The organism is Rhodopirellula europaea 6C, from assembly GCF_000338295.1.
Classification (GTDB): Bacteria; Planctomycetota; Planctomycetia; order Pirellulales; family Pirellulaceae; genus Rhodopirellula; species Rhodopirellula europaea.
In genome coordinates this window covers 1-97,397 of record NZ_ANMO01000028.1, presented here as the reverse complement: position 1 = coordinate 97,397, position 97,397 = coordinate 1, and the positions used below count along the sequence as shown (strand labels likewise).

Here is a 97,397-nt window from a genome sequence, read left to right as displayed (position 1 = left end):
GTTCGCTTTTCAAAGCCGGATCGTCAGCACGCAGCTCCAAGAAGTCACGGTAAAACGACAAGGATGTCTCGAGGAAAGTCCGACGCAGATCCTGAAGCCCCGCTCGATAGGCCAATTCGCTTTCACTCAGCTCACTGAAAGCGTCGACAGCCGCACGAGCTTGCCGAAAGCTTTCCTCAGCCAATTCCCGTTGCTGTGTTTCGCGATCGAGAGCCAATTGGGTTTGCCGTTGTTCTCCCCAAACCAGCAACGCCGTCACCAATAGAGCGACCGAAGCGATCAACAACATTCCAAAGGCTGCCGCCACCAATCCACTGTTGCGGCGACGCCATTTGGCCAACCGTTCGAGTGCCGTCGGCGGTTTGGCTTGGATCGGTTTATCATCCAGCCAACATTGCAAATCGTCCGCGAGAGCCTTCATCGTCGCGTAGCGTTCAGACGGCTGCTTCGCGATGGCTTTGCGAACGATTGTGTCCAACTCAGCGGGTAAATCCGGTGCGATTGACATCGGCGATGGCGGGTCGACCTCAATCACCGCGTTGAGCAATTCGCGAAAACCTTCGCCTTCGATGGCGGGTCGCAGGGTCAGCAATTCGTAAAGTGTCACGCCAAAGGAATAAACGTCGGTGCGATGATCCAAGATCATCCGGTTGCCGGACGCTTGTTCGGGCGAAGCATACCGCAACGTCCCCATCGGGTCGCCGGTCCGAGTCAGGTTGTTGGTGTCGGATTCAATGTGTGCCAAACCAAAATCGGTCACCCACACTTTGCCGGCACCGTCGATCAGCAAGTTCCCCGGTTTGATGTCTCGGTGGATGACGCCGTACTGATGCGCGTGCTCGATCGCGATCGCGGCTTCGTGTGCCATGCGAACGGCCGACTCGTAGTACCGTCGTCGTCCCATCGAGGTGCCCATCGACGTCGTGTTGTTCGAACGAGTCGTCGCCGCACCGACCGTGTCACGCATCGGCCGGGTGTCGTTTGATTTCCCTTGCTTGTTTTCCTGACGCATCTCATTGATCACATCCGCCAACGTGCGTCCCTCGATCATCTGCATCGCGTAGTAGTGCACTCCACGATCACTGCCGACGGCGTAGACAGGCACGATGTTGGTGTGGTGCAAAGCCGCCGCCGCATGCGCTTCGTTGCGGAAACGCTGCAATCGCACTTCGTCCAAACCGCTGGCAAACGGCAGGACTTTCAAGGCCACCTTGCGACCAAGAGAGAGCTGAACAGCCTCGTAGACTACGCCCATTCCTCCCCGGCCAAGCTCACCGACAATTTGAAAATCACCGATCGGTTTGGCCGTGAACTCCGCATCGGGCCCGACGGCGGTGGTGGAAGGTTCGGAGGGCGACCCAGCACCGTGCAGCATGGCCAAGCCTTCGAGCGCGGGACGCAGTTCTTCTTCAATATTGGCATGACCAGCCAGAAAGTCTTCGACCGAGGGAGCCTTGCCATCTTCCAGCAATCGCATGTAATCCTTGACCGCAGCGACCACGCCGTTGTCATTGGTTTCATCGAAAGTGGCCATGTTTTCACCGTCGTTCATTGGATCGTCCGCTCTTCAGTCGGTCTCAATCACATCGGTCAACACTCGGCCGATGGATCGCTATCAGGTCATGATCGTTCTTAATTTCGCGAGCCCGCGGACCCACAGTTTTTCAACACTGTCGACGCTTTTGTCCATCGACTTCGCCACGTCCGCGAACGACATCCCCTCCACGTGACGCAGAACGATGACCTCGCGATAGTGTTCCGGTAGAGATTCAAGTGCCTCGGCCAATTGCAGGAATGCTTCGTTGCGAGCGAAATGCTGACTCGGCGATGTCACGTCGGCAGCGATCTTCGATTGCAGAAAGCCAGACGCGTTGACGAGACTGGCATTCAGATTTTGCTCCAATCGAGGGTCTCGCTTCTGAGTCCCCAAGTACTTCCGCAAGTGCATCGCCAAAACGTTCGACAAAATGCCTCGCAACCACCCAGCAAATTCCTCCGGGGTTTGGCCTCGAAAATCCGCCATGTTTCCGTGAGCGGCGATACAAACCTCTTGGGCCAAATCCGACGGGTCGGCTTTGCCTTGCAAGTGACGATGCAAACCGGAGCGAGCCAGGAACTTGACAAATTTCCGGTAACTATCGAGCAACTCGCCGAGGGCCTCTTGATCACCTGAGCGTGCATCAGCGATCAGCTTGACAATGCGGGTCTGGGTTTCATCTTTTTGAGATCGTTCGGTCATGACGTTCAAAATCAGCGGGACGAGAAGTTGCTGCCATTTTGAGACAATAACCGTCGCACCTTGGAACCAGTTGCGGTCTTGGTTGAAAACCGCCATTCAATTCAGTGACTTTATCAGAGACCGTCTCGTCGTGGCGTGACTGCGGTTCGCACGACCACGCGGAAAGCGGTTGAATCAAACCAACCAAGCCCATCGATAGCAACTAATCCGTTCGTTGGCGGCTAAAACGAACTCGCACAACGGCAATCGGTCTTCCCCTGACGAAATCAGCCCGATATCTGCTCGCGAGCAATTTGCAGAATCCGATTGAGCGAGTGGAGATCCTCGGCCGAGACATGCCCCAGCAATTCACGATGCAACGATTGGATGGGCTCATCCAATTTGTCGAGCAGGGTGAGTCCTTCATCGGTCAGCCCCACCAAAAAGACCCGGCGGTCTTGGTTGGATTGCTGCTTGTGGATCAATCCTCGATGGAGCAATTGGTCGACCACGCGAGTGATCGCAGGCGAAACCTGAATCATCCGATCAGCAACTTCCAGACACGGCATCGGAACCTTCTCACCTCGCATGATCCGCATCGCGTTGTATTGCGAGGGAGTCAGACCGAAGGTTCGCAGCAAACGAGCCAAACGATTCTCAAGCAAATCGCTGGTCCGGAGAATTCCCAGCATCGCCTCTTGCTCGAGCGATTCGAACGGTCCTTTTTTCTTGAGCTCTTCGCGCAAAGAGGACGGCGTCATCAATCATTCCTTGGGGCAATCGTCGATAACGGCGCACACTTTTACAGTCCACGCAGTCGAAATTGTTTCAGTGCCCCAATTGCTTCGTTCGCGGGAGATCCAAGCAACGTCAACAACATTGGTTATGAATCGGCGACATGCGTTCAAAACGTCAAAGATTCTCCCCTCGCTCGTGAGAATCGTTCTCCCCAACCAGGACTGGTTCCAGTGATAACGACATTGCGGACAATCGGTTCAGCTCACTCCGCATTCTTTGTCCCGACTCGCTGCCATTCCATGCGATAGTTCGTCAAAATGACACCACGGCTCTCCACCTGCTGACACTCGATCACACGAAAACCAACGGACTCGAAAAATGGTTTCGCCGTGATGCTGGCCTCGATGGAAACGGTTCGAATTCCTAATCGCTCCACCTGCCTGAGCAGTTCCAGCCACATCAATTTGGCAACACCGCGGCGCTGATGATCCGCGGATACGAACAATCGATCCAAGTGCCCATCGTGGCTCATGTCGGCGAATCCAATCAGGCGAGCGTCTGATTCCACCACCACCGCAACACGCCCCTGAAATCGTTGAGCCCAACGTTCCAGGTCCACCGTGTCCGGAGCCCACGCATTCAATTGTTCCAGTGAATAGTCACGACAATTCACCCGATGAACAGTGTCGCGAAACAATCGCCAGCAATCCATCGCATCATCAACATGAAATGGGCGCAGCTTCACGATCTGGCTTCCTCACCTGACAAAGCAGCAACCGAAATTTTCAGCCGTCCCTCCAAAACGGTGACTGCATCGCCCGTCAGATACACTCGATCCTTGTCGACCTCGCATCGAACCATTCCACCACGTCGGGAAGCTTGGTGTCCGACCAACGGATTGATTCCCAATCGCTTCGACCAATACGGTGCCAAGCAACAATGTGCGGAACCCGTCACGGGGTCTTCATCGATCCCGCTTTGCGGTGCAAAGAACCGTGAAACAAAATCGATCTCGTTACGATCGTCCTGTGCCGTTACGATGACGCCGCGAACTGGAACATCCTTCAGTGCATGAAAGTTTGGCTGCAGTTCCATTACAGATCCGCGCGATTCCACCACCACCATCAAATCAAACCGGGTTTGGTAGACGGTCGCTTCGTTGATCCCCAAAGCGGATTTCAGAGCCGAAGACGCTTTTCCATCGTCAAACGGCGAGTAATCCGACGCAGGAAAATCTAGCGTGATGCCTCGATCGCTTCGTGAACAAACGAGTTCACCGCTCCGCGTTTGAAAGCGAATCTCCGCGTCTTTCTCGACCAGTTCTTGTTCCCACAAAACGTGAGCGGACGCCAAGGTCGCGTGGCCGCACAAATCCACCTCAACATTCGGCGTGAACCATCTCAACCGAAAGGCGGAGCGGTCGGCTGTCGGAACAAGAAACGCCGTTTCCGACAAATTCATTTCTCCCGCGAGCTTTTGCATCCATTCGTCACTCGGGTACTCAGGCAAAATGCAAATCGCGGCTGGATTCCCGCCAAACGGCTTGCTGGTGAAGGCGTCCACCTGCCAAATCGAAATGTCGGCGTTTGCCATAAACTCGTTCTTCGTTGCGGATACTGGGTCAATTCATGTCAGGAGGCAGCAGAACCACCCGAGGTTCACCGCCACCTGCGAAACAACTCGATTTCTGAGTACGATTCGGCAATGAACCATTCAGAAACAATCATTCGTCGTGTCGCCGACATTGTGAACCAACGCATGGCAGACCAACAGGCCGGCCATGGAATCGATCATGTCCGGCGAGTCCATCGAACCGCATGTGACATTCAACAGCAGATTGGCGGCGACCGCACGATCGTCGAACTGGCCGCACTATTGCACGACGTCGGCGATGCAAAATTCCATGATGGCAAGGAACGCAGCGCTGAGTTCTCTCGCGAAATCCTGGCCGGTGAAGGTGTGGACCAGCCGACAATCGACCACGTCGCACACATCGTCGACAACCTCTCGTTTCGCAAACATGAAACGGCGGAAGAACTCTCGGCCGAAGGCAAGATTGTTCAGGATGCCGACCGACTCGACGCACTCGGTGCGATCGGCATTGTGCGAACGATCGAATACGGTGCGACGGTTGGGCAGCCGTTCCACATCGCTGGAAACGACCCCAGCAACCTGAATGGCCCCAAAACCGGTGCCGGTCACTTTTATCAAAAGCTATTCCGACTTCGGGAGATGTTGCACACCGAGCCTGCCCGCCAAATCGCTGCTGACCGAGAACAATTCATGAAAACGTTTCTGGATCAGTTCATGAGCGAAATGGCTGACTGAAATCGCAACGTCTCAAGATTCGTTGACCGGGACAACACGGAACGTCTCCACCAAGATCGCATAGAACGCGGGCACGATGAACAACGTCAGGGTGGTGGTCAGCAACAATCCCACGATCATGCACCACGCCAATCCTTCCCACAGTGGTCCGCCGCTCAATGCCAAGGGCACCAAACCACCGACCGTCGTCGCGGTGGTGAGGAAGATTGGCAACATTCGTTGTTTGCCTGATTCAATCAAGCAATCCCGAAACTCTTCATTGGTCAAACCGACAATTGAACCGTTGGCTTCGCCGGACGACTTTTTGGCACGAGCTCGTTCGGCGATCAAAAGGTCAGCGAACTCGACGAAGATGATCGCCGTGTTCAGCACGATCCCGAACAATGCCAAAATGCCCAATTGCGGCATGAATCCGAGCGATTTATCCGACAAGTACAAACCCAACCACGCACCGACCAACGCCAATGGCAACGTCGACAGAATGATCAGCGGCTTGGACCAGCCGTTGTACTGAAAGATCAAACAAAGAACGATCAGCAGAAACGAAATCGCAAACGACATCATCATCTGCCCGCCAGCTTCGGCACTCTCTTCGTAAGAACCACCAGGTTCAATCCAGTAGCCGGTTGGCAGTTCATCTTTCAATCGCTGCATCTCGTCCGATTTCAAAACTCGAGACACCACGTCGTTCCCCGTGACCCCCGGTTCCATTTGAGAACTGACCTCGATCGTCCGATTCATTTTCCGTCGTTCGATTTTGGCGATCTCCAGGGTGGGCTTCAAAACCGCCAGCGACGCAAGTGGCACCTTTCCACGGTCACCCTCCACGTACGCTTCCTGTAGACCACGAACCGATTCACGTTCGCTGGCCTTCAACCGGAAATAGACGGGCACTTCGTGGTCGCCTTCTCGGAACGTCGTCAGTTGCAAACCGGAATAGTAGGAATTCAAAGTTCGAGCGATCTGCGAATTCGTGACGCCAGCCAAAACAGCACGATCCTGTTCCACGTCGACCTGAATCTGATACCCGTCGACTCCCCAGGAATCAGAAACGTCCCAGGTTTCGGACTGTTCCGTAACGAGCTGTTTCAATTTGTCCGCCGTTTCACGCAGCACAGCTGGATTGGCGAAACCGTTACCGGAGATCCGAAAGACCAACGGATCAGCCGGAGGCCCCAACGCCAATCGAACCGGCACAATACGGGCACCGACGATCGGTTCGATCCCCAAAGCTTCATCACCCCGTTCGGCAATTTCTCGAACGCGTTGTGCGAATTGTTTGGTCACCGATGCGTCCGTCGTACGGACTAAAATCTCAGCAAACGATCTCGACTTGGGTTCTGGATCCCAACCGAGATGCCAACGTGATCCACCACCTCCCACAAGCGATCGATACACACGAAGCGGTGGTTTGGAAAATCCATTCTCAGGCAAATTCTCAGTTCCCAGACGTTGCAGAATCGTTTCCACCTGACGTGTGACTTGATCGGTTTGGTCGATCGTTGCGGTTTCGGGCAGCATCACCTTCACGGCGAACTGAGTCCCATCCGCGTCCGGGAAGAATTCCGAACTCACCGGCAGCGTCAAAATTCCGATCATCAGGCAAAGCGTGGCGATCGCGGTCAGCCATTTGAACCTCACCGCCAAACCGCCCAGCCATCCATAAACGCGGAAGGCGAGATTCTCTTGCTTGTTCTTTGCCGTGTTGGCTGGCGTTGGTTCAGACGCTGGTGCGGAACGGCGTTTTCGTCGTGGCCACCAACGCGAAATGCGATTCCAGGTTGCAACGACGGGCGAACCTGTTTGCTCTCCCTTGGGAGCCCTGATGAACATCCCCGCCAAGATCACGCACAACGACATCGCCAACACCCAACTGAGTGCGAGTGTTGTCGAGACCGTGACCGGCAAACTGTAGACGTATTCCTTGCCGCCACCTTCCAGGCTGAACAACATTGGCACGAAAGCGGCCATCGTCGTCAACGTGCCAACCAACATGGGAATCGCGAGCGTGTTCGCTCCTTCAATCGCGGCGGGAAATGGCTCCATACCCGCCATCTGATTCGACCTTGCTTGGTCACACACTTGCACCGCATTGTCGACCAACAGTCCCAAAGAAATGATCATCGCGGCGAGCGAGATTTGTTCGAGCTGAACACCAAACAACGAAATCAAACCGACTGTGACCACCACAACGATCGGAATGTTCGCAGCCATCACGAATGAAGTGCGAAACCCAACGACCAAGTAAACCACAACAACAACGATCAACACGGCTTCGACCACGTTGATGATCACATCTCGGATTTTTTTCGCGACGCTTTCGCTTTGATCGGAAACGGCGGTCACGCCGATGTCTGGAGGCAGCAACTGTTCCACCTCAGCCATTTCCCAGACACGATGCTTTGCCGCTTCGCAAACGTCGATGATGTTCGAACCGGACTTCATCGTGATTCCCAGCATCACGGCGGGTGTGCTGCCTTCTGCGTCGCCAACTCGGCAGATGTAGTTTGCCGGGTCTTCGTAGTCACGCGTGACCGTCAATCCAAGCTCAGCCAAAGAAACACTGTTGTCACCTCGACTGGTTCTCACCGTGCTGGCGATTTGAGTGATCTCATCGACCGCGTTGAATTCGCCTTCGGTCTTGACTGAAAAGTGCCCTGTGTCGGTGTCCAACTCACCGCCAGCCTGAATGATGTTTCGATCATCGGCCAATGACTCCAGTTGGCTGGTCGTCAGTTCCAACTGAGCCCAATTGGACAGGTCCGTTTCGATGAAGATCGCTTCGGATCGCTGACCGAACATGTCGACTTTCGCGATGCCGGGCAACAACCTCAACGCGTCTTGAACATCTTCCGCGTGCTCCTCCAACTGCCGCAGCGTGTAGCGATCTTGCGGACGGATCTCCGCTCGACCCTTCGATGGAGTCTGGTGAATCCCCAGCAACAACACCGCGGTATCGCCGAACTCATCGTTGACGATCGGTCGCACGTGGTCGGCGGGCATCGCGACCAAATCCACTCGGGCACGAACTTTATCCCACACGTTTTGAATGTCGGCCGGTGCGATGTCGTCTTCCAACTCGACGAACACGGTGGATTGACCGGTCAGCGTGGTGGATCGGGTCAGCTTAACCTCTTCAATACTGGTCAAGTTTTGTTCGATCTTGTCCGTCACCAATTCCTCCACCGTTTCGGCGGGGGCTCCTGGCCAAGAAGTTGAAACGACACATACGCGAATGGTGAATTCGGGATCTTCTCTTCGAGGAATGGTGACATACGTCATCGCCCCCCATGCCATCGCCAAAATCGCCAACGAGAATACGATCGGACGGTACTTCACCGCCAAACTGGGCAAGTTCATTCTGCGGCTCCCTGGACCACCATCGGTGGCATCGGGTTTCCAGGCAAATGCCCTTCTTCCAGTTCATCCAGGCGTCGGGCCGCGCCCACCTTCCGCACTTTCTCTCCGTCGTTCAGGAAGTGCACGCCTCGAACGACCACCAACATGCCTTCGTTCAACTCTGGCGATTGAATCTCAATCATCGAACCGAGGTCCAAGTTGTCACGCGAAACGACGTCGACGGCGACCTTGGAAGCTCGGTTGTCCTTCACCACATACAAGAACGCTTGACCGGCTTCTTCATCGATGGCATCGAACGGAACAAAGAATCCTTTCGTCTCGTTTTGGTCGGCCAGATCCACGGAAACCAGTTCTCCCGGACGCAGCATCCATTCCGATCCCGGATCCAAAACGACGGATTCACCGTCCCAATTCTCCGGAGGCGTCCCACCGCCAGTCGCTTTCGGTGCATCGGCGTTTGGATCCCCCACGAAACTGCCGACGTAAAGCGAGTCCAAATCGACATCGAAAGGTTCCCCTTTGTCGTCCAACATCTGAACGCTTCGAAAAACCCAATTTCCTAAGAATGGGATATTGAGTTCGTTTTCAACCAACCTTTGCCGTCGCACCTTCACAACATCCGGCAGGCGTTCTCGCAGTTTGCTGTTGGTCACGAGGTAGATGTACGCACCTTGGTCATCGTGGTGAATGGACTCTTCCTCCACCAACACGACCTCGTCCGACGTGCCCATCATGCGGTTGAGTCGCAGCGGCCACAGGTCTTCGGAACGGGCCACTTTGTCCTCGGGCAGGTCACCTGGCAATGGATCCCGCAGACGTTCGTTCAACAGCAACATCGTCATCGTGAATGTTCGAGTGTCGGGGTCTGCACTCGCGTCAACGTTGTAGACAAAACCGTTGGTGTGTTGCTCGGTGCCATCGGGCAACGAGTAAGTGGTTGGCAACTGATGGCGGCGTCGCATCGACCGAGATTGCTTCGCCGACAGTTCCACTTCCACCTTGATCGGGTTGGTCATCTGCAACGTCAACACTGGATCGCCCGCGTTGACAACGCTGCCTGGAACAACATTCACGCCTGAAATCTGACCTTGATAGGAACCGTACAAGGTCGTGTGTTCCAAATCGCGTTCCGCGTCGCGAAGAGTTTGTTTCGCACGTCGAATTTGCGACTCCGCCGACTTCAGTTCAGCCCGAGTCTGTTTCTCGGTGGCCAGCAATCCACTCAACGCAGCCAACCTCGTCTGCACCAGATTTCGTGCTTGGTCGTATTCGCTTTTGGAAGCTGCGTTTTGTTGCTTCAAATTTTCGATGCGTGAAAACTCCATCTCGGCGAGAGCCAAGTTGGCACGCGCGGACTCCATTTCCGCTGGCAAAGAATCCTTCAATCGGATCTCGATGCTCTCCTTGTTCAGCATCGCGACTTCTAAATCGGCTTCGGCAGACTCGACGGCAATCTCATAGCGTTCCGGTTCGATCTGGGCGAGTGGCGTTCCATGTTGGACCATCTTCCCGTCCACATCGATGACCCGCCCATCAATGTTTTCACCTGGTTCCAAAACCCACGAAACCTTCCCACCGACTTCGAACCCAATGTCCTCGGTCTTCCATGACTGCACGCTGCCGGATGCGGTGTACGACGAAACAGGTACAGACCGGGTCAGCGTCATCACTTCGACGGGTCGAGGTGCCTTTTCGAATTTGACCTCTTCCTCGGGTGCACATCCGGCGACGGAGACAAGCCCAATGAGAACCGCAAAGCGAGGGACCAGCCTCGATGGATATGTAGGACGATCAGTCATAGATTCATACTGTCAGAAAAGAGCGAAGCGCCGCGAGATACTCCAATCGAGATACCCCAACAGGATGCACATCGCGGTTTGTACCAAGTATTAGCAGTTGGCATAGCTACGATCGCGCCAATAGGGGGCACCATTGTGGAGGGACGAAGCTTTCAAAGAAAGAAAATCGTCGCCCCATTAACAAACACCTCCAAAGTCTCTTGCGCGTCTAGCCTCGATGATCAAATCCAATTGCGATCCGCCGCGATAAAATTTACTTTCGGGACAGAACCTTGATCAGGCCATCGTGAGTCCGACTACCACTGAGCGTGACAATTGGCCGCCATGAAGAGGAGTGATGAGACGCCCCATATGGTTACGATAAGGCCAATGTGTGTTCTTCTATCGAGCGAGGAACGATAAACGAATCATAAAAAGGACGGCTGGATTGTGTCAGACCTCAGAACATTGCAGTTCGAAGACCTAGACGACGCGGTGCGAGAGGCTCGATCGCTTCTTCACACTAGCTATGTTCCCTGTGGCAATTGGTCGCTCGGACAGATCTGCCGACATCTCACGCTGGTCCAAAACCCAAGCGTGGATGGCTACCCGGCCTGGATGTCCTTGTTCGCCTTCTTGCGTCCGGCGATGAGGAAATTTTTGCTTCCCAAACTTCGGCGTCCCGACTCACCTCGCGGAATCCGAACGTCGTCGATGTTTGTCCCGCCGGACGAAACCGATGACGCGGAAGAAGTCGACGCATTCGCTCGCAGCGTCGATCGCTTTCGAGCCCACTCGGGCGAATACGCACCACACCCGGCATTTGGAAGAATGAGCCGAAGCGAGATCGAAGAGATCCACACCTTGCACGCCGCCCATCATTTGAGATTCCTAAAACCCAACGAATGAGCGGTCAATCTCGACGGCGAATGGGTCAAACGCTTCGACGCTTGGAGCGTGCGAATATTGACCCAATAAGCCTCAGCTTTCAGTGGATGAATTCACGGTTTCTGAAGCTTCGATGCCCGCCCCACTTGATGAGGCCAGCTTCAGCCCGACGATCCCGGCCACAATCACCGCGATGCATGCCAACCGAATCGCATCTTTGGATTCGCCAAACAAAATCATGCCGGCGGTCGCGGTACCCACCGCACCGATTCCGGTCCAAACGGCATAGCCGGTTCCAAGCGGTATCTCACGCAACGCCAATGAGAGCGTGAAGAAACTTGCAATCATGATCACGATGGTGATCACCGTCGGCATGGGTCGCGAAAATCCATCGGTGTACTTCAATCCAACCGCCCAACCGATTTCAAGCAAACCGGCGATCAACAAGTAACCCCAAGCCATCATTTTTCCTTCAAGCAATCCGCCATCATCAAAGGCCGATCGCAACAAGACCAACCAAGCAGTCTGAAAAATCGGCGAATCGCTCAGTATGTCCGCACAAAACTTTTGGGCAAGGCCGAGCTCTATTGTTCAAGCCAGAGCGTCGCATGGATCAGGCGTCGATCGCTTTGGTTGAATACGCCTCGTCAAAACGTTCGTCGAACTCAGCGAACACGGCAACCAACTCGGGACGGTCCAAGACCTCTTCCACTTGTTTGGCTCCCGCTTCCATATTCGCGTCCGCCTGAAGATCGCCGGCGGGTTGAGCTTGATTCTCACGACCGGCAACGTTGGCTGCCAAATCCATCGCGGACTCCTTCCATCCGCTCACTCCAGACAGCGCGTCTGACATTGCCGCTCGAACAACGCGAAAATCCATTCTTGCGAAGGCTTCTTCAAATGCTTCTCGCATCGCCAAGACTTGCTGGGGCTTCACCGGTCCGGCATGGATGGTTCCTTCCTTCAACAAGCGATCGAGCGTTCGCCCCAGCAGCACCATTCGAATGATCTCCATCGGAACGCCGCGCACCGAAGTCAGGATGGCCACGATCTTTCGGATCGGAAACAGCAACAGCTTGACCGGTGCCTTCGCCAACATGCCCAAACACCCGGCGATGCATCCTGAGTCATCCGCATAGTAAGCACGAAGTTCTTTAAGCGAATCAGTCCGTTCATGTGCCTCCAGCGTCCGCGTCACCACGTATCGTCGGCATTGACCTCGAATCACGTCGTCCACAAATGGGATGGGAACGAATCGCGCGGCGGAAGAAACCATGCCCGCGAGAATCCATTGATGCGTCAGCCAATTCATAGTCACAAAAGTTCGCTTGAAGAGTAGAAAGCCCGATCGGCTCGATTTCCAATTTGCCCCACGCTTGGGTGATTGCACTTCCTATGCCACGCGAAACTCCGGTCTCGATTAGACGAATCAAGTTAGCTTGTGTCGAGCGCCAACTTCTTGGCATGGCATATGCGAGGGTCTGACCTGCACTGCGTCTCGACTCGACACGTGTCGTCACACCTGCGGACGACCAATCATGCCGTTCCAGTTGAAAAACAGATGCTCAGCCCTTTTCTTTTCGTTTCCTAAATGGACACCCATCGATGACTCAACACAACACCGCACTCATCACTGGGGCCTCATCGGGTATCGGGCGAGAACTAGCGATCCATTTCGCAAATGGTGGAAACGACGTCGTCGTGGTCGCTCGCAGTGAAGACAAACTCCGCGAATTGGCGACCGAGATCGAATCCCAATCAGGTCGGTCCGCTACCGTGATCACCAGCGATCTTTCGCGTCCCGAGTCGGTCGACGAACTGTGCGAAGAACTGACTCAGCAGTCCATCACGATCAACACGCTTGTTAACAACGCCGGCTTCGGTGCACTTGGCAAGTTCTCGGAACTTTCCGCCGATCGCCAGACCGACATGGTGATGGTCAATGTGGTCGCGTTGACGCGTTTGACCCGTCAATTGCTACCGAGCATGTTGCAGCAAAACCGTGGCGGCATCCTCAACGTCGGTTCCATCGCAGCGTACCAGGCCGGCCCCAATATGGCCGTGTACTACGCCACCAAAGCATACGTGCTTTCGTTCACCGAGGCACTGCGAGAAGAGTTGGCAGGCACGGACTTGCACGTCACCTGTCTCGAACCGGGGCCGACGGAAACCGGGTTCGGAGAAGATTCCGGGATGGGAAAACTGGACGTATTCTCGTCCACCGCGATGACCGCGGAAGCCGTCGCTCTTGCCGGCTACGAAGGCTACCTGAAGAACGAAGACGTCGTCATACCCGGCTGGAAAAACCGCTTGATGGTGACTTCGGCGGGCTTCCTGCCTCGTTTCGCGACCCGGAAGTTGGTTGGAAAAATGCAGAGTGCATGACCTGCTTCCCAACCCGCGAATTCCACTTCAGCGATCGACCATCGCTGCAATCCAACTCCTTCTGAAAGGATCTTTTCATGTCCATTACCAGCGTCAACCCAGCCACAAACGAAACCATTCGCGAATTCGAACCGCTTCACAAAGATGATGCGATGCAAGCCATCGAGACTGCCCACAAGGCATTCCAAGAGTGGCGCAGTACCTCATTTGAGGAGCGAAAGAAATGCATTCTCAAATTCGCCGAACTCTTGCGAGCGGACTCCGACGAGTACGCCCGGATGATCACACTCGACATGGGCAAACGAATTTCGGAGGCCCAGTATGAAATCGAATATTGCGCTGACATCGCCGAGTTCTATGCCAATGGTGCAGAAGAATTCCTCGCCGACACTCCGATGGAACGCGTCGACGCCAACGCCTACTTGCACTACGAACCCATTGGTGTGTTGATGGGCGTGATGCCATGGAACTTCCCGTTCTACCAAGTCGTTCGCTTTGCGACACCAAACATCATGGCGGGCAACACCGTCATGGTAAAACACGCCAGCAACGTTCCGCAGTGTGCGTCTGCCATCGAAGAACTTTACAACGACTGCGGGTTGCCAAACGGCGTCTATCAGAACCTGTTCATCCCATCTGACTTCGTCGATTCGATCATCTCCGATTCGCGAGTCCAGGGCGTTTCGCTGACGGGCAGTGAACCAGCCGGCCGCGCGGTTGCTGCTCAGGCGGGCAAAAACCTCAAACGAAGCGTTCTCGAACTGGGCGGCAACGATCCGTTCATCGTCCTCGAAGACGCTGACATGGACCTCGTGATCGAGCAGGCCGTGAAGGGCCGGATGGTCAACGCCGGTCAGTCCTGCGTGGCGTCCAAACGCTTCATCGTTGTGAAAGATGTCGCGGACCAGTTCATAAAAGGTTTCAAAGAGAAGCTTCAGGAATTGAAGCTGGGCGATCCAATGGATGAGGAAACCACACTTTCACCGCTCTCGACCGAAGACGCCGCGGTCAAGTTACAAGAGCAGGTTCAATCATCCATTGACGGAGGTGCAACCGTCGTGATCGGTGGAGATCGCCCGGATCGAGATGGAGCCTTCTTCAACCCGACCATTTTGACAGACGTGACGCCGGACAACCCAACGTTCGACCAAGAATTATTCGGACCAGTTGCAACAGTTTACGTCGTCGATGATGAAGCCGCGGCAATCGAACTGGCCAACCACTCGTCTTACGGATTGGGCGGGTCGGTCTACACAAAGGACATCCAGCGAGGACGTCGCGTCGCTGAAAGAGTTGAGACGGGAATGATGTTCCTGAACCAACCCACCAGCTCACAAGCTGAACTGCCTTTCGGCGGCATCAAGAACTCCGGCTACGGTCGCGAACTTTCGCACCTGGGCATCTTGGAGTTTGTTAACAAGAAACTCATTCACTTGGGAGACAAGGAATAAATCATGAGCACTGCAACAAGCAAAGCGGTCCAGTCCAAGCAAATCGAATTGGTGTCGCGTCCGGATGGGATGCCGCGACAATCGAATTTCGAAATGAGAACGGCGGAGGTAGGCCCCGTCAAAGACGGCGAGATCCTGGTGAAGAACCAATGGATGTCCGTCGACCCATACATGCGAGGGCGCATGAAGGACACCGACAGCTACGTTCCTCCCTTTCAAATCGATGAGCCGCTCGAGGGCGGCTGCATTGGTGAAGTGATTCAATCGCAGAATGCTGACTTCGAGGAAGGCGACATGGTCCTCGGCAACCTAGGTTGGCGTGAATACTGGAGCTCCAACGGCGAGGGAGTCACAAAGATCGATCCCAACATCGCGCCTCCCCAAGCCTTCCTGGGTGCCCTCGGCATGACAGGAATGACCGCCTGGGTGGGGCTGCACAAGATCGCTCAGCTAAAGGAAGGCAGCACCGTCTTCGTTTCAGCGGCGTCCGGGGCCGTCGGTTCCATCGTTTGCCAATTGGCCAAAGCCATGGATTGTCGCGTGATCGGCAGTGCCGGCAAACAGGAAAAGATCCAGTGGCTCAAGGACAAAACCGGCATCGATGCGGTCATCAACTACAAAGAAGTTGACAACCTCAGCGAAGAACTCGCCAAGCATGCTCCTGACGGCATCGACGTGTACTTTGACAATGTCGGCAGCGATCACCTCGAAGCCGCCATCGACAACATGAACGACTTTGGCTGCTGCGTCGAATGCGGCATGATTGCGACCTACAACGCAACCGAAGCTCCCGCGGCACCTCGAAACATGTTCAAGGTGATTGCCAAGCGACTGCGAATCCAAGGATTCATCGTCCGCGATCACATGGATGCCAAGGACGAATTTGTGTCGGACATGGCGACGCTCATCCAGCAAGACAAAGTCGTCTGGGAAGAGTCCGTCACGGACGGCATCGAAAATGCACCTGATGCATTCATCGGGCTGTTCGAAGGCGACAACCTTGGGAAACAACTGGTCCGCCTGAACTGATCTCGACATCGAGACTGCCAAGGATGGCAGGCACCTCGCAAAGAAATCTCAATCTATCCACTGAGGAATGTACCCATGAACTTCATTCGACTCCTACTGGTCTTTCTCCTTCCACCGGTCGCGGTTTACATGCAGTTCGGTGTGGGACATTACTTTTGGATCAGCGTGATCTTGACGCTGCTCGGGTTCGTGCCTGGCCTGCTGTATTCGCTCTACATCATGGCCTCACGACCGCCCGGACTTTCGCGTCTTTCCTGAGCTGTGCGAAGCGATCGCAGATCATCCCTCCAGCAGCACGTGGCCGATCAGCCCGAGCAGAAAACCGAAAACGGCTCCGATCGCCGGTGCCCGCTGGTTTTCGATCCTCGCTTGCGGAGCGAGATCTTGAAACGTGAGATACAAGATGCCGCTGGCCGCGAATAACATGATGAAGTCGACCACGCGAGGAAAGCTGGCAAGATATTGATAGCCAACCCAACCCGCGAGCGGGCCGAGTGGAACGCAGGCCGCCAAACAAGCGATGAGCTTCCACCCTTTCAGCTTGGACGATGAATCCAACTCGCGATACGCGTTGAAACCCTCGGGCAGATTCTGAAGTCCAATCAAGACGGCGAGCAGCATTCCCGCACCTTCACCCGTCGCAAACGCGGCTCCCAGTGCAACCGCCTCCGGGACGAAGTCCGATAGCATCGCGACCAACTGAGCCATGGAGCTCTTCGAACGATCCAGGAGCGTTTCCAGGCCCCAGAACGCGAGCCCTCCCAACACGAACGCGAAAATGATCCAGGGAAGTGACAGCTCTTTGATTCCCTCGGGAACCAACACCAACGCAACCGCGGAGATCAGCACGCCGCCTCCGAACGCGATGACGCTGTGACGAAATTCCGTCTCCAACCACTCCGGCGAGATCTTTTCGATCTTCGCGAAAATACCACCGAGTGGAATGGCGGATCCGGCCATCGTGGTCAGCAATAGAACCTGAGCCAATTCATTCAACGTCATGCTTCCTTTTCGAACAAGCCACCCACCAAACCAGTGCAATCAACACTGCTTGCAAGGGCAGCCGAGCGATCAGTCCCGTCTGTGAAAACGCATCATAGCGATCCGCATGCATTGCCATGTGCACGTTGGCCGGGAAGACGGCAATCAACAACGCGATCAAACCATAGCCGGCGGCTTTACGAAGCCGCTGAAGGAGCAGGCCAGCCCCGCCGAGAATCTCAAAGAACCCTGAAACAAAGACGAGCCACCTGGGTTGCGGCCAGCCATCCGGGATCATCTGGATATAGAAATCGGGCGAGATGAAGTGATTGAGTCCCGCTAAAATGAAAAGTCCGGCGGTCAGCCACAAGCAAACCGATCTCAAGACATACAGTAACCGACGAAGTGAGGAGTGAAATTTCGACATAACTCACTTCGTCGGTTGTTGAAAGCTTTTTTACCCCGATCGGGGTTCTGCAGCGAAGCGATGAAACTTCGCCGCATAATACGATAGGCTGGCTGCATCACCAAACCGGATCAGCCCCAGGTTCGAGTCTTGAAGTGTTCCCACCGACTCGGTTCACGGTTTTGGCGGCACCACAATGCGGTGACGGTGACACCGACGAGAGCTCCTGCAACGAAGCTTGCCAGAACCGATTGGGTCGGACGTTCGGCAATGCACTCGTCGGCTCGCATGACGGCGAATCGAGCGGACTCGCTCGCTTTGCGGACGGAATCTTCGGCGGTGTGGCTGAGACGATCCGCCATCGATTCCTGCGGAGCGAATTCGCGGACGACCGATTCGATTTCATCTCGCGATGTATCCACGCGACCTTTGACAAATTCAATCATCCATTCCGCCTCGTTTGGGCACTTGGACAATTCCTCTTCGCTAATCTGTGGCCAGCGATTGCACACCGCTGAGCGAACGCGGGTCCAATCCGCTTCGTGAGCCACGCTCGTTTCCGTCGACATTTCGATTTCCTTATGTGGAGATTTTAAGATTGTTCGCGACGAGCGTTTAAGACCGCTTACTGCGAACTGCCTGGATCAAATCCGACTTGTTCATCTTGCTACGTCCCTCGATCTCGAGTTCAGACGCAAGGTTATGTAATTCGTCCACCGTCCGGCCTTCCAGAGACGTGTTTGGATTTCCCGTCCCTTGAGTGGTTTGGTTCGGTGTGCGTTCCTCTTTTCGACGTTGCTTGTTCACCGTACGAGCAGCGATCTCTTCCGCATCTTCTTCCGAATGGCCACGGTCCAGTTCGTTGTCTTTGATGTGCTCGTATTGGCGACGATCTTTGTCAGTCCACTCAGCCATTGTTTCACCTCAGACGCATCACGCGTCGGTTGCGGAACTGATGTTGGCGGGCTTGGACGCGTGATCATCGGATGGGGACTTTGATTCCCAACGTTGGATCGATTGAAGCTTCTCTCCAAGTCTCGCGGTCAAAGCGGTCAATGCTCCGCCACGGTGCATGGCCTGCTCGCCGCATCGATCCTTAACCCGGCGTTCGACTTCTTCCACGACAGTCCGTTCGGACTTCCATGTATGACCGCTCATGACCAATGTTTTCAGCAAAGCATCTTGTCGCTCGACAAGCATCTCGCCTTCGCTTTGGAGCGATTGACAAACCAATTCAGCAAGCTCATCCAACGCTTGCTCGATCTGTGGGTTCAGTTCCTGATTCATTTTTCTATTCCTGATTCCTGACTGATGATGCAAAAGGGCCGTTTACAACAGCCCGTCAAGCGTCACGTGATGTGGAACCCGTGGATCAGACAGTTGGTCCGCGACGGCCCATGACCAATCCGAGGACAAACAGAACCAAGAACACAACAAACAAGACTTTCGCGACCATAGCGGCAGTACCGGCCAGTCCACCAAAGCCCAATGCGGCAGCGATCAAAGCGATTACCAAAAACGTCAAAGCCCAACCCAACATAGTATTCTCCTCAGATTTCAATTTAGTTTTTCGCGAACACGAACACCGTGACCTTTGCGAACGAAACCTAAGCGAAAGCGATTACCGTGCCGAATCGGATCTCGCCGATCGATAATTGTTTCAGAAGAGGAAAAAGAGCTGCCTTAGCATGCTGTGCAGTCGCTCAAGCGGACATTTTTGATCGCCAACGATGCACGCCGCGCCATAATCAACCACGATCTAAGATCGCTGATCTGAACTGAGAACAATACGACCGCGATGGGATCAATCCGATCCACGACCGAGTTCAGGAAGAATGAATCTTTTACCAGCGTGCTCGGCGACGAACCGCTTCAGGCCATTGGCTTGTTCATCCACACCACTGGCAGCCGACTGCTGGACCTCGCGATCAGCACGCCCCACAAAGGCTTTCGGGACCGTGACCAAAACATCCAGTGCGACCGACAGGGTGACTTCGGTTTGGTTACCCTCCGGTCGAGCATCCAGCGTCGTCTTGTAGGATTCCAAGTTCGCTGCGGCGGCAATCGATTGGGTGACAACACTCATGGATTCGGGCTGAATGTCGGCTCGTTGTCGCAGCGTCAATTCATCCGCGTCGATGTGCGGGTCACTCAAACTCACACGAAGCTTTTTGACTGCCTGAACTTCGGCTTTTGATTGACCTCGGATCGCATTCAGAAGCGGTCGATCGTCTTGGCTGGTATCGACCTGCAAATCCTCCACGCTCTCATCGATCAATGTCATTCCGGATTGACCCACGATTGCTGCGGTTGCGTTTTTCCGCACCATGATCTGGCGAAACTTGTCGAAATCACAATCAATCAGGATTGTTTTTTCGGCTGATCCGGTGGCCAGGTGCTCGACCGAACTGAAGGATAGAAAGGCGAATGTCACGCTCACCGCAACCAGCAACACTGCGACGACCGCCAAAACAAGTCGGGAACGAGATCGAAAGGGAAGGTTCATTTAATTGCGTGCTCAAATAAAAAAATGCTTGGTGGCCAAACGACCACCAAGCATTGGAATGTTTCAATCCACCGAGTCGGTGGTCGATCATTCAACCTCAACTTCTTCTAGTTGATCCGCTTTGTTTTCGCCGGCTTCTTCCAACGCGTCAGCTTTCTTTTCGCCAAGCGATTCCTTTTGGTCTGCCTTGGTTTCGCCGCGTTCTTCAATCATATCAGCTCGGTCTTCGGCTGCGTCTTCCGTGGCTTCCGGAGCGTTTTCAGCTTGATCCCGGATGTTCTCGGCCTTTTGCTGAGCTTGATCGCGGATGTTTTCCGCGGTGTTTTGCGACGCATCGCGAATGTCTTCGGCTTGCTGCTGAGTTGCATCGCGGATCGCGTCTGCTTCTTGGTCAAAAGCGGACTCGTCGCAACCAACGGCAACCATCATGCAGGCGGCCAACAAAAATGCTGTGATCGATTTCATGGTTCTAATCCTTGAGTGAAAGGCGTGCCGCCCTTGCGGGGGAGGCGGATTTTTCAATACCCGCAAGTCGCGGGAGTTCGGCATTCACTGAGGCAAGTTGCGTACCAACGAAAGCGATTTCGATCAGCGCAACAAAAAAGGCGAGAGCTGAACTCCCGCCTTCAAAATCAATCGTGATGTCGACCGAAATACCGGCCAAAGGCGACTAGCGAATCGTGCCGTTTGAGTTCGTGGTGCTCGCGGCGGACGCTTCGGCTTGACCGGCAGCGGACGCAGCCGCTTGTCCAGCACCGTTTGCGGTGGCTTGGCCTTGAACGGAACCGCTCGCGTTCACAGTCGCGGCGGATCCCACTCGGCTGGCAGCGTTTGCTTGGAATGACTGAACGTTGCTTTGCGTTGCAGCCATGGCTTCTTGTTGAGCCAATGCAAACGCATTCAAACGAGTTTCCATTGCATCCGCTTGTGCCATCAACTCCGCGTTGGCTGACGCCAATGCTTGGTCACGTATCTGAGCGATTTCGGCTTGGCGTTGACGAGCGGCAACCGCGATCATCGTCGAGAAGTCGACGTTGGATGCCAACACTCCGGCGATTCCGAAGTTTCCGGCACCTTGTGCAGCTCCGCGAACCGATTGCCCGTTGGAAGCACCAGCTTGACCTTGAGCGACTTGGCTGAACGCGCCACTGAAAGTCGATCCGGCGATGCCAGATGCTTCGGTCGACTCAGGGGCATTCGCTTCCGGTGTCGATGGGCTTTGCGATGGTGTGCTGGTCGGTCCAGTCGAGCTTGGTTTTGCTTCGCTCGATGATGGGCCGTTTGCGGTTTGTGCCGTCGCGTTCTGACGAACGGCGGCGGCAGTGTTCAGAACAGCCGACGTGCGAAGTGGGTTGAACTGACCAAAGACCGAATCGTAAGCCTGAACTTCAGCAACGCTGATTTGGATCGGACTTGAAGAAAGTCGTGCGGACGATGCCAACCCGGCGGAAGTTCGCGATTGCGATCCGGCGACGTTGGCGTTCGCATTCAGGTTGACTCGAACGTCCGCGTTGGCATCGACGTTGGTTCGCGATGCACGATCAGCAGCCGCGTTGGCCCGGGCTTGAGCACGAACGGCCAAAGCGGCGGCGGTTTGGGCAGCGGCTTCGATTTGGTTTCCGACGCGAGCTTGGACGCCATTGGCAACATTCGCTTGAATGCGTTGTTGAACCTGGCTCTGCACATTCGCTTGAACTTGGCTCTGAACACGAGCTTGGACGCGCTGTTGAACTTGGGTTTGCACGTTCTGTTGCACTTGGCCGCGAACACGTGAAAGGGCTCCGTCCAATCCTTGAGCCTGGACACTTCCACCGGTGCACAGCATGCATGCGATTGCCAAGGCTTTCTTTGAGTGACGTTTCATCCGTGAGTTCAACTCCATGTGAATTTCCTGACGCTCAGCTTCTATCACATCCTCAGCACGACCATCGTGAATCGGGGTGGCAACCGGGCAGCGTCAATTGATACCAATCACGAGCGAACGGACGTTCACTCTTTAACCGGGTGCAAACTACGCAATCCAAGACGTCAGTTTCTAGATGGATTCACAACACATTTCGTGATGACATCCGTTTGACGACTCAACTAGGCAGCACTCGCTCAATCCCTGCATGAACGACCTCAACGGCCATCTCCGAGTTCTCGCTTTGACCGCCTGGGTGGGTCTGTTCCCCGTCCACTGCATCGCGACAGCCCAGGATTTCGCGAACGCCGGATTCGCACCGGCATCGCAGAATTCAGATTCGCCCGAGACTGCCAGCACACCCGCCCAAGACACGTACGTTGCTCAGCCCAGCCCGGCCCAGCTGCGAATGCTGAAGATGCTGCAACAGAAAGTTGCCAGCAACCCCAACCACTCCGATTCCTGGCGGACACTCGGCCGAATGCAAAAAGCACTCGGTGATGTGGACTCCTCGGTCGAATCAACTCGCAAAGCATTGGAGCTCGACCCATTCAACGCTGCTGCTCACTTCGACCTCGGACAATTGCTCAATGACTTGTCGCGTCCCGAGGCGGCTCGGTCTCACCTGACGGAAGTACTGAAGATCGCTCCGTCAAGCAGCTATGCCGATCAAGTCCGAGCGATGGGCATTGAAGCTCCCGCTCCTGCCTTGGCGCAACTTGCCGCCCCAAGGGCAAACACGCCCGCCGCCGGATCATCGGCGATGGATTGGATGACGTCCGATCCGGCCAATGTGGCTCAAGCCAGCCAGCTTCCCAACCCGCCAAATTTCGATGACGTTCCGACCCAAACAGTCGGGTACGAGATTCAAACCTTCGACGGTTCTGACGATCTCGAAAATCGATTGAGGCAACTTGAAAGCCAAGCGGAATCACCGACCAGCCCGTTCCGAATCTTTTTGGAAACGGGATTGCTGTACAACACCAACGTCACTCTGACACCGATCAGCCGCGATCTCGCACAAGACGAACAAGCCAGCTTTCAGTGGTTCGCCAGTCCCGACATGGATTGGAAATTGATCCGCCGCGAAAACACTCGTGCGGGCCTGATGTTTCGCGGCTACTTCACGGCCAACGAAAGTCAGTTCCAAGAATTCAACTTGGCCAGTTTCCAACCGGGTGCGTTTGCGGAACGTGACTTTCTGTTTGGCGAAAACGAAGTGATCGGCCGAATGGAATACGTGTTTTCCAACGACTTCTTCGATGGCAATCAGGTCGGTGACCGCCACGCGGGAACGGCATCGTTCACCGTGATCCGTCCGGATTTGAACGCTTGGTATGGGTACACCACGATTGCCCAATCCAATTTCGAAGACGACGGCGCGACGCCCACGCAGACATCACTCGATGGAACAACACTGACGTTCGGTGCCAGCCACTTCAAGCGAACCAACTGGGAAGCCTTGCCGATGGTCGCATTGGGAACCGACCTGGAATATGCAAACACCAAAGGTGACGACTACCGCTATCTCTCGATCAATCTGCATGGTTCCACGGACTGGCAAATCAGCGACCGCTGGAAGTTCACTCCGACCTGGGGTGTGGGCTATCGCAACTACCCCGACTTCACCGATCCGATTGGCCGCGATGAGATCTTTTGGCGAGTGCACGGGAAGCTGAGCTATCAACTCACCGAACAACTTTCACTCTCAGCCGTGGCCGGCCACGACCGATTCGCCTCGGACAACGAAGACTTTGACACCGAGCGTTCTGAAGTCGGATTCTTGATCGGCTTCAAACGCTAGACATCTGCTCAGCCTTCATCGCTTGGCGGGATCATCCAGCACGAATGGTGCGGCTGCATACCAACATGCGGGTAGTAACTCTCGGCTGCCGGTGCAGACAACAAGATGAGCCGGGTCTGATGCCCCGCGACTTCGTGAGTCAGCCGGATCAATTCGCGTCCGATGCCCCGGCCCTGATAGTCCGAATCAACGGCCAGATCCGATAGATACGTGCAGTAGGCGTAATCCGTGATGGCTCGCGATACGCCGACCAGCCGGCCAGTCACTTTTGGATCCACCGCTGCTGAGTCATCGATCCAATGCGCGGTGACCAGCACGTCCGCATGAGCCAGCATTTCCTTGATTCGTGACTCATCTTCTACCGGACGGCGTTCGGCCAAAGTGGATCGTTTGAGCAAATCGATGAACTCGTCCGAGTCTAACTTCACGTCGGTGTGGTATCGGATGGCCATGGTCGAATTTGGATTGGCGAATGGCCCGCAACGTTCGCCATGAACGATGAAGAGCAAAAGGTCAGTGTCTCAACCAATCCAAGATACCAGCGGCAGCCTTCAGGTTCACTCAGCCGACAATCGCGGCGGTTCATTGCCGACAGATTTATCCGGCCGGTTGATCACGATTGCCAAAGCGTGCGGGCGGGCTGGTCGCTTCGATCGCGACGATGGGTTCGATCACTCGGTAGCGATGATTGGCTCCGGCGGGCACCAACCAAGAGTCCCCGACATCCATCTTGGCCGTTCCGCCATCCAACTCAAGTTCCAAAACGCCTTGCAGCAGATATCCAACCACTTCGTATTCACGGGTGGTCGGCTTGCTGAATCCACCGGGGCTTTCCTCCCATCGTCGAAGTGCGACTTGCTTTCCGGTGGCGAGATAGATCTGTCCCATCGCTCCTTGTCCAGCGTCGGAACTAGTTTTGATTTGCGGAATGTCCATTGCTAGCCAATTGATCTTTGTTTTACGACGTGTGGTAAAAACACGGAAAAAGGGTCGCCGTCGATGCAAGTCGACGCGACCCGATTGAATTCATGCGAACGTTGGAGAGGCTGCTCTTTCGTGCGGCCCCAAACTCGCTTAACAATTGCAAGAGCTTTCGAACTGCTGAACCTGCTTTTCTGCTTCGTCCTTCGCCAGTCCGTATCGTTCCTGAACGACTCCAACGAGCTCTTCGCGTTTTCCGTCAACGCGATCCAGATCGTCGTCAGTCAGGTCGCCCCACTGTTGTTGAGCTTGGCCCTTGAGTTGTTTCCACTTGCCTTCGATTTGATCCCAATTCATCACATTTCTCCTGAAGATTGATGGTGCCAACGTTCGCAAACAATCGCCGCTTGCGAAGTTGTTGATTTCTGCTGCTGATCTCTACTCTTCCACGTCGACGCTCAAACTTCCGTCGTCGATATCGCGGTTCACTTCCACGCCACCGTCTGGCGTTTCGACGTCCAAGACGGTTTCTTTGCTATCGCATCCGGACACGACGAAGCCAGCGACCAGGGCTGCGGTTAGCAATAGAAAGTGGATGACGTCACGTGGCTGTCTCATGGTTGGCCCTTTCGGCATGCGAGTAGATGACATCGAGGCAACCTGTCACTCAGTGCAACGACGGCGTCTCGGAAGCATGCTCAGCCAACGCGAATGCAGTGCCAAAATCGTTTGCTCAAACCACAAGCTGCTCTTTGAGCGAATCCAACCAGTCCTTCCCACGCTCAGCCGTTGCGATTTGCGCAGGACCGCGGTTTTCGAAACGGAAACGAATGTTTTCGTGGTCTCGATCGGGTTTCTTTCATCACTGGTCGATTGATCGGAAATTGATCAGCGGCAACAGCCGAGTGCCCATCCGCCTACAGTGGTAGTCTTCGATTACAAAATGGATTGAATCGAGCCGCGTATGCGTCATTTGCGGCCCTCGATCGATTGACCCAAACGGGCTTGTCGCTTCCAATCAGAACCATTCGGTCATTCGCATCGCGAGGTTATTGGAAAGGTTTCGATGCATTCTGAACCTCAACGCTCCAAGACCATGCCAATTGCCCCTACCGGCCCAAGTCTGAACTGCCAGTCAACGGTGTTCGCGGGACGGGAGACACGTTTCCATTGAGCGATCCACAACCGAAATCCAAACCTCTGGTCGTCGGCGTGGGAGCTGCCGCGGGCGGGATGGAGGCACTGCAAGAACTACTAGCGTCGTTGGGTGATTCGCCCGACATGGCGGTGGTGTTCGTCGCCCACGATGCATCGGAATTGCAAGCGTCGCGGCTCGTTCAACTTGCGAATGCCACATCGCTGCCGGTCGTCGAACTGAAGTCTCGCCAACTCATTCGACCGAACACGGTCTACATCTGTCCTCCAAACAGCTTGCTATCGATCAGCAGCGGTTCGCGGTTGATGCTGAAACCGGCCACCGAAGAAACCTCCTCAACGCCAATCGATCACTTTTTTCATTCCATCGCCGAGACACAGGGCGAGCAGGGCGTCGGCGTGATTCTCTCCGGCATGGGCACCGACGGGACGCTCGGGCTGAAATCGATCAGCGATGCTGGTGGCATGACGTTCACCCAATTAGCGTCTTCGGCACAATTCGATTCCATGCCGCGACATGCGGCGACGACCGGCGTGGCGGACCACGTCCTCACGCCCGAAGAAATCGCGAATGAATTGAATGACTACGTCGCTTATCGGAAACAGCAATCCAATAACCTGACGCGTGAATCGATGCTGGACGAGATCGAACGGTCGATCCCGGAAATCGCCGACGTGCTCTACAACGCGACCAAGCACAATTTCAAGCACTACAAGACCGCGACGCTGACTCGACGAATTTTGCGGCGGATGCAGATCCTGCAAATCTCCGATGTCGCGACCTACTCAGAGCGTTTACGCGATGACCAAGATGAAACGCAAAACCTTTTTCGCGAATTGTTGATCGGGATCACCGCGTTCTTCCGCGATCCTGACTCGTTCGAGAGCTTGGCTGACGAAGTGATCCCGCGACTGTTTGAAGGTCGCACTTCCAACGATCCGGTTCGAATCTGGGTGCCTGGTTGCGCCACCGGAGAAGAAGCCTACTCGCTGGCAATCCTTTGCTACGAACACCTGGACCGTCTGAAAACGCAGTGGGGCGACGATCGTACAAACGAATCACTGCCAACGTTTCAGATCATCGCCAGCGATATTGACGAGCATGCTTTGGCCATCGCTCGACAAGGTATCTATCCACTTGGAATTGCCGATAGCATTTCCGAGGCCCGGCTGAAACAATTCTTCGTCAAACGCGGCAAACGCTATCACGCCAAACGCAATTTGCGCGAGTCGATCTTGTTCTCGCTGCACAACCTCATCAGCGACGCTCCATTCTCACGACAGGATTTGATCTCCTGCCGCAACCTGCTGGTCTATTTGGGTCCGCACCTTCAGAAAAAGCTGATCCCGCTTTTCCATTACGCATTGCGTCCCAACGGGTACCTGTTTCTTGGTCCGAGCGAATCGATTTCGTCGCACGACGAACTGTTTCGCACCGTCGACGCAGACCATCGGATCAACCAGCGGAAGGGAACCGAGACGGTCGCCGTGATTGGCGACTCACGAGGTTTTGTAAGCGCCGTCGAGGCCGCCCAGGCTGCTGCGATCGTTCCCAACGAGGAAGACACAAAAGAAATCCACCAGGTGCTGCAGCGAATCATCCTCGATGAATTTGCTCCCAAAGCGGTGGTCGTTGACGTCGATGGCAAAGTCGTCTGCTCACTAGCTGATACCAGCCCGTATCTTTCCGCTGGCGAAGGTTTGCATCAGAACAACTTGATCAAGATGGCTCACATCAATCTGCGAATCGGCCTTCGTGGTGCATTCGCGGAAGCCAAGGCAAATCGCCGACGAGTGGTTCGTGATGACCTAACAATCATCAGTGACAGCGGTGAACAGCACGTCAAGTTGACGATTCAACCGATGATGCAACTCGGTCACGAAACCGAGTTGTTCATGGTGGCGTTTCAGGACTTGGGTCCTCCCGTATCGCCTTCGAATTCGCCCACAAATGATTCAGCCGGTTCCGATCAATCAAGCACCGCGGATCCCCAAGCTCAAAAAGGGATTGAACAACTCGAACGAGAACTTGCCACGACCCGAGATGACCTCGATCGATCAATTCAAGAAATGGAGGCCACCAACGAGGAGCTGACCTCGTCGTACAACGAACTTCTCGCGATGAACCAAGGTCTGCAAACGGCCAATGAAATGCTGGAGATCTCCAAAGAGGAAATCCGCAGCAGCAGTGAAGCGGTTGCCCGGGCCAATGCGGATTTGCAGAACCTTCTGCGCAGCACACGAATCGCAACGATCTTCCTGGACGATGATCTGTCGATTCGAAGTTTTACCCCCGCGGCGACGGAAATCTATGGTTTGATTGCGACCGACGTGGGTCGACCGCTCACGCAAATCGTTCCCAACGTGCGTGACATGCCGCCGCTTCCCAATTGGGAACAACTGATCAAAGAGGACGGTGTCGAACACACGATCGTTGCAAACACCGGCAAAGCGTTCATCCGTCGTGTGTTGCCGTATCAATCTCACTCTGGCGATCACGATGGCATCGTGATCACCTTCACCGATGTCACGCAGCTCCGAGAAAGCGAAGAGCTGTTTCAATCACTCGTCCGGGCCTCGGCTCAAATCGTTTGGATCGCCAATACGGATGGTGTCGCCGATTCTGATTCACCAAGTTGGCGTGAATACACGGGACAAACCTTGGATCAATGGCTCGGCTTCGGCTGGCTCGACGCGATTCATCCCGATGATCGTGAATTGACTCAAAAGGTGTGGACAGAGGCGGTCGCCAAAGATCGCCCGCTCGTGATGGAATATCGCCTGCGAAACCGCCACGGCGAATACCGATGGTTCCAAGTCCGCACGGCACCTCAACGTCGTCCCGATGGAACGGTCAATCGTTGGGTCGGAATGAACATCGACATCCACGATCAAAAGCAAAGCCGTTTGGAATTGGCCGACCGCGAAGCTCACTTGCGCCGCGTCATCAACAACCAACTCGGTCTGGTTGGTGTGATCGATCGCAATGGCTTGCTGTTAGAAGTCGATGATCGATCCCTCGAGTACGCGAGAGTCAATCGACACGAAGTGATCGGCAAACCGTTCCATGAAGCACCGTGGTGGAACTACGATCCAAAAGTTGCCCAGCAGATGCGAGACGCCATGGACCGAGCTTTCAAGGGCGAACCCGTGCGATACGACGTGTCCTTGTTTGCTCACGGCGACGACGGAGTGCTGATCGATTTTATGATCGCTCCAGTATTTGATGACGACGGCAACATCGAATACCTGATTCCGTCAGGAGTCGACATTCGTGATCGCAAAAAAGCGGAATTGAAACAGCAAGAAGTCGCGGTCCGGTTGGAAGCCATTTTCAACACGGCGGTGGACGGCATCATCACGATTGATCGTCGTGGAATCATCAACTCCGTCAACATCGCCGCAGCCAAAATTTTTGGTTACGGAGTCGACGAACTAACCGGAAGCAACATCAATGTATTGATTCCCGAACCGGAACACAGCGAGCACGACGGCTATCTGAAGACCTACGAAGAAACAGGTCACAGTCACATCATCGGCCAACAACGCCAAGTGACCGGCCGGCGAAAAGACGGGTCCACTTTCAGTTTGGATTTGTCGGTCAGTGAGACATCGTTGTCTGGTGAGCACCGATACGTTGGCATTGTTCGCGATGTGAGCGACCGTGTTCGTTCGGAGCAAGCCAAAAAGAATGCGTCGAGACGGATGCAAATGGCACTTCGTGCCGGTGGCATGGCGGCTTGGGAATGGACGCCCAAGAAGAGCTACTGGACCAAGGAGATGTACGAGCTATTCGGTGTAACGGACGATCGAAAGGGCAGTCCCGAACTCTGTTTCTCGCTGACCCATCCCGATGATGTGGCGGCTCTGAAGCGACATTGGCAGGAAGCAATCGAAGGCAACCACGACTACGAGCATGAGTTCCGCATCATCCGACCGGACGGTGAAATGCGATGGATCACTGGCATGGGCGAGGTCGTCCGCGGAAAGTCCGGCAACGTCACTCGGATGTACGGAGTGAACTGGGATTCAACGCAGGAACACGTACAAGCGGAAACTCTGCGAGAAAGCGAGCGACGAGCCAACGAAGCCAGCGCATCCAAGAGTGCATTCCTGGCGAACATGTCCCACGAAATCCGTACGCCTATGACTGCGATTCTGGGATACGCGGAGCTATTGCAAGACATCATCCAAGACGCCGAAGGTCTGCATCATCTTCAGACCATTCGTCGAAACGGCGATTACCTGTTGGACATCATCAACGACATCTTGGACTTGTCCAAAATCGAAGCCGGCAAACTCGACGTGCAATCAGAGCGTTTTGATCCTGCTCATTTGATCGAAGACGTCCGAAGCATCATGGAAGTCCGCGCCAAAGAAGCGGGTCTGGAACTGACCGTTGACTACGGCCAACAAATCCCCGCATCGATTCAGTCCGATGCGAAACGGCTCAAACAGGTCTTGATCAACTTGGTTGGCAACGCGATCAAATTCACTCCGAAGGGCCATGTCCGATTGGTGGTGCGAATGGAACCCAATCCGGTCCGTCTATGCATTGACGTGATCGACACCGGGATCGGCATCACGGATGAGCAACAGGAGCAGTTGTTCCTGCCATTTTCGCAGGGAGATTCCAGTGTGAATCGGACCTTCGGCGGAACGGGTCTGGGACTGACGATCAGTCGACGATTGGCAGAAATGCTGGGCGGCACCATCCACTTCCAAAGCAAAGTGGGCGTGGGCAGCACATTCACTCTGAGTGTGTTCCCCGGCGACGTGACAGGCGTTGCGATGGTGGATCACTCTCAGCCCGATTCAAAACTAGCGGACGAACCGGAGAATTCATCAACGGCGGCCGTCAAATTGAATTGTCACGCGTTGGTGGTGGATGATCGTCGCGACATTCGATTCTTGAGTCGACGTATCTTGACCAAGGCCGGTGCAACCGTTGACGAATGCGAGGATGGCTTGCAAGCGGTCGACAAAATCATTGAGAGCATAAAGGCAAAACGCCAGCCCGATGTCATCATCCTGGACATGCAGATGCCCAGGTTAGATGGGTACGCGACGGCAAAAAAACTTCGCGAATTGGGTTACGATGCTCCGATCATCGCGCTGACCGCGGACGCGATGCAGGGCGACATGAATCTGTGCTTGAAAGCCGGCTGCAACGACTACCTCAGCAAACCGATTGACGCTGCCAAGCTCGTCGCCCTGGTCAGCAAACTGACTTAAGCCTGCGAACCACCGCGGAACTGCAACGCCGAGACCGCAAACTGCCTACCATCACGCCTACCGCCGATGCGATGAAAAGCGATCGGGAAGAACGCATGGCCACGGCTTGCATTGACCACACCATCAAACCTCTCGATCAACAGAAGTTGATCCCAACGATTGCCCGTCTGACTGTTTGATTTGCCATGTCACCGACCAACTCCGATCTTGTCCCGTTGGTCTACGCGATTGCAACGATGGACACCAAAGGCGAGGAATTGAATTTCGTCGCGGAACAATTGAAATCGCAAGGGTTGTCCGTCGCGACCATCGATGTCGGAACACTTGATCCGCCGTCAATCGAACCTTCGATCACGCGAGACGTGGTGGCCGGGTGCAATCCAAACACGGATGCATTGAGATGCGAAGATCGTGGCCAAGCAATCGAAGCCATGAGCGATGCGTTGCAGACCTTTTTGTCAAACGAACATCGTTCCGGACGCGTCGCGGGCGTGATCGGACTGGGTGGCACCGGCGGAACCGCCTTAATTTGCCCCGCGATGGCGGCTCTACCGATTGGCGTGCCGAAAGTGATGGTGTCCACCGTCGGCGGCGGAGACGTCTCCGCATTTGTTGGCGGCAGCGACATCGTGATGTTTCCGTCGATCGTCGATGTCGCGGGGCTCAACCAGGTATCGACGAAAATACTTTCCAACGCGGCGCACGCTTTAGCGGGCATGGTTTCCATCCCAAGTCCGACAACGAAGGTTCGGCCGGCAATTGGAATGACCATGTTCGGGGTCACAACGACTTGCGCCACCGCGGTTCGAGTTGCATTGGAAGCGGAAGGATTGGATCCGCTGGTCTTTCACGCGACCGGTACCGGCGGTCGAGCGATGGACAAATTGGTCGAGTCCAAATTGATTCGCGGCGTCTTGGACATCACCACCACCGAAGTCGCGGACGAAGTGGTCGGAGGCATCTTTCCGGCTGGCCCGAGTCGATTCGATGCGATCATCGAGTCGGAAGTCCCGTATGTGATGAGCCTGGGTGCGGTCGACATGGTGAACTTCCGAGCCCGATCGACCGTCCCTGAAAAATTCAAAGACCGGTTGCTTCACGTTCACAATCCACAAATCACGCTGATGAGGACCACGCCGGACGAAAACCGCGAAATCGCTCGATGGATCGCTGAGAAGGTGAATCGTTCAACCGCCGAGGTGGCAATCCTGATTCCGGAAAAAGGGGTATCGGCATTGGACGCTCCCGGGCAACCGTTCTTTGATTTGGAAGCCGACGAGGCGTTGTTCAGCGAACTGGAGCGGTGCATCGACACGACTCCCAAGCGAACGGTTCGTCGCTTACCGTATCACATCAACGATCCCGAATTCGCGAAAGCGTTGACGGGGACTTTTCGATCGATGTGGATCCAGTCGCAAGACGGATCCGCTTGAGAATCGATCGCTTCTCAATTGATGACTCATCCAAAACCACGCACCATGACTCAAACACGCGAATCTATCCTGGCCGGCTTTCGAGAGAAACAAGCGGCTGGCAAACCAATCATCGGCGGCGGCGCGGGCGCCGGAATCTCGGCCAAGTGCGAAGAAGAAGCCGGCATCGACTTGATCGTTGTCTACAACTCGGGTCGTTACCGAATGGCGGGACGAGGTTCGTTGTCAGGACTGCTGCCCTATGGCAACGCCAACGAAATCGTGAAGGAATTGGCACCGGAGATCTTGACTGCCGTGAAGCACACACCTGTGCTGGCCGGCGTTTGCGGGACTGATCCGTTTCTATTGCGAGATCATTTCTTGCAAGAACTGAAGTCTCTCGGTTACGCCGGCGTTCAGAACTTTCCCACCGTCGGCCTGATCGACGGAACGTTTCGAGCCAACTTGGAAGAAACGGGAATGAGCTTCCAATTGGAAATCGAATGCATCGCCGCGGCTCACGAAATGGATCTTCTGACCACACCGTATGCGTTTGATGCGGAACAAGCCCGTGAGCTGACGACTGCGGGTGCCGACATCATCGTCGCGCACATGGGGCTGACAACTTCGGGAACCATTGGCGCGCAAACCGCGATGACGCTCGATGACAGCGTCCGTTTGGTCAGCGAGATTGCTTCCGCCGCACGTGACGTTCGTTCGGACGTGTTCGTGCTCTGTCATGGCGGCCCGATCGCGGAACCAGATGATGCTCAGTACGTCATGGACCGTTGCCCGATCGATGGTTTCTACGGTGCGAGCTCGATGGAACGACTGCCCACTGAACGTGCTATCACCAGTCAGGTTCGATATTTTGTGGATCTAAAACTCTCGCGATAGAGTCGACTCAATCGATATTCTGCGAAAATCCATCGTGAACCATCAAACTTGAACAGCGGCGTTGGTCGATAAGCGTGAGGAACGTCCCGCTTGCATGGAGCGAACCCTCAAGTGCGAATCGACACGCGACAATCCGGTGTGATGACGCTCGAAGACCATCGTCGAGCTGCCAACCAAAACGTGCAAAGTGTTTTCAGCGAAGTGCTGGCAAACTTTGGACGGGAGGGATATGCGAGCGCAGAACCGGTCGCCACTGACACGCCGCTTGATTCCCAAATCGAGCAGTCGTGGACCAATTGGTACCGATTCGAACAACTCGGCCGTTATCGCGGTCAAGAGGATGCCGCCGCATTGGGCGAGACATACGCGAACGTCATGTCCACGGCATACGACGAAGGTGGTTATGCGGCACCGAAAGAATTCCTTCGCGGATTGCCACCTGAGGAACTCGAAACCGTTCAAACGATTCATCGATTAGCGGATCCGATCCAAGTGGATTCGCTGAGTGAAGAAGGGGCCCTGAATCTATTGGTGCCACCGGCGGCGCAGGTCGACCTCAACCGCGACGGGATCACTCAATCGGGCGCAGCCAACGGCATTCGGTTCCCGGACAGCACAACGTCGCCCGAGGTGACACAGGCTTGGGAGGAAGCGACCGCGGGCATGTCTTGGGGCGAGCGTGCGATCTACGAGTTGCGAATGAAGCTTCCCGTTCTGACGGCGAATTTCATTGTCGACGGCAATGGCCAAATCACCGGCCAACGCGAACCGGGCGATCCAGATTGGGTCAATCCAATGGCTGACCCCGAATACTCCTTCGTCGATGAAACCAAGGGCTGGATCGACTACTTGGATTACTTCAAAAACCAAATGGCTCCGGACCAATACGCCAAAGACCGCAGCTTTTTTGAGTCGCTTCAGCAAAAGTTAATCGAACACGGCGCCCCCTGAGATCCTTCGCTGGGTACCTTCTCGGGGCACCTTCACAAGCGGCATTTTCACAACCGATCGCGAGCGGGAAACAGATGTGTTTCACGACCGCTTTCGCCGCCGCAAGTCAATGTTTGATATGGCGAAATGGCTGCCGCTTGCCAAATCGATCTTTCTCATCAAATCGAACAATTTTGCAAAGTTGATTGAAGTTCGCGGGTGGGGACGTATTCGCCTTGTGGCACCCGCGCGAGCATTGGTAGAGACGGGAAGACCTCAATTCTCGTGCCACGGATATGGCTGCTCATGCCGTCTCGACTCTACCACTGCGACCTCTCAAAACACCGCTTCCTGGCGTGTTTTGTTTGCTGTCTGGCAATTGCCTGCTCACCAACCACTCTCCTCGCTCAATTCGGCGGTGGCGGTGGTGGAATGGGCGGAGGCCAAGCTCAGGCACCTGCAGCCGCAACCAAACCAAAATTTCGTGACCACATCCACAACCGCGATGGCATGGCCCTGCGTCGCGAAGATGGTGATGCGGTCGTCGCCGAAGTCAGGCTGGTCGGCAATCAGGTCATCAGCACCACCGACATCCTGGCGGAACTGCAAACCCGCAAAGGTCGTTTCTACAGCGAAGAAACGGTCCTGTCGGACGTCAGTCGCTTAAACGACATGGGGTCTTTCGATCACGTCACCTTCGAAACCGAAGAACGTGTCACCCGAGCCAACGGCTCCAGCAACGCACCGCAGAAGAGCGTGCTGGTCACGTTCTATGTTCGCGAACGAGCGATGGTGTCGAAGGTAATCTATCACGGCAACTACCGGATGAACGACCGTGAATTGTCGGGCCGTTCGGGCATCACCGAAGGCGACCCACTCAGCGAATTCGCGATCGAAACTGGCAAGCGTCGATTGCTCGACTACTACCACGAAGAAGGCTTCAACCAAGCCGCGATCGAAGCCGGCATCGGACTGCCCAGTGACACCAACGCGGTTGTCTACCGAATCAATGAAGGCCCCAAAGAACGCATTGAAGACATTCAGATCGAGGGTGCTTCGATCGTTAGCGAATCGCGTCTGAAGAAGGTCATCCAAAGCCGCGGCCCAATGATGGGCATCATGAGCTACATCAACAACGTCGCGGACATGAAAAAGATCGACGCCGACGTCAACGTGTTGGCATCGTACTACCACAACCTCGGCTTCCTCACCGCGACGGTCGGACGCCGGATCGAATATGACGAAACCGGCAAATGGTTGACGATCGTTTTTGTCGTCAACGAAGGCCCACGTTTCAAAGTAGGTGACGTCCAAATTGTTGGCAACGAATACATCACCGAAGAATCGCTTCGCAAACGCCTTGAGCTGAAAGTAAACGACACATTCAGCGGCACCAAAATGCGAAAAGACATCGGCGAAATCGTTTACGGCTACGGCGAACTCGGATTCATCTACGCCGAGGTCAACCCAAAAACAATCATGCGTGACGAGAACGGCATCGTCGACTTGGTTTACGAAATCACCGAAGGCGATCGTTGGAAAGTGAACAGCATTCGGGTGGAAATTGACGGTGAACCTCACCTGATGCGAGAAACCACAATGTTGAACCTGATCGAAATGCGAGAAGGTGACTACATCGATCGCCGCGACTTAGAAACCGGCCGCAACCGAATCGAACGAAGCAATCTGCTGGAAACCAACCCAACAATCGCTGAACTACCAGACATCATCGTGAAGCCGTTGGAGGGATCGCAAAGATGAACTTCAAGGCAACACTGAAATCACTCCCGCTCAAGTTTCGCTTCAAGTCATGGATGCGTGCTGTGACCCAATCTTCTGAACCAGATGCTTCGATGAATTCGAAGCATCACACGGCATCGCGCTGGCTCGATGACATCAATCGCTCGCTGTGGACTCGCGTCTCGGCATCGGCATTGCTCGCGTTGTCATCCGGCTTCATCTCATCGTCGCAAAGTGCAGCCCAAACCGCATACCCGCCTCCGACGCCGCCGCCCTCGGCCTATGGCGCCCCACCGTCATACCAAAGCCAACCATCGGCACCCGCCAACTCGACCTATGGACAATCGGTTTACGGTGGCCCCTCCACTTACAGTGGCCCGGGAACCGCCGTTCCAACCACACCTGCACCCGCTCCGGCACCTGGCAATCCCTACGCCGCGCCGACCTATCAAAACGGCGGCTACCAAGGCCAAACCTACCCGGATCAAACTTACCAAGGCGACGTCTATCAAGGTGGCGCTCTGCCTGGGCCGTTGCAGGGCAGCTTTCCATCGTCGCCCAATTTGGCACCTCCCGTTGTCAACCAACCCACTGTTCGCGAAGCCGATCTGATCATTCAGGGTTACCCAGCTCGGACAGGACGTTTGATGTTCGGTGGTGCGGTCAACAGTGATGCAGGCGTCACCGGCCAAATCACAATTGACGAACGCAACTTTGATATCAGCCGTTGGCCACGATCGTTTGGCGATCTGTTCAGTGGAACCGCTTTCCGTGGTGCCGGGCAAACGTTTCGGCTGGAAGCCGCCCCGGGCAATGAATTCCAACGCTACACAGCACAGTTCGCCGACCCGAACCTGCTGGGCTATCTGCCGATCAGCATGTCGCTCAGCGGATTCTTATACGACCGCAACTTTGACGACTGGGATGAGAACCGTCTCGGCGGCCGGGTCAGCTTTGGCTATCGAGTGACACCTGACCTTTCTGTGTCGCTGGGCGTGAGCGGCCAGAACGTCGAAATCACGGACCCACGTGTCAACACGGTCCCTGAGCTGAACAACGTCTTAGGAGACAACGGCTTGTACAGCGGCATGGCTTCACTGATTCACGACACTCGAAACAGCCCACTACAACCCAGTCGCGGTCACTATTTTGAGTTGAGCTTCGAACAAACCTTTGGTGATTACGAATACTCCACCTTCGAAGCCGAGTACCGCAAATACTTGCTTCTCCGTGAACGTGCCGATGGTTCGGGCAAGCAAACACTTTCGTACAGCGTACAGCTTGGATTCAGTGGCGACGAAACACCTGTCTTCGAGAATTACTTCGCCGGCGGCTATGCGACGATTCGAGGTTTTGACTTTCGTGGTGCCAGCCCCGTCATCAATGGCGTCGAGGTCGGTGGCCAATTCCAATGGCTAAACTCCGTTGAATACATGTTCCCGCTAACAGCGGACGATGCTTTCCGAGGTGTCGCGTTTGTTGACTTTGGAACGGTTGAGCAAGACATCGAAATCGACTCAGACAACTTCCGAGTCGCTCCCGGCTTTGGTCTTCGCGTTGCGATCCCGATGCTCGGTCCGGCTCCACTTGCGTTCGACTTCGCGTTCCCAGTGCTGAAAGCCGATACCGACGACGAGCGTATGTTCAGCTTCTACATGAGTGCGGTTCGCTAGTTGCAGATCAGGCCGTTCTAGACGCCGACGGATGAACATCTGTTCGGCGATTGGAGCCTCGAACCAGTCGGCAATCGATCGATTACTTAGAGGACGCTGCCTTCTCTTCGGCTGCACTCGGCCGAAAGTACCTGGGCAACACTTCCATCGGATCGGTGGTTTGTCCCGCTAAATATTTTTGGTGAGCGAGTTTTGCCAAAGCGGAAGCCAGAGTTTGCTTTCGGTCGACCACCCGCAGATTCTCCGTCGGTAGACCGGGTTTGATCGCGTCTCCGGTCAGCCATGTTCCGGACGAGGCCGATTCCAACGTCCTGAGCCAATCAGCTCGATCGAGCAGTTCAATTTCTTTGTCCGACTGCCATCCGGCTTCCGTGGCAACGAATGCCCCCACGAACGTTTGACCTCGATAGGCATCCAAGCCAACGATCATTTGCTGACCGACGCGAGGCATATCGGAATCCGAATTTGCCGTCTCGGTTGATCCGGTCGGCAACACGGCCGCTGCCCAAACTGACAACGAATCCAACGTCACCACGGGTATTCCCCAGGCATAAGCCAGTGTTTTCGCTGTGGCTGCGGCGATACGCAAACCAGTGAACGATCCCGGACCATCGGCAACCGCGATGAAATCTGGGCGACTGGTTTGCGTTGGCATTGACGATTCATCCCGACTGGTTTCGGCGTCGCTCGCGGCTGTGTTCACGCTCGCCAGCAACGACTCAAGAGCAGGTGTCAACGACGCGGTCGCGCGAACTTCGCTGGGTAAGTCGGTCGATTGAACCACCTCACCGTCTCGAACGAACGCCACGGATCCTTCGCGACCGATGACTTCGAGAGCCAATCCGGTGAAGGGTCGTTGGTCGTCAGATTCGGTCTTGGAGTGCATCGTCGGGAACTCGCCGAGTCAATTGCGTGGGATTGTCGTGCAAATTTAGTCCAGACTACAATGACACTCGGCAGGTTTAGCATCCAGGTGAGGTGACCGAGGAATTTTGTGAAGCGAGCGTTGATCAGCGACATCCACGGGAACCTCGAAGCGCTGCAAGCGGTTCTGGAAGATATCGACTCAGTCGGTGTCCAAGAAGTCATATGCCTGGGTGACATCATCGGCTACGGCCCCAATCCGTGCGAGTGCCTGGATCTGGTGATGCGTCGGTGCAAACACACCATTCTTGGCAACCACGACCAAGCGGCCCTGTTTGATCCGGATGGCTTCAACCCAATGGCACTCCGAGCGATCTACTGGACTCGCGACGAGCTGGACAGTGGCAAAGGCGGTCCCGCACAAGTCAACGCTCGGTGGGACTTCCTCGGCGAACTGCCGCGATTCATCGACGACGGCGAATTCAAGTTCGTCCACGGTTCGCCTCGCGACCCGACCAACGAATACGTCTTCCCCGAATACATGTACGATGCTCGCAAGATGGAAATCTTGTTTGGCAAGATCGATCAATACTGCTTCATGGGCCACACCCACCTGCCGGGCGTGTTCACCACCGAATGTGAATTCGTCACACCGGACGAATGCGACCACACCTACGCGTTGGGCAACAACAAGCTGATGATCAACGTCGGCAGTGTTGGCCAGCCGCGAGACGAGAACAATCAATCGTGCTATATCATCTTGGATACCGACGCGAAGACGGTGACCTACCGCCGCGTCGAATACGACTTCGAGAAGACGGCTCAAAAGATTTACGCTCAACCCGACCTGGACGATGCCCTCGGCGATCGACTGAAGCGAGGACATTGATCGGGTGACACGTACAGCCATTCTTAGCGACATCCACGGAAACCTGTCCGCGCTCGAAGCCGTCCTCGCGGACGTTGAATCGCAAAAGGTCGACCGTATCGTCTGTTTGGGCGATGTGGTCGGTTACGGCCCAGAACCGTGTGCCTGCCTCGATACCGTGATGGGTTTCGACTTTTGCGTCTTGGGGAATCACGACAGCAGTTCGCTGTTCGATCCGGAAGGCTTCAATGTCGCGGCCGAACAAGCAATCTTCTGGACCCGCAGCCAGCTCGAAGAAACTGGCGACGATCCGGGAGCCAGCCGCAAACGAATCGAATACCTGTGCGCCTTGCCTCGAACCGTTCGTGAAGACCATTGGCTGTTTGTTCATGGTTCACCGCGCGGACCCACGAACGAATACGTCTTTCCCGAAGACGCTCAGAACACAAAGAAAATGGAAAAGCTGTTTTCGTTGGTCCCGCGAGTTTGCTTCCAAGGGCACACCCACGTCCCCGGTGTGTTCACGATGGAGCAACGCTTCGTCCGTCCCGCTGACACCGGAACCGGATATTCCCTGGCCGATCCCAATTCAAAATTGATGATCAACGTCGGCAGTGTCGGCCAACCGCGTGATGGCGACCCGCGCAGTTGCTACGCGATTGTGGAACCAGATGTGGTGATGTTTCGACGAGTCGAATACGACATCGAACGGACGGTCCAGGCGATTGAGAAAGAAGCGGAGCTGGACAACTTTCTGGGCTACCGCCTTCGCGAAGGCCGCTGAGAAGACGACCGGCTAATCAAAGCCGTCGTTGGTGCACGCCTCACGGAATACTGGGCGGGCAGAATGCCGAGTTGGTTGAACTAGCGGTGGCTCGCCGCGTGCTTGCCAACCACCAGACGTCCTTGCCGAATATCAAACGCGGACGTCGATGTGACCGCTGGCGAGTTGTTTTTGGACGTCGACGACTTCGGAGATCATCTGAACGATCGCATCGCCGGTTTGCCGTTGCACATCCAGATTCTGGCCCAACAACGCGACATCGATCTGCGTTTGCGTCGCGTCCTGGCGAGCCTGAAGGACTTGCTGCACGGCGGGAGGGATGGCACTCATGGTCAAACTCTCAAAAAGGTTTCCACGTCGCATCGAACCAGGCACACCCTCGCTCGACACGGAAACCTACGTCACCTTTCGACTCGAGCCGTCTCAATCCTTCCCGCGAGAGGAGGGAAACACGGTTGAATACTCACCCTCGCGGCCACTGATTCCGATTATTCGGATTGCACCGGCCAAGGTTTGCCTCACAAATCGGTAATGCTTTGGCAATCAGTTGCCTTGTAAGATCGCCGGAATTGGCTTCCCCGCCAGCTCATCCATGATGCCCTGACTGCGTTCTTGGGCATTGAGCACTTCCATCTTCCCGACGAACAGCATCACTTCGCCGCCCTCCGGAATGGCTTCTTGAATCAACTTGCCGGCGGCACGTCCGGCCAAGTAGTTGCTCGTTCCGAGATAGAACTTGCGACGAGAAGCCGGTGCATCGCTGTCCTGACAAATCACCGTGGTGACTTCGCACGCATCGTTGATCATGCCGACTTGGTTTTCAGGATCGATTGGGCTGATCGCGATCCCATCCACCTTTGCCGCGACATTGGATTCCAAGAATCGCTTTTGCTCTTCAATGGAACCGCTCGAAGGCATTTGCACATCAACTTCGCACCCGAATTGCTCCGCCGCACGCTTGCAACCGGCATCGGCCAAAGTCCAAAACGGATCCAACGAATTGGTGATGTAGGCCACTCGAATTCCCGATCCGTCGATCTGCTCGTCGCCGGACAAGATTGGTCCTTTGCCTGACTTGATCGCATCGATGTCTGCGGCAAACTCGTTGACGTTTGCACCGGTGATCGATCGGTGAGGGATGATGATCATTCCCGACTCCGGGACCTCGACTTCGCCGCCTTTCGCCATCGTCGTCAGCCACTGCACGCTGCGATAACCGAATGCGTAGGGTTGCTGCACGATCGTCCCGTAAACCGATTGGTCACGGATTCCCGCCAAAGTGTCCGGGTGCTCATCAAAACCAACCACCGCGACTTTTCCGATTGCATCGCTGCTTCGAAGACCGGCCAAAATCATCGGTGTGTTTTGGCTCCACAATCCGACCAAACAAGCCACATCCGGATGACGCAGCAAAGTCGTTTCAGCATTTTCCTTCGCTTTCGAGTTGTCTTGGTTGTCCGTCAAAATGCCTAAAACGGTGTAGTTGCCACACTCACGCGGGAAACCAGTCGCATCCGCCGATGCATCCGCGACCGCATTTGAACCTGATTGTGGTTTCACCGAGGAACTGGAATCAGATTTGCTGCATCCAACAACTAGAACCAATCCGAGACATACCAACCAATAACGAGCCATAGCAACCATTCGCGAAAGAGAAGCAAAAAACGAATCGCCGCCAGTCTAACAAAGTCGCTCACCTTCTATGGAGCAGTACTACGACGCACCGAAGACTCGTGAAAGTCGGCCAGCAGTGTCGCTCAATCGCATTGAACCGAAGAAAGATTTGGCGGAAGCCGTGACTCGATCAGACATTATATTTCCAGGACTTCCGGTTTCGCGACGCATAAAATTCAGTGGATCCCGTAGCGAAACGTTCCCATTCTCTCCTCCCCAGCAACCATTCAGGTGCAATATGAACACGTCCGACAAAACACTCCGATCGACTCAGCGCCGCTTACCACCATGGGCCACGACCGGTCTCGCAACCCTAGCCATCGGGGTGCTCAGTGCATTTGCACTCGCCTCTGACGCATCCGCCCAGGGCTATCGTTATGGAATCCAGAGTAATGGATTCGATCGCGGAGGAAGTGCCATCATTGCCCAGCAAGGTGTTTACTCCGCCAATCGCCCCTCCGTTAGCACGAGCAACGCTAACCGCGGGTCGGTGACGAACTATTACTACAACACCCCACGTCGTTATAGCTTTCGTCGCGGCTATGGTGGATACGGATACGGCGGATATGGGTACGGCTACCGCAGTTACGGCTACGGTTTTGTCCCCGGAACCGTCAGTGGAACCGGACTGCAGATCGGCCCCGCGGGCGGAGTGCAGTTCGGAACCGGTACCTACTACACCGTGCCACGGTATTACGGCGTCCCATATTACGGGGTCCGCTGAGCTTGGTTATCGGCGGGACCGTCACTGGGACGGAATGCTGGCGAAGCGACCCAAAACTGGCCGACAAACCCAGTTCAAGCCACTTTTGGTTCGCCCTTTGCCTGTGAGTGGGCTGTGACCATAATATCGGCCCCTATTCCCATCGCACCAGGATCTCCTCATGTCTCTCGCCGTCGAGTCCAAACCGGACGTGGATCACCAAACCACCTATTTCCGCTGCATTTCAGGCTGCAGCGCGAAACACTCGATCTTTGACGTGATCTACACCTGCCCAACCTGCGGCAGTCTGTTGGAGGTCTATCACGAGCGAGAACCGCTGAAAAAGAAGAATGCCTATCAGTGGCAACAGCTTTTCGACTCCCGTGCCAGCACCTCGAAATGGCCGTTTGGCAGCGGTGTTTGGGGCATGCGAGAATGGGTCGTTCCATCGCTGGCAGACGAGAATGTCGTCAGCATGTTCGAAGGAAACACAAACCTCTTCTGGGCAGAGCGACTCGGTGCCCAACTCGGCGTGCCGGATCTGTGGATCAAACTTTGCGGCAACAGCCACACGGGCAGTTTCAAAGACCTGGGCATGACCGTCTTGGTCAGCGTCGTCAAACAAATGATGGCTCAAGGCAGCAGCGTCAAAGCTGTCGCCTGTGCCAGCACCGGTGACACCAGCGCGGCATTGGCCGCCTACGCCGCCTACGCCGGTATCCCCGCGGTGATCTTCTTGCCGGCTGGAAAAGTTAGCACGGCTCAGTTGATCCAACCGGTCGCCAACGGCGCACACGTGCTGGCTCTCGATACGGACTTCGACGGATGCATGAAGATCGTCCAAGAAGTCACCAAGGACAATTCGATCTACCTCGCCAACTCGATGAACAGCCTTCGCATCGAAGGACAGAAAACGGTCGGCATCGAAATGGTTCGCCAATTCGAATGGGAAGTGCCGGACTGGATCATCATCCCAGTTGGCAACCTCGGAAACATCAGCGCCCTCTACAAGGGATTCAAGCTGATGATGGACTTGGGGCTGATCAACCGCATGCCTCGATTGGTCGCCGCCCAAACCGAACGAGCCAATCCGTTCTACACCGCTTACAAGAACGGTTTTGCGGAGAAGGTCAGTGTCACCGCTCAGGACACTCTCGCCAATGCGATCCGAATCGGAGATCCGGTCAGTTATGCCAAAGCGGTCAAAGCCGTCCGAGAAACCAATGGCATTGTTGAACAAGCCTCCGAGAACGAGTTGGCCGAAGCCTCCGCGTCTGCTGACCTGACCGGCATGTTCACTTGCCCTCACACCGGCGTCGCCTTGGCCGTGCTGAAGAAACTGATCGATCGCGGCGAGATCTCACCGAAGGACAAGACCGTTGTCATCAGCACCGCTCACGGATTGAAATTCACGGATTTCAAGGTTGGCTACCACGAATCCACACTCGAAGGCATCGACAGCAAACATGCCAACCCGGCGGTTCATCTGCCCGCCGATGCCAATGCTGTCAAAGATGAGATCGCTCGCTGCTTGGAACAACACAAAGGCTGATCCATCGGGACGAAAATGTGTGACAGGCAACGATTCATTACTTAAATCGTTCGTCGAGTTGCCAGCCGACTCCGCGAGGCAGCCAAGCAGTTTGCAACATGGTTTCATCTCGAATAAAGCGACGAAAACGGTGGTTCGCACTAGCAGCCATCTGGTTAGGCTTCGCGATCTCGATCTTCCTTTGCGAAGCCGGACTTCGCGTCTACGTTGCTTCGAGAGGCTGGACACCGAACTGCTATGCAACAGGGCTGAGTTTCTTCGTCCCCGACAAAAAGGCCGGACACACACTCCGGCCAAATCTTCGTCTAAGATCGTCGACCTACGAGGTTGAAACCAATTCGTTTGGTTTGCGGGGCCGGTCAATCGAGAAACAAAAACCCGATGATGTCTATCGCATCGCCGTCCTCGGCGGTTCCAGCGTCTTCGGCTACCTCGTTCCACAGCATCAAGACTCGTGCTGCGTACTGGAACAGCTTCTGCGTGACCAAGGTATCCCCGACGGGAAAAAGGCCGAAGTGCTCAACGGAGGAGTCCCTGGGTTCAATATGACTCAGGTAAAACATCGCTACGAACAGACAATTGCTCCGCTGAGTCCTGATTTGGTAATTCTTTATCTTGGCTGGAACGATTCAAAACTTGCGATCGCAAAATCGCCTGAATCGATCAACAAAACACCACCAGCGCCATCCTGGGCCCAGCGGTTCCTTTCGCAGAGTACTCTATACGGGTTGATTCGATTCCGGTTGTTCCCCGCCGACACTCCCCAGTTCGCTCCTCCCGCTGATGCTTCCACCAAAATCACGAAAGAGGGCGCCAAGGCATTCCGCAATGACTTACACGACCTCCTCGCCGCCATCAATCGATCAGACGCCCAACCGGTCATCAGCACTCAATTGATGGCAGCGAATCCGGACTGCGACAATTTGGGTCTCTATCTCGGGCAAACACCTCAGCAGATTGAAACCAATCAAAAGATTGGAAGGTGGATTACACAGACAATGCGAGATGTCGCTGAAGAGTCGCAAACGCCGCTTTTCGACATCGCCAAAAACGTCTCCTGTCAACCAGACTTGTTAGGAGATGCGATTCACTTGACTCGCGAAGGACACCGACAAGTGGCCGACTCTTGGGCCAACGACCTCGCTGAACTGCTGCCATGACACTTATCCTCGGCGTCTCCGCCTTCTATCACGATTCTGCCGTTGCGTTGATCAACAACGGCGTTGTGGTCGCTGCTGCGAGCGAAGAACGATTCACGAGAAAGAAGCATGACTCAGCGTTTCCCAGCGAAGCGCTCGCAGGATGCTTGGACTCGATCGGTGCCAGCGTCTCAGACATCGACTACGTCGGGTTCTACGAAAAGCCGTTGCTGAAGTTTGAAAGGTTGCTGGAAACCTACTTGGCATACGCTCCACGTGGATACGCATCCTTTTCGCGCGCGATGCCGCCATGGTTGCAACTCAAGCTGCACATTCCTCGCGAAATCCGCCGGCACCTCGGTGGTAAAACCAAACGGCGAATCGTTTTCTGCGAACACCACGAATCACACGCGGCGAGTGCTTTCTATCCCAGCCCGTTTGATGAAGCGGCAATCCTGACGGTGGATGGTGTTGGCGAATGGACCACGACCAGTTGGGGAATTGGGAATCGCGAAAAGCTCGAACTGAAACAAGACATCCGGTTCCCACACTCACTCGGTTTGCTCTATTCCGCCTTCACCTACTTTTGTGGCTTCCGAGTCAATTCCGGCGAATACAAATTGATGGGGCTCGCCCCTTATGGCGAACCGACGTTTGCCGATGTCGTTCGCAAAGAATTGATTCGCGTGAACGAAGACGGAAGCTATGAGCTGAACATGAATTACTTCACATTCGCTCATACTCTTCGAATGACAGGCAAAAAGCTGGAACGCTTGCTTGGTATCTCTCGCCGAGATCCAGAGTCACTGGTCAGACAAGTCGACATGGATATCGCGGCAAGCATCCAAGTCGTCACGGAAGAAGTGATCCTCAAGCTCGCCTCCCATGTTCACCGTCAAACGGGAAGTGATTCACTTTGCTTGGCGGGCGGAGTTGCTCTTAACTGCGTTTCAAACGGACGACTGTTGCGAGAAGGACCTTTCGAAAACATCTGGGTTCAACCAGCGGCCGGAGACGCCGGCGGCGCTCTCGGAGTCGCCTGGCTGATCTGGCACCGACTGCTAGGGAATTTGCGAACGGCGAATCCTCAGGACGCCCAACACGGATCGCTGCTGGGTCCACCGATCGATGAATCGAAGGAAATCGATGCCTTGATACGGTCAGGTGCCGTTGTTCAGACATTCGATCATGTGGCGGAACTCGACCAACGTGTCGCAGGGTTGTTGGCAGAAGGAAAGGTGGTCGGCTGGGTCCAGGGACGCATGGAGTTTGGCCCGCGATCGCTTGGCAACCGCAGCATCTTGGGCGACCCTCGCAACACAGAGATGCAGTCGACCATGAACCTGAAGATCAAATACCGCGAATCTTTCCGGCCATTTGCTCCTTCGGTTTTGGAAGAATTCGCTGGTGATTGCTTCGAGATGAAAAAGGATTCATCCAGTCCCTACATGCTGTTCACGTTTGATGTCTTGCCATCTCGAAGAAAAGAGCCGACCGCTCCCGTCGATGGCATCGAACGCGTTCGCCAAGTCAGAAGTGACTTGCCCGCCATCACGCACCTCGATTATTCGGCTCGAGTTCAGACCGTCAGCGAAAATCGCCAGCCTCGATTCCATTCCTTGCTCAAAGAGTTCCACGAGCAAACTGGTTGTCCGGCACTGATCAACACCAGCTTCAACGTGCGAGGGGAACCCATCGTGCGAACGGCGGCGGACGCCTACCGTTGCTTCATGGCGACCCAAATGGATGTCTTGGTCGTGGGCAATCATTTGATGCTCCGCGAGGAACAGCCCGAGAGTGCGGTCGCCTCCAGTCAAACCTACCTGTCCAATCTGGCTCCCGATTGATTAATCCATCATGCCACTAATTGATCTCAATGCTCCACCATCACCGTCGATGCGTCGCTGGTTTGGGCTGTCGCTGGGCCTACTCCTGATCATCGCTTCGTTTTTGCTGAGCGACTTTGGACAATGGCTCAATATCGTTTTGCTGATCGCGGGACTCGCCGTAGCGGCCGTCTACTATGCTTGGACCGCTTCCCAACAACCCATCATTCGCGGCTGGCAATACGCGACATACCCGATCGCCTTTTGTGTTGGCCATCTGCTGTTTGGAACGATCTACTTTGTCGTTCTGACACCCATCGCTTTGATCTTGGGAGCGACCGGGCACGACCCACTGAATCTGAAACAAGAAGGCCGCTCCAGTAATTGGAACGACCGCGAATCAACGCCCACACCCGACCAATACTTCAAGCAGTTTTAGCTTCCCTATGTCCGATCCAAAAACGCCCTCCGAGCCCACGCCTCCCAGCGATTTCGAACGCGAATCGGAACAGCAGGACATTGGCCTGCTGCAAGAATTCGTAATGTTCCTGCGTGAGAACAAGAAGTGGTGGATGATCCCTCTGATCGGATCGCTGTTGTTGGTGGGCTTGCTCAGCATCATGGCCAGCAGCGGCGCGGCACCGTTTATCTACACACTGTTTTAATCCAGCCTAAGGCGGTCGCCACGCAGCCCATCAGCGGCTCACTCGGGGCGAAGGACGGGAAATAGAATCACATCGCGAATGGATTTTTGGTTCGTCAAAACCATCACCAAGCGGTCGATGCCGATCCCCAGTCCACCAGCGGGCGGCATGCCGTAACGCAACGCGCGGACGAAGTCGTGGTCCATCTTGGCCATCGAATCTTCGTCGTCCTGACCTTCGAGTTGAGTCTTGAACAACTCTTCCTGCAGATCGGGATCGTTCAGCTCGGTGTAGGCGTTGGCCAATTCCATTCCGCAGATGAACATCTCAAATCGCTCGGCGATTTCGGGGTTGTCCTTCTTGCGTTTGGTCAGCGGGCAAATGCTGGCCGGATAGTCCGTCACGAAGATCGGGCCTTGCAATGAATCCTCAACCTTCTCTTCAAAGATCTCATTGCGGATCACATCGGGGTGCTTGCCATCGATGGTCAGCTTCAGCCCCTTGGCGTATTCCTTGACCGCGTCTTCGTCGGCGGGATCGATGCCGGTGGCTTTTTGGAACAACTCCGCGTACGTCGCACGCTGGAACGGCGGCGTGAAGTCCAACATGGTGCCGTTGTATTCACGTTTGAATCCACCGCCGATCTTTTCGATCGCGTCGCAGATGATCTTCTCCGTCAGATCCATCATGGATTCGTAATTGCCGTACGCCTGATAGGTTTCCAGCATCGTGAACTCAGGGTTGTGCCGCGGCGACAGGCCTTCGTTGCGATAGACGCGTCCCAGTTCGTAAACACGTTCCATCCCGCCGACCATCAATCGCTTGAGGTGCAGTTCCAACGCGATCCGCATGGTCAGCTTCATGTCCAAAGCGTTGTGATGCGTTTCGAACGGACGCGCAGCGGCACCACCTGGAACGGTATGCAGCGTCGGGCCTTCGACTTCGCAGAACCCTTGGTCGTCCAGCGTCGAGCGAATGCTTTTGATGATCTTGGTGCGATCGAGGAACGTCTGCATCACGCCGTCGTTGAACGCCAAGTCGGCATACCGCATCCGTTGGCGCAGGTCTTGATTGGTCATCCCGGCGTGCTTTTCCGGCGGGACCTCCAACATCTTCGTCAGCAAGATCAGCTCTTCCGCGAACACGGTCAGCTCGCCCGTGTTGGTGCGGCCCAGTCGACCTTGAACACCGATCAAATCACCCAGGTCAAACAGCTTGGCCAGATCAAAGTTTTCGTCGCCGACTTGTTTCTTGCCAACAAAGATCTGGATGTCACCGGTCCAGTCTCGGATGTTCATGAAGATCAACTTGCCGGTCGGCCGTGCCAGCAAGATCCGTCCGGCAACGCGAACGATCGGGCCGATTTCCTCGCCTGGGCCGTTGTCAGCTTTCCATTGGCGGTAGTCGACTTCTTCGCTTTCGACGTCGGGCAGGGCGATCGTTTCGCCGTCCTTTTGTTGCCACTGGATCTGTGGAATGCGGTCGCGGCACTCGCTGACCAACAAACGGTCGTCGAAACGCTGGCCCCACGGATCGATGCCTTTCGCGGTGATTTCTTCCAGTTTGTGCCGACGAGCCGCGTGCGGGTCGGTCAAATCAAGGTCGTCGGCGTTGGAAGGCGTATCGGTCACGGCAAATGCACTTGCGAAGGTGGAAAAAATCAATCGGGCTGACGATTGTGAATTTGCCGCCTCATTCACGCAAGGGAGCCGTTTTTTTGCGAGCGAACCGGTTTTCGCGAGCGCATCACCCACACTCGGGCTCTGGTTGAGAAGACGCCGCACCGCTCCGTTTGGGCCGACATCTGCCGCCCGCGATTGGCCACGTTTGCAAATTGCGAAAACGCCGGTTTGTGTTCTAATGAAGGGCTTGCCGTGAAAACGCTCGAATTATCCTGCGAATTGATTTTTGCGGCATTTTGCTTCTCCACCCTCGATCCTGATTTCGTTTGATGCAACTTCCCATTCTCCCGCAGAACAACGTGACGGTCGCTACACCGGGGATCGACCCGATGATCGATCCGGAAACGGGCAAACCGCGGGGGCGGTACGCGGTCGTTTCGCTGGGGTGCCCCAAGAACCTCGTCGACACTGAGCAAATGCTTGGTCGCCTCGACGCCGACGGTTACCGGATGGTCGATTCGGTCGACGGAGCCGACTTTGTCGTGGTCAACACTTGTGGTTTCATCGACTCGGCTCGTGATGAGTCCATGGCCGCGATCGATGAAATGCTGGCCCTCAAACGAGACGGCAAACTACGCAACGTTGTCGTCACGGGATGCTTGGCCGAACGACAACAAGACAAGCTGCTGCAGGCTCGACCTGACATCGATGCCTTGGTCGGCGTCTTCGGTCGCAACGACATCGTTTCGGTCGTTGATGAACTCTATTCGGGGCTGCAAGAACAACGCACGATTTTCAAACCCGCCGCGGTCAATCCGCTCAGCGATGCGATGCGTTCGGCCGTCACGCCACGTCACTTCGCCTATCTAAAAATCAGCGAAGGCTGCGATCGACTGTGCACGTTCTGCGCAATTCCAAAGATGCGCGGCAAGCACTTCAGCAAACCAATCGAACAGATCATCGACGAAGCCAAACGATTGGGTGACAGTGGCGTTCGCGAAGTCGTCATCGTGGCACAGGACACGACGTACTACGGCATGGATCGCTACGGCGAACCTCGCCTGAATCAGCTGTTGAAAGAGCTCGACAAAATCGAATCGATCGATTGGATTCGGCTGATGTATTTCTACCCGATGTACATCGACGACGCTCTGATTGACACATTGGCATCGGCCAAGCGAATCGTGCCGTACATCGACATGCCACTGCAGCACGCCAGCGACAAAATGCTGAAACGCATGGCTCGCAAAACCACACGTGCACTGCAAACCGACATCGTCCAAAAGCTTCGCTCGCGAATTGATTCGTTGGTAATGCGAACGACAATGATCACGGGCTTCCCCGGCGAGACCGAAGAGGACTTCGTCGAGCTGATGGATTTCGTCAAGGAATCTCGATTTGAAAACCTGGGCGTGTTCACTTACAGCATTGAAGAAGACACACCGGCCGCGAGATTGCCCAATCGAGTTGATCCCAAGGTGGCCGCGCGACGCCGCGATGACTTGATGGAACTGCAACAACAAATCGCATTTGATTGGAATGACTCTCGCGTCGGTGGAATCGAAGAGGTTTTGATCGACGCAGAGATGCCTGAACAGGAAGGCGTCTTCATCGGTCGCACCCGAAGCGAAGCACCCGATGTCGATGGTCTGATCTATGTCTCGCAAGTGGATCCAGACTCGCCGGTGGAAATCGGCCAAATTCGACCGTGCGAGATCGTTGCTTCCCAAGGTTACGATCTGGTTGCCGCGGCGACTTAGAACCGACCATCACTTGCTCGTTTGTCCCCTTTGATTTTGGTCGCCTCATGGCTGGTCCTTCGATCTACAACGTCCCCAACGCACTGACAACGGCACGTTTCGTTTTGGCGATCGCGGTGATGGCGTTGATCCCGTTGGGAATGCACTTGGCTGCCATGATCGTTTTCTTGATCGCGGCCTCGACGGATTGGATGGACGGTTACTGGGCTCGCAAATACGGACAAGTCACCAAACTTGGACGGATCTTCGACCCGTTCGTCGACAAGATCATCATTTGCGGTTCGTTCATCGCTTTGGTGGCGGTCCCGGACAGCCCCGTTGCTTCTTGGATGGCCACCATCGTTGTCGCCCGCGAACTGTTGGTCACCAGTCTGCGCGGCATCATCGAAGGTGCCGGCGGGGATTTCTCGGCCAGTTGGCTGGGCAAATGGAAGATGGTCCTGCAGTGTGCAGCGGTGGTTGCCGTGTTGCTAACTTACATTGTCACCCCCGCTCCCATGTGGTTGGCTTGGGCATCGTGGGGATTGCTATGGGCAGCCATCGCGCTGACGGTCTACTCCGGTGTCGATTACACATTGATCGCAGCACGCGTGATGCAGTCCGACGCGAGGATGGAAGTTCCCGCGGAACCCGAAGCTCCCACCGCCAATCCAGATTCCTCACAAGCCATGCCCACTGATAACATCTCGCACACCAATCACGTCGCAACGACCAAAGGTAGTGCTTCGTCACGAGATGATGCCCAGCTTCGCACCGTCTCCAGCGAGCTCCCGACCCAATGAGTTTCGGGTTCCACACAACATCGCAATGGGCATGTTCACTCTTGGCCCAAGGCGATGCCACCGCACCGGCGGACTCAACGGATTTGACGACCGCGAGTGAAGTGGCAAGTGAGTCGGCCGAGGTGGTTGAGCTTGGACCGCCTGAGATTGCTTTGTCGATTTTGTCGATCCTTATCATATTCGCATTCGCGACTTCACTGTCGCAATGGATCCGTTTGTTGTATCGAGGCAAACGTCCATTCGGCGCGAAGGCCTTTATCCCAGTCCGGCCGCGTCACCTGCCTTTTTGGTCGGTACTCTATTTTGTGGTATTCATTGGCGCGTTGATCTTCAGCTCCTCGTTGCTGCAGGGTGCCTTTCAAGCCGTGGGGTGGATTGAAAAACCAGCGGCACACGCAACCGCAGACTCATCGGATCCCGAAACGGAACCGTTGGTTGCGACCGATCCGATCGCGGAAACCCCTGATCAGATTAGCGAACCCGACGAAGCTGCCCCGAACGCCGCCGAAGAAAGCGTGGCGGCAGAATCGCCGGCGTTGTCCGTGCCGCAACTCACACTGAGTACGTTGGGGATGCTAACTGCCACGGTGATCACGTTGATGATCCTGTGCCTGAATCATCGCAGCGCCATTTCTCGAATCGGTTTGATTCCGCAACGCGGCGACATCGGTCTCGGGTTTCGATCCGCGTTGATGATCCTTCCACCGACGATGTTAATCATGACTGCGGTGTCGCTCATGCAGGAATACTCGCATCCCGTTTTGGACGCACTTCAACCGGACGAATCCGAGACGGGCCCAAACTACGCCGTGTTCGCATTGCTGTTCGTAACGACTGCATTGGTGACCCCGATCGTCGAAGAATTCTGGATCCGCGGCTTGCTGCAGGGCGGCCTGCAACGCTTGGCCGACTGGCGTCTCTCGATGGTGCGACAATCGTTTGAGCAGTCAGCCGCCTCCATTGAGACACCGGATAGTGACCCCACGTTTGAACCTCAGCGTGAAGCGAAAACCATCATCGAAGCTGCCTACATGGCTCCGGGGACTGCCGCGGGCACCGAACCGCTTGCAATAACAGTGCCCACGGCAATGCAGACGGATTCCAACGATTGGACTCCCACTGCAATCTGGCCCGTCTTCGTTGCCAGCCTTGTGTTTGCGTTGCTGCACTGGGGACAGGGCCTCGCGCCCATCCCCTTGTTCTTCCTGTCGCTTGGGCTCGGCTACCTGTATCGCCAGACTGGTTCGCTGATTCCGCCGATCATCGTTCACTTCGTGCTCAACGGACTGACCATGATGATGACTTTGATCGAGATGTCGCGGGCATGATTTCGCCGTCCACGGACAACTTGATTCGCATTCGAGGTGCCCGGGTTCATAACCTTTGCAACCTCGACGTCGACATCCCTCGCGACGCGATCACGGTCATCTCGGGAGTCTCCGGCAGCGGCAAAAGTTCGCTCGCGTTTGACACCCTGTTCGCCGAAGGCCAGCGGCAATACATCGACAGCTTGTCGACTTATGCCCGGCAATACCTCGACGCCATTCCCCGTCCCGATGTGGACTGGATCGATGGGTTGGCACCGACACTGTCGATCGATCAAAAGAGCGGTTCGCACTCGGCTCGCAGCACCGTCGCCACCATCACCGAGATCTACGACTACCTGCGTCTGCTGTATGCGCGAGTCGGTGTTCCTCACTGCGTCGCCTGCGGCAGCACCATCAGCACCCAAACACCTGATCGCATCGTCGCGACCCTGGCGGCGTTGCCCGATCGCACCAAGCTGACTTTGATGAGCCCCATGGTTCGCGGCCGCAAAGGGGCTCACGCGGATGTGCTCGAACAAATCGCCGGCCACGGTTTGGTCCGTGCTCGCGTCGATGGCGAGATGTATTTGCTCGAGGATGTGCCGCCACTGGCGGTTCGAAAAAACCACACCATCGAAGCCATCGTCGATCGGCTGATCATCAAAGACGGAGTGGACGCTCGCCTGGATGAGTCCACTCGGTTGGCGTTGCGTCTTGCGGGTGGAATGTGTTCGGCCTTGATCGATCGCGGGGACGGCGAACCGGAAACCAAACTGTTCAGCACTTCGATGACTTGTTTGGAGTGTGGTGAAAGTTTTGAGGAACTGGAACCGCGAACGTTCAGTTTCAACAGCCCCTACGGTGCCTGCTCGACTTGCCAAGGCCTCGGCAAAGTTGCCGTCCGTGGCGACAAATCGCACATGGTGACCTGTTCGACTTGTGAGGGCGGTCGATTGAAAGCCGAATCGCTGGCCGTCACGATTCACGATGTCTCCATCGACGCCCTGTGCCGGATGCCATTGCCGGACGCTCAAACTTGGATGGAAAACGTTGCCCGACCGCTCGACGCTTTGCAACAAAAGGTCGCCGCACCGATTCAATCCGAAGTCGTTCGCCGCATCGATTTCTTGCGCCGTGTTGGTGTCGACTACCTGACGCTGGACCGTTCAGCGGAAACGCTCAGCGGCGGCGAAATGCAACGGGTACGTCTGGCCACCAGCATCGGCAGCGGCCTGGTCGGCGTCTGCTACGTCCTGGATGAACCGTCGATCGGACTGCATCCCGCCGACCACCACCGATTGCTCGCGGCGATCAAGGAATTGCAAACCGCCGGTAACACGATCGTGATTGTCGAGCACGACGAGGACACGATCCAAGCCGCTGACCATGTGATTGACATCGGCCCCGGTGCGGGCCGACACGGCGGCAGGTTGGTCAGCCAAGGCACCGCGGCAGAAGTCGCCGATGACGAGGCCAGCCCAACGGGAGCCTACCTGTCCGGACGCTCGAAGATTGGACTGGACCGGCCAAGACGAACGCCTCGCAAATCACATCAGCTGACGCTCAGCGGCGCAACGCTGAACAACTTGCAAAATGTCACCGCAAAAATCCCGCTGGGATGCTTGGTCGGCGTCAGCGGTGTTTCCGGCAGCGGAAAGAGCTCGCTGATTGTTGACACGCTCTACCCGGCTCTGGCTGCCAAGCTGGAATTGGTCGCCGACCAACTCGGCCCACACAAACGGCTGACCGGTGCTCAGCACATCGACAAACTGGTCCCCATCGACCAAACACCGATCGGCCGAACGACGCGAAGTTGTCCTGCCACCTACGCCGGTGTCATGGATCCGATCCGCCAAGTCTACGCGAGCACGCGGGAGGCCAAGACGCTCGGGTTCGCCGCGAATCGATTCAGCTTCAACAGTCCGGCCGGTCGCTGCGACGTGTGCAAAGGCAACGGCTTTGAACGCATCGAGATGAATTTCCTCAGCGACTTGTTGATCGAGTGTTCACGCTGCGGCGGCAAACGTTTCAACCGACAAACGCTGCAAGTCCGGTTCAAGGGAGCGACCATCGCCGACGTGCTGGGCATGACCATCGACGCGGCCCAAGAGTTCTTTGAAAACGTGCCCAAAGTCCATCACTTGCTGACGTCGCTGGTCGACGTTGGACTGGGCTATGTGACGCTGGGGCAATCCAGCACCACACTCAGTGGTGGCGAAGCCCAACGGATCAAACTGGCTACCGAACTCGCGCGACCAGCAACCGGTAAAACGTTTTACGTGCTCGACGAACCCACGACCGGTTTGCACTTTGCTGATGTGCAGCGACTGCTCGTCGTGCTCGATCGCTTGGTCGAAGCCGGCAACACAGTGCTGGTCATCGAACACCAATCCGATCTGCTGGCCGCCTGCGACTGGCTGCTCGATCTCGGCCCCGGCGGCGGCTCCCAAGGCGGCCACCTGATCGCCGAAGGCCCGCCGGAAACCATCGCCGCCTGCCCCGAATCCGCCACCGGCAAATTCCTGCGGCTGCGGTGAGTCATCTCGCCAATGATTTCACGTTTGAAACCATCTTCGGAAGAAAAAACCAGGCATGGCGGCCTGCCCTGTAGGATGGTCACTCCAGCCCGTCCAAGTCACCCCGGGCACGAGTATCCGTCATGTTGCTTGGGCACGCTTGCCCGGAACACTCACCTGTGCGAGATCACTCCGACGGACGGGCAAGAGTGCCTTTTTATACCCCACAACTTTTGCTTGCCTTTTGCCGCGTCCGTGCGAAGATTTTCCGAATTGGATTTTCATCGCACGGAGGTTGCACGGATGGTGGTCGAATGGGTATGGCAGGAGTTTCAATCGTTGGACCTGGGCCACAAGCGCCAGGTCGATCGCATTGTTAAGTTTGTCTCTCAAGCTTCCGCGATCGGCGAGTCGACTCCGGATCGCACTCGGTCCAAAGCCGATCTGAAGGGAAATCATCGTCTAGCTGATAACTCCCAGGTCATTCTGGATCCAATCTTCGACGCTCATCACCAGTGCTCTCGAAAGCGATGCGGCGAGCACCAACGGGTCTATTTGGCTCAAGACACGACCGAGTTCGATCTGACAAAGCCTAAGCAACAGGTCAGTGGAACTGGGCCGCTGTCGGGAGGAAAACGCGTTGGTTGTTTCTATCATCCACTCTACGCCATTGCTGCCTCTGGCATCCCGTTGGGCGTGGTTGACCAGGTTCTTTGGACTCGTGACGTGCCGTCGCTGGAGGTCGCCGCGAAACAACGAAAGGCCGATCGGCAGCGACGCTGCTTTGAAGAAAAGGAGAGCAGTCGATGGATGGAAAAATGCAAAGCGGCGAGCAGATCGCCCGCTCGATTCCGCAAACTCAATTCATTCAGCTCTCCGACAGCGAGTCCGATATTGGCGAACTGCTGGCCGAGGCGGCGGAGTTCCCAGAGAACGATGGATTCATCATCCGTCAGTGCCGGACTCAGAAGATCGTCGCCGCAGTTGATGTGATGACCGGGCTGCCGATCGAGAATGTCACGACAATTGAAGAGGCGCTTTCGAAAGTCGCCTGGCGTGGCGAGAAAACGGTATTGATCGGCGGTCGAGACGCTCCAGTGCTTCCCGATGATAAGAAACGACTTCGGAAACAGGCTCGTGTATCACGCGAAGCACTGGTTCAGTTTCGCAGCGTGCGCGTCCAGGTTGCTGGAACGGGACGATCGGCAACTAGCAAGCTGGCCGACACTTGGATCAACGTAGTGGAGTCGCTTGAGCTGAATCCACCATCGGGTGAGTCCCCGATCAAGTGGGTGCTTCTGACCACGCTGCCAGTTAGCACGGTGGACGAAATCAACGAAGTTTTGACAGGTTACTGTTTTCGTTGGCTGGTGGAGCTGTACTTCAAAACACTCAAAAGCGGCCTTCACATCGAGGACATGAAGTACGAAACGTTGGAACGTTCCATCCGAGCGTTTTCGATGCTCGCTGTGGTCGCTTGGCGAGTGGAGTATCTCAAAGGTGCCACACGCCACGACGGACAGTCGCCTTGCACAGATTACTTTAGCGACGACGAGTGGATGGCGATCATGATGTTTCTAACCAAACGCCCGGTTGACCCGAAGTCACCGCCAACTGTGGAAGCGTTCGGGACATCGCTTGCTATCCTGGGTGGATACATCAACAAGAAATCGCAGGGCCCGCCCGGCTCGAAAACGCTGTGGCGAGGGATGAGCCGTTTCGCCACCATCGTCGAAGCATTCGCGGCATTCAAGCAAATGAGTTGTGGGGTATAAAAAGGCAGGAGTGCCCGTCCTAGATGCGTTCAAACCTCGTTGATGATTAAGTCGACAAGCTGTAACGCGGCGGTGTCGGCCAGGTCTTGCCTGGCGGGGGGCTGGTTGTACGTCTGGGAGTCTGGCGGGACGCCTCGCTTTGTTCCAAAGCATCGGCTGGATGCCAGGTGATAACCTGACCTACGACGAGGTGCGACCAGTCGGGACCGACTAGCCGATGGCTCCTCGGTCGCCGGTGGCGGCCAGGGTCAGGTCGGAGGCATAGCAGTCGACGAGCGTACCGAGGTTGGCACTGCGGTCGATCTCGCGGAACGTTCGCAGGGTGCGATCGAGGCGCCGGTGGGTGGCTGGATCGTATTCGCCGGAGCTGGCATCGGATCGCAGTTGCCGACGGTAGTGCTGGACCGCGATCGAGAAAACATCTCGCAGCGCTGCACGTCGTTTGGGGACGTCTTTGCTGATCGAGTCGAGATGCCCATTGATCAAACGAACAATCGCGGTTGGGTCAGGTACCGGAGCGGCGAGTTGATTCCAAAGGGCTTCGCGAATTTGTTCGCCACCTCCGCGAGCCAACCGAGCGGCGACATGCATGTCGCCGGCGGACAACTCGATTGCCGCATCGAGAGCATCGTCCGACATCGTCGGCAACGATTCGTCTTCGTGTTGCGACTGATAGTGATCGAGTTGTTTTCGCAGCAACGCTCGACCCGCTTCGCCAGGCGGTGTTTGAAAACGAAGGACCTGGCATCGTGACCGGATGGTAGGAAGCTGGCGTTGTTCGCTGCTGCCGATCAGGATGATCAATGCATTGGCGGGCGGTTCTTCCAGCGTCTTGAGCAGACAGTTGGCACCTTCTTCGTTCAGGAAATCAGCGTCATGCAGAATCGCGACTTTGCGTTGGGCCTGCATGGGTCTCAGGTGCACGTCATGGCAAAACCCTTCTTGCAAACGGGCGTCGACTGGACCAATCAACAGTTCCAATGGGATCAGAGTTTTGTCGTCTGGTTTGCGAACTTGGATGAAGTCCGGGTGCGTGCCGACTCGGACTTGGACGCACGACGGGCATTCGCCACACGGAGCCATGTCCCGCGCCGTGCTTCGCTCGCACAACAATGTTTGTGTAAGCAGAATCGCGGCGGAGGTTTTGCCGACGCCGTTGGGACCGACGAATAGAAGGCTTCCACCGAGGCGACCTTGGCGGATGGCTGCGGTGAGCCCCGTGATCAAGGAATCGTGCCCGATCAAGTCGCTCCAAGATTTCAGCGGCGGCGCATCGACCGCGATTGCTCGCGTGGTTTTCGCGGCTTTGGGAGGAGTCGTGGAGGCTTTCTTCGCAGCCACGAACTAGACGCCGCGATTGATGTCAGGCGTGTCGATGCTGTCGATCGCGGTGATCTTGTCGACACGTTGTGTGTGACGACCGCATTCGAAGTCTGTGCGAAGCCACATCAACACCAACTCATCGACGGGGCGTTCACCGATTAGGTCACCCGGCAGACATAGCACGTTGACGTCGTTGTGGCGGCGAGACATTTCCACGATGACTTCGTCGTAGCACGAAGCTGCTCGGACGCCGTGGAATTTGTTGGCGACAATCGCCATTCCGATCCCGGTGCCGCAGATCAGGATCCCGCGATCCAATTTGCCATCGCGAATCTGCTCGGCAACGCGGATTGCGAAATCGGGGTAGTCAACAGGGTCGGTTGAGTCGGTGCCCTGATCGCACACCTCGAACCCTTCGCGTTGAAGCGTTTGCAGGAGACGTGCTTTGATGTGCACGCCACGGTGGTCGCTCGCCAGGCCTACTTTGATTGTCATGCCTTACTCTGAACCAGCATTGTGCCGCGGTGGTTCGTCATCTGGACCTTCGTTTGGGCCATCGGACGGAAAGAAATCGGGGGGCAGTTCGCTCAGCCAACCTTCCAGTTCGCTTACGATTTGATCTGCACATTGTTCATACACGTCGACCGGCATCCCAACCGGATCGCTGACATCACCTCCGTCACGACGAAGAGTGAACACTCGTTCGGCTCGGTCCGGCCAAGCCGCCACGATCGCATCTCGGTGACGACGGGTCATGGTGAGTACCAAGTCGGCCATCGTCATCAGGGAATCTTCGAGCGGTTGGCTGGCGTGCCCAGTCAAATCCAACCCGCGCCGGCCCATCACTTCCACTGACTGGGGGCTGGCTCCGCTGCCGTGTCCCGCTGCGACGCCAGCCGAAACGACACGGGCGACATCCTCACGTCCGAATTTACGTCGCAACGCTTCCCGAAGCAACGTTTCTGCCATGGGGCTGCGGCAGGTGTTGCCGGTGCACACGAGTGCGATGACTGGTTTGACAAATTGATTCATGGCAGCTTGTTGGATCACTCCTGTTCGCTGGACGTGCCAGTGATTGCCCGTGACGCGGACCACCGTTCCTTCATCACCATAACGACTGATACCGTCGTCGAGCAGCAGTGGCAAGGACTCGCCCGTTCCGGCGTTCAACGCCGATTGCAATTTCTCCGCTGTGGTGGGCGGAGATGCGTCCGGCAATCCAATTTCGCCCCAGACCAACGGGGCGGACAGGTAGCGGTGGATGTGGCTGAGCAACCGATGCCCGGAGACTCGAAATGCGACCGGACCACCCGCTGGGGAGGTCCGATGGCCGGCCCCCGCTCGTAGGGTTCCCGCGACCGACTCTGGTAAACAGCTCATTGCCGAAACCGCATCGTCGCAGTCCGCGATCAGCGTCAGCGGGCCCGGGAAGCATCGTTCGGACAATCGTCGGCCCAGGATCGTCATTGGCATCAAAAAGTCGCCCACCGCTTCGGTGCTGCGAACACACAGTGCGATCGAACCCGCATCGGCCGTGGGTGCGACAAAGCCGGCTTGGTCCGCTGTGGATTCATCCGATTGCGTCGACCAGCCTCGGCAAGTCGCTGTCCACTGCGCCAATCGACGCACCGCGGCCGGGCACAGTGAGCTGGCCACCAATCCGTAGACTGTCTCGCTGGGGACGCCGATGACCTGACCTTCGACCAGCGCTTGAACGCTGCGATGAACAATATCGCGTGGATCGTCGGTCGTTTGCAGGTCGTAAATCATGGGCACTTTGTGAGGTGGGCGATCCATCCGACGCGGATGGCCGCTAAACTCAGAAGCAAACGCTAGCGGGACACCATATGCTAGCGATTCGAGCTCATCGATGGCAGCCTGCATGCGACACGGCAGACGCCACGTTCTCCAGGTAGGCCGCATGCGCGAACCATCGCAAATCAATCTCGCTGAATCCAATCCGATTGATCGGCGTCAGGCGTGTCAGCAATTGGTGGCCGGAGCGACATCGTTGATTGGCCTTGCGAGTCTGAACGGTTGCGTTGCTTCCGCGTTCGGCGGGACACCCGAACTGGTTTGGGGACGACGTGGGTTTTCAGACGGACGTTTTTTGAAGCCGCGAGCGATGGCGATCGATCCGGACGACCAACTGTACATCGTCGACACGACCGGTCGGATCCAAGTTTTCGATGCCGATGGCCAACATTTACGAACTTGGACGACGCCGGAAACAAACAACGGACGTCCTACGGGAATGGTTTTCGACGGTGCAAAAGACCGATTGCTGGTCGCTGACACGCACTACTATCGGATGCTCGCGTTTACACCGACGGGAGAGCTTTTGCCGGAGGATCAAATCGGCGGCACGTCCGGCAGCGGTGCCGGCGAGTTTGCCTTCGTGACCGATATCGCAGTGGATGGCGATGGTTGTCTTTACATCGGTGAGTATGGAGCGTCGGATCGGATTCAACGATTCGATCCCGATGGCACCTTCATGGCTCAATGGGGCGGAACGGGGCGCGAGGTTCAGCACTTTGTCCGGCCGCAGAGCCTGGTCATTCACGAGCAGACTCTGTGGATCGCGGACGCCTGCAATCATCGTGTTCAGCGATACGATATCTCGACGACCGAGCCGCAATGGATTGGATCATGGGGACAGGAAGGCAAGCAACTCGGCGAGTTTTACTATCCCTATGGAATCGCGGTGGACCCGGATGGCACCGTGCTGGTCTGCGAATTTGGTAATCAACGGGTCCAGCGTTTGACTCCCGAAGGCGAACCCATTTCGTCCTGGGGCGCCCCCGGACATGACCCCGGACAGCTCTATGAGCCTTGGGGATTGGTCGTTGATTCTCAGCGGCGTGTGCACGTGCTGGATAGCAACAACCACCGTGTGCAGCGATTCACGCTGCCGGGTTAGCAGGTGACCAATGTCGCCGATTGGCTCCGGCCAATCGACTCACTTCGCTGTTGCGGGGGTGGATCTCCGTTGGGCGGAGCCAACGGGCGACGAACTCATTGGCGACGAATCAATCGCGTGTCTGTTCACGCAAAACTTCGATCAGGCGATCGCGAATGATGTCGCCCCAGATGTCGTAGCCTTCTTCGTTGAGGTGCAACTGATCGTCGACGAACAGGTTTTCTCGCGGTTGATTGTCGTGCGTCAAAAACGTTTCCGCCGTCGCGACGAAGTGAACGTTGGGCTCGGTAAAGCAAACTTCTCGCAACATCGCGTTCAGTTCGCGAATTTTTGGCCAGGCGTCGTAGCGTGAGCGTGTCGGCGTGACTTCGACCAGCAATACAGGTGCGCCCGGGCGATGCTCGCGGGTAACAGCGACGACGTGGCGAACCAATCGTTTGACTTCCTCGGGCGTTGCATCGTTTTCTTTGCCCGAGATGTCGTTGCCAACGAAGATCACCACAGCACGGAAATCATGGGGCGTGATCAGCCGCTCAGCGAATACGGCAAGGTCCGAGTACTTGGCGCCTCCGTAGCCCCTGGGGATGACTCGAAATGGTGCCAAGTCTTCGGCGGCGGAATCCCAGCGGCGAATGCTACTGCTGCCGATCAGCAAAATTCCGTCCGCCGGATCAGTGGTTTTCGCGTCGAGAGTCTCGTATTTCTGGATCTCCTTTTCCCAGCGTTTGGTGGCCGCTTCGCGATAGGGAGCCAAGACATCGGCATCGCTCTCGGATGTTTGGCTGGAGACACCTGCCGCGGAAACGTCTTGAGCCTCCGCACTGCGAAAATGCGTGCCGGAAAAAATCGAAAGGCAGGCGAATCCGCCCAAAATACACGCCGTTAAACGGGCGGAAGTGAATCGTGGACTGGCAGGAAGTGAATCGGCGGGCTGGCGAAAGACAATCGTTTTCAAACGCATGGTGTGGAACCTGGGGTGGGGAGCGTGTGGGGCGGGGGGCGTTGCCGGTGGCGGGGCCGGCTTCGTCAGGCGGGGTGAAGGGCGGGTGAAACGGGCCGGAACGTTAAGATGCGTAGTTTAGCACGCATCCCAAGGGCATCGGAGAACACCTTCGCGGGTCAACCCGTCTTGTCACCTGGTGTTCAATCGCGAACACTGAACCTTCTTGCCCCGATTGGGCCTTTTGTTCATGACGGCAACCCTGTATTCCACGCCAAAGGCTACCACGAATGTCCGATCCGTTTGGTTCCCCGTTTCCGTCCCTGCATGATCAGAACCTAAACGCGCAACACGCCATGGCTTCGGATCATCGTCTCGCGAACGCGGCTTCCTATCAGAGTTATCAACGCCAACGTCAGATGACGCTGGGCGATTTGTTGCTTGAAAACCGAATCGTTTTCATGCAAGGCGAGATCCACTACGCCAATGCCAACGAAATCGTGATGAAGTTGTTGTATCTTCAGAGCGAAAATCGTCGCAAAGACATCCACCTGTACATCAACTCGCCCGGCGGCAGCGTCACCGCGACGTTGGCGATTTATGACACGATGCAAATGCTGTCGTGCCCCGTCGCAACCTACTGCGTCGGCGAAGCCTGCAGCGGAGCGGCCGTGTTGTTGATCGGTGGTGCCAAGGGAAAACGATTCTGTTTGCCAAACAGTCGCGTGATGATGCACCAACCGCTCGGCGGCGTTTCAGGCCAAGTCAGCGACATTGAAATCCAAGCAGCGGAAATGTTCCGCTATCGCGACAAACTGAACGAAATCATCTCCAGCCATTGCGGCAAATCGGTGGAGCAAATCGCCAAGGACACCGATCGCGATTTCTTCTTGGACGCACAACAAGCCAAAGAATATGGGCTCGTTGACGACCTCTTGTTGGGAACTCCCGCAAGCGAAGAAGACGAAGACTGATTCCTCTCAGACTTCGGACCTCCCCTTCTCAACGAACCAAAACAACTAGGACATCATCATGCCCGTCATTCCTTACGTGGTCGAAAGCAACGGCCGCGAAGAACGCACGTACGACATTTACAGCCGGTTGCTGAAAGACCGGATCATCTTTTTGGGTCAACAAGTCGACGACCAAATCAGCAACGCGCTCGTCGCTCAAATGCTGTTTTTGCAAGCCGATGATCCCAAGAAGGACATCCACATGTACATCAACTCGCCTGGTGGCAGCATCACGGCGGGGATGGCGATCTACGACACGATGCAATTCGTTTCGTGTGACGTCGCGACATACTGCATTGGACAGGCCGCTTCGATGGGTGCGGTCTTGTTGACCGCCGGTGCCAAGGGCAAACGATTCGCATTGCCGAACGCTCGCATCATGATTCACCAGCCACTTGCTGGCATGCAAGGCACCGCTCGTGAAGTGGAAATCCACGTCGCTGAGTTGCGCCGGATCAAGCAACGCATGAACGAGATCATGATCGAACACACCGGTCACTCGCTCGAAAAGATCGAAGAGGACACCGACCGTGACCGCTTCATGTCCGCTGACGAAGCGTGCAGTTATGGTTTGATCGACAAGGTCGTCAAAAGCATCGACGACTGATCACCTGCGATTCAAGAGATGGCCGGTTTGGACTGGCCGTCTCGCATCGCCCCCTTCGTCTAGTGGCCCAGGACATCGGCCCATATCCGGTCGGAAACGCTCGTTCGAATCGGGCAGGGGGTACTCTCGCTCTTGAGGCGTTCTTGCAGCGTCTTTGTGGTGCTGATCGCAAAGGGCAAATGGACAATTGCAAAATGCAAAATCGCGGATTCAGGCAACCTACTTCCAGCGTCACAGCATTTTAAAATTTACAATTGTCAATTTCACTTTTTCAATTCCCAGGCTGCCCACCGAGCGGCGTCGGTGGGCTACAGCTGTTTTGATCTCTCACCGAGCGGCGTCGGGCGTCGGTGGGTTACGGGTTGCAATGTGTTCGTCACGCGTTTTCTAGGCGTGATGTCCACAGCTTGATCTGCTCGCGAACGCGTGCCGGTGCGGTGGAGCCTTCGCTGCGGAACGCTGCGATTGCGTTGGCCGTGCCAAGCACTTCATAGACCGATTCGTCGATTTGGTCGCTGAGCTTTTGATAAGTCTCCAGCGGCAAATCGGACAGCGTCACGCCCTGCTGCATCGCTTCGGAAACGATCGCACCGACCAAGTGATGAGCGGTTCGTTGTGGCATCCCGCGAGCGATCATCCATTCCATCAACGTCGTTGCATCGAGGTATCCCTTTTCGATCCGTGCCGCGATGGATTCCCGTTTGAGTTCTGCTCCGCGAACGATCGGCGCGGCCAACTCCAACATCGCTCGAGTTGTGTCGAACGCATCAAACAACGGTGGTTTGTCTTCTTGCAAGTCGCGGTTGTAAGCCAGCGGCAAGTTCTTGATCAGCAACATCAGAGTTTGCAGGGCACCCATCACGCGAGCCGATTTGCCGCGGGTGAGTTCCAGCGTGTCTGGGTTCACCTTTTGCGGCATGATGCTGCTGCCGGTGCAGAAGGCTTGTGGGATTTGGATGAAGTCAAACTCCACCGTGCTCCACAAAATCCATTCTTCGGCCCAGCCGCTCAGGTGGGATGCGATCAAGGACATCACAAACGTAGACTCAACCACAAAGTCACGGTCGCTGCTGGTGTCGAGACTGTTCGCGGTGATGCCTTCGAAATCGAGCGCCGACGCGGTGTGCTGGCGATCGATGGGCAGAGTCGTGCCGGCGACAGCAGCGATGCCGAGCGAGCACTGGTTGACTCGTTTTCGGCAATCGGCGATTCGTTGCCGGTCGCGTTCCAGTTTTTCGATGTAGGCGAGCCAGTAGTGCGGCGCGAGCACCGGTTGGGCTCGCTGCAGGTGTGTGTAGGCGGGCAGGACGACGTCAAAGTCATTCTCACAACGCGAAAGAAACGCGGCTTGCAGATCGACCAACAACGCATCGATTTCATCGAGGGATTGCCGGATCCACATTCGGGTGTCCGTGCTGACTTGGTCGTTTCGGCTGCGAGCGGTGTGCAGTTTGCGGCCGGTGTCGCCAATCCGATCGATCAAGGCTTGTTCGACATGCATGTGGATGTCTTCGAGTTCGAACCGCATCGGCAACTCGCCGCGATCCAGTTCACCTCGAATGGTTTCCAAAGTGTCCTTGATGAGCTTGAATTCCTCTTCCGTCAGCAGATCCACGTCGCGAAGCATGTTCGCGTGGGCGATGGATCCGCGAATGTCGTGCTCGTACAGCCGCGAGTCAAAACTGATGCTTTCGGCGTATGCTTCCAGTCGGGCATCGGTTTCGGCTTGGAAGACACCACTTCGAGACGGGCTGGCCACGGTTGACTTTCTGGGTGAGAGGTTTCGAATGTTCAGGATTCGCGTGCCCAAATTCAGGCCCGAATAGAATGTCGCAAGACACGGCTGGTGAAAACCACGCTGCCAATCTTCCACGAGACACTGATCATGCCTTCCCCGTCTGAACAATCCACCCCCATTCGCACATTGTTTTCTGAGAAGACCCTTCTCGTGACCGTGCTGGTGTCCGCCGGGGTGGTGTTTGGCTTATTGATTGCCGGTGACGTTTCGGTCGCAAAAGCTCAGTTGCCCGCCACACCGCTTCAGCCTGCTCCAGTTCCACCGGTACCGTTCGGGCAGCCCGGCCAGGTCCCGCCAGGTCCATTCTCGCAGGGTGCGGTTGCTCCGCCGCTGAACGGTGCCACCAATGCGGTCGATGTTCGTGTGCAAGCTGTCACGGGCCAGCCTTACGGCGTGGCAGTCATCGAAATGCCACTGCGGAATCCGGTCGTCGGACCTGCTCCAGGTCCCCTGACGATCGATGGAGAACCCGCTCCGGCGACAACGAAAATTTTCTATCCGGTGAGCAACGACATCCGTGTCACGGTGGGACGTCCGCCGTCGGAGCAACCCGTGCCCCAAATCGGCCGTGGCCGTTTGCTGAACCGAGTCGGCAATCTGATTCGCGAATTGACATCGAGTGACGATGCGACGGAACAAACGGTCGGACGCCGCGTGATGTTCCTCTTCACCGGCGACCAGCCGTTCTCAGTGCCCGTGCGAGATCACCTGGGCACGCTGACGATGGTGGACGTTCGGCCGGTGGCCGATCCCGGGCTTGCTCGGACCATGCAAACGGCTTGGTGGGATGAGACCACAGCGGCCGCGAAACGACAGATCGATGCAACCGACACTCCGCCGTGGGTGCCAACCTATCTGATCGCAATGTTGTCGGGGCGTTTGAATTTGCCGTTGCCCCCTTGGTTTGGACGAGGTGACGAAACTGAAACGGAAGACCCGCTGCTTCACACGCTCGAGTGGATCGGTGGTGCGGCCGGAGTTGCCAACGAAGTGTTCGCCGTCGCTGCCGCAGGTGGTCCGCTGCAACAAACCTTGAACGACCCAACCCCGACTCAGGTCGCCGCGTTGCCGCTGCCTGCCGCGCCGGTTTGGCAACCTCCGGTTTCGACCGCACCCGTCGAGCCGCCCGCGATGGAAGTGTTGGCGGAGCACGTGCCGCCGGAGTGCTTCTATCTTCGTTATGGATCGTTTGAAAACTACCTGTGGTTTCGCGATTTGACACTCGAGTACGGCGGTGACATCTCGCGAATGATCACGCTGCGTGGGATCAGCAACGAATCCGCGGAACGTTTGGAACGTCAGTTGGGTGTTCAGACCAATGCGATGAGTCGTTTGCTGGGTCCCAGCGTGATTGAAGATCAAGCATTGATTGGTCGCGACATGTACCTGGACGACGGGGCCTCAATTGGTGTTTTGTTTCATGCCAAGAACGTGTTCTTGCTACGCAGCAGTTTGAATAGCGACCGCACCAAGTTGGCCGATAGCGATGACTCAGTGACGCTGAAGAACGTCGATCTGCAGCATGGTTCCGCGACGTTGCTTCGCAGCAGTGACAACCGCGTGCGATCGTTCTTGGTCGAAGCCGGGCCATGCATCTTGGTCACAAACAGCGAGACCATTGCGGACCGTTTTTTGGAAGTCGCGAAGACCGGTGAGTCATTGGCCGCCACAGCGGATTTTCAGTTGGCTCGCAGCTACATGCCGTTGGAACGCAACGACACCATCTTTGCTTACTTCTCCGCCGAGATGCTGCAAGGTTTGTTGGAGCCCTCTTACTTGATCGAGCTTCGTCGGCGGATGCAGGCGGAAGCCGACATCGCATTGGTTCGATTGGCTCGTATGGCCGCACAATCCAACACGGCCCCCGGTGAACCCGCGATTCAAGAGATCGACGGTTTGATCAACGCGGGATTCCTGCCTGAGAATTTTGGTGATCGAGCCGATGGAACCGGTGTGGTTTCATTCGCCAATCACTTGGTCGACACACGACGTGGTGCTCGCGGAACGTTCTTGCCGATCGCCGATAATCCTGTCGAAACGGTGACCGCCAGCGAGTCACGTTGGTACGGGCAAATTGCTGCCGCGTACAGTGATCAATTCAGTTCACTCGATCCGATTGTGATTGGCGTGCAACGAGAAGAGTTTCCGATCGATCCAACGGGACCCACCGCCGGTGAGCGTCGCGAACGATTGACCATTCACGCTGAGATCGCACCTTGGCAACCGGAGAACTATGGCAGTTGGGCGAAGCAGCTCGGCCCGCCAACACAAGTCGCGATGAAGTTTGCTCCCGATGACGTGGTCGCGTTGCAAGCTCACGTCGCGTCGGAAACTCTCGGCCCGCCGACGCACTTGTTCGCTGCCATCAAGGATTCGTTCCCGCCTGAACCTGAGTCGATTGATGGTTTGATTAGCAAGTATCGAGCCCTCAAGACTCTGCCAGGGTACCTCGGTGCGTGGCCTCAACCCGGTGCGCTGGATCGATTGCCGCTCGGGCTGGGACGTGGCCAACCTGTTGGACCAGGGATGAACCGATTGATCGGTGGTTTGTATCGCTACACCGGTGGCGGCTTCAGCGTGTTGTCATTCCAACCCGATGTGTTGAACGCTTCGCTGCAGCATCTTTCCGCGAACGAAGTGGATGATCACGCTCAAGTGCGAGGAAGAATTGACAACTTGAAAGGCACGAAGCTGGAAGGGTGGGTGAATCAACAGCTTTACGAGCGAGCGGCAACGGCCAGTCTGGCGGGAGCCGAGTTTTTGAATTCGTTGGTGGCTCAATTGGGCGTGCCGGTGGAACAAGCCATTGACGAAGCCGAGTTGGTTTTGGGTGGTCGTCCACAATGCCCGCTCGGTGGCGACTACCAGTTTGATCCCGCTCGGCGACGGTTTGTCAGCACAGCTTGGCCGTCCGATCGGTTCGGTCCCTCACCGTACGTACCGGCGGAATATCAGACTCCATTGTTGGGTTGGTTCCGAGGTGCTGAGGCACGTTTGACTCAGTATCCAAACCGGTTGATCGCTGATGCAACGATCGAGATCGCACGGGCTCAGTAGAGTCCCGCATGACCGTTCAGGACACTGTGCGACTACTTTGTCTTCAAGCAGCACAGTTCGTCGTTGATGCGAACGAATAAACGCCCATCCGCGAATGCGGGTGTGGCTCCGACCGGGCCGCCTAAATCGAATGATTTGGCTCCGCTTGGTGAATCGCCGGCAGGCATCACGTGTGCGGTTCCGTCTAATGAAATCGCCAGCAGCTGATCGCCAATGATGATGGGCGAGGCACCGAAATTGCCACCCAGCCGTTTGTTCCAGACTTTCTTGCCGTCGTCCTGCCAATCGATGCAAGTTGCGATCCCGTTGTCCGAGATCAAGAACATCAAATTATCTTTGACCGCGGGCGTTGGGACGTACGGTGCGGCTGTCGTGATGCGGAAAGCTTCGGTGGGTTGATCAGACGCACTCTTCGGGATGCGGACGGCGGACAAATAGTTTCCACCGCCACCGCTTCCACAGGTGCCGATCACCAAGTCGCCAACCACCAACGGCGAGCTGCAGCATCGTTTGTTGAACACCTTGAGCGACCACAGCATCATGCCGGTTTCGGGATCGAGACCAAACACACCGTCACCGGTGCTGGCACAAATCAGTTGCTTGCCATCAGTCGTTGGGACACCGTACGAAGGTCGCGTTGAAGTGACGGGCGTTTCCCAAATCGTTTCACCGGTCTTGGGATTAAACGCCAACATGGAACTCTTGCCTGGTGTCTGCCACGCTTCCAAACTCTTGGATTGCTGATCGTTGAAAAGCAGCAACTTGGAGTCGATCACGACCGGGCTGGCACCAAAACCGTGCACTCCTGACCAAGGTCCTAAGTCACGCGACCAGACTGGTTCGCCTTTCATATCGTATGCCAGCAGTTCGGCATGGTTGGCGTCGCCGTATGCGTAGTACACATGTCCCTCATGCACAACAGGCGTGCTGGACGCGGCGGTGTTGCGGCTGTGGCGATGACGTTCTTCAAACGGATGCGAGCGGCGCCAAAGGACATCGCCGGTCGATGCATCGATGCTGACCAGATCCAACTTCATTGACTTGTCGGCGGGATCGGTCGCGGTGTCGAGCAAGAAGACTTGGTTGCCCGCCACAACAGGCGATCCCACATGTCTCGCGTTGAGTTTTGTCTTCCAAGCGTAGTCGTCTTCACTCCAAGTCGAAGGCAATGTGCCGGATCCGGCGTCGCCGTATGAGCTGGGGCCGTGGAATTGAGTCCAAGACGATGTCGACTCAGTGGAGGCCGGTTCGTTGGCCGACGCGACGGACATGGATGAGGTGCTGGCGACGACGCATCCGCCCAAAATGGCGCGGCGAATCAGCGTGGCCCAACGTGAAGAAACGTGTGGTTTGTTGTGCGGTGCGGAGGTGGGCATGGGCTTTGGTGGGGTGGAGGACGGCGTTGCAATCAGATTGCGACGGTTGTGCGGGTCGGGTTGAGTCTCTGCGTGAAGACGCACAGATTGTAAGTCAAAACGATTCGTTTGTTGCAATGGGCAATCGGGGGGTGGTCTAAAGTTCCGCATGATCCACATTGAAATTAGCGATTCGCCCGAAGACTTGTTGGCCGACGGGAATACCTGGGACCGCCTGGCGGGCGGGATTCCTTTTCGTCAGACCGTTTGGTTGAGATCGTGGTGGCAGCAATTTGGCGACGTCGAACGAGCTTTCTTCATGGTCGCCCGCGATGAATCGGGTGATTGCCGCGGATTGCTGCCGTTGGAGCGAACCGAGGGTGATTTTCGTCGGTTGCAAACGCTCGCAGCCGGAAACGTGTGCACCGATCACGTTTCGATTTTGGTGCTACCGGAAGATCGCGAAGAGGTTGCCACCGCATTTGCGAAACATTTGATTCAATGTTCCGCCGACCGAAAACATGGTTGGGACCAAATTGATTTTGACGGCACGATCGCCGGCGATCCCGCGATGGAAGTCTTTTCGCGATGCCTTGTTGCGGATGACGTGCCGACCAGCATCCACAGCCGGATGCATCTTTGGTTCAACCGCTGCGAAGCGACTTGGGAAGACTTGCTGGCAACGCGTTCGCGAAAGTATCGCAATCGAGTTCGCGGTTTGCTTCGCAAGTTGGACGAAAGCGACGGAGAGCTCTTCGTCCGCGATGCGGGGTCACCTGAAGAAGTTCACATAGGACTGATGAAGCTGATTGAGTTGCATCAGAAACGTTGGCAAGACGTCGGCGAACCCGGAACGTATGCCGATGAACGCATGGTTCAATTTGTCACCGATGCCACCATCGAAATGAGCCAACGCGGGCGACTGGTGTTGCCTCAATTGATCTACCAAGGCGAGGTCATCGCGACCGAGTTGCACTACATCGGTGATGATGGACGACAGTATTGCTACAGCACCGGTGTCAATCATGCTTATCCAGATCTGAAGCCGGGCATTATGTTGAACTCGCATATGTTCCGTGAAGCTCACCGACTTGGTCGAGCAGGCATCGACTACATGCGAGGCGATGAAACCTACAAGGGACGCCTGCACTCGCGTCCGATTCCACTCTTGGAAATCTCTGTGTTTGCCAAGCACGCTCGCGGGCAAATGCGAATGGCTCAAGATCGTGCGACTCAGCTATTGAAGGTGCAGTGGCGCCGCATGAAGGATCTACCGCAAGATCAGCCGCTCACTCTTGACGAAGCCTTCGCCGAAGAGCATCGGGAATTTCTGCCCGATCAAACGATCACGCAGGACTTTGTTGAAGAGACACCAGCGAGCATCTCAGTTGCGTTGGACTCCACCGTCGAAGTAGCGGATGACCTTTCCGATTCACCCGTGATCTACTCGATTCGTGACTACCAGCGTGCGGATGACTTCTCGCCCGAACCGAGCAATTGAGAATTGAATATGTCAGCGATGCTAGCGATTCTCTATCGAGCGATACGGCGACTGCATGTGATGGATGTCACGTGTTTGTTACACGCAACAGCGGAACAAGCAGCCGTCGCTGCGGAGCGTCGATCCATTGGCCTCGATTCGGACGACTTTGTTGCTCGTGCAATTGAGCCAGATCAGCTCAAGCAGCTGCGTCAGGAAGGTCGCATTGACCCGATCGTAGGATCCGGGATCGTCCACACCGATGCATCACGTGAGCATGGTCCGGGGGATCAATGGCTGTTTGGAATGTGGGATGGCGACCGCGTGGTTTCATTCGTTTGGGCGGCGACCGGCTACATTCCCGCGACTGAAAACTTCAGCCGGAGTGCTCACTTAGGATCGTCACTCAATATGCCCGCTCACTGTGGGTTTCTGTTCAATGCGTGGACCGACTTGGATTATCGCGGCCGCGGGCTCATGGCGACTTTGCTTCGAAAGTTGATCAGGGACGACGCTCTGGAACTGAAACTTCACGACTGGTTCGCAACGACGGATTGGACCAATGCTGCTTCGCAAAGCACGTTCTACAAGTCTGGTTTTGAACGCGTCGGACGGCTGTATCGCGTCGGTCGCGGACGAATGCAAGCCAGCGTTGTGCCTGATTTGGAACGTCGCATGAAAGAGACGGTGCTGACCGAATCGAGCCGTCAAAAGCCAGGAATCGCTTTGGACGCACCCGGGCTACGCTGGTCTTTGTGATTGGCGAATCGCCCAATCCAATGCGTTGTTGATCGCCGGGCGATGCTCTTCTTCCAGGACGTCGTCGTGACTCAGACCGGAAAGTTCTACCACCAGTTTTTGCCCAGCATAAGCGGCATGGATCGCCATCTGATATTCCGGCAACACCAGTGAATCTTTCTCTGACATGAGAAACACAGCCGGGATCTTGCACCGGCCGGCCAAATCGATCGCATCGACGTTTTTGGGCAGCACCGCGGAGACGTGCTGCATCGCGGTGGTTGCCCGATAGCGAGCTGAGATGTTGAGGATGACGCGGCGCAAATCAGGTGGATTGCGAATCCACAGGATCGCGGATGGATACGCATCCATCAACGACGCCGCGACATGCATCGCGGGCAGGCATCCCAGGCTGTTGCCGCACAACCAAATTTGCGTTGAACAGCCATCGGCGGTTGTTTGTGTCCGGGCATCGAGAACCTTTTGGCTCCAGGCCGCAGCCGCACCGGACAAGTTCTTCAGCGTCGCGTGACCGGGACTGCCTCCATAGCCAGGAGGATTCCAGGTCCAAACTTCCGCACTCGGTGAGATCGGTTGGTTGGGTTGCATCGGAAACGGTGTCGACCGCTCGGCTCGTCCACCGGTGCCTGGGAACTTGAGAACAAGATCGTTGGGCGGCGGGATGTCTCGCCAATCATCCAGGTTGCTGTTGTCTACAACTTTGCTGGTCGACGCATCGCCAACGCGATGGACAAAGCATTCAATCCATTCGTTGGATACGGAATCATTGGCATCCGAATTCGCATGACCCAACCTTGAAACTCGACAACGAACCTGAGGCCGATAGTCGATCGGTTCCGTGGTTGGACGAAGCACAAAGCGATTGAGCAGTCCAAAACGAATGCGTCGGGACCAGTTGCGAATTGGACGCATGCTTTTCATCCACCCATACTCGCTGCCATTTGGTTTTCGGATGGGGGGACATCTTCCGCGGCGATCTGGGGTCGAGGCATCCATCCTGCCAACGACAATCCGATCAGCGGGCTCAGTACAGAGAACAACATGAAATTCGAAAACAAAGCAATGGAAGTGAATACAACCGCACCAATGATTGCCGCCCAACGAGCGGGAAGCAACCAAACTGCGAATCCTGCGACAGTTTCGACCAGCACGACTTTGCGGCTATAAATTGTTGCGATGTTGCGAAGCGTTTCGCCATCAAAGCTGGACCGCAACCAATTAAAAACCCAGAAGTCTCGGTCGAGGAAATAGATTTCCCACAACACGTCGCCGGACCAGTATTCTGCCGTCCATTTTCCCGAAGCTCCACCTAGAAGAACGACCGAAACGATCACCCGACTGAGACGCGCCGCTTTGCGGTAGAGTTCCTCCGGCATGTCGATTTCTAGTCGCGTGGTGTACCAAAACGCCCACAGGCTGCACCACCAAAACGTGACGAACGTCATGTCGTTGTAGCTGCCTTGATGCCAGATCATCACTGTCGCCGAGATCCATGTCACTGCAGCGGCAACGCATCGGCGCATTCGTTGTTCGGTGATCCAAGCGGCGACAACGGAGATGGCCGCCGCTAAGAATGCGATTCGCAACACCGTTGCTGACTGCAACCATTCCGGAAAGAATTCGTGGTGGATTGGAATGGCTTCGTAGATGCGATCGGCCAGTAGAAAGAACTTCCACTTCCAAAACAGACCCAGCATCATGCCGGCCCAAGTCAGGTGCAGCGGTGTCCATTCGGTCCAGCGAAGCTTTGTCGGAGAAGCAATGCTGTTCATGGCGATGTCTCCTCTGCCAACACCATCTGCCAAACGCCGGCATCGTCACGGGTCAATTCATAAGTTGATTGCATCGACTCGCCGCGATAGTGGGACTCAACCACCAACCATCTCGGGTCGTCTTCCTGCAAGTAACGAACTCGACCGTTGGCAAACGTGAACTCACGCACCGGATAGTGGTTGATCGTTCGTGTGGCTAAGACACCCAATCCACTCGTGTCTTCTTCCAGGGGCGACAACCAGAGCGGATCAACCAGCCCGGTCAGTTCACCTGACGGTGGCAATTCGCGAACTTCGGTTGTGTTTTTGAAGTTGTACATCGCCGGGATCGGCGATTGGATCGCCCACCAGGCGAACGACGGCGTTCGCAAGTGGAACCGCTGCATCGTCGACTGAACGATCGGCGGGCAAATGGGCATCAGCAGCAACCAAGCAGCGACAATCGCGGCGACGGTGAGCAGGATGCGATATCCCCAATCCGGTTTCGCTCGATTCAACGAAGATTTCGCGGGAGCGTTCATGGGACCTTGGCCGATAGATGAAGTCCGACGGGATGTCGTTGAACGACCGCACGCCGAATGAGAATACTCAAGCGTACCCCACACCCAATCATCGGCACCCAAGGAGGCGTTTCTGCGACGTCACGCCACCGTTCGGCTCACGACTGGATCCAGACCGGAACGATTGTGCCGATTGTGCGGGAACGCTGTCATCCTCCACCACGATCCGCGAACTACATCTTCGCGATCAGGTCGATCAACAATTGGCGAACGGCTTGTGGCGAAGCGTTGGGGTTCTTCTTCTTGGCTTGCCCGATCAAGGCTCCAACCGCTTGCTGCTTGCCGCCCTTCACGTCCTCGACAACTTGCGGGTTGGCCGCCAGCAGTTCCTTGCACAGCGATTCCAGCGCGTCGTCGTCAACCGCTTCGATGCCCAAAGACTTGGTCGCTTGTTCGATCGACTCGTCATGAGTCAGCAAGTGTTCGAACACATCGCGAGCGCGATTGTTGTCCAGCTTTCCGTCGGCGATCATGCGGATCAATTCACCAAGTCGCTTGGCTGGAATGGGGAACGCATCGATGTCGATGCTGCGTTCCTTCATCGTCCGCATCACGTCCTGCATCATCCACGACGATGTGCGACGGCCATCGCCGCTGGCTCCCACGGCGGTCTCGAAGTATTCGATGACGTCCGGGCCTTGGTTGACGATCACGTCGGCGTCGTAGGGTTTGATGCCATGTTGAGTCTGAAGCCGCTCTCGCGTCACCGCTGGCAATTCACCCAACGATTCCCCGATGGATTCCACGTAATCACGAGGCAGACGCACCGGCAGCAAGTCGGGATCGGGGAAGTATCGGTAGTCGGCCGACTCTTCCTTCTCTCGCTGAGCAAAGGTTTGCTCGGCGGAGTCATCCCAACCGCGAGTGGTCTTGGGAGCGTCGTCGATCGTTTGGCGATTCTCTTCCCAATCGACCAGTTGGCGTTGCACTTCGTAGTCGATCGCACGCTGAACATTTCGGAAGCTGTTGAGGTTTTTGATTTCGACGATCGGGGTCGCGATCTTTTTGCCTTCGACGTCGATGTGCAGGTTCACGTTGGCGTCGACCCGCAGACTGCCTTCTTGCATCTCGCAATCAGAAACCTTCAGGTGAGTGAGCAACAACTTCAGTTCGCTGAGGTAAGCCTTGGCCTCATCGGCCGACCGGAGGTCCGGTTGGCTGACGATTTCCAGCAGAGGCGTGCCGCATCGATTGAGGTCGATCTTAGTGTCGCTGATGCCCGACGCTTCGTCGTGCATGCTCTTGCCGGCGTCCTCTTCCAGGTGAGCTCGTACGAGTCCAATTCGGCGTTCGGTTTCGCCATCATCCGTGCTGATCGTCAGATGCCCGTCGGCGCAGATCGGCAAATCGAACTGGCTGATCTGATAGCCCTTCGGCAAATCGGGATAAAAGTATTGTTTGCGATCCCATTTGGTCAGCGGTGGGATGTCGCAGTTGAGTGCCAATCCGGTTTTGACCGACAACGCGATCGCTTCGCGGTTCATCACGGGAAGCGCCCCCGGCATTCCCAAGCAGACCGGGCACACCTGAGTGTTGGGTGGGGCACCAAATTCGGTGGTGCATCCGCAAAACAGCTTGGTTTGCGTTTTCAGTTGGACGTGGACTTCCAGCCCGATGATGGTCGTGACGGGATATTTTTGGCAGGCCAAGATCGCGGAGGCAGTCATGCGGTGAGCCGGTGAGTCAGGAAAAACGGAGATTCACCGGCAATATCCCGCATCCTTCCAATGGGCTCAATCCCCAGCGGTTTGGCGAGCGACCCGAGTCACCCAGTTCGTCAGGTCACGAAAATAGGGCCGCGGGTCTGGTTCGAACTCAAACGTGTGTGCCGCTTCGTCGTAGCAAGTGCACTCTTTGTCGCTCGCCGCCATCCGATCAAACATTTCGCGTGTTTTCGGGTTGTCGACGATCCGGTCTCGCCCGGCCAAAACCAACCAAGTTGGAGTGCGAATCGTCGGGGCGACTTCCCGGGCGTGCTGGGTCAGCTTCCGGTCTTCCAACGCGAATCGCACGCTGACTTTGCGAAGCGTTAGCGAATCCTTTTGGATGAACGATTGCCAGCGAGCGACTCCCGTGAACAACTCGGGATCCTTCAGCGGAATCGGAACCCGCAATCCGCCAAGGCCCAACCGCGAAAGTCCGCCGAGCAATCGGTACTTGGCCGGCGAAGGGAACTGTGCCGCGTAGATCCCAGGGCAAATCAGTGCCAACCCATCGATCAGATCAGGATGCTCGGCCGCCAACACGGCCGCCAATTTTCCGCCCCAACTGATTCCACCCAGGATCAACGGCACATCACGCGGTTGAGTTTTCAGAAAGCAAACCACGTCGTCGATCCACTGACGCCAGTCATCGACATCGCCACGACGAAACGGGTTGCCTCCCGAACCGCGTCGGTCCAGGAAGTGGACTTCAAATCCATTTTGAGCCAGAGCATCGCAACTGGCCAAATACCATCCCGAGTGACTGACGATGCCGTGCAAAAACACCACCCGACCGCGCGGACGAGTCACACGCCAGCGCCGCGACATCAATCGTATCCGACCGGCACCGTCGAACATCTCGATTTCGCACTGTGGCGATTGCTGCATGCCATTCATTGAGCGTCGACCACAAACGTGCGTTCCGTTTTCGCGTTCTGCCGCAACCAATCTTCGCGAATCGTGACGCCCAGGCCCGGCGAATCGAGTGCCGGTGCCCAACCGCCGTATCGGAACGTAATGTCCTCCTGCGTTGGCAAAGTGGTCAGCAAGTGTCGATCATACGAACCTTCGAGATAGCGAATGTCGCGAACGGAGCTGGCCCAGTGTCGGCCGGCGGCCGAGAGGACACCGGACTCGCCGGGATGACACCCGAGTTGGTAACCGAGTCCCGACGCTCGGGCGAGCGCGGCCAAGCGGAGGCAACTCAAGAAGCCGCCGCACTTGGAAAGCCGAAGGTTGAACAGGTCGCACGTGCCCAGCTCGATGGCTCGCTCTGCATCCATGCGGCTGGTCAATGATTCGTCCAGCATGATCGGAACGCCAATTGATTCGCGAAGCGACACGAGAGCATCGACCTCATCGTGAGCCACCGGTTGCTCGATGCAAGTCACACCAAACTCGCGAAGCGGACGCATCTTCTCGATGACTTCCTCGGGACGCCAGGCTTCATTGGCATCCAACCGCAGGTCCACTCCACCGCCGATCCAGCGTCGAATACGAGCGACACGTGACGGGTCGTCTTGCCCGTCCACACCGACTTTGATCTTGCATTGAGCGAACCCATAGGCACGCATTTTAAGAGCGGAGATTCGCTCGCTTTTGGCACCGGAAGATGTGATCGTGGTGGAGTAGCGAACGCGAGGTTGTTTTAGATAAATCTCTGCTGCTTCGGCAACATGCGGCACCACCGCGCTGACAGGTTCGCCGAAGTGTTTGCCAAACGCATCGAGCAAACTGAGTTCGACCGCGCAGCGCAGTGAATTGGAACCGCAGCCACGAGGATCATCGGCTTCATTGTGGAATTCCAATTCATCGCAGATCGATACCACATCCGGCCAACTGGATGCCGGTCGCGTCAGTGCTGGTTGCAGATCGGATTGCGAGAGTTGTTGCAGGCATCCTTCGGGTGTTTCCCCGGTCACATAGGGACGCGGGACACCTTCGCCCCAGCCGATCGTGCCGTTGGTCAACTTGCATCGGATCAGCAGGTTGATGCTTTCGGTTCGCGTGAACGAAGCATGTTTGATTTCGCGTTTGAGTGGCAGCGGAACCAGGAACGCGGTGAGTTCAGTGACTCGCATTTTCTGCCGCCCACTTCAGTGCGTCTTGGATTCCTTCACGAAAATCGATTCGCGGTTGATAGCCGAGCAAGCGTTTGGCTTTCTCGATGCTGAAGTCCAAATTCAGCGTCATGAACTTCATCGTCGCCCCGGTCAGCAAAGGTGGCTCGTCCGCACCGCGAATTCGGCCGTAGGTTTCGAGGACCGGGCGAGCGACTTTGGCGAACCACAGCGGAACACGTTTGGGAGGTGGAAGCTCAAGGAATTCCGCCACCGCGCCGAGGAATTCCGCTCGCGTGACCAAACGCTCGTCTCGCAAATTGAAGGTCTCACCCACCGCCGCGTTGTGGTCGATGCACAGGAACAATCCGTCGATCAGGTTGTCGATGTTGGTGTTGTTGAGCACTCGCTGGCCGTCGCCGATCATCCGGATCGAACCGTTTCGGAATCGCTGCATCAACCTTGGCAAGATCCGCCGATCGCCTTCGCCATAAGTGAATCCGGGGCGAGCGATCACGGTTGGCATGCCGTCCTTTTGGTGAGCGACATTCACGAGTCCTTCCGCGAGTGCTTTGGTGTGGGTGTAGCCATCGAAACCGCGAAGGTCGACGGGCGTGGTTTCATCGGTGCCGAAGTGGTGCTTGGCTTGGTAGACACCGAGTGCACTGAGGTGAACGAGCCGACGCAATCGGTCCGAGCCTGATGCAAAACGCAGCAGGTCTTCGACCGCGTCCAAGTTGATTGCTCGGTAGGTCGACACCGGCCCCCAATCGCCCACATGAGCCGCGGTGTGAACGATCACGTCACTCTTGCGAATCGCGTTCTGGTACGCAGCATTGGGATCGGTCAAATCCGATTCGACCCACTCCACGTCGCAGCCATCCAGGACCGAACGATCCGATCCCGATCGCACGACCGCCTGCACGTGGTGACCCGCAGCCGCCGCACGTCTCACCACCGGGGCACCGATCATGCCCGTCGCTCCGGTCACCAGAATGCTATCGGGATGAGGCATGGTTGCAAAAGGATGGTTGTTTGCGGAAGCGATGGTGGGAAATCTTCGGAACTGGGGCGTTTAGCCAGCGTCCAAGGTCAACGAAAACGCAAGCCTAATCATGGCGCACGTGGTGGGAACCCACCCTGCCTCATCGAAACCACTATCTTCGCTAGTATCCGGCGATTGAAGGGTGGAACGTTGGCCGGCAGTTTTTCGTCGAAACGGTCTTGCTGCCGAGCATGAGTGAAGGCGATGAGCCAACGAGGAGGACAACGAACCATGCGTGACGATCGTAGTTTGGGCACTCCTGCCCGAGATTCATTGCAATGTAGTTTGGACACACGTGCCCGGGGTGACTTGGACGGCCAAGAGTGGCCAACCGACAGGAAAATCTACGAGTCACATTAGCATGGGCACCCGCTGAATAGGGCACGACTTCGATGCAAGTCAGCCACACCGAGACCACAAAGCTCAACAGTTTTTGCTGTTCGGCGACTTGGCCAACCGTTACGCTAGAAGCACCGCCTTCTCTTCGCCGTCTTCTCGGGGTGTCACGATGTTCGCTTGGAAAAAACTTCTTGCCAGCGTTTGGCTGCTCGCCTGGCTCGGTTTCGCCGGAGCCACACACTCAGTCGCCCAAACCAACAGCGGCCTGAACGACCCCGACGGCTTCGCCACCCATCCAGCAGACTCAGGGGGCGCCAATACAAACCCGGGTGCAGCAGGTGGTCAATCATTGGCCGACTTCAGCCAGTTGATGCAATTGATTCAAACCACGGTTGAACCCGAATCGTGGGAAGCTCTCGGCGGCGTTGGAACGATGGCTCCATATCCTGCCGGCATTGTCGTCGCTCCCGATGGCCTGCTTCGCGAAGCCGAGGAAGACAGTGAAACTGAACCGAAGTCGGTCGAATGGAAGAAGCATGCGACCGCATTGATGCTGGACGCGGCGCGCGGTCGCGATGATGCATCCGAATTGGTCCCAGAACAATGGACATCACCAGCCAAAATTCGGTGCGTGTCGGTCCGGCGTTGGATGCAAGCACTCGCTTCGGAAAACCTTACCGATCGCAACACTCCAGAACCAAACTCCAACAACGATGCACTTGGACATGCCGGTGGATTGTCCAAGGTCTCGCTTGTTTTGTTAACCGACGACGACATTGTCTTGGCCGGTACCGTTGGTGGCTTCGATCAAGTGAACGGTTGGCAAGTTGACCGACGCTCAGGTCTTCCACCAATGAACCTGACGTCGCTCGCGGTCGGATTGTCCGCCGCTCTTCACCGACAACCATTTGGTTGCACGATCGATCCCACACCGGACGGACTGAAGAAAGCGACTGCTCTCGGACAATCCATTGTCTCCGGTGACGTGCCGATGGGACTGGCAGCCGAATCGTTGGCCGAAGCCCTGGGCCGGCAAGACATCCACGTCTTTGGCACCTCCGCGGACCACGAGATCGCCTGGCTCCTCATCGAAGCGGATCGCCATATGAAACGACTGGCACTCGGTGACGAAGACATGCCCGATGGAGTTCGCAACTACTTGCAAACCATCCAAGCCACGGCAGGCAATACGCCGCCTGCCGATCTGTTGCTTCGACTTTGGTTCACCGGACAAGCCTTGGATGTCCACCACGAACGCGCCGATTCCGCCAACCTTTGGCAATTGACCGGCACCCCTTTGCGACTCAGCGGCGAAAATGAATTGGCGTTGCTGAATGGCCAGCGTGGCAATGTCGTTTTGGATCCATCGACGGAAGCCTTCGTCAATCACTTCAACCAACAGTGGTTAACGATCAGGTCTCGCTATCCGCTTTACGGTGCACTCGAGTCGGTTTACCAAGCCACCGCGTTGGGACAACTTTGGGTTCAGAACAGCCAGCAAAATTCGACCATGGTTTCCCCTCAAAACGATCACGCCACCCTGCAACGAGCGTTACTGCACTTCGCCTCGAAAAGGTCCACCCAATTGGCAACGCCAACGCAAGTCGACTCGATCGCAGTCCTGCATCGATATCGCCACCGCAACAAAATGCATCAACTGATCTTGGCCAGTGGCGGAGTCAGTGTTGCACCGGCGGGCTTGCTCCCCGAGCAAGTCCAACCGCGTCCAAGCTTGGCCCACTACGGAGAACTCGTCGACGCACGCCCCAGCGATCGCTGGTGGTGGAACGCGAAGTAATTGACCGAGCCAGTGCCCAACCAGTCGCGCCTCGATTTCCATCGGCTCACGCCGATGGCTACATCATGCCGACACTTCGTGGCTGTTTTTGAGAGATCACTAGACCACTTCGCGATACAGCGCTCGCGTGGAATCTTCGTCAAGCTCGATGGGGTTGAACGTGCCGGTCCACTGCTTCAGCGCATCTTCGACGAACAAACCGATGTCGGATGTCGGGATCGAAAGGTCATCCAACGTCGTCGCAAGGTCTGCTTCTCGCATCCAATCTTCGATCAATTCGGCCAGACGTGTGGGTGCCTCGGAAACCTCACTGTGAGGTTCCAATTCTCGCAACAACTCCGAGTACCAATCCGCGTGCACGGTTCCGTTGAACCGAACCACCGCTGGCAACATCAACCCAACCGCTTGACCGTGCACCACGTTGTGCCGAGCGGTCAAAGGATTGGCCGTGGCATGCGCCGCGCCCAACATCGATGTTTCAATCGCCATTCCGGCGAGACACGCGCCAAGCTGCATGTCCGCCCGAGCTTCCAAGTCATCCGGCACGTGCAACACTCGAACGAAGGATCGGGCCAGCAATCCAAATGCCCGTCGACTGTAGGTCGTCGACATCACGTTGCGTTTTTTGCTGACGTAGGTTTCAACCGCGTGCGAGATCGCATCAATGCCGGTGAGCGCCGTCACTCCGCGAGGCTGCGTCAGCGTGAATGTCGGATCCAACAACGCGATCCGACATGCGGCCTTGGGATCGCCGCACGCCATCTTCACGTGCGTTTCAGCATCGCTGATCAAAGCAAAACTTTGAGCTTCGCTGCCGGTACCCGCCGTGGTCGGAATGGCAATCATCGGCAGCATCTCCGACGTCGCTTTGCCCACGCCGTGGTAGTCGTGAATGCGACCACCGCAGCTGTACACAAAGTTGATCCCTTTGGCGCAGTCCATGCTGCTGCCGCCGCCGAGCCCGATTAGCAGGTCCGGCTGAAAATCCGCTGCGACGCTCACGCCCGCGTCCACCATCGCCGACGTTGGGTTCTCGGCGAATTCGTGAAACGCGTGGACTTCCCAGTCGTTGTCACGCAACAAACCGGTGATGCGATCAAAATGGCCGGCCGCGACAATTCCCGGATCGCAGACAACCAATACTCGAGGTCGTCCCGAGCCCAAGACGCCACCCAGAGAGCGGGCCAACTCGTTGATCTGATTTGAAACGTTCGGCCCAAACACGATTCGCGTTCGTGGATGAAGATCAAACGGTTGCATGCGGGTGTCCTAAAAAAGGGCGGCAATCGAGGCGGGAGATCAGGCAGGAAGGCCCATCAGTTGAACGCATCCGTCGCTCATGCCAAACCCCATTGACGTCGCAGGAACCACTCGACCGACAAAGCCCCGGCAAACAATAGGAAAATGAACCAACCGCTCACCGGTCCGTCACCCAATCTGAATTTTTCGATGACCGTGCGGGTCGACTCCGTGCGGCGTGACTGGATCAATTCCACCAATTCATCAATCTGGTCCGGCTCGAAAACCCGTCCGCCGGATCCCGATGTCGCGGATGCAATTTGCCGAAGCAGCAAATGACCGGTCTGCGAAACGCTCAATTCTCGGGTGTCGTCAAGAACTTGAAAGGCGACCTCCGCTGGCTCAAGCGGATCGCCAGAGCCCGTCGTCGCACCGTCCCCGACCGGACTGACTCGCAATCGATGAAACCCAGGCGGCATGGATGGTAACTGCCCAGTCAACGAGACAGCCGACTCGTTTGTCGACACCGTACTGGACATCTGGACCGCTACCGTCTCTCCCGACGACAGAATCACTTCGGCCTGGAACGCCCCAGAATTTGCCCCCGATTGCGAATCCGGAAGCGCGGATAGATCGCCCCGAATCGTCGCTGTGAACAACGGTGCTTCGGTGGCCACAAAACGTCGCGGCGACAATTCCAGCTGAATGGTTTGCTGAGATGAATCCTCACGGGCGAGCGACCACAAAATCAATTGCCGCCAAAACCGACGGTGAAAATCACCCAGCCCCGCACGTCGCCACGTCCAAGTCGAATCAAACGCCAGGGTGGCCACTCGTCCGCGGCCATATTCACCCACCACCATCATCGGCTCGTCACGTGGTGTCGACAATAAAACTTGAACCCCGGGTGCAACCCGAACCGATGGCCATCGATTGGCACCTGGCATGGGTGGCAAATCAGGCCAGCCAATCACACCACCTTGCTTGCTGACTTCGATCGTTGTGATGGGATGCGGTGTTGATGGTCGCAACACGATAGGCTGCCGCATTGGATCGGTGTCGCTGCCCAACCGATCCGATGCATCCAACGGCCCCGGCGGTTGACGTTGTCGATCATCCAATTGAACCGGCAAGACCTTCGCCAGCGGTGTCGTTGCATAGCCACCTCGCGAATAAGTGTGCTCACCGCCCAACATGATCAAGGCGGTGCCTTCGCCCACCGAGTCCGCTAGTTCTTGCAGTTGTTCATTTCCAAGTGCCGATGAATGCAGGTCACCTAAGATCACAACGTCATAGCGACCACGACTGAAATCATCCACCAAATCAATCGGCCAAGCACCAACCGTGTCTCGCGGAATCCATCGATAGGTCAATTCCAAATCGAGGAAGCGACCCAGCGCCCAACGCAGATCCTTTTGTTCCAAACGCGGCGTGCCTTCCAAGTACAACACTCTGCCGCCACCTTCGCGAACGTCGACAAACGCAACTTGAGAATTGTTATCCGTGATCGTCTCACCCGATCGTGTCTCGACGCTGGCGACCAATCGATACTTGCCTGGTTTGGGAGCCAACACGGGCACCTCGATCGCGATGGTTTGCTCCATCGATTCAGGCGTGACAGTTCGAGTCGCCGCGATCGCGGTTTGGCCAGCCGAATCGATCCACTGCAGCGAAACTTTGGCGGGAGACTGCACGATGCCTCGCGTGTGCACATCAAACAAAACACTGGATTCGTTGCCAGTGAACATGCGAAACGTTTCCGGCAACGATTCAATTGCCAAATCGATCTGCCGAGATGCCTCGGCGGGAGGCCCCAAAGGAACCGCCCAGACCGGAACGCCCATCGCACCGACTAAGCGGGCTTCTCGGCGCGGATCCGACTGTTCCGCCTCATTGCCTTCGGACCGATTCGTGATTTGGGTTCCGTCACTAAAGACCGCCACTCCGGTCAGCGGGCTGTTTCGCCCTCGGTTCATCGCCATCAACAACGGAGATGACAAATCGGTCTCTTTCCCAGAATGCTCCATCTCGCCGATGCGTTGTGCCAGCGTTTCCAGGTCACTTGTTCCGCTCTCGCCGATCACATTCGCCGACGCATCAAACCCCATCACGACGACTTGCAACGCTTGATCGGAATCCGACAAACCTCCCGCCAATTGCTCCAGTGACCGTCGTTGCTGTTGCCACCGATTCTCCGATCCATCGGATGGCAAACCCATGCTTGCCGATGTGTCGATCGCGATCGCAAGAGTGGCCGCCGCGGGCCGGTTGTCTGTCCTCACGAGTGCCGGACGAAGCAGTACCAGAGCCAAAGCAATGGATGCCAGACCACGCAACAACAGCAATCCCCGTCGTCGACGCCCGCTCACTCCCGGTGGAAGGATTGTGAACAACATCGTTGCAATCAAACCCACCAACAGCAAAGCCACCGGCAACGAATCGTAAATCGGGTCGAGGCTCCAACTCACGCTGCCTCTCCTGATGTTCGGTAGAACCGATTGCTGAGCAATTGCTCAGCTAGAAAGACAACCACGGCCAGCAACATCATTGGTCCATGCAGTGACACCGGAGGTGAACCTCCCACACGACCTTGGATCGACAATCGTTCTCCGGAGTCCGACGACATCCATTGCTCGGCTCCAAATCGCTGGTCCATCTCCGACGCGGTGACGCGTTCGTCCCGCGACCAAACGGGGTCCAAGTTCGTTGAATACCCGCCCCAATAATCAGGGCCGCGTAAGAACGTTGTCCCGACTTCGTTCGTCTCTGAGAACACGCCACCACGCTCGGCAACGTTCACTTCGCTGATGGTCGGCTCCGCGTCGACCTCAGTCCCTTCGGCCATCGGTGGATACAGTCGCACGCTTGATTCTGCCGTTGCGTCGGCAGATGCCTCCGCCGCATCCGTGGCACGCCGAGTTTGATTCGCGGCATCCTCTTCAGGAACCACCGCGGTCGCGCCGACCAACACCGTCGTGGCTTGATCCGATACTCCGGTCGCCCACTGCATCAATCCACGCCAAACCACAAACGCGGGCCAAGCGTCCGCGGCGGTGAACAGTTGATTCCACGAACGAGTCTTCTTCGACAAGGCGGGCAACGGCGTGGTGAGCACCGCGACGCGACCTGAGTGGTCGCTGGGATCGTCCGATGCGATGGATCGAGCAACGACGGCGGGGTGCTGAGTCCCGGCGTAGCGGACCACGGTCTGCCAACCGGCGGCGGCGTTGGGTTCGCTTTGCCAGTAACGATTCACGCGAAATGCACTCCAAGATGGCTGGTCATCCAGCATTGTCAGGGGGCGTAAAATTGGATGGGAAGGCAAACGCTCTTCCCAAAACCGTCCTGGCTCAGGTACACGCCACGATCTCACCAGATCAGGCAGCAAGCGATCCGTTCCGTCTGAACCTGCCTGTTTGTTCGGTGACGCGAAACCCAACACTTCCGTTGACGGCCCAAGCATCATCACAACGCCTCCGCCGCGGCGAGCCAACTCGACGAGTTGGTCGACAGAACGGCTTGTCAGTCCGCTTCCGGACACGACCGATTGAGACACCGCCTCGATTTGGATTGGCGGGTCGATCATCGCAACCGCGTCAATCAATTGCCAATCGACCGCGGACAGATCGGCATATGTCACGCCGGCCACACGAAACCCGGCTCCATCATCATCCGGTGCTTTGGGGGCCGTCAGAGCCAGTCCCAACTCGTTCCGTTCATCCGCGTTTTCGCCTACCAACAACACACGTGGTGGAACGGGAATGTTGAGCGTCAAAAAACGACGATCGTCCCATCCAAATGCGTCGTCGCCGACGAGCTCAACAACCGCATGATGAGTTCCCAAATCCAACGGTGGCAACGTCAAAACCAATTCCGCGTTGGCCCCCGCTACAACCGTCGCCGATGCTCGATCCACCCCTCGCAACCTTGGCAAAACCAATTCGCCATCGCGAATGACAGGCAACGACGGGTCGCGTTCATACAAACTCAGTTGCACTGTCACGTTGATCGATTGCCCCTCGTTTGCCGAAGACGATTCCATTCCAACCGATACCGAAATGGGGATCGAGACACCCGGTGCCGGAGCCACCTCGATCAATTTGGGCGGCAACAGAAAGCGATTGATCGAGCGTTCGGCCGATGCATCAACGTTCCCTTCGACGCCCGCATCGACTTGCAACATCGATATCGCAACGTCTTCCGGTTGCATCGCAGGTGTTTGCGATGAAGGCTTCCACGACGCGGCGTTCCAGTCCGATACCACGACCAATTGCTTGCCCGGCAAATCGCTGGACCGCAACAACTCGATCGCCGCGTCCATGCGTTCTTGAACCGGCAATGGATTGGCCAGCGGTTTCATCTGAGACAAACGCAGACGCGCCGATGCGGCATCCAACGCAAACCCAATCGGCGTCGCGGAACGGTCCAGCACCACCAAACGACTCCCATCCGGCAAACGTTCAATCACCGTTGCGGCTTCGCGGATCGCATTTTCCAATCGGCTGGAGTTCGTTCCGTCTGAGCTAGCGATCAATCGTTTGGATGAGGGACCATTGTCAATGAGCAAAGCCATCGCGACTGGCTGCTCGTTGCCTTCTGACAAATCACCCGACGTCGCCCACGTTCTTGTTCCCAGGAACAACGAACCGAGCAGCGCAAGCAAACCCGCCACCGCCACACCGACGGCCAACGACCGTCCCATCCCACGCGCGACAGCAACGCTGGCCAGAATCAAGAAACCGACTCCGGTCAGACCCATCAGACCAACGGTCCACCATGTCGATGACATCGCCGAATCGATGTGCGGTCGAGCCAAAGCAACGGCCAAGGCGATGACCGCCAACACGCGAAGCGCCAACAACCACCAACGACGAATTCGCAACCGACTTCGTTGCGAACTCAACTTGGGTCTCAGAAACTGGACCCCCGGAAACACAACGCGTTGCGGTTCACGGCGGGCCAGCAAGTGCAATGCGATTGGCACCACCGCAGCCAGCGTTCCGAGAATCAGCGTTGCGTTGAAGAACGTCACTTGCGATCCGTCAAATCAAGAATCCATTGGGCCAAGTGGTCCAATGTACCCGCCTCGATCGTGTGTGGACCTTGGAACGCTCGGAACTCCCATTCCAAAGCCTCTTCGTGCAACGTGTCCGCCAAAGTCGCGGCACTTGAAAACGGAAGGATCTGATCTTGGCTTCCGTGCGACTGCAGAACTCGAGTCGCTTTCAATCGTCCGCTTCCCGATTTTGACGCAGCTTCGATCCACTGCGGTCCACAAACCAACGTGCCCGAGAACTGAACCAGCACATCCGGCGGAGGGATGTCGCCTGTCAGCGCCGTGTTCATGGTCACCATCGCACCTTGCGAAAAACCACCCAAAACATACGGACGACCGGCCTCACCACTCATCGCCGACGAACCAGAGGATTCAGGCGGATCGGCGGGCATGTTGTTCAGCACCGACTGGACGACGGAAACCAGTTGGCCGCTGGCCGCTTCGATTCCCGGCGGAGTTTGATCGTGCAATTGGCCGAACTGGGACGTTTGCAGCAATTGCTGAAGGGAAGCCATGTTCAGCGGCCACCAAGCTCGCCCACCAGGCATCCCTTGATCGGCCAAATCACCCGGCGCGACCGGATACACAAACCGCACCGCTTTAGCGGCGTCTCCGAGCTTGGCGATCAAGTAGTCCGTCAAGCCGACCAAATCATCGCCGGGGGCTCCATAGCCATGACACAGAATGACCGGCAACCAAGGCTGATCGGAACCATCGACAACGGTGCACGCGAGCTCGCCGAAGGACGACTCATGAAAAGATTTCTTGGGATTGTTCATGCCTCCCAAGATAGTGCGTCGGCGGCGATTGAGTCAGCCCAGAAGCAAATCAAACCACCGCCCCAATTGTCCCCGAGCACTCACCGAATGATTGTCTCGATTCATTCAACAGGACGCTCGCAAAATGGAACAATTGGGACCGTGGTTCGATGTTGAGCCAGCGGCCGCGAGATTGCTCGCGATGGCGAACTAGCTGGACGTCGGCATTCCCAACTGACGCATCTTTCGATACAGATTCGAACGGTGCAGTCCCAGTTTGCCGGCCGCTTCGGTCATGTTGCCACCGCACGATGCGATCAATCGCTCGATGTGCTGGATCTGGAACTCTCGCGTCGCCGAATTCAAATTGCCATCGACGTCGTCCATCGCCGGCGCGACCGTCGACGCTTTTGTCGCGGAAGGCGACATCATCAGATCACTCGCTTCGATGACATCCGTCGTGGTCAAGTAACAAATACGCTCGACTGTATTACGCAGTTCCCGCACATTGCCTGGCCAATCATGCGACAGCATCGCGTCACGAGCACTGGCTGCAAACGTCGGCACGGCACGCCCGATCTGGCGGCAGAAATCTGCCAAGAAGTGTTCGGCCAACTCCATCACGTCATCGCCACGATGCGAAAGTGGCGGCAACGTCAGCGACACAACGTTCAACCGGAAGAACAAATCTTCGCGGAAACGCTTTGCCGAGATCAGCTCCTGCAACGGTTGGTTGGTCGCCGCGATCACTCGAACATCAACGGGAATCGGCCGCGAACCGCCTACTCGAACGACGACCTTCTCTTCCAAAACTCGCAGCAGCTTCGCTTGTCCGCCGGCGCTCATGTCCCCAACTTCGTCCAAAAACAATGTGCCGCCGTTGGCCAGTTCAAACTTGCCGACTCGAGTGTCTGATGCGTCGGTGAAAGCACCTTTCTCGTGGCCGAACAACTCGCTTTCCAGCAATGTCTCGACCAACGCGGCGCAGTTGACTGCGACAAACGGGCCGTTGCGACGTTCGCTTTGATAGTGAATGTGTTGAGCTAAAACCTCTTTGCCCGTTCCGTTGCTGCCCAGCACCAGAACACTGAGATCTGTCGGAGCCACCTTTGTGGCGTTGCGGCGGATTTCTTGGATGGAATGATGATTGCCGATCAACGGTTTGGACTGGGCAGCTTGCTCGACCAATCGATCGCGAGTCTCCGTCAAGTCGGTCCGCGTCCGATATGAATCAATCGCGATCGAGGCATGCATCGCCAACTCGGTCAGCGTGCGAACATCGGCGGCATCAAAACTCTCGTTGCGATGATCGCCGGGCCGAGCGTTGATGCCTTCGAAGACGCCGATCACTTGATCGCGAGAGTTGACCATCGGCACGGCCAACAAAGATCGCGTCGTGAAGTTTTGAGCTTGATCAATGCGTCGATTGACGCGGCCTTCATCGGTGCCTCCGGCAGACCACCATCGCGGGCTGCCGCTGTGCAACGCTTCGCCGACGATTCCCGCATTGTCCTCCACCTCGAGAACACCGCCCTCAATTCCAATCGCGGGCCGGCCAATCAACTTCTTTGTGCGTTTGTCCCACAGAAAGATCGTGGCGCGTTCGCAGTTCAAAACTTCACAGGCACAATCGGCCATCGACGCCAAAAGCTTTTCGTCGCTGTCGAGCTGCTGCCAAACGGCGGCGTGCTGCAACATTTTGGAAGTTTGCCACAAACGCCGGGCGTCGTTCTGATGATTGCGTTGCAGCCACAGAAATCGGCCCAACGCGGTCGCCAACATCTTCAATGTGTCCGAGTCAGCAGGTTTGCCATCGATCGACAACACAATCGCGTCGCTGCCGACTCCCGGCAAAATGTCTTGCCCCGACCCCAGATCTCCCGTCACCGCCCCGGTGACACCTGATCCCGATCCTCTCGCCGCCGAAGTGGCCACGTCAGGGCCCGGCGTGACGGGGATACTCAACCCCGCGAAATCATCCGCGGTGACGAATTGATCGTCCGCGACCGCTTGGCTGGCCAGTGACTCCGCTTGCCCCCAGCGATCTCCGGTCCAAAATGTCGGCTGCCAACGGTCCTGGATCTGGCTGACCACGCCGCCGCGAATCGATGCTTGACTTCCGACCAACCCCAGCAGAACCGGCATGAATGACGTCAGAGCGTTGCCGTGGGTCATCGATGCCTCCGAAGCTGAGGAGGTAGCGTGCGGAGGCAAAACAGACTGTGACCGATCCATGGTTGAATTTGCTTTGACAACATTAAGAGATGAGTAACCAATCACGCTTTGGTGCCCAGAGAAGAACGTCGGCTTGTCGGTCTTGGAAACCGCCGCGATGATGTTCACCGCTGGACAATTAAATAGAACTAAGCCGAAAAGGTTGAAGATGCAATTTGAAGGAAAAAAGGGACTGATCATTGGAGTCGCCAATGACCATTCGATCGCGTGGGCGATCGCTCAGGAAATTCTGAAGCAGGGTGGTAAATGCGGTTTCACACACCTTCCCGACCGTGCTGACGACGAAAAACAACGCAATCGTCGTCGAGTTGCCAAATTGACAGATCCAGAAGATGGCGCAGAATTCCTGCTACCCATGGACGCGAATAACGACGACGACATCCGCACCATTTTCGAACACACCGAGAAAACCTTCGGGAAAATCGACTTTTTGCTGCATTCGATCGCCTTCGCTGACCGGGACGACCTGGGCCGTGAAACGATGCACACGTCGCGAGCGGGGTTCAAATTGGCGATGGAATCCAGCGTTTTCTCCTTGCTGGCCGTCACCGCAGCCGCCGAACCCATCATGAACCCGGGCGGCTCCGTCCTGACAATGACCTACTACGGCGGCGAAAAATGCGTCCCCGGCTACAACGTCATGGGCGTTTGCAAAGCCGCTTTGGATGCCTCAATGCGGTACCTGGCCTTTGACATGGGTGCCCGTGGTGTCCGCGTCAACGCTCTGTCGGCCGGCCCGATCCGCACGCTGGCCGGACGAGCCGCTGGCGTCGAAGAAATGCTGACGATGTACGAACACATGGCCCCCATGGGACGCAACGTGACCCACGAAGAAGTCGGGAAATCGGGTGCGTTCCTGCTGTCCGACGCCAGCTCCGGAATCAGCGGCGAAATCCTGCACGTGGACGGCGGCTACCACGCCATGGGCAGCCCCGGTCGCTTGCTCGACGAAATCAAAAAGCAAACCAAGTAGCTCCTAGCTCCTAGCTCCTAGCTCCTAGCTCCTAGCTCCTAGCTCCTAGCTCCTAGCTCCTAGCTCCTAGCTCCTAGCTCCTAGCTCCTAGCTCCTAGCTCCTAGCTCCTAGCTCCTAGCTCCTAGCTAATCGCTAATCGCTAATCGCTAATCGCTAATCGCTAATCGCCAATTCACCCCCTCAGCCCCAAGGACTCTCCATGGTTCGCACCGCTTCGACAATGATGCCACTGGGCACCGCCGCACCCGACTTCTCACTGCCAGAAACCGATGGCGGAACGGTCTCGTTGGCCGACTTCAAAGACCACAAAGCTTTGCTCGTGATCTTCCTCTGCAATCACTGCCCCTATGTCAAACACGTTGCCGAACAACTCAAGTTATTGACCGACGAGTACATGCAACATGGTGTTGGCGTCGTTGGCATCAACAGCAACGACATCGTGAAGTACCCCGATGATGACTTCGACGCGATGAAAGCCGAAAAGGAATCTCGCGGCTACGCATTCCCTTACGCCTTGGACGAAGACCAATCGGTCGCCATCGCATACGGAGCCGCATGCACGCCAGACTTCTTCTTGTTCGATGCCGATCACAAACTGACGTACCGCGGCCAGCTCGATTCCAGCCGTCCCAAGTCCGACTTGCCCCTCACCGGCGAAGACTTGCGAGCGGCACTGGACGAAACCATCGCGGGTCGTTCGCCCAAGGCCGAACAACGTCCCTCGATCGGTTGCAACATCAAGTGGAAAGAAGGCAACGAGCCGACCTACTTCGATCCCAACGGCACCGCGTGATTGCCATGGCTCCAGGAACGCTGTTAAGCGACGCCCAAGCCATGTTCTCTCACGGCGTCGAAGCGGTCCTGGGAGACCGGCTAATCATCGACTCGGTCTCTCTTGATGAGACCGCAATGCTGATCGCCGACCACGCGATCCGCAGAGACTCCTTTGACCGCATTGTCGTCGTCGGTGCTGGCAAAGCATCCGCGGCGATGGCTGCGGGGTTGTCGGAAGTCATCCGGACCAACCTGACCAGCGCAAACGGCGAAGACTTTCCCGTCATCGGCCATGTCAATGTGCCCGAAGGATGCCACCGCGATCTGCCGGGCATTACGATTCAAGAAGCCCGACCGGCAGGAGTCAACGAGCCCACCGTTGCCGCCATTCAAGGCACCGATCGCATCCTCCAATTGGTCGCCGACGCTGGTCCTCGCGACCTGGTGATCGGCCTGATCTCCGGCGGCGGCAGTGCACTCTTATGCCGACCATCGCCCGGCATTTCGCTGGACGACAAACTGACCGTGACACGTTGGCTCAGCTCGCACGGCGCCGACATCGTGGCTCTCAACACGGTCCGCAAACACCTCAGCGAGGTCAAAGGCGGTGGACTCCTACGAGCCAACCAGGCCGGCCAATTTCTCACCCTCGTGCTCTCGGATGTCCTCGGTGATCCACTCGACCTGATCGCATCTGGACCAACCGTCCCCGACACTTCCACGGCGACGGATGCGTTAACTGTCTTGGACCAGTTTGATCCCGACCACCAACTGCCCGCGGTCGTTCGTGAACACCTACAAAGAGCGGCCGAACACCCCGCACCCTCGATCGACGCTTCCGAACATTCCACGTTTGTGCTTGGCAACAACGCGGTCGCCGTCGACGCAGCCGGAATCACCGCGGAAGCCCTGGGCTACAACCATGTCATGCATTGCCATCGCCAATCCGAAGGCGATGCGGAAGCCGTCGGCAGGCATCTGGCGGACCTAACACTCACGATGCTGCAAGCCGATCCAGCCGTGCACCGGCAAGACACCTTCTTGAGTGGCGGCGAACCAACCGTGTCGCTGGCCGACGCATCGATCCGAGGCGTCGGAGGCCGCAACGGACAACTCGTCCTGGCCGCCTACGCTCGACTGCTGGAACTGAATCTGTCCGACGATCAATGGTCACGACTCGCCATTCTGTCCGGCGGCACGGACGGCGAAGACGGCCCCAGCGACGCCGCAGGCGGGATGATCGATGGCAGCATCCACCGGCGAATCGTTGAGCTCGGACTCGACGTCCACGACGCGTTGGGACGCAACGACTCGCACAGTTTCCTTCGCCAAGTCGGCGGGCTGCTCCTCACCGGCCCCACTGGCACGAACGTTTGTGACATCCGCATCGCTTTGGTTGACCATCCGAAACACCGTCGCCACCAACCCTGACTTGCAGCCCCAACCCGCAGTGAAAGCCACGCGACAGTCATCTATTCCAACCTCTCTCGATCCGTCACAATGACTTCGTGAATGAGCCCCGCTCATCCACACGCACCCGTGGCACAATTGGATAGCGCGTCGGCCTCCGAAGCCGAAGGTTGTGGGTTCGAACCCCGCCGGGTGTATTGATGGAAAAACCTCTTGATCTCGGTCTCACGTTTCCACTTCGCACAGACGATCTGAAATGGCTCCGCAATCGGCGCGGCGCCAACCATTCGATGTCGTGATGACCATGGCGTGACCGCCTCATGCGACTCAACGCATCTTCTTTCCAGTGAGGGGAACACCGATCATGCGATCATATTTCTTTTCCTGCAGCCTGTTCGTGGTTGCTCTCATGGTTCTGATGTGTGACTCCTTCAAGTCACTGGCAGATGAACCCTCTGCGCCTTCAGACGTGGTCGAATTGCTGGATGGGGCTGAATCCGCGGAGGCAGCCCTGAAAGCGATGATTGCCGCCTCCAATGCCGGGGACGATCAGGCCGCAATGCTGTTGGTGGACCCTGCCATTCGTCCCTTGTTGCTCCCCAGCATTGCCATCGAGCGATACGCCATTGATTCCTACTTCTTAGAAACGAGGGCGTTCGGAGAGGACAAAAAATTCCGCGGAGGACAGCTATTCCATTTCACACTCCGAGATCTTGTTCGCATCCGAAGCATCAAACAGTTGGAAAAGCGATTGGTTGATGACAAACGCGTTGTGTTCACGGTACTCACGGCTGAGAAGAGCTACCATAAGGAAAAGCACATTCACAACGTGCGATCTTTCCTAGCGATCCAACGTTCGGATCGTTGGTATCTGTTTCGCCCATTCGGAGAACTGACAAATCTCCTTTGCGGAATCGATCCTTGGCAAGATACGAACGAACCGGTGAAACTATTGCAAGTCCACCAGTCAGACGACGAACATTCGAATCGTAAAAATGCCGATTACGAATTGGAGTATCGACTGCCCATCGAACTCATCCACGAACACTTGGTTGAAGCAGCATCCGCCCCGGAAATCAAAGGGGCCAATCAATTGGCAAGCAGATTGCAACGCCACTACGACAGCATCGTCAACCGAGCGAAGCGAGGCGACTACCAAAGTCGAAGTGAACTCAAAGACGCGATGGATCCGATCGAAGATTGGGCTGACATACTCTCAGGAACAACCGCTTCACTGGCCCCGGGCTTGATCGAATTTGCGAAGAAACATGGCCTCAAGCCAGAGCCGAATTGAATCTGATTGTCAGCGCAGCGAAGGCCGGGGCTCGTGATGACATCAACGTCATCGCAAATTCAAGAGTGATTGTCGGTCGAGTTTGATTTGCCCCGCAACAATCTCGTCGGCAATGATCTCCACGAGCGGGGCGATGACCGAGAAGTGGTGGTGGCCGGGGATCCTGTAAATTCAATCTTTGGATTCCCATTCGCCTCGGCCATGAGCCCGATCGCTCCGTCCCAGTTTCCGGAGGCACCTCCGAAGCCATTCTCAAAACTTCGCCCCGGACGGGGCCGACTTCAATAGCTCGGGGTGGAAGCCCCGAGAACGTTGGCGGACATCACCGTGCCGCCCCGGACGGGGCCGTCGTCGATGATGCGTCGAGAAATCAATGAATCTCTGCGCATCCAGGACTCGCTTCCTCATCCACTGCATGAAAACCAAGTTGACATCGACATCTACCCCCTCGGCAACTTGGAAAGTTCCGCAAGCGACGTCCACCAAATCCGCATCGATTCATACACATCCCAGTCCACATGACGATTGGTTGACCGTTCGCGGGCCAATCGAAGCACCACCATATTCTGAAATCGCTTCCAAGGAATCAGTGACAGGGAAACACCACGCCGCACACCAATCGGTCCTGCCTGAACCTCGATGCCAGCGGCAATTCGCGAACCGATGTAGCGACGACTAATGGACTCGTTCGCCGCAACAACCGTGAACCGTTCGCCTGACAAGCTCCCGTTTTCAAAGATGAATCGATCCCACACCGGAGCACGCTCCAACGACCATTGATCTCCGCCAGCAGGAGTCAGCGTGACAGAGGATTCCGCATCATCCACCTCAGAAGAGATCGTAATGAGCCCTCGCCGCTTCATTCGATCAAGCGTTACCTGAAGTTGATGGTCGGTGAGTCCGTGCGAATAACCAACATTCATGTGTAGCGGATACACCTCGCTGGCAAGGCACCGAGTCATCACAGTGTGCTGCCAAAGGAAATCGCAAAGCAGCAACTCAGAATCCGAGAGGCTCGAATATCCAGTCCGTCGCGGAGGAGCATCCATTCAATCAGTGGGGAAATTGAACAATACGGGTGTGTCTGAGACGCGTTATGGTAATACGTTCAAACTCATGCGTTCCCAAAGACCTGCTGAATCGCCTGCTCGAGTTTGTCTTCCTTAGCTTTTTGATTGAGAAACCAGTCGGTTGACCAAATCCGGTGAATTTCCCATCCACGTGACCGGATGATCTTTTCTCGAAGTCGATCGCGGTCGCGAGCACTGCGAGCAGAGTGATACGTCGCGTTGTCGCATTCGATTCCCAGTAAAAGCGAGCGACCGCCTTCACGTCGACGAACACCAACATCAACGTAAAAGCCAGCCACGCCGACTTGAGGAACCGCCTCCAGTCCCATCTGCTCGATCTTCCGACCCTCCCACCTCAATGAACACGCTGCATCGAAGCGAGCGAAATGATGCATCACTCTGACCACGCGAACATCCTGAACGCCAATCAGCAAAGCAACGCTTCTGTCTTCCTTGCGAAAAGAAAGCATTTTTGCACACTCACATCGGTCGACACGTGAGAGC

General features: G+C 56.2%; 84 protein-coding genes, 2 tRNA genes and 3 pseudogenes. 40 read left to right on the top strand and 49 right to left on the bottom strand.

Annotated features, from left to right (window positions below; all coding sequences use genetic code 11):
* The 5 genes from RE6C_RS02795 to RE6C_RS02775 all read right to left on the bottom strand — a co-directional run.
* On the bottom strand, positions 1-1,552 hold a 1,552-nt coding region (locus tag RE6C_RS02795; RefSeq protein ID WP_008653657.1), incomplete at its 3' end, for a serine/threonine protein kinase.
* A 63-nt stretch (positions 1,553-1,615) separates the two neighbouring features.
* Positions 1,616-2,335, bottom strand: a complete 720-nt coding sequence (locus RE6C_RS02790; RefSeq protein WP_008653656.1) for a sigma-70 family RNA polymerase sigma factor — start codon at positions 2,333-2,335, stop codon at positions 1,616-1,618.
* 170 nt (positions 2,336-2,505) lie between these two features.
* Positions 2,506-2,964 carry a MarR family winged helix-turn-helix transcriptional regulator gene (locus tag RE6C_RS02785; RefSeq protein WP_008653655.1) on the bottom strand — a complete coding sequence of 153 codons (459 nt, stop codon included), beginning with the start codon at positions 2,962-2,964 and terminating at the stop codon, positions 2,506-2,508.
* A 254-nt stretch (positions 2,965-3,218) separates the two neighbouring features.
* On the bottom strand, positions 3,219-3,701 hold the full coding sequence (locus RE6C_RS02780; protein ID WP_039961019.1) for a GNAT family N-acetyltransferase: 483 nt from the start codon (positions 3,699-3,701) through the stop codon (positions 3,219-3,221).
* Entirely contained in the window at positions 3,698-4,549 is an 852-nt protein-coding gene (locus RE6C_RS02775) for a PhzF family phenazine biosynthesis protein (RefSeq protein WP_008653651.1), read from the bottom strand. The genes RE6C_RS02780 and RE6C_RS02775 overlap by 4 nt, the downstream gene beginning before the upstream one ends.
* A gap of 111 nt (positions 4,550-4,660) precedes the next feature.
* Here RE6C_RS02775 and RE6C_RS02770 point away from each other — a divergent pair, with 111 nt between their 5' ends.
* Complete coding sequence (locus RE6C_RS02770; RefSeq protein ID WP_008653648.1) at positions 4,661-5,284, top strand: HD domain-containing protein; 624 nt, start codon at positions 4,661-4,663, stop codon at positions 5,282-5,284.
* 12 nt (positions 5,285-5,296) lie between these two features.
* Here the strand turns inward: RE6C_RS02770 and RE6C_RS02765 are convergent, their stop codons facing one another.
* A complete protein-coding gene (locus RE6C_RS02765; RefSeq protein WP_008653647.1) occupies positions 5,297-8,644 on the bottom strand; it encodes an efflux RND transporter permease subunit in 3,348 nt (1,115 codons plus the stop codon).
* Positions 8,641-10,443, bottom strand: a complete 1,803-nt coding sequence (locus tag RE6C_RS02760) for an efflux RND transporter periplasmic adaptor subunit (RefSeq protein ID WP_039961018.1) — start codon at positions 10,441-10,443, stop codon at positions 8,641-8,643. The genes RE6C_RS02765 and RE6C_RS02760 overlap by 4 nt, the downstream gene beginning before the upstream one ends.
* A gap of 429 nt (positions 10,444-10,872) precedes the next feature.
* Between RE6C_RS02760 and RE6C_RS02755 the strand changes: the two genes are divergently transcribed.
* A complete protein-coding gene (locus RE6C_RS02755; protein ID WP_261340107.1) occupies positions 10,873-11,331 on the top strand; it encodes a DUF1569 domain-containing protein in 459 nt (152 codons plus the stop codon).
* A gap of 72 nt (positions 11,332-11,403) precedes the next feature.
* Here the strand turns inward: RE6C_RS02755 and sugE are convergent, their stop codons facing one another.
* Together sugE and RE6C_RS02745 are read right to left on the bottom strand one after the other, a co-directional pair.
* Positions 11,404-11,817: a quaternary ammonium compound efflux SMR transporter SugE gene (gene sugE, locus RE6C_RS02750; RefSeq protein ID WP_315852339.1), complete on the bottom strand. Its 414-nt coding sequence runs from the start codon at positions 11,815-11,817 to the stop codon at positions 11,404-11,406.
* A 106-nt stretch (positions 11,818-11,923) separates the two neighbouring features.
* Positions 11,924-12,622 (bottom strand): hypothetical protein, encoded by a 699-nt coding sequence (locus RE6C_RS02745; protein WP_008653637.1) that lies wholly within the window; start codon positions 12,620-12,622, stop codon positions 11,924-11,926.
* Between the two features lie 293 nt (positions 12,623-12,915).
* Between RE6C_RS02745 and RE6C_RS02740 the strand changes: the two genes are divergently transcribed.
* From RE6C_RS02740 to RE6C_RS02725, 4 genes are all read left to right on the top strand, one after another.
* Positions 12,916-13,695 (top strand): SDR family NAD(P)-dependent oxidoreductase, encoded by a 780-nt coding sequence (locus RE6C_RS02740; RefSeq protein ID WP_008653636.1) that lies wholly within the window; start codon positions 12,916-12,918, stop codon positions 13,693-13,695.
* Between the two features lie 77 nt (positions 13,696-13,772).
* A complete protein-coding gene (locus RE6C_RS02735; RefSeq protein WP_008653634.1) occupies positions 13,773-15,146 on the top strand; it encodes an NAD-dependent succinate-semialdehyde dehydrogenase in 1,374 nt (457 codons plus the stop codon).
* Between the two features lie 3 nt (positions 15,147-15,149).
* The gene (locus RE6C_RS02730) at positions 15,150-16,175 is read left to right on the top strand and encodes an NADP-dependent oxidoreductase (protein WP_008653633.1); all 1,026 of its coding nucleotides are present in this window, start codon (positions 15,150-15,152) and stop codon (positions 16,173-16,175) included.
* 75 nt (positions 16,176-16,250) lie between these two features.
* Positions 16,251-16,433 carry a YqaE/Pmp3 family membrane protein gene (locus tag RE6C_RS02725; RefSeq protein ID WP_008653631.1) on the top strand — a complete coding sequence of 61 codons (183 nt, stop codon included), beginning with the start codon at positions 16,251-16,253 and terminating at the stop codon, positions 16,431-16,433.
* A 21-nt stretch (positions 16,434-16,454) separates the two neighbouring features.
* Here the strand turns inward: RE6C_RS02725 and RE6C_RS02720 are convergent, their stop codons facing one another.
* From RE6C_RS02720 to RE6C_RS02675, 10 genes are all read right to left on the bottom strand, one after another.
* Positions 16,455-17,171 carry a ZIP family metal transporter gene (locus RE6C_RS02720; protein ID WP_008671961.1) on the bottom strand — a complete coding sequence of 239 codons (717 nt, stop codon included), beginning with the start codon at positions 17,169-17,171 and terminating at the stop codon, positions 16,455-16,457.
* Positions 17,164-17,526 (bottom strand): DoxX family protein, encoded by a 363-nt coding sequence (locus RE6C_RS02715; RefSeq protein ID WP_236617897.1) that lies wholly within the window; start codon positions 17,524-17,526, stop codon positions 17,164-17,166. The genes RE6C_RS02720 and RE6C_RS02715 overlap by 8 nt, the downstream gene beginning before the upstream one ends.
* Positions 17,527-17,693: 167 nt before the next feature.
* Positions 17,694-18,131: a hypothetical protein gene (locus RE6C_RS02710; protein WP_008653628.1), complete on the bottom strand. Its 438-nt coding sequence runs from the start codon at positions 18,129-18,131 to the stop codon at positions 17,694-17,696.
* Positions 18,132-18,177: 46 nt separating this feature from the next.
* Positions 18,178-18,477, bottom strand: coding sequence for a Rho termination factor N-terminal domain-containing protein (locus tag RE6C_RS02705; RefSeq protein ID WP_008653627.1), 300 nt, complete (start codon positions 18,475-18,477; stop codon positions 18,178-18,180).
* Positions 18,478-18,495: 18 nt separating this feature from the next.
* Positions 18,496-18,849, bottom strand: coding sequence for a hypothetical protein (locus tag RE6C_RS02700; protein WP_008653625.1), 354 nt, complete (start codon positions 18,847-18,849; stop codon positions 18,496-18,498).
* A gap of 85 nt (positions 18,850-18,934) precedes the next feature.
* Positions 18,935-19,102, bottom strand: coding sequence for a DUF1328 domain-containing protein (locus tag RE6C_RS29785; RefSeq protein ID WP_007327517.1), 168 nt, complete (start codon positions 19,100-19,102; stop codon positions 18,935-18,937).
* Positions 19,103-19,366: 264 nt separating this feature from the next.
* On the bottom strand, positions 19,367-20,068 hold the full coding sequence (locus tag RE6C_RS02690; protein WP_008653624.1) for a hypothetical protein: 702 nt from the start codon (positions 20,066-20,068) through the stop codon (positions 19,367-19,369).
* 87 nt (positions 20,069-20,155) lie between these two features.
* Positions 20,156-20,533 (bottom strand): hypothetical protein, encoded by a 378-nt coding sequence (locus tag RE6C_RS02685; RefSeq protein ID WP_008653617.1) that lies wholly within the window; start codon positions 20,531-20,533, stop codon positions 20,156-20,158.
* A gap of 4 nt (positions 20,534-20,537) precedes the next feature.
* Positions 20,538-20,732, bottom strand: coding sequence for a hypothetical protein (locus tag RE6C_RS02680; protein ID WP_039961017.1), 195 nt, complete (start codon positions 20,730-20,732; stop codon positions 20,538-20,540).
* Positions 20,733-20,738: 6 nt separating this feature from the next.
* Positions 20,739-21,950, bottom strand: coding sequence for a hypothetical protein (locus RE6C_RS02675; protein ID WP_008653615.1), 1,212 nt, complete (start codon positions 21,948-21,950; stop codon positions 20,739-20,741).
* 229 nt (positions 21,951-22,179) lie between these two features.
* On the opposite strand from RE6C_RS02675, the gene RE6C_RS02665 reads away from it, so the two are divergent.
* Entirely contained in the window at positions 22,180-23,775 is a 1,596-nt protein-coding gene (locus RE6C_RS02665) for a tetratricopeptide repeat protein (RefSeq protein WP_008653611.1), read from the top strand.
* 8 nt (positions 23,776-23,783) lie between these two features.
* Here RE6C_RS02665 and RE6C_RS02660 read toward each other — a convergent pair whose 3' ends face one another.
* The 4 genes from RE6C_RS02660 to RE6C_RS02645 all read right to left on the bottom strand — a co-directional run bounded on the left by RE6C_RS02660 (position 23,784) and on the right by RE6C_RS02645 (position 25,314).
* On the bottom strand, positions 23,784-24,227 hold the full coding sequence (locus tag RE6C_RS02660) for a GNAT family N-acetyltransferase (protein ID WP_039961025.1): 444 nt from the start codon (positions 24,225-24,227) through the stop codon (positions 23,784-23,786).
* Positions 24,228-24,372: 145 nt separating this feature from the next.
* Positions 24,373-24,711 carry a cupin domain-containing protein gene (locus RE6C_RS02655; RefSeq protein ID WP_008653609.1) on the bottom strand — a complete coding sequence of 113 codons (339 nt, stop codon included), beginning with the start codon at positions 24,709-24,711 and terminating at the stop codon, positions 24,373-24,375.
* A gap of 138 nt (positions 24,712-24,849) precedes the next feature.
* Positions 24,850-25,056, bottom strand: a complete 207-nt coding sequence (locus tag RE6C_RS02650; RefSeq protein WP_008653608.1) for a CsbD family protein — start codon at positions 25,054-25,056, stop codon at positions 24,850-24,852.
* A gap of 78 nt (positions 25,057-25,134) precedes the next feature.
* Positions 25,135-25,314, bottom strand: coding sequence for a hypothetical protein (locus RE6C_RS02645; RefSeq protein WP_008653605.1), 180 nt, complete (start codon positions 25,312-25,314; stop codon positions 25,135-25,137).
* 552 nt (positions 25,315-25,866) lie between these two features.
* On the opposite strand from RE6C_RS02645, the gene RE6C_RS02630 reads away from it, so the two are divergent.
* From RE6C_RS02630 to RE6C_RS02600, 6 genes are all read left to right on the top strand, one after another.
* Positions 25,867-31,086: a PAS domain S-box protein gene (locus RE6C_RS02630; RefSeq protein ID WP_008653600.1), complete on the top strand. Its 5,220-nt coding sequence runs from the start codon at positions 25,867-25,869 to the stop codon at positions 31,084-31,086.
* Positions 31,087-31,271: 185 nt separating this feature from the next.
* Complete coding sequence (locus tag RE6C_RS02620; protein ID WP_008653598.1) at positions 31,272-32,519, top strand: Tm-1-like ATP-binding domain-containing protein; 1,248 nt, start codon at positions 31,272-31,274, stop codon at positions 32,517-32,519.
* 21 nt (positions 32,520-32,540) lie between these two features.
* Positions 32,541-33,395, top strand: a complete 855-nt coding sequence (locus RE6C_RS02615) for a phosphoenolpyruvate hydrolase family protein (protein WP_008653597.1) — start codon at positions 32,541-32,543, stop codon at positions 33,393-33,395.
* Between the two features lie 111 nt (positions 33,396-33,506).
* The gene (locus RE6C_RS02610) at positions 33,507-34,346 is read left to right on the top strand and encodes a hypothetical protein (protein WP_008653595.1); all 840 of its coding nucleotides are present in this window, start codon (positions 33,507-33,509) and stop codon (positions 34,344-34,346) included.
* A 285-nt stretch (positions 34,347-34,631) separates the two neighbouring features.
* Positions 34,632-36,086: a BamA/OMP85 family outer membrane protein gene (locus tag RE6C_RS02605; protein WP_008653593.1), complete on the top strand. Its 1,455-nt coding sequence runs from the start codon at positions 34,632-34,634 to the stop codon at positions 36,084-36,086.
* Positions 36,083-37,738: a BamA/OMP85 family outer membrane protein gene (locus tag RE6C_RS02600; RefSeq protein ID WP_008653591.1), complete on the top strand. Its 1,656-nt coding sequence runs from the start codon at positions 36,083-36,085 to the stop codon at positions 37,736-37,738. Before RE6C_RS02605 ends, RE6C_RS02600 begins: the two co-directional genes overlap by 4 nt.
* Positions 37,739-37,820: 82 nt before the next feature.
* On the opposite strand, the gene tsaB is transcribed toward RE6C_RS02600, so the two are convergent.
* On the bottom strand, positions 37,821-38,624 hold the full coding sequence (gene tsaB, locus RE6C_RS02595) for a tRNA (adenosine(37)-N6)-threonylcarbamoyltransferase complex dimerization subunit type 1 TsaB (RefSeq protein WP_008653590.1): 804 nt from the start codon (positions 38,622-38,624) through the stop codon (positions 37,821-37,823).
* A 108-nt stretch (positions 38,625-38,732) separates the two neighbouring features.
* On the opposite strand from tsaB, the gene RE6C_RS02590 reads away from it, so the two are divergent.
* Together RE6C_RS02590 and RE6C_RS02585 are read left to right on the top strand one after the other, a co-directional pair.
* The gene (locus RE6C_RS02590; protein ID WP_007327496.1) at positions 38,733-39,491 is read left to right on the top strand and encodes a metallophosphoesterase family protein; all 759 of its coding nucleotides are present in this window, start codon (positions 38,733-38,735) and stop codon (positions 39,489-39,491) included.
* A gap of 4 nt (positions 39,492-39,495) precedes the next feature.
* The gene (locus RE6C_RS02585) at positions 39,496-40,254 is read left to right on the top strand and encodes a metallophosphoesterase family protein (RefSeq protein ID WP_008653582.1); all 759 of its coding nucleotides are present in this window, start codon (positions 39,496-39,498) and stop codon (positions 40,252-40,254) included.
* A gap of 132 nt (positions 40,255-40,386) precedes the next feature.
* Here RE6C_RS02585 and RE6C_RS02580 read toward each other — a convergent pair whose 3' ends face one another.
* Both RE6C_RS02580 and RE6C_RS02575 read right to left on the bottom strand, forming a co-directional pair.
* Entirely contained in the window at positions 40,387-40,584 is a 198-nt protein-coding gene (locus tag RE6C_RS02580) for a hypothetical protein (protein WP_231845896.1), read from the bottom strand.
* 213 nt (positions 40,585-40,797) lie between these two features.
* Positions 40,798-41,814: a substrate-binding domain-containing protein gene (locus RE6C_RS02575; protein WP_236617894.1), complete on the bottom strand. Its 1,017-nt coding sequence runs from the start codon at positions 41,812-41,814 to the stop codon at positions 40,798-40,800.
* 352 nt (positions 41,815-42,166) lie between these two features.
* Between RE6C_RS02575 and RE6C_RS02570 the strand changes: the two genes are divergently transcribed.
* The 6 genes from RE6C_RS02570 to RE6C_RS02545 all read left to right on the top strand — a co-directional run bounded on the left by RE6C_RS02570 (position 42,167) and on the right by RE6C_RS02545 (position 47,813).
* The gene (locus RE6C_RS02570) at positions 42,167-42,652 is read left to right on the top strand and encodes a hypothetical protein (protein WP_039961014.1); all 486 of its coding nucleotides are present in this window, start codon (positions 42,167-42,169) and stop codon (positions 42,650-42,652) included.
* 160 nt (positions 42,653-42,812) lie between these two features.
* Complete coding sequence (gene thrC / locus RE6C_RS02565; protein ID WP_008653564.1) at positions 42,813-44,183, top strand: threonine synthase; 1,371 nt, start codon at positions 42,813-42,815, stop codon at positions 44,181-44,183.
* Positions 44,184-44,281: 98 nt separating this feature from the next.
* Positions 44,282-45,343 carry an SGNH/GDSL hydrolase family protein gene (locus RE6C_RS02560; protein WP_008653561.1) on the top strand — a complete coding sequence of 354 codons (1,062 nt, stop codon included), beginning with the start codon at positions 44,282-44,284 and terminating at the stop codon, positions 45,341-45,343.
* Positions 45,340-47,169, top strand: coding sequence for a carbamoyltransferase family protein (locus RE6C_RS02555; RefSeq protein ID WP_008653558.1), 1,830 nt, complete (start codon positions 45,340-45,342; stop codon positions 47,167-47,169). Before RE6C_RS02560 ends, RE6C_RS02555 begins: the two co-directional genes overlap by 4 nt.
* Before the next feature lie 10 nt (positions 47,170-47,179).
* A complete protein-coding gene (locus tag RE6C_RS02550; RefSeq protein ID WP_236617893.1) occupies positions 47,180-47,587 on the top strand; it encodes an SxtJ family membrane protein in 408 nt (135 codons plus the stop codon).
* 7 nt (positions 47,588-47,594) lie between these two features.
* Positions 47,595-47,813, top strand: coding sequence for a DUF5989 family protein (locus tag RE6C_RS02545; RefSeq protein ID WP_008653554.1), 219 nt, complete (start codon positions 47,595-47,597; stop codon positions 47,811-47,813).
* A 38-nt stretch (positions 47,814-47,851) separates the two neighbouring features.
* On the opposite strand, the gene lysS is transcribed toward RE6C_RS02545, so the two are convergent.
* On the bottom strand, positions 47,852-49,423 hold the full coding sequence (gene lysS / locus RE6C_RS02540; RefSeq protein ID WP_008672011.1) for a lysine--tRNA ligase: 1,572 nt from the start codon (positions 49,421-49,423) through the stop codon (positions 47,852-47,854).
* Between the two features lie 320 nt (positions 49,424-49,743).
* Between lysS and rimO the strand changes: the two genes are divergently transcribed.
* The 6 genes and pseudogenes from rimO to RE6C_RS02505 all read left to right on the top strand — a co-directional run bounded on the left by rimO (position 49,744) and on the right by RE6C_RS02505 (position 57,554).
* Entirely contained in the window at positions 49,744-51,174 is a 1,431-nt protein-coding gene (rimO, locus tag RE6C_RS02535; RefSeq protein ID WP_008653549.1) for a 30S ribosomal protein S12 methylthiotransferase RimO, read from the top strand.
* 47 nt (positions 51,175-51,221) lie between these two features.
* Positions 51,222-51,956 (top strand): CDP-diacylglycerol--glycerol-3-phosphate 3-phosphatidyltransferase, encoded by a 735-nt coding sequence (pgsA, locus tag RE6C_RS02530; RefSeq protein WP_008653548.1) that lies wholly within the window; start codon positions 51,222-51,224, stop codon positions 51,954-51,956.
* Complete coding sequence (locus tag RE6C_RS02525; protein ID WP_236617892.1) at positions 51,953-53,284, top strand: CPBP family intramembrane glutamic endopeptidase; 1,332 nt, start codon at positions 51,953-51,955, stop codon at positions 53,282-53,284. Before pgsA ends, RE6C_RS02525 begins: the two co-directional genes overlap by 4 nt.
* Positions 53,281-55,800, top strand: a complete 2,520-nt coding sequence (gene uvrA / locus RE6C_RS02520; RefSeq protein WP_008653545.1) for an excinuclease ABC subunit UvrA — start codon at positions 53,281-53,283, stop codon at positions 55,798-55,800. Before RE6C_RS02525 ends, uvrA begins: the two co-directional genes overlap by 4 nt.
* Positions 55,801-55,812: 12 nt before the next feature.
* Positions 55,813-56,250 (top strand): annotated as a pseudogene (locus tag RE6C_RS33425) (hypothetical protein); the annotation flags it as partial.
* A gap of 335 nt (positions 56,251-56,585) precedes the next feature.
* On the top strand, positions 56,586-57,554 hold the full coding sequence (locus RE6C_RS02505; RefSeq protein WP_039961011.1) for an IS4 family transposase: 969 nt from the start codon (positions 56,586-56,588) through the stop codon (positions 57,552-57,554).
* A 29-nt stretch (positions 57,555-57,583) separates the two neighbouring features.
* Here the strand turns inward: RE6C_RS02505 and RE6C_RS33420 are convergent.
* The 5 genes and pseudogenes from RE6C_RS33420 to RE6C_RS02490 all read right to left on the bottom strand — a co-directional run.
* Positions 57,584-57,733, bottom strand: a pseudogene (locus RE6C_RS33420) (hypothetical protein); the annotation flags it as partial.
* Positions 57,715-57,783, bottom strand: a pseudogene (locus tag RE6C_RS33415) (hypothetical protein); the annotation flags it as partial. The pseudogenes RE6C_RS33415 and RE6C_RS33420, both read right to left, overlap by 19 nt.
* A complete protein-coding gene (locus RE6C_RS02500) occupies positions 57,765-58,895 on the bottom strand; it encodes a DNA polymerase III subunit (RefSeq protein ID WP_008653540.1) in 1,131 nt (376 codons plus the stop codon). The pseudogene RE6C_RS33415 and the gene RE6C_RS02500, both read right to left, overlap by 19 nt.
* Before the next feature lie 3 nt (positions 58,896-58,898).
* Positions 58,899-59,372 carry a ribose 5-phosphate isomerase B gene (gene rpiB / locus RE6C_RS02495; protein WP_008653539.1) on the bottom strand — a complete coding sequence of 158 codons (474 nt, stop codon included), beginning with the start codon at positions 59,370-59,372 and terminating at the stop codon, positions 58,899-58,901.
* Positions 59,373-59,375: 3 nt separating this feature from the next.
* Entirely contained in the window at positions 59,376-60,761 is a 1,386-nt protein-coding gene (locus RE6C_RS02490) for an arsenate reductase/protein-tyrosine-phosphatase family protein (RefSeq protein ID WP_008653537.1), read from the bottom strand.
* A gap of 37 nt (positions 60,762-60,798) precedes the next feature.
* On the opposite strand from RE6C_RS02490, the gene RE6C_RS02485 reads away from it, so the two are divergent.
* On the top strand, positions 60,799-61,797 hold the full coding sequence (locus RE6C_RS02485; RefSeq protein WP_008653536.1) for an NHL repeat-containing protein: 999 nt from the start codon (positions 60,799-60,801) through the stop codon (positions 61,795-61,797).
* Positions 61,798-61,906: 109 nt separating this feature from the next.
* On the opposite strand, the gene RE6C_RS02480 is transcribed toward RE6C_RS02485, so the two are convergent.
* Complete coding sequence (locus RE6C_RS02480) at positions 61,907-62,758, bottom strand: SGNH/GDSL hydrolase family protein (protein WP_008653535.1); 852 nt, start codon at positions 62,756-62,758, stop codon at positions 61,907-61,909.
* A gap of 335 nt (positions 62,759-63,093) precedes the next feature.
* Here RE6C_RS02480 and RE6C_RS02475 point away from each other — a divergent pair, with 335 nt between their 5' ends.
* The 3 genes from RE6C_RS02475 to RE6C_RS32040 all read left to right on the top strand — a co-directional run bounded on the left by RE6C_RS02475 (position 63,094) and on the right by RE6C_RS32040 (position 64,480).
* A complete protein-coding gene (locus RE6C_RS02475) occupies positions 63,094-63,711 on the top strand; it encodes a ClpP family protease (RefSeq protein WP_007327156.1) in 618 nt (205 codons plus the stop codon).
* 58 nt (positions 63,712-63,769) lie between these two features.
* Positions 63,770-64,357, top strand: coding sequence for an ATP-dependent Clp endopeptidase proteolytic subunit ClpP (clpP, locus tag RE6C_RS02470; RefSeq protein WP_007339633.1), 588 nt, complete (start codon positions 63,770-63,772; stop codon positions 64,355-64,357).
* A 48-nt stretch (positions 64,358-64,405) separates the two neighbouring features.
* Positions 64,406-64,480: transfer RNA gene (locus RE6C_RS32040), tRNA-Met, on the top strand.
* Between the two features lie 253 nt (positions 64,481-64,733).
* On the opposite strand, the gene argH is transcribed toward RE6C_RS32040, so the two are convergent.
* Positions 64,734-66,116, bottom strand: a complete 1,383-nt coding sequence (gene argH / locus RE6C_RS02465; RefSeq protein ID WP_008653530.1) for an argininosuccinate lyase — start codon at positions 66,114-66,116, stop codon at positions 64,734-64,736.
* A gap of 87 nt (positions 66,117-66,203) precedes the next feature.
* Here argH and RE6C_RS02460 point away from each other — a divergent pair, with 87 nt between their 5' ends.
* On the top strand, positions 66,204-69,212 hold the full coding sequence (locus RE6C_RS02460) for a hypothetical protein (protein ID WP_008653528.1): 3,009 nt from the start codon (positions 66,204-66,206) through the stop codon (positions 69,210-69,212).
* A gap of 32 nt (positions 69,213-69,244) precedes the next feature.
* Here RE6C_RS02460 and RE6C_RS02455 read toward each other — a convergent pair whose 3' ends face one another.
* Complete coding sequence (locus RE6C_RS02455) at positions 69,245-70,705, bottom strand: outer membrane protein assembly factor BamB family protein (protein ID WP_008653526.1); 1,461 nt, start codon at positions 70,703-70,705, stop codon at positions 69,245-69,247.
* 31 nt (positions 70,706-70,736) lie between these two features.
* On the opposite strand from RE6C_RS02455, the gene RE6C_RS02450 reads away from it, so the two are divergent.
* Positions 70,737-72,068: a GNAT family N-acetyltransferase gene (locus tag RE6C_RS02450; RefSeq protein ID WP_008653525.1), complete on the top strand. Its 1,332-nt coding sequence runs from the start codon at positions 70,737-70,739 to the stop codon at positions 72,066-72,068.
* Positions 72,069-72,077: 9 nt separating this feature from the next.
* On the top strand, positions 72,078-72,806 hold the full coding sequence (locus RE6C_RS02445) for a GNAT family N-acetyltransferase (protein WP_008653524.1): 729 nt from the start codon (positions 72,078-72,080) through the stop codon (positions 72,804-72,806).
* Here RE6C_RS02445 and RE6C_RS02440 read toward each other — a convergent pair.
* The 7 genes from RE6C_RS02440 to RE6C_RS02410 form a co-directional block, all read right to left on the bottom strand.
* Complete coding sequence (locus RE6C_RS02440; protein WP_236617888.1) at positions 72,789-73,718, bottom strand: alpha/beta hydrolase; 930 nt, start codon at positions 73,716-73,718, stop codon at positions 72,789-72,791. The two genes, RE6C_RS02445 and RE6C_RS02440, sit on opposite strands and share 18 nt — an antisense overlap.
* 5 nt (positions 73,719-73,723) lie before the next feature.
* Complete coding sequence (locus RE6C_RS02435; RefSeq protein WP_008653522.1) at positions 73,724-74,578, bottom strand: hypothetical protein; 855 nt, start codon at positions 74,576-74,578, stop codon at positions 73,724-73,726.
* Complete coding sequence (locus RE6C_RS02430) at positions 74,575-75,099, bottom strand: hypothetical protein (protein WP_008653520.1); 525 nt, start codon at positions 75,097-75,099, stop codon at positions 74,575-74,577. The genes RE6C_RS02435 and RE6C_RS02430 overlap by 4 nt, the downstream gene beginning before the upstream one ends.
* Positions 75,100-75,311: 212 nt before the next feature.
* Positions 75,312-76,805 carry an Asp-tRNA(Asn)/Glu-tRNA(Gln) amidotransferase subunit GatB gene (gene gatB / locus RE6C_RS02425; RefSeq protein ID WP_008653517.1) on the bottom strand — a complete coding sequence of 498 codons (1,494 nt, stop codon included), beginning with the start codon at positions 76,803-76,805 and terminating at the stop codon, positions 75,312-75,314.
* Between the two features lie 66 nt (positions 76,806-76,871).
* Positions 76,872-77,729 carry an alpha/beta hydrolase gene (locus tag RE6C_RS02420; RefSeq protein WP_236617887.1) on the bottom strand — a complete coding sequence of 286 codons (858 nt, stop codon included), beginning with the start codon at positions 77,727-77,729 and terminating at the stop codon, positions 76,872-76,874.
* A 5-nt stretch (positions 77,730-77,734) separates the two neighbouring features.
* Positions 77,735-78,922, bottom strand: coding sequence for a dipeptide epimerase (locus RE6C_RS02415; RefSeq protein ID WP_008653514.1), 1,188 nt, complete (start codon positions 78,920-78,922; stop codon positions 77,735-77,737).
* On the bottom strand, positions 78,909-79,916 hold the full coding sequence (locus RE6C_RS02410; RefSeq protein ID WP_008653513.1) for an NAD-dependent epimerase/dehydratase family protein: 1,008 nt from the start codon (positions 79,914-79,916) through the stop codon (positions 78,909-78,911). The genes RE6C_RS02415 and RE6C_RS02410 overlap by 14 nt, the downstream gene beginning before the upstream one ends.
* A gap of 538 nt (positions 79,917-80,454) precedes the next feature.
* On the opposite strand from RE6C_RS02410, the gene RE6C_RS02405 reads away from it, so the two are divergent.
* On the top strand, positions 80,455-82,083 hold the full coding sequence (locus RE6C_RS02405) for a DUF1598 domain-containing protein (RefSeq protein WP_008653512.1): 1,629 nt from the start codon (positions 80,455-80,457) through the stop codon (positions 82,081-82,083).
* Positions 82,084-82,182: 99 nt separating this feature from the next.
* On the opposite strand, the gene RE6C_RS02400 is transcribed toward RE6C_RS02405, so the two are convergent.
* The 5 genes from RE6C_RS02400 to RE6C_RS02380 form a co-directional block, all read right to left on the bottom strand.
* Positions 82,183-83,343, bottom strand: coding sequence for an iron-containing alcohol dehydrogenase (locus tag RE6C_RS02400; protein ID WP_008653510.1), 1,161 nt, complete (start codon positions 83,341-83,343; stop codon positions 82,183-82,185).
* A 77-nt stretch (positions 83,344-83,420) separates the two neighbouring features.
* Positions 83,421-85,790, bottom strand: coding sequence for a VWA domain-containing protein (locus RE6C_RS02395; protein WP_008653508.1), 2,370 nt, complete (start codon positions 85,788-85,790; stop codon positions 83,421-83,423).
* Positions 85,787-88,354 carry a BatA domain-containing protein gene (locus tag RE6C_RS02390; protein ID WP_008653507.1) on the bottom strand — a complete coding sequence of 856 codons (2,568 nt, stop codon included), beginning with the start codon at positions 88,352-88,354 and terminating at the stop codon, positions 85,787-85,789. The genes RE6C_RS02395 and RE6C_RS02390 overlap by 4 nt, the downstream gene beginning before the upstream one ends.
* Positions 88,351-89,157 carry an alpha/beta hydrolase gene (locus RE6C_RS02385; protein WP_008653505.1) on the bottom strand — a complete coding sequence of 269 codons (807 nt, stop codon included), beginning with the start codon at positions 89,155-89,157 and terminating at the stop codon, positions 88,351-88,353. Before RE6C_RS02385 ends, RE6C_RS02390 begins: the two co-directional genes overlap by 4 nt.
* 189 nt (positions 89,158-89,346) lie before the next feature.
* A complete protein-coding gene (locus tag RE6C_RS02380) occupies positions 89,347-91,479 on the bottom strand; it encodes a sigma-54-dependent Fis family transcriptional regulator (protein ID WP_008653504.1) in 2,133 nt (710 codons plus the stop codon).
* A 40-nt stretch (positions 91,480-91,519) separates the two neighbouring features.
* Here RE6C_RS02380 and RE6C_RS02375 point away from each other — a divergent pair, with 40 nt between their 5' ends.
* The 5 genes from RE6C_RS02375 (at position 91,520) to RE6C_RS02355 (ending at position 95,823) form a co-directional block, all read left to right on the top strand.
* Entirely contained in the window at positions 91,520-92,344 is an 825-nt protein-coding gene (locus RE6C_RS02375; protein ID WP_008653502.1) for an enoyl-ACP reductase FabI, read from the top strand.
* A gap of 200 nt (positions 92,345-92,544) precedes the next feature.
* The gene (locus RE6C_RS02370; protein WP_008653500.1) at positions 92,545-93,138 is read left to right on the top strand and encodes a thioredoxin family protein; all 594 of its coding nucleotides are present in this window, start codon (positions 92,545-92,547) and stop codon (positions 93,136-93,138) included.
* A 5-nt stretch (positions 93,139-93,143) separates the two neighbouring features.
* On the top strand, positions 93,144-94,550 hold the full coding sequence (locus RE6C_RS02365) for a glycerate kinase type-2 family protein (protein WP_039961010.1): 1,407 nt from the start codon (positions 93,144-93,146) through the stop codon (positions 94,548-94,550).
* Positions 94,551-94,652: 102 nt separating this feature from the next.
* Positions 94,653-94,726: transfer RNA gene (locus RE6C_RS02360), tRNA-Arg, on the top strand.
* Positions 94,727-94,893: 167 nt separating this feature from the next.
* Entirely contained in the window at positions 94,894-95,823 is a 930-nt protein-coding gene (locus tag RE6C_RS02355) for a hypothetical protein (protein ID WP_236617885.1), read from the top strand.
* 440 nt (positions 95,824-96,263) lie between these two features.
* Here the strand turns inward: RE6C_RS02355 and RE6C_RS02345 are convergent, their stop codons facing one another.
* Positions 96,264-96,785 (bottom strand): hypothetical protein, encoded by a 522-nt coding sequence (locus RE6C_RS02345; protein WP_144054636.1) that lies wholly within the window; start codon positions 96,783-96,785, stop codon positions 96,264-96,266.
* 152 nt (positions 96,786-96,937) lie between these two features.
* The coding region (locus tag RE6C_RS02340) for a PDDEXK-like endonuclease domain-containing protein (RefSeq protein WP_039961008.1) at positions 96,938-97,397 on the bottom strand (460 nt) is incomplete at its 5' end.

Excerpts from the sequence above, each read along its gene's own strand:
- RE6C_RS02685 (WP_008653617.1), bottom strand. The coding sequence starts at position 20,533 with ATGAAATCGATCACAGCATTTTTGTTGGCCGCCTGCATGATGGTTGCC.
- RE6C_RS29785 (WP_007327517.1), bottom strand. The coding sequence starts at position 19,102 with ATGTTGGGTTGGGCTTTGACGTTTTTGGTAATCGCTTTGATCGCTGCC.
- tsaB (WP_008653590.1), bottom strand. The coding sequence starts at position 38,624 with ATGCACTCCAAGACCGAATCTGACGACCAACGACCCTTCACCGGATTG.
- RE6C_RS02775 (WP_008653651.1), bottom strand. The coding sequence starts at position 4,549 with ATGGCAAACGCCGACATTTCGATTTGGCAGGTGGACGCCTTCACCAGC.
- RE6C_RS02760 (WP_039961018.1), bottom strand. The coding sequence starts at position 10,443 with ATGACTGATCGTCCTACATATCCATCGAGGCTGGTCCCTCGCTTTGCG.
- RE6C_RS02765 (WP_008653647.1), bottom strand. The coding sequence starts at position 8,644 with ATGAACTTGCCCAGTTTGGCGGTGAAGTACCGTCCGATCGTATTCTCG.
- RE6C_RS02600 (WP_008653591.1), top strand. The coding sequence starts at position 36,083 with ATGAACTTCAAGGCAACACTGAAATCACTCCCGCTCAAGTTTCGCTTC.
- RE6C_RS02480 (WP_008653535.1), bottom strand. The coding sequence starts at position 62,758 with ATGCGTTTGAAAACGATTGTCTTTCGCCAGCCCGCCGATTCACTTCCT.
- RE6C_RS02385 (WP_008653505.1), bottom strand. The coding sequence starts at position 89,157 with ATGAACAATCCCAAGAAATCTTTTCATGAGTCGTCCTTCGGCGAGCTC.
- clpP (WP_007339633.1), top strand. The coding sequence starts at position 63,770 with ATGCCCGTCATTCCTTACGTGGTCGAAAGCAACGGCCGCGAAGAACGC.
- RE6C_RS02525 (WP_236617892.1), top strand. The coding sequence starts at position 51,953 with ATGAGTTTCGGGTTCCACACAACATCGCAATGGGCATGTTCACTCTTG.
- RE6C_RS02645 (WP_008653605.1), bottom strand. The coding sequence starts at position 25,314 with ATGAGACAGCCACGTGACGTCATCCACTTTCTATTGCTAACCGCAGCC.
- RE6C_RS02725 (WP_008653631.1), top strand. The coding sequence starts at position 16,251 with ATGAACTTCATTCGACTCCTACTGGTCTTTCTCCTTCCACCGGTCGCG.
- rimO (WP_008653549.1), top strand. The coding sequence starts at position 49,744 with ATGCAACTTCCCATTCTCCCGCAGAACAACGTGACGGTCGCTACACCG.
- RE6C_RS02365 (WP_039961010.1), top strand. The coding sequence starts at position 93,144 with ATGGCTCCAGGAACGCTGTTAAGCGACGCCCAAGCCATGTTCTCTCAC.
- RE6C_RS02710 (WP_008653628.1), bottom strand. The coding sequence starts at position 18,131 with ATGTCGACGGAAACGAGCGTGGCTCACGAAGCGGATTGGACCCGCGTT.
- RE6C_RS02485 (WP_008653536.1), top strand. The coding sequence starts at position 60,799 with ATGCGCGAACCATCGCAAATCAATCTCGCTGAATCCAATCCGATTGAT.
- RE6C_RS02445 (WP_008653524.1), top strand. The coding sequence starts at position 72,078 with ATGTCAGCGATGCTAGCGATTCTCTATCGAGCGATACGGCGACTGCAT.
- RE6C_RS02435 (WP_008653522.1), bottom strand. The coding sequence starts at position 74,578 with ATGAACAGCATTGCTTCTCCGACAAAGCTTCGCTGGACCGAATGGACA.
- RE6C_RS02555 (WP_008653558.1), top strand. The coding sequence starts at position 45,340 with ATGACACTTATCCTCGGCGTCTCCGCCTTCTATCACGATTCTGCCGTT.
- RE6C_RS02605 (WP_008653593.1), top strand. The coding sequence starts at position 34,632 with ATGCCGTCTCGACTCTACCACTGCGACCTCTCAAAACACCGCTTCCTG.
- RE6C_RS02475 (WP_007327156.1), top strand. The coding sequence starts at position 63,094 with ATGGCTTCGGATCATCGTCTCGCGAACGCGGCTTCCTATCAGAGTTAT.
- RE6C_RS02705 (WP_008653627.1), bottom strand. The coding sequence starts at position 18,477 with ATGGCTGAGTGGACTGACAAAGATCGTCGCCAATACGAGCACATCAAA.
- gatB (WP_008653517.1), bottom strand. The coding sequence starts at position 76,805 with ATGACTGCCTCCGCGATCTTGGCCTGCCAAAAATATCCCGTCACGACC.
- RE6C_RS02700 (WP_008653625.1), bottom strand. The coding sequence starts at position 18,849 with ATGAATCAGGAACTGAACCCACAGATCGAGCAAGCGTTGGATGAGCTT.
- RE6C_RS02655 (WP_008653609.1), bottom strand. The coding sequence starts at position 24,711 with ATGGACATTCCGCAAATCAAAACTAGTTCCGACGCTGGACAAGGAGCG.
- pgsA (WP_008653548.1), top strand. The coding sequence starts at position 51,222 with ATGGCTGGTCCTTCGATCTACAACGTCCCCAACGCACTGACAACGGCA.
- RE6C_RS02660 (WP_039961025.1), bottom strand. The coding sequence starts at position 24,227 with ATGGCCATCCGATACCACACCGACGTGAAGTTAGACTCGGACGAGTTC.
- RE6C_RS02740 (WP_008653636.1), top strand. The coding sequence starts at position 12,916 with ATGACTCAACACAACACCGCACTCATCACTGGGGCCTCATCGGGTATC.
- thrC (WP_008653564.1), top strand. The coding sequence starts at position 42,813 with ATGTCTCTCGCCGTCGAGTCCAAACCGGACGTGGATCACCAAACCACC.
- RE6C_RS02415 (WP_008653514.1), bottom strand. The coding sequence starts at position 78,922 with ATGCGAGTCACTGAACTCACCGCGTTCCTGGTTCCGCTGCCACTCAAA.
- RE6C_RS02450 (WP_008653525.1), top strand. The coding sequence starts at position 70,737 with ATGATCCACATTGAAATTAGCGATTCGCCCGAAGACTTGTTGGCCGAC.
- RE6C_RS02370 (WP_008653500.1), top strand. The coding sequence starts at position 92,545 with ATGGTTCGCACCGCTTCGACAATGATGCCACTGGGCACCGCCGCACCC.
- RE6C_RS02405 (WP_008653512.1), top strand. The coding sequence starts at position 80,455 with ATGTTCGCTTGGAAAAAACTTCTTGCCAGCGTTTGGCTGCTCGCCTGG.
- RE6C_RS02620 (WP_008653598.1), top strand. The coding sequence starts at position 31,272 with ATGTCACCGACCAACTCCGATCTTGTCCCGTTGGTCTACGCGATTGCA.
- RE6C_RS02410 (WP_008653513.1), bottom strand. The coding sequence starts at position 79,916 with ATGCCTCATCCCGATAGCATTCTGGTGACCGGAGCGACGGGCATGATC.
- RE6C_RS02375 (WP_008653502.1), top strand. The coding sequence starts at position 91,520 with ATGCAATTTGAAGGAAAAAAGGGACTGATCATTGGAGTCGCCAATGAC.
- RE6C_RS02665 (WP_008653611.1), top strand. The coding sequence starts at position 22,180 with ATGAACGACCTCAACGGCCATCTCCGAGTTCTCGCTTTGACCGCCTGG.
- RE6C_RS02490 (WP_008653537.1), bottom strand. The coding sequence starts at position 60,761 with ATGCAGGCTGCCATCGATGAGCTCGAATCGCTAGCATATGGTGTCCCG.
- RE6C_RS02505 (WP_039961011.1), top strand. The coding sequence starts at position 56,586 with ATGGATGGAAAAATGCAAAGCGGCGAGCAGATCGCCCGCTCGATTCCG.
- RE6C_RS02420 (WP_236617887.1), bottom strand. The coding sequence starts at position 77,729 with ATGCAGCAATCGCCACAGTGCGAAATCGAGATGTTCGACGGTGCCGGT.
- RE6C_RS02690 (WP_008653624.1), bottom strand. The coding sequence starts at position 20,068 with ATGAACCTTCCCTTTCGATCTCGTTCCCGACTTGTTTTGGCGGTCGTC.
- RE6C_RS02400 (WP_008653510.1), bottom strand. The coding sequence starts at position 83,343 with ATGCAACCGTTTGATCTTCATCCACGAACGCGAATCGTGTTTGGGCCG.
- RE6C_RS02550 (WP_236617893.1), top strand. The coding sequence starts at position 47,180 with ATGCCACTAATTGATCTCAATGCTCCACCATCACCGTCGATGCGTCGC.
- RE6C_RS02355 (WP_236617885.1), top strand. The coding sequence starts at position 94,894 with ATGCGATCATATTTCTTTTCCTGCAGCCTGTTCGTGGTTGCTCTCATG.
- RE6C_RS02440 (WP_236617888.1), bottom strand. The coding sequence starts at position 73,718 with ATGCGTCCAATTCGCAACTGGTCCCGACGCATTCGTTTTGGACTGCTC.
- RE6C_RS02730 (WP_008653633.1), top strand. The coding sequence starts at position 15,150 with ATGAGCACTGCAACAAGCAAAGCGGTCCAGTCCAAGCAAATCGAATTG.
- RE6C_RS02545 (WP_008653554.1), top strand. The coding sequence starts at position 47,595 with ATGTCCGATCCAAAAACGCCCTCCGAGCCCACGCCTCCCAGCGATTTC.
- RE6C_RS02745 (WP_008653637.1), bottom strand. The coding sequence starts at position 12,622 with ATGAATTGGCTGACGCATCAATGGATTCTCGCGGGCATGGTTTCTTCC.
- RE6C_RS02570 (WP_039961014.1), top strand. The coding sequence starts at position 42,167 with ATGAACACGTCCGACAAAACACTCCGATCGACTCAGCGCCGCTTACCA.
- RE6C_RS02675 (WP_008653615.1), bottom strand. The coding sequence starts at position 21,950 with ATGGAGTTGAACTCACGGATGAAACGTCACTCAAAGAAAGCCTTGGCA.
- RE6C_RS02560 (WP_008653561.1), top strand. The coding sequence starts at position 44,282 with ATGGTTTCATCTCGAATAAAGCGACGAAAACGGTGGTTCGCACTAGCA.
- RE6C_RS02790 (WP_008653656.1), bottom strand. The coding sequence starts at position 2,335 with ATGGCGGTTTTCAACCAAGACCGCAACTGGTTCCAAGGTGCGACGGTT.
- rpiB (WP_008653539.1), bottom strand. The coding sequence starts at position 59,372 with ATGACAATCAAAGTAGGCCTGGCGAGCGACCACCGTGGCGTGCACATC.
- RE6C_RS02580 (WP_231845896.1), bottom strand. The coding sequence starts at position 40,584 with ATGAGTGCCATCCCTCCCGCCGTGCAGCAAGTCCTTCAGGCTCGCCAG.
- RE6C_RS02735 (WP_008653634.1), top strand. The coding sequence starts at position 13,773 with ATGTCCATTACCAGCGTCAACCCAGCCACAAACGAAACCATTCGCGAA.
- RE6C_RS02345 (WP_144054636.1), bottom strand. The coding sequence starts at position 96,785 with ATGACTCGGTGCCTTGCCAGCGAGGTGTATCCGCTACACATGAATGTT.
- RE6C_RS02615 (WP_008653597.1), top strand. The coding sequence starts at position 32,541 with ATGACTCATCCAAAACCACGCACCATGACTCAAACACGCGAATCTATC.
- RE6C_RS02770 (WP_008653648.1), top strand. The coding sequence starts at position 4,661 with ATGAACCATTCAGAAACAATCATTCGTCGTGTCGCCGACATTGTGAAC.
- uvrA (WP_008653545.1), top strand. The coding sequence starts at position 53,281 with ATGATTTCGCCGTCCACGGACAACTTGATTCGCATTCGAGGTGCCCGG.
- RE6C_RS02430 (WP_008653520.1), bottom strand. The coding sequence starts at position 75,099 with ATGAACGCTCCCGCGAAATCTTCGTTGAATCGAGCGAAACCGGATTGG.